The 108,714-nt window shown below is 38.7% G+C and carries 97 protein-coding genes and 1 pseudogene (1 of these 98 running past the window's edge); 32 read left to right on the top strand and 66 right to left on the bottom strand.

Annotated features, from left to right (window positions below; translation table 11 throughout):
- From B1R93_RS13625 to pgmB, 7 genes are all read right to left on the bottom strand, one after another.
- Positions 1 to 1,477 carry the 5' portion of an ATP-binding protein gene (locus tag B1R93_RS13625; RefSeq protein WP_088104493.1) on the bottom strand. 149 nt of this gene lie to the left of the window's left edge, so 1,477 of the gene's 1,626 nt are visible here — the first part of the coding sequence; it begins with the start codon at positions 1,475 to 1,477; its stop codon lies beyond the left edge, outside the window.
- 21 nt (positions 1,478 to 1,498) lie between these two features.
- A complete protein-coding gene (locus B1R93_RS13630) occupies positions 1,499 to 2,170 on the bottom strand; it encodes a uracil-DNA glycosylase (RefSeq protein ID WP_088104494.1) in 672 nt (223 codons plus the stop codon).
- Between the two features lie 191 nt (positions 2,171 to 2,361).
- Positions 2,362 to 3,762 (bottom strand): sucrose-specific PTS transporter subunit IIBC, encoded by a 1,401-nt coding sequence (locus tag B1R93_RS13635; protein WP_088104495.1) that lies wholly within the window; start codon positions 3,760 to 3,762, stop codon positions 2,362 to 2,364.
- A gap of 203 nt (positions 3,763 to 3,965) precedes the next feature.
- The gene (locus B1R93_RS13640; RefSeq protein WP_088104496.1) at positions 3,966 to 5,333 is read right to left on the bottom strand and encodes a YjiH family protein; all 1,368 of its coding nucleotides are present in this window, start codon (positions 5,331 to 5,333) and stop codon (positions 3,966 to 3,968) included.
- A gap of 245 nt (positions 5,334 to 5,578) precedes the next feature.
- Positions 5,579 to 7,024 (bottom strand): glycoside hydrolase family 32 protein, encoded by a 1,446-nt coding sequence (locus B1R93_RS13645; protein ID WP_088104497.1) that lies wholly within the window; start codon positions 7,022 to 7,024, stop codon positions 5,579 to 5,581.
- Positions 7,025 to 7,090: 66 nt separating this feature from the next.
- Entirely contained in the window at positions 7,091 to 8,767 is a 1,677-nt protein-coding gene (locus B1R93_RS13650; RefSeq protein WP_088104498.1) for a methyl-accepting chemotaxis protein, read from the bottom strand.
- 28 nt (positions 8,768 to 8,795) lie between these two features.
- A complete protein-coding gene (gene pgmB, locus B1R93_RS13655) occupies positions 8,796 to 9,467 on the bottom strand; it encodes a beta-phosphoglucomutase (RefSeq protein WP_245308303.1) in 672 nt (223 codons plus the stop codon).
- A gap of 225 nt (positions 9,468 to 9,692) precedes the next feature.
- Here pgmB and B1R93_RS13660 point away from each other — a divergent pair, with 225 nt between their 5' ends.
- The gene (locus B1R93_RS13660; protein WP_088104500.1) at positions 9,693 to 10,787 is read left to right on the top strand and encodes a GerAB/ArcD/ProY family transporter; all 1,095 of its coding nucleotides are present in this window, start codon (positions 9,693 to 9,695) and stop codon (positions 10,785 to 10,787) included.
- Between the two features lie 133 nt (positions 10,788 to 10,920).
- On the opposite strand, the gene B1R93_RS13665 is transcribed toward B1R93_RS13660, so the two are convergent.
- The 6 genes from B1R93_RS13665 to B1R93_RS13690 form a co-directional block, all read right to left on the bottom strand.
- Positions 10,921 to 12,087 (bottom strand): Ger(x)C family spore germination protein, encoded by a 1,167-nt coding sequence (locus B1R93_RS13665; RefSeq protein WP_088104501.1) that lies wholly within the window; start codon positions 12,085 to 12,087, stop codon positions 10,921 to 10,923.
- Positions 12,084 to 13,661 carry a spore germination protein gene (locus B1R93_RS13670; protein ID WP_245308279.1) on the bottom strand — a complete coding sequence of 526 codons (1,578 nt, stop codon included), beginning with the start codon at positions 13,659 to 13,661 and terminating at the stop codon, positions 12,084 to 12,086. The genes B1R93_RS13665 and B1R93_RS13670 overlap by 4 nt, the downstream gene beginning before the upstream one ends.
- Positions 13,662 to 13,814: 153 nt before the next feature.
- Entirely contained in the window at positions 13,815 to 15,176 is a 1,362-nt protein-coding gene (gene glnA, locus B1R93_RS13675) for a type I glutamate--ammonia ligase (protein WP_088104502.1), read from the bottom strand.
- A gap of 445 nt (positions 15,177 to 15,621) precedes the next feature.
- Positions 15,622 to 17,091: a degradosome RNA helicase CshA gene (cshA, locus tag B1R93_RS13680; protein WP_088104503.1), complete on the bottom strand. Its 1,470-nt coding sequence runs from the start codon at positions 17,089 to 17,091 to the stop codon at positions 15,622 to 15,624.
- A gap of 340 nt (positions 17,092 to 17,431) precedes the next feature.
- Positions 17,432 to 18,715: a type II restriction enzyme gene (locus B1R93_RS13685; RefSeq protein ID WP_088104504.1), complete on the bottom strand. Its 1,284-nt coding sequence runs from the start codon at positions 18,713 to 18,715 to the stop codon at positions 17,432 to 17,434.
- On the bottom strand, positions 18,699 to 19,535 hold the full coding sequence (locus tag B1R93_RS13690) for a DNA adenine methylase (protein WP_207634159.1): 837 nt from the start codon (positions 19,533 to 19,535) through the stop codon (positions 18,699 to 18,701). Before B1R93_RS13690 ends, B1R93_RS13685 begins: the two co-directional genes overlap by 17 nt.
- Positions 19,536 to 20,054: 519 nt before the next feature.
- On the opposite strand from B1R93_RS13690, the gene B1R93_RS13695 reads away from it, so the two are divergent.
- Positions 20,055 to 21,593, top strand: a complete 1,539-nt coding sequence (locus tag B1R93_RS13695; protein WP_088104505.1) for an FAD-dependent oxidoreductase — start codon at positions 20,055 to 20,057, stop codon at positions 21,591 to 21,593.
- Positions 21,594 to 21,662: 69 nt separating this feature from the next.
- On the opposite strand, the gene B1R93_RS13700 is transcribed toward B1R93_RS13695, so the two are convergent.
- The 6 genes from B1R93_RS13700 to B1R93_RS13725 form a co-directional block, all read right to left on the bottom strand.
- A complete protein-coding gene (locus B1R93_RS13700; protein ID WP_088104506.1) occupies positions 21,663 to 22,052 on the bottom strand; it encodes a VOC family protein in 390 nt (129 codons plus the stop codon).
- A 19-nt stretch (positions 22,053 to 22,071) separates the two neighbouring features.
- Positions 22,072 to 24,252: a DNA topoisomerase III gene (locus tag B1R93_RS13705; RefSeq protein WP_088104507.1), complete on the bottom strand. Its 2,181-nt coding sequence runs from the start codon at positions 24,250 to 24,252 to the stop codon at positions 22,072 to 22,074.
- Between the two features lie 67 nt (positions 24,253 to 24,319).
- Positions 24,320 to 24,634 carry a DMT family transporter gene (locus B1R93_RS13710; protein ID WP_088104508.1) on the bottom strand — a complete coding sequence of 105 codons (315 nt, stop codon included), beginning with the start codon at positions 24,632 to 24,634 and terminating at the stop codon, positions 24,320 to 24,322.
- Positions 24,634 to 24,957, bottom strand: a complete 324-nt coding sequence (locus B1R93_RS13715; protein WP_088104509.1) for a DMT family transporter — start codon at positions 24,955 to 24,957, stop codon at positions 24,634 to 24,636. The genes B1R93_RS13710 and B1R93_RS13715 overlap by 1 nt, the downstream gene beginning before the upstream one ends.
- 114 nt (positions 24,958 to 25,071) lie before the next feature.
- Positions 25,072 to 26,265 carry a class I SAM-dependent rRNA methyltransferase gene (locus B1R93_RS13720; protein WP_088104510.1) on the bottom strand — a complete coding sequence of 398 codons (1,194 nt, stop codon included), beginning with the start codon at positions 26,263 to 26,265 and terminating at the stop codon, positions 25,072 to 25,074.
- 346 nt (positions 26,266 to 26,611) lie between these two features.
- Positions 26,612 to 26,887, bottom strand: a complete 276-nt coding sequence (locus tag B1R93_RS13725) for a thiamine-binding protein (protein ID WP_088104511.1) — start codon at positions 26,885 to 26,887, stop codon at positions 26,612 to 26,614.
- Between the two features lie 151 nt (positions 26,888 to 27,038).
- Between B1R93_RS13725 and B1R93_RS13730 the strand changes: the two genes are divergently transcribed.
- A complete protein-coding gene (locus tag B1R93_RS13730) occupies positions 27,039 to 27,332 on the top strand; it encodes a DUF3817 domain-containing protein (RefSeq protein ID WP_088104512.1) in 294 nt (97 codons plus the stop codon).
- A 43-nt stretch (positions 27,333 to 27,375) separates the two neighbouring features.
- Here the strand turns inward: B1R93_RS13730 and B1R93_RS13735 are convergent, their stop codons facing one another.
- Positions 27,376 to 27,750 carry a PH domain-containing protein gene (locus B1R93_RS13735; RefSeq protein ID WP_088104513.1) on the bottom strand — a complete coding sequence of 125 codons (375 nt, stop codon included), beginning with the start codon at positions 27,748 to 27,750 and terminating at the stop codon, positions 27,376 to 27,378.
- A 148-nt stretch (positions 27,751 to 27,898) separates the two neighbouring features.
- Between B1R93_RS13735 and B1R93_RS13740 the strand changes: the two genes are divergently transcribed.
- Positions 27,899 to 28,456, top strand: coding sequence for a YpiB family protein (locus B1R93_RS13740; protein ID WP_088104514.1), 558 nt, complete (start codon positions 27,899 to 27,901; stop codon positions 28,454 to 28,456).
- Positions 28,457 to 28,577: 121 nt separating this feature from the next.
- Here B1R93_RS13740 and B1R93_RS13745 read toward each other — a convergent pair whose 3' ends face one another.
- The gene (locus B1R93_RS13745) at positions 28,578 to 29,018 is read right to left on the bottom strand and encodes a hypothetical protein (RefSeq protein ID WP_088104515.1); all 441 of its coding nucleotides are present in this window, start codon (positions 29,016 to 29,018) and stop codon (positions 28,578 to 28,580) included.
- A gap of 280 nt (positions 29,019 to 29,298) precedes the next feature.
- Positions 29,299 to 30,675, bottom strand: coding sequence for an N-acetylglucosamine-specific PTS transporter subunit IIBC (gene nagE / locus B1R93_RS13750; RefSeq protein ID WP_088104516.1), 1,377 nt, complete (start codon positions 30,673 to 30,675; stop codon positions 29,299 to 29,301).
- A 227-nt stretch (positions 30,676 to 30,902) separates the two neighbouring features.
- On the opposite strand from nagE, the gene nagA reads away from it, so the two are divergent.
- The 4 genes from nagA to B1R93_RS13770 are packed head-to-tail and all read left to right on the top strand — an operon-like array spanning position 30,903 to position 34,357.
- Positions 30,903 to 32,096: an N-acetylglucosamine-6-phosphate deacetylase gene (nagA, locus tag B1R93_RS13755; protein ID WP_088104517.1), complete on the top strand. Its 1,194-nt coding sequence runs from the start codon at positions 30,903 to 30,905 to the stop codon at positions 32,094 to 32,096.
- Positions 32,093 to 32,833 (top strand): glucosamine-6-phosphate deaminase, encoded by a 741-nt coding sequence (gene nagB / locus B1R93_RS13760; RefSeq protein ID WP_088104518.1) that lies wholly within the window; start codon positions 32,093 to 32,095, stop codon positions 32,831 to 32,833. Before nagA ends, nagB begins: the two co-directional genes overlap by 4 nt.
- Before the next feature lie 17 nt (positions 32,834 to 32,850).
- Positions 32,851 to 33,576 carry a GntR family transcriptional regulator gene (locus tag B1R93_RS13765; protein ID WP_088104519.1) on the top strand — a complete coding sequence of 242 codons (726 nt, stop codon included), beginning with the start codon at positions 32,851 to 32,853 and terminating at the stop codon, positions 33,574 to 33,576.
- A 49-nt stretch (positions 33,577 to 33,625) separates the two neighbouring features.
- Positions 33,626 to 34,357, top strand: coding sequence for an SIS domain-containing protein (locus B1R93_RS13770; protein WP_088104520.1), 732 nt, complete (start codon positions 33,626 to 33,628; stop codon positions 34,355 to 34,357).
- Positions 34,358 to 34,730: 373 nt separating this feature from the next.
- On the opposite strand, the gene B1R93_RS13775 is transcribed toward B1R93_RS13770, so the two are convergent.
- Complete coding sequence (locus B1R93_RS13775; RefSeq protein ID WP_088104521.1) at positions 34,731 to 35,702, bottom strand: Gfo/Idh/MocA family protein; 972 nt, start codon at positions 35,700 to 35,702, stop codon at positions 34,731 to 34,733.
- A 523-nt stretch (positions 35,703 to 36,225) separates the two neighbouring features.
- Here B1R93_RS13775 and B1R93_RS13780 point away from each other — a divergent pair.
- Complete coding sequence (locus B1R93_RS13780; RefSeq protein ID WP_088104522.1) at positions 36,226 to 37,041, top strand: two-component system sensor histidine kinase NtrB; 816 nt, start codon at positions 36,226 to 36,228, stop codon at positions 37,039 to 37,041.
- A gap of 26 nt (positions 37,042 to 37,067) precedes the next feature.
- Complete coding sequence (locus B1R93_RS13785; protein WP_088104523.1) at positions 37,068 to 38,327, top strand: hypothetical protein; 1,260 nt, start codon at positions 37,068 to 37,070, stop codon at positions 38,325 to 38,327.
- Between the two features lie 45 nt (positions 38,328 to 38,372).
- Here B1R93_RS13785 and B1R93_RS13790 read toward each other — a convergent pair whose 3' ends face one another.
- From B1R93_RS13790 to B1R93_RS13845, 12 genes are all read right to left on the bottom strand, one after another.
- Complete coding sequence (locus B1R93_RS13790; RefSeq protein WP_088104683.1) at positions 38,373 to 39,365, bottom strand: Gfo/Idh/MocA family protein; 993 nt, start codon at positions 39,363 to 39,365, stop codon at positions 38,373 to 38,375.
- Positions 39,366 to 39,394: 29 nt separating this feature from the next.
- Positions 39,395 to 40,969 (bottom strand): glycoside hydrolase family 28 protein, encoded by a 1,575-nt coding sequence (locus B1R93_RS13795; RefSeq protein WP_245308280.1) that lies wholly within the window; start codon positions 40,967 to 40,969, stop codon positions 39,395 to 39,397.
- 226 nt (positions 40,970 to 41,195) lie between these two features.
- Positions 41,196 to 42,701, bottom strand: a complete 1,506-nt coding sequence (locus tag B1R93_RS13800) for a sensor domain-containing diguanylate cyclase (protein ID WP_165763818.1) — start codon at positions 42,699 to 42,701, stop codon at positions 41,196 to 41,198.
- A gap of 75 nt (positions 42,702 to 42,776) precedes the next feature.
- Positions 42,777 to 43,370, bottom strand: coding sequence for a DNA-3-methyladenine glycosylase (locus B1R93_RS13805; protein ID WP_245308281.1), 594 nt, complete (start codon positions 43,368 to 43,370; stop codon positions 42,777 to 42,779).
- Between the two features lie 75 nt (positions 43,371 to 43,445).
- Complete coding sequence (locus B1R93_RS13810) at positions 43,446 to 43,985, bottom strand: GbsR/MarR family transcriptional regulator (RefSeq protein WP_088104526.1); 540 nt, start codon at positions 43,983 to 43,985, stop codon at positions 43,446 to 43,448.
- A 403-nt stretch (positions 43,986 to 44,388) separates the two neighbouring features.
- Entirely contained in the window at positions 44,389 to 44,841 is a 453-nt protein-coding gene (locus B1R93_RS13815) for a GNAT family N-acetyltransferase (protein ID WP_088104527.1), read from the bottom strand.
- A gap of 98 nt (positions 44,842 to 44,939) precedes the next feature.
- On the bottom strand, positions 44,940 to 46,676 hold the full coding sequence (locus B1R93_RS13820) for an ABC transporter ATP-binding protein (RefSeq protein ID WP_088104528.1): 1,737 nt from the start codon (positions 46,674 to 46,676) through the stop codon (positions 44,940 to 44,942).
- Position 46,677: 1 nt separating this feature from the next.
- Positions 46,678 to 48,450, bottom strand: coding sequence for an ABC transporter ATP-binding protein (locus B1R93_RS13825; protein WP_088104529.1), 1,773 nt, complete (start codon positions 48,448 to 48,450; stop codon positions 46,678 to 46,680).
- A 244-nt stretch (positions 48,451 to 48,694) separates the two neighbouring features.
- A complete protein-coding gene (locus B1R93_RS13830; RefSeq protein ID WP_088104530.1) occupies positions 48,695 to 50,893 on the bottom strand; it encodes a sensor histidine kinase in 2,199 nt (732 codons plus the stop codon).
- Entirely contained in the window at positions 50,871 to 51,563 is a 693-nt protein-coding gene (locus tag B1R93_RS13835) for a response regulator transcription factor (protein ID WP_088104531.1), read from the bottom strand. The genes B1R93_RS13830 and B1R93_RS13835 overlap by 23 nt, the downstream gene beginning before the upstream one ends.
- A gap of 142 nt (positions 51,564 to 51,705) precedes the next feature.
- Entirely contained in the window at positions 51,706 to 52,137 is a 432-nt protein-coding gene (locus B1R93_RS13840) for a GNAT family N-acetyltransferase (RefSeq protein WP_088104532.1), read from the bottom strand.
- 80 nt (positions 52,138 to 52,217) lie between these two features.
- Entirely contained in the window at positions 52,218 to 53,090 is an 873-nt protein-coding gene (locus B1R93_RS13845; protein ID WP_245308282.1) for an EamA family transporter, read from the bottom strand.
- A 233-nt stretch (positions 53,091 to 53,323) separates the two neighbouring features.
- On the opposite strand from B1R93_RS13845, the gene B1R93_RS13850 reads away from it, so the two are divergent.
- Positions 53,324 to 53,914 carry a YdhK family protein gene (locus B1R93_RS13850; RefSeq protein WP_088104533.1) on the top strand — a complete coding sequence of 197 codons (591 nt, stop codon included), beginning with the start codon at positions 53,324 to 53,326 and terminating at the stop codon, positions 53,912 to 53,914.
- Between the two features lie 161 nt (positions 53,915 to 54,075).
- Here B1R93_RS13850 and B1R93_RS13855 read toward each other — a convergent pair whose 3' ends face one another.
- The 4 genes from B1R93_RS13855 to B1R93_RS13870 form a co-directional block, all read right to left on the bottom strand.
- Positions 54,076 to 55,812, bottom strand: coding sequence for a diguanylate cyclase (locus tag B1R93_RS13855; RefSeq protein ID WP_088104534.1), 1,737 nt, complete (start codon positions 55,810 to 55,812; stop codon positions 54,076 to 54,078).
- On the bottom strand, positions 55,809 to 56,891 hold the full coding sequence (locus B1R93_RS13860; protein WP_088104535.1) for an ABC transporter substrate-binding protein: 1,083 nt from the start codon (positions 56,889 to 56,891) through the stop codon (positions 55,809 to 55,811). Before B1R93_RS13860 ends, B1R93_RS13855 begins: the two co-directional genes overlap by 4 nt.
- A 268-nt stretch (positions 56,892 to 57,159) precedes the next feature.
- The gene (locus tag B1R93_RS13865) at positions 57,160 to 59,187 is read right to left on the bottom strand and encodes an ABC transporter ATP-binding protein (protein ID WP_088104536.1); all 2,028 of its coding nucleotides are present in this window, start codon (positions 59,185 to 59,187) and stop codon (positions 57,160 to 57,162) included.
- Entirely contained in the window at positions 59,187 to 60,935 is a 1,749-nt protein-coding gene (locus tag B1R93_RS13870) for an ABC transporter ATP-binding protein (RefSeq protein WP_088104537.1), read from the bottom strand. The genes B1R93_RS13865 and B1R93_RS13870 overlap by 1 nt, the downstream gene beginning before the upstream one ends.
- Positions 60,936 to 61,392: 457 nt before the next feature.
- Here B1R93_RS13870 and B1R93_RS23035 point away from each other — a divergent pair, with 457 nt between their 5' ends.
- Entirely contained in the window at positions 61,393 to 61,539 is a 147-nt protein-coding gene (locus B1R93_RS23035; RefSeq protein WP_088104538.1) for a hypothetical protein, read from the top strand.
- Here B1R93_RS23035 and B1R93_RS13880 read toward each other — a convergent pair.
- Positions 61,536 to 61,973 carry an Lrp/AsnC family transcriptional regulator gene (locus B1R93_RS13880; protein WP_088104539.1) on the bottom strand — a complete coding sequence of 146 codons (438 nt, stop codon included), beginning with the start codon at positions 61,971 to 61,973 and terminating at the stop codon, positions 61,536 to 61,538. The two genes, B1R93_RS23035 and B1R93_RS13880, sit on opposite strands and share 4 nt — an antisense overlap.
- Positions 61,974 to 62,111: 138 nt before the next feature.
- On the opposite strand from B1R93_RS13880, the gene B1R93_RS13885 reads away from it, so the two are divergent.
- From B1R93_RS13885 to B1R93_RS13905, 6 genes are all read left to right on the top strand, one after another.
- Positions 62,112 to 62,744, top strand: a complete 633-nt coding sequence (locus tag B1R93_RS13885) for a YitT family protein (protein WP_088104540.1) — start codon at positions 62,112 to 62,114, stop codon at positions 62,742 to 62,744.
- Positions 62,745 to 62,866: 122 nt separating this feature from the next.
- Positions 62,867 to 63,025: a hypothetical protein gene (locus tag B1R93_RS23040; RefSeq protein ID WP_165763819.1), complete on the top strand. Its 159-nt coding sequence runs from the start codon at positions 62,867 to 62,869 to the stop codon at positions 63,023 to 63,025.
- A gap of 120 nt (positions 63,026 to 63,145) precedes the next feature.
- A complete protein-coding gene (locus B1R93_RS13890; protein WP_088104541.1) occupies positions 63,146 to 64,987 on the top strand; it encodes an Eco57I restriction-modification methylase domain-containing protein in 1,842 nt (613 codons plus the stop codon).
- Positions 64,988 to 65,304: 317 nt separating this feature from the next.
- Positions 65,305 to 66,741 (top strand): alkaline phosphatase PhoX, encoded by a 1,437-nt coding sequence (locus B1R93_RS13895; protein WP_088104542.1) that lies wholly within the window; start codon positions 65,305 to 65,307, stop codon positions 66,739 to 66,741.
- A gap of 30 nt (positions 66,742 to 66,771) precedes the next feature.
- Positions 66,772 to 66,978, top strand: coding sequence for a twin-arginine translocase TatA/TatE family subunit (locus B1R93_RS13900; RefSeq protein ID WP_088104543.1), 207 nt, complete (start codon positions 66,772 to 66,774; stop codon positions 66,976 to 66,978).
- 471 nt (positions 66,979 to 67,449) lie between these two features.
- Positions 67,450 to 68,220: an IclR family transcriptional regulator gene (locus B1R93_RS13905; RefSeq protein ID WP_088104544.1), complete on the top strand. Its 771-nt coding sequence runs from the start codon at positions 67,450 to 67,452 to the stop codon at positions 68,218 to 68,220.
- A gap of 104 nt (positions 68,221 to 68,324) precedes the next feature.
- Here the strand turns inward: B1R93_RS13905 and ppc are convergent, their stop codons facing one another.
- Positions 68,325 to 71,078, bottom strand: coding sequence for a phosphoenolpyruvate carboxylase (gene ppc / locus B1R93_RS13910; protein ID WP_088104545.1), 2,754 nt, complete (start codon positions 71,076 to 71,078; stop codon positions 68,325 to 68,327).
- 397 nt (positions 71,079 to 71,475) lie between these two features.
- Here ppc and B1R93_RS13915 point away from each other — a divergent pair, with 397 nt between their 5' ends.
- From B1R93_RS13915 to B1R93_RS13930, 4 genes and pseudogenes are all read left to right on the top strand, one after another.
- Positions 71,476 to 72,594, top strand: coding sequence for a glycoside hydrolase family 88/105 protein (locus B1R93_RS13915; RefSeq protein ID WP_088104546.1), 1,119 nt, complete (start codon positions 71,476 to 71,478; stop codon positions 72,592 to 72,594).
- Between the two features lie 89 nt (positions 72,595 to 72,683).
- Entirely contained in the window at positions 72,684 to 73,436 is a 753-nt protein-coding gene (locus B1R93_RS13920; RefSeq protein ID WP_165763820.1) for an SIMPL domain-containing protein, read from the top strand.
- Between the two features lie 170 nt (positions 73,437 to 73,606).
- Positions 73,607 to 74,668, top strand: a complete 1,062-nt coding sequence (locus B1R93_RS13925; RefSeq protein ID WP_088104548.1) for a sulfite oxidase — start codon at positions 73,607 to 73,609, stop codon at positions 74,666 to 74,668.
- Between the two features lie 36 nt (positions 74,669 to 74,704).
- A pseudogene (locus tag B1R93_RS13930) lies at positions 74,705 to 75,391 on the top strand (FecCD family ABC transporter permease); the annotation flags it as partial.
- 51 nt (positions 75,392 to 75,442) lie between these two features.
- Here the strand turns inward: B1R93_RS13930 and B1R93_RS13935 are convergent.
- Positions 75,443 to 76,660 (bottom strand): sensor histidine kinase, encoded by a 1,218-nt coding sequence (locus B1R93_RS13935; protein WP_088104549.1) that lies wholly within the window; start codon positions 76,658 to 76,660, stop codon positions 75,443 to 75,445.
- A 372-nt stretch (positions 76,661 to 77,032) separates the two neighbouring features.
- On the opposite strand from B1R93_RS13935, the gene B1R93_RS13940 reads away from it, so the two are divergent.
- Complete coding sequence (locus B1R93_RS13940) at positions 77,033 to 77,260, top strand: hypothetical protein (RefSeq protein ID WP_088104550.1); 228 nt, start codon at positions 77,033 to 77,035, stop codon at positions 77,258 to 77,260.
- A gap of 213 nt (positions 77,261 to 77,473) precedes the next feature.
- The gene (locus B1R93_RS13945) at positions 77,474 to 77,929 is read left to right on the top strand and encodes a VOC family protein (protein WP_088104551.1); all 456 of its coding nucleotides are present in this window, start codon (positions 77,474 to 77,476) and stop codon (positions 77,927 to 77,929) included.
- Between the two features lie 65 nt (positions 77,930 to 77,994).
- Here the strand turns inward: B1R93_RS13945 and B1R93_RS13950 are convergent, their stop codons facing one another.
- The 5 genes from B1R93_RS13950 to B1R93_RS13970 all read right to left on the bottom strand — a co-directional run bounded on the left by B1R93_RS13950 (position 77,995) and on the right by B1R93_RS13970 (position 83,510).
- Entirely contained in the window at positions 77,995 to 79,962 is a 1,968-nt protein-coding gene (locus B1R93_RS13950; protein ID WP_133058650.1) for a methyl-accepting chemotaxis protein, read from the bottom strand.
- 325 nt (positions 79,963 to 80,287) lie between these two features.
- A complete protein-coding gene (locus tag B1R93_RS13955; RefSeq protein ID WP_088104553.1) occupies positions 80,288 to 81,187 on the bottom strand; it encodes a glycine betaine ABC transporter substrate-binding protein in 900 nt (299 codons plus the stop codon).
- Between the two features lie 13 nt (positions 81,188 to 81,200).
- Entirely contained in the window at positions 81,201 to 82,037 is an 837-nt protein-coding gene (locus tag B1R93_RS13960; protein WP_088104554.1) for an ABC transporter permease, read from the bottom strand.
- Positions 82,024 to 83,229 carry a quaternary amine ABC transporter ATP-binding protein gene (locus B1R93_RS13965; RefSeq protein ID WP_088104555.1) on the bottom strand — a complete coding sequence of 402 codons (1,206 nt, stop codon included), beginning with the start codon at positions 83,227 to 83,229 and terminating at the stop codon, positions 82,024 to 82,026. The genes B1R93_RS13960 and B1R93_RS13965 overlap by 14 nt, the downstream gene beginning before the upstream one ends.
- Before the next feature lie 71 nt (positions 83,230 to 83,300).
- The gene (locus B1R93_RS13970; protein WP_088104556.1) at positions 83,301 to 83,510 is read right to left on the bottom strand and encodes a hypothetical protein; all 210 of its coding nucleotides are present in this window, start codon (positions 83,508 to 83,510) and stop codon (positions 83,301 to 83,303) included.
- Positions 83,511 to 83,981: 471 nt separating this feature from the next.
- Here B1R93_RS13970 and B1R93_RS13975 point away from each other — a divergent pair, with 471 nt between their 5' ends.
- From B1R93_RS13975 to B1R93_RS13985, 3 genes are all read left to right on the top strand, one after another.
- Complete coding sequence (locus B1R93_RS13975; RefSeq protein WP_088104557.1) at positions 83,982 to 84,794, top strand: alpha/beta fold hydrolase; 813 nt, start codon at positions 83,982 to 83,984, stop codon at positions 84,792 to 84,794.
- Between the two features lie 32 nt (positions 84,795 to 84,826).
- On the top strand, positions 84,827 to 86,038 hold the full coding sequence (locus B1R93_RS13980) for a SpoIIE family protein phosphatase (RefSeq protein ID WP_088104558.1): 1,212 nt from the start codon (positions 84,827 to 84,829) through the stop codon (positions 86,036 to 86,038).
- Positions 86,039 to 86,161: 123 nt separating this feature from the next.
- Entirely contained in the window at positions 86,162 to 87,487 is a 1,326-nt protein-coding gene (locus B1R93_RS13985; RefSeq protein WP_088104559.1) for a DUF2254 domain-containing protein, read from the top strand.
- Positions 87,488 to 87,565: 78 nt separating this feature from the next.
- Here the strand turns inward: B1R93_RS13985 and B1R93_RS13990 are convergent, their stop codons facing one another.
- From B1R93_RS13990 to B1R93_RS14015, 6 genes are all read right to left on the bottom strand, one after another.
- Positions 87,566 to 88,183: a DUF3298 and DUF4163 domain-containing protein gene (locus B1R93_RS13990; RefSeq protein WP_207634166.1), complete on the bottom strand. Its 618-nt coding sequence runs from the start codon at positions 88,181 to 88,183 to the stop codon at positions 87,566 to 87,568.
- A 320-nt stretch (positions 88,184 to 88,503) separates the two neighbouring features.
- Complete coding sequence (locus B1R93_RS13995) at positions 88,504 to 89,025, bottom strand: DUF3995 domain-containing protein (RefSeq protein WP_088104561.1); 522 nt, start codon at positions 89,023 to 89,025, stop codon at positions 88,504 to 88,506.
- Positions 89,026 to 89,290: 265 nt separating this feature from the next.
- Positions 89,291 to 90,130, bottom strand: a complete 840-nt coding sequence (gene mle / locus B1R93_RS14000; RefSeq protein ID WP_088104562.1) for an alpha/beta fold macrolide esterase — start codon at positions 90,128 to 90,130, stop codon at positions 89,291 to 89,293.
- A 698-nt stretch (positions 90,131 to 90,828) separates the two neighbouring features.
- Positions 90,829 to 91,740 carry a glycine betaine ABC transporter substrate-binding protein gene (locus B1R93_RS14005; protein WP_088104563.1) on the bottom strand — a complete coding sequence of 304 codons (912 nt, stop codon included), beginning with the start codon at positions 91,738 to 91,740 and terminating at the stop codon, positions 90,829 to 90,831.
- A complete protein-coding gene (locus B1R93_RS14010) occupies positions 91,740 to 92,588 on the bottom strand; it encodes an ABC transporter permease (protein ID WP_088104564.1) in 849 nt (282 codons plus the stop codon). Before B1R93_RS14010 ends, B1R93_RS14005 begins: the two co-directional genes overlap by 1 nt.
- A gap of 1 nt (position 92,589) precedes the next feature.
- Positions 92,590 to 93,831, bottom strand: a complete 1,242-nt coding sequence (locus tag B1R93_RS14015; RefSeq protein ID WP_088104565.1) for a quaternary amine ABC transporter ATP-binding protein — start codon at positions 93,829 to 93,831, stop codon at positions 92,590 to 92,592.
- A 254-nt stretch (positions 93,832 to 94,085) separates the two neighbouring features.
- Between B1R93_RS14015 and B1R93_RS14020 the strand changes: the two genes are divergently transcribed.
- On the top strand, positions 94,086 to 94,622 hold the full coding sequence (locus B1R93_RS14020; protein WP_245308283.1) for a GbsR/MarR family transcriptional regulator: 537 nt from the start codon (positions 94,086 to 94,088) through the stop codon (positions 94,620 to 94,622).
- 497 nt (positions 94,623 to 95,119) lie between these two features.
- On the opposite strand, the gene B1R93_RS14025 is transcribed toward B1R93_RS14020, so the two are convergent.
- Positions 95,120 to 95,671, bottom strand: coding sequence for an SLAP domain-containing protein (locus B1R93_RS14025; RefSeq protein WP_088104566.1), 552 nt, complete (start codon positions 95,669 to 95,671; stop codon positions 95,120 to 95,122).
- A gap of 250 nt (positions 95,672 to 95,921) precedes the next feature.
- Here B1R93_RS14025 and B1R93_RS14030 point away from each other — a divergent pair, with 250 nt between their 5' ends.
- Positions 95,922 to 96,251 (top strand): hypothetical protein, encoded by a 330-nt coding sequence (locus tag B1R93_RS14030; RefSeq protein WP_088104567.1) that lies wholly within the window; start codon positions 95,922 to 95,924, stop codon positions 96,249 to 96,251.
- Between the two features lie 126 nt (positions 96,252 to 96,377).
- Here B1R93_RS14030 and B1R93_RS14035 read toward each other — a convergent pair whose 3' ends face one another.
- From B1R93_RS14035 to B1R93_RS14060, 6 genes are all read right to left on the bottom strand, one after another.
- The gene (locus B1R93_RS14035) at positions 96,378 to 97,286 is read right to left on the bottom strand and encodes a hypothetical protein (protein ID WP_088104568.1); all 909 of its coding nucleotides are present in this window, start codon (positions 97,284 to 97,286) and stop codon (positions 96,378 to 96,380) included.
- Positions 97,287 to 97,401: 115 nt separating this feature from the next.
- Positions 97,402 to 97,698, bottom strand: coding sequence for a CPBP family intramembrane glutamic endopeptidase (locus B1R93_RS23965; RefSeq protein ID WP_425348961.1), 297 nt, complete (start codon positions 97,696 to 97,698; stop codon positions 97,402 to 97,404).
- Positions 97,699 to 97,904: 206 nt separating this feature from the next.
- The gene (locus tag B1R93_RS14045; RefSeq protein WP_088104570.1) at positions 97,905 to 98,180 is read right to left on the bottom strand and encodes an AMP-binding enzyme; all 276 of its coding nucleotides are present in this window, start codon (positions 98,178 to 98,180) and stop codon (positions 97,905 to 97,907) included.
- Between the two features lie 757 nt (positions 98,181 to 98,937).
- Positions 98,938 to 100,023: a saccharopine dehydrogenase NADP-binding domain-containing protein gene (locus B1R93_RS14050; RefSeq protein WP_088104571.1), complete on the bottom strand. Its 1,086-nt coding sequence runs from the start codon at positions 100,021 to 100,023 to the stop codon at positions 98,938 to 98,940.
- Positions 100,024 to 100,114: 91 nt separating this feature from the next.
- Positions 100,115 to 100,447, bottom strand: a complete 333-nt coding sequence (locus B1R93_RS14055; RefSeq protein WP_088104572.1) for an ArsR/SmtB family transcription factor — start codon at positions 100,445 to 100,447, stop codon at positions 100,115 to 100,117.
- Between the two features lie 734 nt (positions 100,448 to 101,181).
- Positions 101,182 to 101,874 carry a DUF1295 domain-containing protein gene (locus B1R93_RS14060; RefSeq protein ID WP_088104573.1) on the bottom strand — a complete coding sequence of 231 codons (693 nt, stop codon included), beginning with the start codon at positions 101,872 to 101,874 and terminating at the stop codon, positions 101,182 to 101,184.
- Between the two features lie 142 nt (positions 101,875 to 102,016).
- On the opposite strand from B1R93_RS14060, the gene B1R93_RS14065 reads away from it, so the two are divergent.
- The 3 genes from B1R93_RS14065 to B1R93_RS14075 all read left to right on the top strand — a co-directional run bounded on the left by B1R93_RS14065 (position 102,017) and on the right by B1R93_RS14075 (position 104,207).
- The gene (locus B1R93_RS14065; RefSeq protein ID WP_088104574.1) at positions 102,017 to 102,598 is read left to right on the top strand and encodes a TetR/AcrR family transcriptional regulator; all 582 of its coding nucleotides are present in this window, start codon (positions 102,017 to 102,019) and stop codon (positions 102,596 to 102,598) included.
- 455 nt (positions 102,599 to 103,053) lie between these two features.
- A complete protein-coding gene (locus tag B1R93_RS14070) occupies positions 103,054 to 103,860 on the top strand; it encodes a class I SAM-dependent methyltransferase (RefSeq protein WP_088104575.1) in 807 nt (268 codons plus the stop codon).
- Between the two features lie 134 nt (positions 103,861 to 103,994).
- The gene (locus B1R93_RS14075) at positions 103,995 to 104,207 is read left to right on the top strand and encodes a hypothetical protein (protein ID WP_088104576.1); all 213 of its coding nucleotides are present in this window, start codon (positions 103,995 to 103,997) and stop codon (positions 104,205 to 104,207) included.
- Between the two features lie 237 nt (positions 104,208 to 104,444).
- Here B1R93_RS14075 and rlmH read toward each other — a convergent pair whose 3' ends face one another.
- From rlmH to yycH, 6 genes are all read right to left on the bottom strand, one after another.
- On the bottom strand, positions 104,445 to 104,924 hold the full coding sequence (gene rlmH, locus B1R93_RS14085; protein WP_088104578.1) for a 23S rRNA (pseudouridine(1915)-N(3))-methyltransferase RlmH: 480 nt from the start codon (positions 104,922 to 104,924) through the stop codon (positions 104,445 to 104,447).
- Between the two features lie 71 nt (positions 104,925 to 104,995).
- Positions 104,996 to 105,187 (bottom strand): CxxH/CxxC protein, encoded by a 192-nt coding sequence (locus tag B1R93_RS14090; protein ID WP_245308284.1) that lies wholly within the window; start codon positions 105,185 to 105,187, stop codon positions 104,996 to 104,998.
- Between the two features lie 97 nt (positions 105,188 to 105,284).
- Positions 105,285 to 106,502: a S1C family serine protease gene (locus B1R93_RS14095; RefSeq protein WP_088104579.1), complete on the bottom strand. Its 1,218-nt coding sequence runs from the start codon at positions 106,500 to 106,502 to the stop codon at positions 105,285 to 105,287.
- 333 nt (positions 106,503 to 106,835) lie between these two features.
- Positions 106,836 to 107,630 carry an MBL fold metallo-hydrolase gene (locus B1R93_RS14100; protein ID WP_088104580.1) on the bottom strand — a complete coding sequence of 265 codons (795 nt, stop codon included), beginning with the start codon at positions 107,628 to 107,630 and terminating at the stop codon, positions 106,836 to 106,838.
- 34 nt (positions 107,631 to 107,664) lie between these two features.
- The gene (locus B1R93_RS14105) at positions 107,665 to 108,438 is read right to left on the bottom strand and encodes a two-component system regulatory protein YycI (RefSeq protein WP_088104581.1); all 774 of its coding nucleotides are present in this window, start codon (positions 108,436 to 108,438) and stop codon (positions 107,665 to 107,667) included.
- Positions 108,425 to 108,714 (bottom strand): two-component system activity regulator YycH (gene yycH, locus B1R93_RS23215; protein WP_245308285.1); only part of this gene is annotated, 290 nt, incomplete at its 5' end. The genes yycH and B1R93_RS14105, both read right to left, overlap by 14 nt.

Below are 108,714 nucleotides of genomic sequence, written 5' to 3' on the forward strand. Positions count from 1 at the left end.
CATCTTTCGTCGAAAACCCTTTCTTAAAGATTTCCTGTTCCTTTTCAAACGGAATACCAGGGCCGTTATCCTCTATTTCTATGATAAGATCATGCCCTAAATCCGTAATAGCCAAAAAAACATATCGTTCTTCCTGCTTTATTTCTAGCAAGGCTTCAAAGGAATTTTCCAACAAATTTCCGAGAATGGTGACTAATGCCTCCTGCTGCTTATAAGTTAAATCAGTCGTGCATGAACTGTCTTCACTAATCTCAAAGGTTACACCGATTTCATGAGCTCGATTCATCTTCCCTAATAAAATCGCGCTAACCATTGGATTACGTATTCGCTGGATCAAAAATTGAATTTGCTCTTGCTGAATATCATTTTCTCGTTGAATAAATTCGATTGCTTCTTTTATTTGATTGAGCTGGAGCAAGCCAGAAATCGTATTTAGTTTATTAGAGAATTCATGCGTTTGCGCTCGAAGTGCATCGGCATAGCTTTGTGCCTTTGATAGCTGCTCAGAAATTTCTTTAATTTCTTTTCTACTCCGAAAGGTTGAAACTGCTCCTACAATTTGATTTTCATACATAATAGGGACACGGTTAACGATTGTTAAATCATCGCCGATCCAAAGCTCTTGGTTAAATTGACTTTCTCCTGTTTCAAGTACCTCGGGGAGCCTCGTATGCGGAATTAAATCAACGATAGGCTTTCCAATAATATCACCTTTGGATAGGGCAGGATCCATGAACCTCCTAGCTGCCTGATTGTATAAAACGACCTTGCCCTGCTGATTAACCGCTACCATTCCTTCATGAATCGATTGCAAAATAGCCCCTCGTTCTTCAAACATTCTGCCAATTTCCTCTGGCTCTAGGCCATGAATATCCTTCTTAACATGATAAGAAATAAAGTAAGCAACAAGTAAGCCAATAACAATCATAATTGCAATAAATGACCAAATATCATCTTGATAGCCTTCAATAATCTCATCAATTTGGTCCACTAAAAATCCGACCGAAACGACCCCGATAATCTGTCCCTCATCATTGTAAATCGGTACCTTCCCTCGTATTGAAGGTCCTAAAGAGCCGACCGCTTCAGAAATATAGGCCTGTCCACCTTTAAGCGCTAGCTCATTATCTCCACCAACCATCGGTAAACCAATCCGCTCAGGAATGGGGTGCGAATACCGGATACCTTCTCGATTGCCTACTACAATAAACTCAGCATTTGTCTCCTTACGAATCGACTCAACAATCGGCTGAATCACCTGTTCAGGATGCTCTTCAAGAAATGCACGTTCAATTTCTGGCATTAATGCCACCGATTGAGCTAAGCTTAAAGCTCGAATCCCTATTTGCTCCTCTAAAGTATGAGCAAACTTTTGATTTAAGAAAAATCCTAATAAGCCAAGCATGACAATCACCAGACAACCGATTAAAACAAGCATCTTGACGACAAAGGGAAGGCGAATATTACCATTGATCATCAAACCACTCCCCTCAATTTTCTAGATAGTAGGAATCTGCCAATTAATGACTTCTTGTTTTTGCATTTTAAGTAGTTGATTAATCGTTGAAAAAGGACAACTCCCAAAGAATCCTCGTTTTGCTGAGAAAGGACTCGGATGTGGTGCTTGCAATACATGATGCTGAGTTGCTGTAATCAACGCTTTTTTTGCCTCAGCTTGACGCCCCCATAGTACAAAGATAACCGGCTTTTCCCGTTTATTTAATAAATGAATCACTTTATCCGTAAACCTTTCCCACCCGATTTTTTGATGGGAAGCCGGTTCTCCCGCCCTTACAGTTAACACGGTATTTAATAAAAGCACACCTTGCTCTGCCCATGGGACAAGATAGCCATTATTCGGAGTCTCACAGCCAATATCGTCTCGTAATTCTTTAAAGATATTTTTTAAGGAAGGTGGAATGTTCACACCTGGCTTTACCGAAAAGCTAAGCCCATGCGCTTGTCCCGCTCCATGGTACGGATCTTGACCAAGTATAACGACCTTTGTATCATGATAACTTGTTAAATTAAAAGCTTGAAAAATATCATCTATCGCCGGATATATTGTGTTTGATTCATATTCCTGCTTTAAAAACTGAAAAAGCTCTTGGTAATAAGATTCTGCAAACTCTCCCTCAAGTAATTCCTTCCAGTCATTTTTTATCATCATATTGTTTCCTCCGACTTATTGCTTATTCTAGTTTATCAATACTCCTACTTGAAAACCATCTCTAAAAAATCAAGGGCACTGAAAAGCACCCTTTTTCAGTGCCATCAAAAAATTCCCTTCTTTTTAACATTTTATCGTTCATCATAAAAAACAGTCTACCTCCTATGAGATAAACTGTTATCGTTGAATATTTATTTCTTTACCGTATCTTCCTTCAGTCCGAGAATCCACGTTGCGACAAATGCACCGATAGCTGCAATTAAGAAGCCAATCGCGTAATGAAGCACATTGCTCATCCCAAATGGAGCAGCAATCGCAAACATCGGAATTCCCGTTAATCCATATGCGTTCGTAACAACATTCGTAAACACGACATAAGCTCCTCCAAGTGCGCCACCAATTGCTGCACCGATAAACGGACGAATAAACCGAAGATTCACCCCGAAAATAACTGGTTCGGTAATTCCAAGAAATGCAGAAAACGAAGCTGGAATTGCGATTTCTTTTATTTTAGGATTTTTCGTTAAAAAGAAAACAGCTAGACCGGCTCCACCTTGAGCCACATTCGCCATCGCCCAAATGGGCAGTAAGAAGTTCACCCCAAAATCAGCAAGCAAAGCAGCTTCAATCGCATGGAAACTATGATGAACACCCGTAATGACAATGGTTGAGTATAACCCACCAAATAATAGACCAGCAAATGGACCCGCAGTGTTGTATATAAAATCTAGACCCCATGTTAACCCGTTGCCTAGCATCGTTCCTAGTGGACCTACAAATAATAAAGCGATAAAGCCCGTAACAATGACCGTCACAAATGGAGTAATAAGGAGGTCAATTGCATTTGGTACATAACGGCGAACGTTTTTTTCAATTTTGCTCATTAAATATACAACTAATAAAATCGGAATAACCGTTCCTTGATAACCTAGCAAATCAACATTCATTCCTAGAAATTGAATGGTTTCTGGTTCTGCATTTGCTAATGTCCAAGGATTAAGTAAAGCAGGATGGGTTAAAATTCCTCCTAGTACAGCCCCTAAGTAAGGGTTTCCGGCAAACTCCTTCGCAGCACTAAACCCAATGAGAATCGGTAAAATAATGAAAGCAGCACTTGAAAACATATCTAAAAACAAAATCCAAGGACTATCAGGAGCAACCCACTCAAAAGCCCTCATCATTCCTAGTAGTCCCATTAATAATCCACTTGCAACAATTGCTGGAATAATCGGCACGAAGATGTTTGATAACGTTCTTGCCACTCGGGCAAGTGGATTCATCTTCCTTTTCATCGCTTCATGATGATCGATGTGCTTTTCGGCGGCTTCCGTTTCCGAGCCTCCTAAGCCTGCTAACTTGGCAAAGTCCCCGTAAACTCGATTAACGAGTCCGGTTCCCAAGATGACCTGGAATTGACCAGCTGCTTGGAATACTCCTTTTACTCCTTCGATTTCCTCAATTTCTTGCTTGTTTGGCTTTTCATCATCGTGTAACACAATACGTAGACGCGTTGCACAATGGGCCGCACTCATAATATTTTCTTTTCCTCCGAGCAGTTCAATTAACTCAGTCGCTACTTTTTTTGTATCCATTTTCGTTCCCCCTTAACGTTTTTGTAAAAACAAACAAAAAAAAGACCTAAAATGGCCCAGTCTCGTGTCACACACGGTCTGTTCCCATTTTAGGTCTTGCCTGCGATATCAGTAACAATCCCACATATGTTGTTTACGCTAACAGTCTACCTGCTTTTCTTTTGTTCGTCAATTTATTTCTACTTGTAAATAATACCTTGAGATTAAAACAAGATGTGAGCCATTAAAACAACAACTGGTAGTGTAATTAATGTACGTTGAATGAAAATGAGCACAAGGTCTAAAAACTTAACCGGAATTTTTGAACCTAGTAACAAACCACCAATTTCAGACATATAAATTAGCTGTGTAACAGATACAGCCGCAATCACAAAGCGTGTAAATTCACTTTCGATTCCACTACCGATAATCGCCGGTAAAAACATATCTGCAAAACCGATGACCATCGTTTGTGCTGCCTCAGCTGCTTCAGGAACCTGCATAACCTGTAGCAATGGAACAAATGGCGCGCCTAAAATTTGAAAAACAGGCGTATTTTCAGCGATAACGACTGCAATCGTTCCTAATGCCATTACGATTGGAATAACTGCTAGCCACATGTCAAGAACGTTCTTTACGCCACCCTTTACCGTCTCCGTAAAACCATTGTTCATTGTCGCACGGTGTAAAGCTTGCTGCATCCCCCACTTAAACGGTGATAGCGTCGGCTTTTTCATCTCAGCTGTTTGCTGACTACCATTAATATAAATATCTGCCTTACGCGATAATGGTGGGATTCGTGGACAGATTACCGCCGCAACAAACCCCGCAATAACAATGGTTAAATAATATTGGAAAAATAAATGTTGCAGCTCTAATTGCGCCAAAACGACAATACTAAACGTAATTGAAACAACCGAAAACGTCGTTCCAATAACAGCCGCTTCACGCTTTGTATAAAAACCATCCTCGTATTGTTTGTTTGTTAGTAATACCCCAACTGTACCGTCACCCATCCATGATGCAACACAATCAATAGAAGAGCGACCTGGCAAACGAAACAACGGTCTCATTACTTTGTTTAAAAGAGAGCCAAATAGCTCCATTAATCCAAAATTCATCAATAGTGGTAAGAAAAAACCTGCAAATAAGAAAACGGAAAATAAGATTGGCAGTAAATCATATAAAAGTAATCCACCCGTATAATCAGACCATATTGCTTCTGGCCCAATTTTAAATAATGTCATCGCGGCTAACACAAAGCCGATGACACGAATAATCACCCAACCAGGATGCACGGCGAATAATGCTGTTAAAAATGGTCCTTTCATCAAATCTCGATTAACTAAAGATACTACAGCCAAAACTGCTGATATAAACAATAGTCCTGTCAGAATGTAAGGAAGGGTATCACCAAAAAATTCCTGGACAATCCCCGCTAAAAAAGCAACCGGTATCGTAATTTCCCCGTCCATCGATAACGGAGTCATGAATAAAAAGATCCCAATTAATGACGGAATAATAAAAGCTAAATAATGCTGTAATGAATAACGTTTCATTTCTATATTTTGTCTTTCTTTACTGTCGCTCATCGTAACCCTCTTTTCCCTTGTATAATTATTTTTCACCCTTTATTATTATACAGAAAAACTTTTAGATGTCACCGATGAAATCGAAGAAATTTGTGGAAATATGTCGAATTTCTTTTCTGTTTTCTTCCCTATAACCTATATTTAGATAATATGTAAAAACTTACACCTTTATTCAAGAGCATTGAAAAAGGGAAAAGCACCCTTTTTCAGTGCCCTCCTTTATTCATCTTTGAATGCATCATGAATTAGCTTAATGTCCAAGCCGAAATGGATACTGGGACGTCCCAATCTGCCGAGAAGCTAATCGTTTTCTCGTGAGCGTTTGGATAAATGCGTGCTGTAAATACCTCTGCCCCATCATTTACGAACAGTTCAAGAGAAGACGAATCTAAATATATCCGTAAGTTCTCAAGCCCTTCAACACGGCAATGTCGTTCTTCAATCGTTTGATTATCAACAAAGCTCACTCTCTTTAAGGTTAAAAGCTTTGATTCTGAATGATAAATCACTTGGGCATGCTGACGAATTTGAATGATCATATCACCTTTTGGCTGACTAGAACACGTAAGGAAAACTTCGAGTGATTCGCCTTCAATTCCTTCAAAGCTCTGTTCATCAGTTGTTAATATCACATTTTCATAACGAAATTCTTCCTGACGTAACGTCTTTAATTCTTCAACTGGCCTCTGATAAAGCTTATCGCCTACTAATGTTAATTCTCTTGGCAGAGTCATTGCGTGTATCCAATGTGCTTGAATCGTCGGATGATGCTCCTCACGCTCTTCTGGTAGGCCAAGCCAACCAAACATTAATCTCCGGCCTTTTGAATCAAGTGTTGTTTGTGGGGCATAAAATTCAAACCCGCGATCAAGCTCCACAAATTGCTCATGTTCAAACAACGGCTTCTGGTAATCGAGGGTTCCTACAAAATAGCCAGCCTGATAAAGGTTATTATATAAAATCCCTTCTGGCTCTAGCCCTTGTGGTGACAAAATTAAAACGTCCTTGCCATTTAAGGTAATCACATCTGGGCACTCCCACATATAACCGAAATCTGCAAGAGGCTTCATATGTGCTCCGGCAATCGGACCAAGGTGTTCCCAATTCTTTAAATCCTTCGAGCAAAACAATACAGCTAATCCTGTTTGCTGTTTACTTTGCGCACCAATAACCATATAAAACATATTTTCATGCTTCCATACCTTCGGATCACGAAAATGAGCGGTGTACTGTTCAGGTACTTCGAGCACCACTCCCTGTTTTTCAAATGTGAAGCCATCCTCGGAAACTGCCATTACTTGATAGCTTTCCCGCTCACCGTGTTTATTTTTCACATTTCCGGTATAAAAAAGATAGAGCTTACCGTCATGTTCAATGGCACTTCCTGAATAGCAGCCGTTTTTATCAAACCAATCGGATGGAGCAAGGGCAATTTCGTGATGCTCCCATTCGATAAGGTCCGCTGACGAATAATGCCCCCAAAACTTCGCACCATGCGTCGTTTGAAATGGATTCCACTGATAAAACAAATGGTATCTACCTTTAAAATACACAAAACCATTTGGATCATTTAATAGACCAACTGGTGGCATAAGGTGATAGTTTAGTCGATAACGGTCACTTTCTACTTGCTCACGATATGTGTCAATTGCTTCCTCTGCTTGTTTTCGTAACTGCTTGTCACGTTCCATTTTTCTACATCCCTTTCACAAACAAATAGCACACCAAACGAAGGGTTTGGGTGCTATTTCATTATTTTAATGCGTAAATTTCTTTACTTCCTTTCGTAGCTCACTTGCCAATTGATTCAATTGCTCCGCCGAACTAGCGATTTCCTCCATCGCCGCTAATTGCTCCTCTGTGCTCGCCATCACCTCTTGGGAATGGTCTGCGCTCTGAATGGAGGACTGCTCCATTTCTGCTAGAGATTCGCTTAACTGTACCGTATTCATCGCAATATTTTGTGTAGCAGATGATACGTTGAGCATTTCTTCTGTCATCTGTTCAATCGAGGCTGAAATACTAGAGAACGATTGTCCGACTTCATGTACAACACTCGTTCCGATCTCCACTTCCTTCGTACCACGGCTCATCTCCTCAACGACTTTATCAGTATCGGTTTGGATCGCATTAATCATTCCGGAAATTTTCGCCGCAGATGAACCTGACTCCTCAGCTAGCTTCCGTACCTCGTCCGCAACAACAGCAAAACCTTTTCCATGTTCACCAGCACGTGCAGCTTCAATGGCTGCATTAAGTGCAAGGAGATTCGTTTGTTCCGAGATTGACGTAATTAAGTTAAGAATGTCGCCGATCTCTTTTGAGCGTTCGCCAAGCTGCCGGATTAATGAAGCTGACTCGCTCACCGTTTGTTGAATTGTACCGATTTGGTGAACTGCACGTGTAATTGCCTGCTCCCCTTCTTTTGAATGCTTTGAGGCTTCCTCCGCTTTATCACTTGCACTAGCAGTTGCAATTGTTATTTTCTCCACGCCTTCATAAACCTGCTTGGCGGCTTGTGAGCTTTCCTTTGAGCGGGAAACCGTTCCTTCAGAGGTAGTCGATACTCCCTGAATCGTAACAGCAATCTGATTTGTTGCTGCAGACGTTTCCTCTGAGCTTGCTGATAGCTGTTCTGCTGTAGCAGCAACCTGACTCGACATTGTTGCCGTTTTTCCGATGAGACTTCGTAAATTTTCTCTCATCTCATTAAAAGCTACTGTTAACTGCCCAAGCTCGTCCTTTGTTTTTGTTTTTATCTCGTCCCCTGTCAAATCACCTGAGGCAATTAATTTAACCGGTGTAAGCAAACGTTGGATAGGCTGTAATATACTTTTTGATAAGAAAAAGGCAATAATCACACTTCCAACGACAACGATAATGGCCATGATAAGAGTCATCGATTGTAATGACTTCCCAGAGTTATCCACCTTATTCAATACTGATGTAATATCCGTTCTGGCATCATCGCCTGTTGCTCTGAATAGCCTCATCATTTGCTTAGCATTTGAAGTACCCTTCCCAAGTAATACGAGCTTGGCCTCTTCTTTATTGCCATTATCATAGGTAGGGAAAACCTCTTGCGCTATCGTATTCGTCCACTCTGTATTCACCTTTGTAATGTGAAGCACAGCCTCATCCTTCGAGTGTTCAGCAATCCAAGCACTAAGCTCCTCGCTTTCCTTAGTAAGCTTTTCAAATTCTAGCTTATAGTTACTATCCCCTAATAGAACGTATCCTCTAGCAAGTGCCAACCGTTCGGCAACATTGAATGCCATTCTCTCTTTTGCAAGTAGCATTGGAATGCTTTCCTCATTCAAGCTTTCAATCGCTTCGTTTGACTGTTGAACGTTCAACACTGTATAACCTGAAAAACCTAGCATTAATAAAACAATCAATGAAAAGCCAATCAAGATTTTTGAACGTAGCCCCATCCCTTTTTCCCCCTAACTTTTCTTATGTTTATATTTTTATTGTAAGTTGATGACTTAAAAGCGCTGCTGTTAATGTTTCAAAAGTTAATTCCGCCGTTTCTTTTAAATAAAGGTCAGCTTGTTTCATCGCTTCATGAGCGCCAATGCCGACGGAAAACATATTCGTTTGTAAGATTGCCGTTAAGCCAGCTTCTCCATCTTCAATCGCAACACATTGTGAGTCGTTAACCCCAAGTGCCTTAGCTGCAGTTAAGAAGATCTCTGGGTCCGGCTTACCGCGTCTTAATTTGGAGACATCTACAACGTGGTCAAATCTCTCCAATAACCCTAGCTGATGAAGAACCTTAGGCGCATTCCGACTAGCTGAGGCTACAGCCATCGGAATCTTCCTCTTATATAGCTCCTCAATAAATGATTCCATCCCAGGTAAAATATCCGCTTTCGTTAATGTTGATATAACTGTGAGATACTCTTTGTTTCGCTCGTCACTTAGTCTATCAATCTCATCATGAGATAACTGTTTACCTGACTTCTCTACGAGTTTTTCTAATGTATCTCGTCGACTTAATCCTTGTAGATCCTGATTTTCTTGTCTGTTTAACATAAAGCCAAGCTTACTCGCAATTCGTCTATTAATCTCATATTGAATCGGAACAGTATTCGAAATCACACCGTCCATATCAAAAATAACTGCCTTCATTTCCACCAATCTATCCACTCCTTTAATGCTGAACCTCCTACACATAACTATAATACAAATCGACCTAGTAAATATATAGCAACTTCTCAATCGACAATATCCGACGTAATTTGTTTTTCTCTTCAGTCTGTTTATGTTTATTTATTTATGGCTACAATGCTAAGAGATCTCTTTTTCACATTGTTTCCTTATTCTTTTATCTGTTTTATAAGGAGTTATTCATAGATGATGATCCGTATTTCAAACATTCAATTATTTGCACTCATTATTACATTCGAAATTGGAAGTACTACTTTATTTGCCTTGGGCATTGGCGCCAAACAAAATGCTTGGATCGTGATTTTATTAGCTTCTATTATCGGTCTAGGCTTGTTATGGGTCTATACTCAGTTTGCGAAAGATTACCCTAATCAAAATTTTTCAACGATCCTTAATGAATTACTAGGACCAAAATTAGCAAAGCCTTTACTGTTTTTATTTGGCATTTATTTTATTAATCAGGCTCTTCATAATTTTTATGAGTTTGGTGTATTAATTAAAATGACTGCCTTACCAAGAACACCTATTCTTATAATTTTATATTTGTTTATTGTTGTCACGATTTATATTTTAAGCTTAGGGTTTGAAGTGTTTGCGAGAACGTCAGAAATTTTAGCGCCTTACTTTCTCACCTTCTTAATTTTAATTTTTTTAACTACAGTTGTTTCTGGAGAATTTGATATTGCTGGCTTTCGGCCTGTTTTAGGAGGGGGATTTCAGCCTGTTTTAGAGGAGTTGCCGACAGTTATCGCCTTTCCATTTGGGGAAATGGTCGTCTTTCTTATGTTTTTTCATTTAGTCAATAAACCAGAGCATATTCGAAAAGTAGCTTTTTGGGCGGTCGGCCTTTCTGCTTTTATTTTGATGCTTTCACTCGTCGTCATGCTTGCAGTGTTAGGTCCAGAGCTAACCGCAAATACAGAAATTCCCATATTAGAAACCATTCTGACTATTAATATTGCAGAGATTATTACAAACCTTGACAGTATTGCTGTATTTATTATGTTCATCGGTGGATTTTATAAAACTGGTTTACACTTTTTTGGATTTTGCTTAGCAATGACTTGGGTGTTCAATTTGCAGAAAACGAGATGGCTCATTATTATTTTCGGTCTGCTTCTACCTATTTTCTCTATTTACCGTTTTTCTGGCTTGGATGAGCAAAGGTATAAAGGGTTAGAGGGAGGAATTTACGGCATTTTGTTAATGGCTTCCTTACCTATACTATTATTACTAATCAGCGTTGTGAAACGAAAAAAGTCCACCCGGAAAGGAGTTTAATATGTCAATTCCAGCTATCCTAACCATTGATATGCTGCTATCGTTTGTTTTCATAGGAGGTGGACTTTATGCAGTCATTTTACTGTTTATCCTTATCTACCATACATGCTCTTTACTTTTTAAACGTTAGTTATTATTTTGGATCGAACGGACCTTTCATTAAGCCAGTGCTTGTTAAATTTACAGATACATTTACCGTTACGGATGTAGTTGGAAAGATCTGTACCCAATTCGCCTTTACCTCATTCCAGATTTTTGGATGTTCTCGATTTAATGTTTTTCCAAATCCAAAGATATCAGCTTGAAATTCGGTCTGGGCCTTATTTACAACCGCCTTAACTTCCTTTTCAATTAACTGTTCGATCTCTTTCTCAATTTTCCGCACGTAATCAAAGATTTCTTTTCTTGTTTTAAACTCACCCGTCGCTTGTAATTCAGATATTCTTCCCTCTTGTTCGATATCAATCGTATAAGAGATGTTTTTGCCATTTACCTCTGGTTTAATCTTTGCTCTGAGTTCCTGTAAAAGAACGGTCACGAATTTCCCCTCTTCCAAAGTAGAGGGAACAGATAACGTTCCTCTAATCTTAGGACCTTCTCCTGTTATCCAGTTCAGGCCTCTCGTTTCGCTTTCATTCAAAAACCCTTTTAACTTATCCTTTTGGAACACAGCTGCGCCTGAAAGCTTAATACTTTCAAATGGTTCAATATCGGTTTTCTCATGAACCAATGCAGTAGCGACTGGATCAACGCCTTCTGCTAAAGCTCGTTTATAAAAATTGAGGATATTAACAGAAACAGCGACTTGCTCTGCATTATTATCGATGAGGTTTTGCAAATAATTTGCAGGAATTCTAGCTATATTATTGGCCTTAATTTCAATCGGTTTCTTTGCTTCAACGCCTTTTGTAATGGAAAGCCAAACATAACCTCTTACTTCTTTTCCTCTTTGAAATGAGTCAATAATCGGAATGATCCCCTCTTTAGCTACTTCTTCACTTATGACAATGACTTTATTATGGGCAAAAAATCCTGTTCGATCGGTTGTTTGATTGGCTTTACGCATCACTTCATATATCGTTTTTCCTGTTGTCGTCACCAATAAAAAAGGCCGATCCGGCGTTGGTGTTTGAGTACTTTCGGCTGCAGGACGAAGAAATTCGGATGTGAGAACATATTCGCCTGTCTCTTTATCCTTATCAATTGCCATCGCTGCAACAATCCCAATTTCCGTTATTTCTCGTCGATCCCAGCAACCTGTCAACAACAAAAGACAAAGAATGGCGATTCCTATTCTCAATTTTCTCCCTCCTCTGGTCGATGAGGCTTATTTTCAAAACTCTGTCTTTGCGTTTTTCTCCATAAAATTGACTGTGGTCTTGATTTAAGGAACCATAAAGGGAAACGCACAATTGCATCCTTCCACTCGCTTAGTCTGACAGAAGCCATTGGCGCTAAGTAAGGTGTACCAAAGGAGCGTAACGAACAGAGATGCCCTAATAACACTAATGTTCCCATAAGAACCCCGTAAAAACCAAATGCAGCCGCTAAAAACAACAGAAAGAATCTTGATAAGATGATCGCATCATTTAAGGCGGTTACGATAAAGCCCGTAATCGCTGTAAGAGCAACGACAATAACCATCGGAGCACTAACCAAGCCAGCTGTAACAGCTGCTTCGCCAATAACGAGTGCACCAACAATACTAATGGCGGAACCGACTGGGCGTGGCATACGAACTCCAGCCTCCCTTAATAACTCGAAAACAATAATCATTAACATCGCTTCTATGAACGCAGGAAATGGGACTTTTTCTTCTGCAGCTGCCATTGTTAGTAAAAGAAGAGAAGGAACCATTTCATGATGAAAGGTAGAAACGGATACGAAAATAGCTGGTGTTGCAACCGTTAAAAACAGGGCTAACACCCGAAACAATCGCATTAACGTTACTAAGTACGGGCGAGAATAATAATCCTCTGTCACCTGTAAGGTTTCTACGAATACATGCGGCACTGTCAAGACGAAGGGAGTCCCATCACAGAAAATAGCCACTCTTCCTTCGAGAATTTTTGCCGCAATTTTATCGGGCTTTTCACTATTGGCAATCGTCGGGAAAATTGAATAAGGATGGTCCTCAATATACTGTTCGATATAGCCAGACTCTAAAATCATATCCGTATCGATACGGTTTATCCGTTCCTTCACTTCTGCGACGATTTTCGGGTTGGCAATTCCTTCGATATACCCGATTCTAATTCGTGTATTAGACTGCTTTCCTAACTTCATTTCTTTAAATACTAAATTTGGGTTACTGATTTTCCTACGAATAAGTGTTGTGTTTACTTTTAATACTTCGTTAAACCCTTCGCGCGGTCCCCTTACACTTGATTCTGTATCTGGCTGTTCTACATTTCTTGATTCAAACCCTTGGCTACTGATAAGCAGCGCAGAATCATAGCCATCAAGAAAAATAACCGTATTCCCTGATAAAATGCCATCGATAGACTCGTCGATTGTGTGCACTTCTCGTATATTCGTCGAGGTGAACAGACGTTTTTTTAACATCGACAAAACGTCAGCCTCGTTTTTCGCACCTTTTGCAGGAATATCCTCCAACAACGGGTGGATTAAGTGTAACGTAATATACTCTTCGTTTACGAGCCCATCAAGATAACAAATAAACACGTTGATCGGTTTTTGATAGTAGATCTCAAGCTCTCGATATTTAAAATCATCACTTTTCCCAATTATGTTTTGAATTTGAGCTGTATTTTCTTCAATGCTTTGACCTACAGGGCCGTAAGTTTGGCTTTGTTGTTTCGTTGGCATGCGTGTAGCTTTTATTTTTTGAAGGTATTTTAATCTTCTTAGCACAGCCTATTCCTCTTTCAAATCAGATTATATACTCGTTATTATCTAACTTTAGATGAAAAAAATACAAACAGATTCGTTTAATCTGTTTGTTGAATCAGCTAAAAAAGACCAAAACGAATAATTCGTTTTGGTCTTTCAGATCATATCATATTATTAGAACTTCGCTTGGTATGCGTCAAGCTCCCAGCCAGTAACAGCTAAACGGAAGTCATCACACTCGCCGCGTTTTAACTCTAAATACTCATTAAATGTATGCTCACCTAATGTTTGACGACCGATTGAACCTTCTTCAAACTTGCTTAGAGCTGATTCAAGGCTAGTAGGAAGGTTTTCAATTCCACGAGCTTGTAATTCTTCAGAAGTCATGTGGAAAATATCAGCATTCACTGATGGAACTGGAGTTAATTCACGATCAACACCGTCAAGACCAGCAGAAGCGATAACTGCAAATGCTAAGTAAGGGTTAGCAGATGGGTCTGGGCAACGGATTTCAACACGAGTTCCTGCACCACGAGTAGCTGGAATACGAATTAAAGCTGAACGGTTTGATGCTGACCAAGCGATGTAGCAAGGTGCTTCATAACCAGGAACTAAACGCTTGTAAGAGTTAATTAATGGATTTGTAACAGCAACAAATTCCTTCACGTTGTCCATAAGACCAGCAATAAATTGGTATGCCTTTTCTGATAATTCTAAGTCTCCGTTTGCATCATAGAATGCATTTTCTTGCTTAGCATCATCAAATAATGAAATGTTTACGTGCATTCCGCTTCCGTTTTCACCAGCAAGAGGCTTAGGCATGAATGTTGCGTGTAAACCATGTTGCTTAGCAATTGTTTTAACTACCCACTTGTACGTAGTAGCAGCATCAGCTGAACCTAATGCATCAGCATATTTAAAATTGATTTCATGCTGACCAACAGCTACTTCATGGTGAGATGCTTCAATTGTGAAGCCCATCATTTTCAAAGCTTTATAGATTGCAAGACGTACAACTTCACCATTATCCTTTGGAGATGGCTCAAAATACCCACCAACATCTTGAGTACGTTGAGTTGGTAAACCGTACTCATCTGTTTCGAATAAGAAGAACTCTAGCTCAGGTCCGACACTAATTGAATAGCCTTTATCTTTAGCGCGAGCTACTGTCTTTTTTAAAACGTTACGAGGATCACCTTCAAAGTCTGATCCATCAGACTTTTTTACACTACAAAGGAAACGAGCTTCAGAATAACCATCTTCCTCCGTCCAAGGTAATACTGCAAATGTAGATAAATCCGGATCTAAATATAAGTCTGATTGATTAATAGGTGTAAAGCCAGTAATTGAAGAACCATCAAACATTACTCTTCCTTCAACCGCTTGGTCGATTTGAGCAGCTGTGATCGTTACGTGCTTAAGGATTCCCTCGATATCAACAAATTGCATATGAAGCAATTCTACGCTTTTTGATTCAATCGTTTCTTTAATCTCTTTAATCATGCTTTCTCTTGTTGGTGCAGATACAGTTGCCATTTCTTATTTACACTTCCTTTTCATGTAATCTTATGTGACACATTCTTGTTACCTTTTACTTTAAAACCCATGACGTTTTTTCGCAACCCCCTTGTAAGATTATCTAACAAGGTTTTTCGCGATTTACGGTAAAAATATAGACTTTTTTCTTGCTTTCTCTTGTTTTCCTTCCTATACATCAAGAAAACGAGACTTTTAGGATTAAATACGGAGATTTTTTGAATTTTGACATAAAAAAAAGCTAGAGAGGACTCTCTAGCAATAAAAAGGGGGTGCTACGTTGAGCTCATCATAATTATGATGGGTTAATTTTAAAATACCAGCTAATTAAGCTCTATTCAACTAGCTCGTCCCATTCTTTATGTAAACGAAACAAGCTTTACAATTATTTTACAAAAGTCCCAAAAGATTCACATCTTTTGGGACTCCATAGTTTATTATCAAATTATGCTCTCTTTGATTGAGCTTTCTTTTTACTGTTGAAGCGGAAAGCTCGACGCTCATCCGGTTTGTTTCCTCGACGACGATCGTCGCGACGCTTGCGATATGGCTTACCAGCACCACCACCGCCGCCTTCAGCACGACGCTTCTTAACACGTAAAGGTGCTTCATCTGTTAACTTTACGGTTGTTGTATCTGGTTCTTTTGTCAGAAGTTTAAGTGCCGATGCAAGAGCTGTTGTAGCATCTGTTTCTTGCAGCAGCTCTTTTGCTGCCTGACGATACGCATCTGCTTCGCCATCATTAATAAGATCACGTAGCTGGTCGATTGCCAATTTTTGTTGGCCTTTTATTGCTTCTTCGTACGTTGGCACCGCACGTTTTATCATTTTTTTCTTCGATACTTGCTCAATGGTTTTGACATGATCTCTTTCACGAGGCGTGGCAAATGTAACAGCAACCCCTGATTTACCTGCGCGCCCTGTTCGACCAATACGGTGAACGTAGCTTTCTGGGTCTTGCGGTAAATCAAAGTTATAGACATGCGTTACGCCACTAATGTCTAATCCCCGAGCTGCAACATCTGTTGCGACAAGGACATCGATTAAACCATTTTTGAATTTACGTAGCACACTATCCCGTTTCGCTTGGTTTAAATCTCCATGAATTCCTTCTGCTCTATATCCACGTTTAATTAGAGCTTCTGATAATTCATCAACACGTCGCTTTGTACGACCAAAAACAATGGCAAGCTCTGGAGTATCAATATCAATGAGACGACAAAGCGTATCAAATTTCTCACGTTCATGAAGTTCAATATATTGTTGTTCAATATTTTCCATCGTCACTTCTTTAGACTTGACTGCAATCAGCTTTGGCTCATCCATAAAGGTTTGAGCAAGCTTTTCAATTCTCTTAGGCATCGTTGCAGAGAACAGAAGTGTTTGACGTTGCTTTGGAATTTCTTTCAAAATCGTTTCGATGTCTTCAATAAAGCCCATGTTTAACATTTCATCAGCTTCATCTAATACAACCATTTCAACTTGATCTAAACGAATCGTTTTACGACGCATATGGTCCATTAAACGACCAGGTGTTGCTACGATAAGATGCGGCTTTTTCTTAAGGTCACGAATTTGACGGCGCATATCCTGACCACCATACACTACGACCGTACGTACACCTTTATATTTACCCATCTTCGTTACAGCTTCTGCGACTTGATTTGCAAGCTCTCTTGTTGGAGCTAGTACAAGTCCTTGTACATGATCCTTTTCCGTATCAATTCGTTCAATTAATGGAATACCGAACGCCCCAGTCTTACCTGTACCTGTTTGCGCTTGACCAATAACATCCTTTCCTTCAAGAGCAGTTGGAATGGTTGCACTTTGAATAGGTGTTGCTTCATCAAACCCCATTTTTGTTACTGCTCGAACGACTTCTTGATTTAATCCAAATTCATAAAATGTTGCCAATTAGAAATCCCCTTTTCATCCAAATTTATTCTAGCGCCTTCATGTGCTGCGACACGTAAGATGTCAGACATCCAAGGAGCTTTTCTCGTTGGAATACAGCCAAAGCTAGACATCTTATCTATAAGTTTTCCTTAATTCGTTCAGAAAACACATTAAAAAACCATATTCCACAACAAGGAATATGGTCGGTATCCTTATGCTATGTGTCGCCTTATATTAAAAAAACCGGCGCTAATTGCTTTATAAGCTAAAGGTAATCTTACCACGGACGCGCAAAAAAGGCAATGGAGGAAAAAAAAGAAAATAAGCAGCAAACTTCCTTTGCTTAAAAAATGAAAATCTACGATGGGAGAGACAAAACCCAATGCACCCACTGAATGATGGTTGAAGCTCTACGTGCATATGTTGATTCTGACCCAACTCCGTATACATGCGCATCCTTCATCCACATTACAATCCGGTCACGACTTGGCATCTCTCCTTCAGTTAAACAAATGGATAACACCTTTTGAAAAACCTCATGTTCAATCACACAGGCAGCTAGACCGAGATATTTTTGCTTATACGGCTTGTGCATAAGCTCTTCACCTTTTTTCGTCAAACGAAATCGAACCACTTTCTCTATGTCTTTACTTCGCTCAACAAGGCCTAGATACATCGCAGCCGTCGTATAATAATTAGTTTGTCTTTCATCGAAGTTATACGTCGTAGTAATATCAGCCTTTCCTAGCTCATTCTCCACCAATAACCCTAATAAATCGACAATTCGTTCAAAGGAATCAGCTTGCGGAAATGGAATTGTAGGCTCCTTGACAATATCTAGATGAAGAAGGTTCGTAATATCTTCCTTCGTAATTGACTGATGGGCAATCATATAATTTTTTTGTTGAACAAGCTCCAGTGAGTGGTAGCTTAACGGGTCACGAAAGCGATATTCAAAAAAGCTAAATACATCGTTCGAATACGTAAAAAATATTGGAATAACGGGCTTGTTTACTTTTTCACTCCAAAGACGAAACGGGTAATACATTTGTCTAATTAAAAAATCCTTTACCGTTTCTTTTTTCGCTTCAACAATGACAAAACTGGATTCCGTTTCATAACCGGCATCAATTTCCACCTGAGCGTTTGTCACTTCTACTTCATATTCATTTCCGTTATGTGTTCCAATCGTAAAATTAAACGCCTTTGATGACATTCTCCCGCTTACAGTCGGCTGACTACGCTCACCAATTACATCGTCAATCATCCCTGTTAAATACGCGGCATGTAATGCTGCACTTTCACTGTAAAGATTTGTCGGATCCAAACTAACAATATGATCGGGGAGTTTTTTTACAATTGGTTTTACCTTGGAATCATAGGTAACTTCCTTGTAAGCATTAAATTGCCCGATCACATAACGAGAACGGGAAAGTGGTAAAATTGATAAATGATGCTGCTTAAATAATGTTGGTAAATTGCTATAATGGTCAAACTTAGCCATCAGCCTCGGCTCGCGCCCAGAAATCGTTTTTATGTCCTTTGCTGCGATTTCAAAAAAGCCATTTTTATCTATCTCTGCTAAAATGGCAAAGTGATCAAATAACACTTGCCATGCTTTATCATTAAGCCCTTGGGACATGATTCATCACCAGCACTTCTTCAATTTTCCCTCTCTTTGTTGCAACAGAGTTAATGTTGCGTGTAGCTCCAACAATTTCAATGTGGAAATGCTTATAAAGTTCTTTCACATAATCCGTTGCAGAATTGCTCACTACGATGTAGCAGCCACGTTGATCTAATTCAATACATACATCCCGAAGCCGTTCCTGCTCCTTCTTGCCAAATCCATCTAAACTGTAGCTCGTAAAGGAAGCTGTTGTACTTACAGGATCATACGGGGGATCGAAATAAACAAAGTCCCCGGCCTTTGCCTTTTCAACCACTTTCTCGAAATCTTGATTGTGGATCATCACCTCATTCTCATGAAGATAACGATGAACCGCACGTAAAACATCAGCATTTATAATATTTGGATTTTTATATTTCCCGAAAGGAACATTAAATTGTCCCTTTTGATTAACACGATACAACCCATTAAAACAAGTTTTATTCAAATAAATTAAACGAGAGGCCCGTTTTGTATTAGACAGTTGTCGATATTCTCCTTCACGGTCTAGATTACGGATGTCATAAAAATAGTCTGACGTATTTTCATGCTGTTCTAAATCAGCAATCAAACTCTCTACATCATCACGAATGACTTGATACGCATTAACAAGCTCCTCATTTACATCATTTATAACAGCCCTTGTTGGCTGAAGATCAAATAAAACGGCTCCGGCACCAACAAATGGCTCATAATACGTTCCAAAATCGTTTGGAACATACTTACGAATTTCGGACAAAAGCTGACGCTTCCCGCCAGCCCATTTCAAAAACGGCTGAGCTTCCTTAATCACCTAACATCTCCCTTTCTCTCAAGCCATTATATCAAAAAAAGAACCACGAGTTTGGAGGGTACTGAAAAAGGGTGGGTTCCCCTTTTTCAGTACCCTTTAAGTAATGTGCCGATCCGTTGCCATCTTCTTAAAAGCCTGCTATGAGCAGGTTTCTCATAGCAGGCGAACAACGTGTGGAGCCATTGCTGCTTCCTAGCGCCTGACTTTCAAGGAGTTTTTCAGTGCCGTCTAGTTTTAACCTTTTTCAGTGGCCTCCGGGTTTGGGTTCTTTTTTTCATTTAAAACGTCTTTGACAAGTTTCGTTATTTCATTATAAAACGATAAACAACACTTGTTCAATAAACACTGTTATGAGGTACTAATGCCTTCATACTTCAGGAAAATTATAAACCAACAAACCACTCTTTCTCATTTCCATATGATTTTAAGCTTTTGTTGTCCGAATAAGAAGTTCATACATGGTTTTTCGTTGTTCGGGAAACTTATGGAGGAAATGGATTTAAAAAAGGAGGGATATATATGGCAGAATTACACACAAACCAGCCTGGAGAGCCAGGTTCATACTGGCTTTCATCAACCAAACTACCGTCTTTCCCTAAACTAGAAAAAGACTTGCACGTTGACGTGGCGATTGTTGGTGGCGGTATGACAGGGATTACAACGGCATACCTTTTAAGAAAATCAGGGTTACGTATTGCCATTTTAGAAGCAACAAGAATAGCAAATGGGACAACAGGACACACGACCGCAAAAATTACGGCACAGCATGGTATCATTTATGACGAATTCAAACAAAATCTTGGCGTAAATAAAACAGAGCAGTACTATCAAGCGACATCAGAAGCGTTAGATTTTATTCGCCAGCTCGTAAAAGACGAAAAGATCGAATGTGACTTACAGGAAGAACATCATTATCTCTATGCAACATCAAATCGTGGTGTTCAGAAGCTAGAAAATGAGTTTAAAGCATATCGTGAAGCAAACATTCCAGGAGAATGGGAAGATTCTCTTCCGTTTAATATGCCGATAAAAGCAGCAATAAAAATGCCAAACCAAGCTCAATTTCATCCTTTGCGTTACATAGCCCATCTCGTTGACGCCATTCAAAAAAGCGGAGTCGAAATTTTTGAGGCTACTGTAGCTACCGACGTAGACGAAGGCGATCCCCAAACCGTTCATATCGATTCAGGGGCAAAAGTAAAAGCAAAACATGTTGTTGCCGCTTCACATTTCCCATTTCATGACAAACCAGGACTCTATTTCTCCCGCATGTACGCTGATCGCTCTTACATTGTTGGAGCTAAAACAAAACAATTTCCAGGTGGAATGTATTTAAATGCGGAGACTCCTTCACGCTCGCTTCGTTACACGATGGTAAACGGCGAAAAATTACTCTTGATTGGTGGAGAAGAGCATAAAACGGGACAAGGCATGGATACGTTATATCACTATGAGGCTTTGGAAAACTTCGGAAAAGAGCTCTTTTCCGACTTAGATATTCGCTATCACTGGTCAGCCCAAGATTTAATTACATTAGATAAAGTCCCTTATATCGGTAAAATAACGAAAAACCATCCAAATACGTATGTCGCCACAGGCTTTAGAAAATGGGGAATGACAAATAGTACGGCTGCTGCGCGACTAATTTCTGATCAAATTTTAGGAGAATACAACCCTTACGTCGAGCTATATAATCCATCTCGGTTTGTAGCTGACCCAAGTATCAAGAAGTTTATGTCCTATAATGGCGATGTCGCCAAACACCTAATTAAAGGTAAATTCGAAAACCCTGACCGCACACCTGAAGAGTTGACTAAGGATGAAGGTGGCGTAGTTACAGTAAACGGCAAACGTGCCGGTGCCTATCGAGACAACGACGGAACTCTCCACGTTGTAGATACAACCTGTACACATATGGGCTGTGAGGTCAACTGGAATCATGGTGAACGTACATGGGACTGTCCGTGCCACGGCTCCCGTTTCTCATTTGAAGGAGAAGTAATCGAGGGCCCAGCGAACGAGCCTCTTACCCCTCTTCTTCAATCGAATAAAAAGTAAATTAACTTAGGCATGACACTAAAAAAAAGAGGGACAAATTACAGACGATTTGCCCCTCTTTTTTATGTTTTATCTCAAATCGTTTTGGTCGACATTTAATTCAATCGTATTCCCTGATGGGTCCAAGCAAAAGATTTGTGCAAAGCCACTGCGGCTATCAGGCTTTTCAACGATGTCAATCTTATTTTGTTGTAGCCACTTTACCGTTTCATAATAATCTATCACACGGAGGGCAAAATGCGGAGCACGGGTGTTTATCGTTCTCTCAAGATTAATCGTATGGCCTGGGTCGATAATCAAATGAAGCTGCTGAGCACCTACCGCAAACCAGGCCCCTTCAAAATCAAAGTTTGGCCGTGGCAACTCCTTTAGCTTTAATACGTCTCGGTAAAATACCTTTGCCTCTTCTACGTTTACAACCGTTAAGCTAACATGATGAATCGCTGTTGTTTCAATCATCCATACTGCTCCTCTCTCGTTATTTATCTAACTTAAGCTTTGATAGAGCGTCGGCGAGGGCTGAGTTTAAAAATTCGTCTTTCTTGTTTTGCTTTTTTATGTAATTGGCAACTTCACGCTTTGAGACGTTTTTGTTTTTATTTTGCTTTCTTCGTTCATTAAAAACGGAAAGCTTCTCACGATGGCCGCACACACAAGCAAAGGTTTGTCCTTCTCCCTCGCCTCGGAGCTCCAGCTTTTTCTTGCATTTTGGACATCTTGCATTCGTTACCTTGGCAATATTCTTCTTATAGCCGCATTCGCGATCCTGGCAAACACGCATCTTGCCTTTTTTCCCGTTCACTTCAAGAAGAAGCTTGCCACATTCAGGACATTTACTGCCTGTCACATTATCATGCTTGAATGTTTTCGTACTGTTTTTGATTTCAGAAACAACCGATTTTGCATATTGCTTCATATCAGAAATAAATGCTTGTTTTGCTAGCTTCCCTTGAGCAATGTTTTCGAGCTTAAGCTCCCATTCCGCTGTTAAAGCGGGTGATTTCAGTTCTTCCGGCACTAAGTCTAACAGTTGCTTTCCTTTCGATGTAAGAAAGATTTCCTTCTCACGCTTTTCAATTAAAAACGCGTTAAAAAGCTTTTCGATAATATCTGCTCTCGTTGCGACTGTCCCAATTCCACCTGTTTTCCCAAGTGCTTCCGCTAGCTTCTTATCTTTATTCTCCATAAAAGCTGCTGGACGCTCCATCGCTGATAGCAGCGTTCCTTCTGTAAAGCGTGACGGTGGTGATGTTTCACCTTTCTTTACATGAACAGCCTTTACAGGGAGTGTATCACCTTTTTTCAGTTCAGGAATCGTTGATGCTGCTTCCTCCTCATCATCAGGCTGGTCCGCATAAATTTCCTTCCAGCCAAGCGTTAATACCCGGTTACCTTTAGCCGTAAATGATTCGTTGTTCACATCAGCCCAAATCGTTGTTTGCTCATACTCGTAGGCAGGGTAGAGAACCGCAAGAAAACGGAGGACAACAAGATGATACAGCTTCGCTTCCTTTTCCGAGAGCGAACGTGGCGCTGCACTTTGCTCTGTCGGAATAATCGCATGATGATCCGAGACTTTTTTATCATCAACAAAGTGAGGCCTTGCTTTAATTGGTTGATTGATAATTTTTGACACATGCTTACGATATGGCTGTACGTTACAGGCTTGCAGACGTTCCTTTAACGTTCCGACAATATCAGAGGATACATAGCGTGAATCTGTCCGCGGATACGTTAACACTTTATGCTGTTCATACAATCGCTGCATAATTGATAATGTTTCTTTCGCTGAATAACCGAAGCGTTTGTTTGCTTCTCGCTGAATTTCCGTTAGATCATACAGCTGCGGGGCCGGCGTTTTCTTTGCGGCCTTCTTAACGTCCATAATCTTAACCTGTTTCCCTTTGACCGTCGCCTCGATTTGCTTCGTTTTGTTCGAGTCAAACATACGCCGCTCTTTTGACTTTGAATCTTGCCATGTTAAGGTAAGGCCTTCAACTTCAACCGTTAATTGCTCAAACGATTGCGGTCGGAAAGAACGGATTTCTTGTTCACGTTTCGCAATCATCGCCAGTGTTGGCGTTTGAACACGTCCACACGATAGCTGAGCATTATATTTTGTCGTTAACGCTCGGGTGCCATTAATCCCGACATACCAATCTGCTTCTGAACGGGCAACAGCAGAATCATACAAATGCTCATACTGAGTGCCGTCTTTTAGCTTACGAAACCCATCTTGAATTGCCTTATCGGTAACAGAGGAAATCCACAGACGCTTAAGTGGCTTCTTTACATGAGCCTTTGCTAAAATCCACCTTGCGACAAGCTCACCTTCACGACCTGCATCAGTGGCGATTACAATTTCACTAACGTCTTGACGCTGTAGCTGCGCCTTTACCGCATGAAACTGCTTACTCGTCTTTTTAATGACCACTAAGTTTAATTTATTCGGAAGCATAGGTAAATCCTCAAGCTTCCACGTTTTATATGTATCTCCATAACTTTCCGGCTCGGCTAAGGTCACTAAATGACCAAGTGCCCAAGTAACAATATATTGATCTCCTTCCAAAAAGCCATTTCCCTTTTTATTACAATGAAGCACCCTCGCAATATCACGTGCAACAGAGGGTTTTTCCGCCAACACAACTGTTTTTTTCATCAAAACATCCTTTCATGATCGCTCTCTTCATCATAGCATCGTTACATCGAAAAAGATAATGATCCTCTTACGTAATCAGCTTCAAGCCAACGGTTGCACTTAAAATCACTACGATAAAAAAGATCCGCCAGCGGTCTTTTGATTCACCATAAAAAACCATGCCTACAACCGCACCACCTGTGGCCCCTATTCCTGTCCAAACGGCATAAGCAACCCCCATTGGTATGACATTCATAGCTAACGATAGAAAATAAAAGCTAAGAATAAACGCCCCAGCCAGCATGACAATGACAGACCATTTTTTCGTATGATGCCATTGATTCATTAACGTAACCCCTAGCATTTCTAGTAATCCCGCGATAATTAAAAATATCCACTCCATTATGCGTCCCTCTCTGTTACCATTTTAAGTCCTATAACACCAACTAATAATAAAGAAATGAGTGCTATAACGGACCAGCGAAATGGCTGTGAAAAGACAACGATATCTACAATGACTGTCCCAGCCGTCCCTAGTCCTGCAAACACAGCATAAACCGTTCCTACCGGCAACCGTTCACCGGAACGAATTAATAAAATAAAACTTAAGATAATCGCAGCACCTGTTAGCGTCCATTCAATGAAACTACTAGCATGCTTTAAGCCAACAACCCAGCCAACCTCAAAACAAGCTGCAAACATGACCAATAACCAGTCTTTTCTCATCTTACCTCCCTCCTAGCTCTCATAGCATTTTCTTCAATTATATTTCAAATCGCACAAAAAAACCCGGAGGACCGCTTAACAGTCTCCAAGGCTTTTTCCTTTACCCGCATACGATTACTTGCTTTTTTTCACAAACACAACCTTTAAGTAATCACCAGCCTGATATTCTTTCATTGTTTGAAAGTCATCAGGAAGAGAAAAGGTCTCTAGGATATCGAAACGGTTTCCAGTTTCACGGAAAGCCGCTTCAATAAACCCTAGAAACTTCTTCATTCCGAACGTACTACAATTTGTTGAAGCAACGATGACACCTTCATCTTCCGTAATTGCAATTGTCTCTTTTATCAAATTCGTGTAATCCTTTTCCGCACGAAATGTATGTTTTTTTGAACGGGCAAAGCTTGGGGGATCTAGTATCACTAGGTCAAAGGACAAACCCTTTTTTTGGGCATAGTTGAAATAACGGAACACGTCCATAACGACTATATCCTGTGATTCATAATCAATCCCATTTACACTAAACTGCTCAATCGTTTTCGCTAAGCTTCGGTTTGCTAAATCTACACTCGTCGTTTTAGTTGCTCCTCCTAACGCAGCAGCCACCGAAAAAGCCCCTGTATAAGAAAATGTATTTAATACCTTCTTTCCGTTCGCATAATCATCACGGATTCGTTTTCGAACCTCACGCTGATCTAAAAACACACCAACCATTGGACCATCATTTAAGTAGACTGCAAACGTAATCCCGTTTTCCTTTACGAGCAGCGGGAATGTACCACGTTCACCGATCACAAAATCATCGTCATCAATGTACTTTCCTTTTTGGTCAAAGCGTTTTTTCTCGTATATTCCCTTAAACGGAACGGTTCCAAACGCCTCAATGACCCATTCTCGAAAGGCAAAAATCCCTTCGCTATACCATGTCATGACATAAAAGCCATCGTAGTAGTCAATAGTTAATCCGCCAATGCCGTCCCCTTCTCCATTAAAAACACGAAAGGCTGTTGTTTCAGGATCTTCAAATAGGCTCGACCTTTTTTCTAATGCCAGCTGAATCCGATTTAGAAAAAAGGTCTTATCAATAGGTTCGTGTTCATAATTGGAAAGAATCCAACCAATGCCCTTATTTTGTTTGCCAACATAGCCTTTTCCGATAAACTGCTGCTGCTGGTCCTCTAAACGGATCAAACTACCTTCCTCTTTTACAAGTTCCATGTTGGTGATTGCGTCTTTTTCAATTAACGGAAAGCCTTTTTTAAACTTTTGGATGTATGGTTTCTTTACGGTCAATCGAATTTCTTTTCTCATCATGTCATCCTAACATTTCATTTTTCTTTCTTTTACGATTATAACATTTTTGTCTTATTTTTTTAGTAACCTTGATAGATTAGGTTTTTGTCCCAAATAAGTCTGCTTGCTGCTGCTTTTCTAAAGAGCATATTAAACATGGTCGTATTGACGGCAAATCCTTAGATTCATTATTACTAAAATCCGAGAAGTTATACAATCTTCATAAAGACAATTGATGGAACAAACGTCGAAAAAAAGCTCATAGATTACTATATTGTATTTCAAACATTCTTATATATGAGCTTACAAAATTAGAGATGGCCCAAAGGTCAAACCTTTGAACCATCTTAACTGTTGCTGCTAGTTACTGCTTGTCTGCTATCATGATACCCTTTGGGCGATAATGGAGCTTCATATTTGTGATAACTTCCGAGGCTCCTGTTTCAATTCCCACCTGTTGTGTTCTTTTGATTAATTCCAATACGTCATCTATTTCACCTTCAACCACTGTTTCCATCGGACCGACTTCGTAATTTAATCCCGATTGCTTTACGATATCAATGATTTTTGGAATGACTCCATTCGTGTCCATATCTTTCCCATTCGGTAATACTTGAAAGCCTGCTGTTACGGTAGCCATGTATATCACCCTTTCAATGTATTCTACTGTTCTCTTACCCGTTCATATTAGGTTAAAACACTCTTTTACTAGATTCATAAAATCTCCACTTCAGATAAAGCTTGTTCTTGCTATAATAATGATAGAATGATTTTATGAAGGAGTGGAGTAGATGACATCATTAATTCGGCAATTCCGGATGATTGGATATTTAGAGGGGATATCTTTTTTACTTCTGTTAGGAATTGCGATGCCGTTAAAGTATATGTTTGATATGCCTATGGCTGTTTCAGTAATAGGTATGTTGCATGGTGTTTTGTTTGTTCTGTATGTTGCGTTTGTTGTTCTGCTTATGTTTAAACTTCGTTGGTCGCTTTCAAAAGGGTTTTTGGCAGTGATTGCCTCTGTTCTACCGTTTGGTCCCTTTGTATTTGATGCAAAACTGTTACGTGAAAAGCAGGCATAGGTAAAAGGAGCTAATCCCATTAAGGGACTAGCTCCTTTTTAGATTATAAAACATATTCAGATAAAACCGTTTGTAATTCATAAATATCTAGCTTCTTGTTAAATTGCTTTTGTAATGGTTGCGCACTACCAGAAATCCAAATTTTCAACTCTGCATCTAAATCGAAATTCCCAGCGGTCTCAACACTAAAGTGCGTAATGCTTTGATAAGGAATGGAGTGATACTCCACCTTTTTCCCTGTCATACCTTGCTTATCGACAAGAATCAGGCGCTTGTTTGTGAATAAAAACATATCACGAATGACAACATAGCCTTTTTCAATTCTTTCACTTGAAGTGAGTAAGTTTTGAAATTCAGTTTGCGCTTGGTTTACATCGACCTCGGATGCATTTCCCATTAATCCATCAAAAAAACCCATTATTCCACCTCCAAAATGTAATAACATCTTTAGAAAATTTTACCTCTTAAAAAGGAGTAGGTCTAGGCTTTGAATAGAAATCTTTTTCCTTTCATTTGTAAAAATCTGCTGTTAAAATAAATGAAAGGCACTTACCAGGGTGGGGATTATGAAAAAATTTGTTTCAGCTTCGGAGAAAGGTCAGTTTATTAAATGGTTCCTAGACCAGCATCGTTTGAAACATAAGGAAGCCCGCATGCTCCTTGAATATATTCTAAAAAGGCATCATTTGCTTGAGAATATTTCCTTTACAGAGAAAATCCAAATTAAAGAAAAGACGATTGTCATTTCTAGTATTAACTCCGATGAGCCTGGTTTTGTCTACTATTACAACCAGCGTAAAACAGAGGATGTATCTAAGGCTCTAGGTGATTTAATGGCAAACCCTACTGATAAAGTGTATCTTGTGTTTAACTTTTTTGGAAAGGTTCATAATCAACGCTATGCCCAACTAATTGAAACTCCGATTGAAGATAAATTTAAACGATACAAGCAATTTCAAAAGTACTCTTCAGAAGCAGATATTATTATTGAAATGATTTCCGTTCGTAAGCAAATCGATGATGCACTCGATCAACGTAATGAACACCTATTTAAAGAATTAGTTATACGGATGAAAGAACTTGAGCAGGAGCAAGCTAGGTTCCAAAAGCAAAATGAGGCATAATCCGGTTGTCTATTTACGCCTGAAAATTATTATCTATAACATGTTAGGTTTCTATTCAATCTTAAAAACGAGGCTGTGCCAAAAGTTTAAAAAACAACCCTTTGCACAGCCTCGTTTTGTTTTACTGTAACGTTTTAAAATATTCTTGAATGTACGGATAGCTATTTTTTAACCTTTCAACGTAGCTCGGCTGCTCCCACTTACTCCATAAATACGGTTCAGGTTCGGTAAACTGTTGACCACCTGGAAATAAGTCGAGAACCTCGTTTTGCCCCGAAACCAACACAGCCGATAAACGAATTCCGTCTGTCGTTGTGGTTTGTAATAAATCGCGCTCGCCACTTTCAACTGCACGTGGGTCATCTAACACTTGATGAGAGGAAGGATCCGTTACATTTAGTCGTCCCCAAGGTAAACGAAGGTGCAGCTCGTTGCCATCTACATAAAAATGATGGTTCGTCCCCTCAAAGCCCCCGTAATGCAATATACTTCCATTTTCCTCGTATTGCTCATAAGTTGTTCCATCCTTACGCATACCGGCTTTGTTAATAATTTGCTTCATCTCCACAAAATCACCCACACTACTACGCTTAGAGGAATACGTATGATCACCGATGTTATAACTTGGAGCAGCTAATAAACGTGCCTCTCAAGTTTTCTGTCATTTAAAACATCCTATATATTCCAATGTTAACAATAATCTAACAATTAACTTTTTTTATTCCTACAATTTTTTGAATCAGTATGAAAGGCATAACCCCACAAAAGTGTGAGGTTATGCCTTACTAGGAGACTTTTTATTGTCTTCCTCGAAAAGGTTTTCTATTGTAGTAGTACTTATTTTAATTATTGCCTTTCTGATACTGCTTCATTTTATCACTAACAAACTCGACATCGGTTCCGATAATGACTTGGATATCTGTCTTATTTATTTTCATGACTCCTTTTGCTCCATTTTTCTTAAGCGCACTTTCATCTACCTTACCCATGTCTGCAACTTGTAATCTTAATCGCGTTGCGCAATTGTCAATCGATTTTACATTTGATTTTCCACCTAGCGCCTCCATAAACGTAGCCGCCATAAAACTATAGCGATCTCCAGAGGTTTCAGGATTGGTAGACTCTTCTTCCTCATCATCCTCACGTCCAGGTGTTTTTAAATTCATTGCACGAATGACTACGTAAAAGATCACGAAATATACAGCTCCATAAGCTAAGCCAATGACTAATAAAAATAACGGTTTTTGAGCAATCCCAAAGTTCAACATATAATCAATAAATCCTGCTGAAAACCCAAAACCATGTCTTATTTCAAGCACATAAGTTAAAGACATCGATACCCCTGTTAATATCGCATGAATACCGTATAAAATTGGAGATAAGAACATAAACGAAAATTCGATCGGCTCCGTAATCCCAGTTAAAAATGATGTAATAGCTAAACCGAGAAACATACCCGTTACTTGTTTTTTCTTTTCTTTTTTAGCTGTCATGATCATTGCCAAACAAGCAGCCGGAAGACCGAACATCATAACTGGAAAGAAACCTGTCATAAAAATACCAGCAGTCGGATCACCTGCAAAGAAACGATTCAAATCTCCAGTAGCTCCGTTGTATTCACCAAATACGAACCAAACTAAACTATTCAAAACATGATGCAAACCAATTGGAATCAACAGTCGGTTTAAGAAACCAAATACACCAGCTCCAACTGCACCTGCTTCAATAATCCACTGTCCAAGGCCATTAATCAGATCTTGAATCGGAGGCCAAACAACTCCAAATACACCAGCTAATACAACCATCGTTGCAGCTGTGATAATAGGAACAAAGCGTCTTCCTGCAAAGAAGCCAAGCCATTGTGGAAGGCGAATATTATGAAAGCGGTTATATAAAAGTCCAGCAATAATCCCACTTACTATCCCACCTAGTACTGCCATGTTAATATTTTCATTTATTGCCTGTGTTCCATTGACAAGCACAAAATATCCAATTGCACCAGCTAAAGCCGCAGTTCCATTATTATCATGAGCAAACCCAATCGCAACTCCAATCGCAAAAATTAGAGCTAAATGGTCAAAAATTGCCGCCCCAGCTCCTGCCATAAAAGGAATATTTAATAAATCTTCTTGACCCAGTCGCAATAGAAGTGCGGCTGCCGGAAGAACAGCGATTGGAAGCATTAATGACTTACCGATTTTTTGAAGAAAGCTAAGCATGTACTTCATCTCCTTAGTAAAAAGTAATCGTTAAATTCTGAATCTATCTTATCACTACTTAAGTATAGTTGTCTATACCTATTTTCGGGTGGTAATTAGTATAAATTCAAATAATTATAGTATTATACATATTAAATCATTTTATTAATTTAAATTGGTATAGACAACCATCGAAGTCCGAGTTAAAATAATTGCAAAGGTATTTAAGAATTAATCAGGGGGAGATTATGAATAAAAACAAGTCTTTATTGATTACGAACATAGCAGTTTATCATGAAGATGGCATTTTCGAACAAGGATTTATCAAAATAAAAGATGGAAAAATTATCAATATCGGTCCTGTGACGGACACCGCTGATCAAGAAGCAGATGAAGTCATTTCTTTAACACCTGATTTCTCGCTCGTTCCTGGGTTCATTGACATTCATATTCACGGAGTGAAAGGCGCAGATACGATGGACGGAACACAATCAGCTCTGTCGACTATGGCTTGTTCTCTCCCTAGCGAAGGAACAACAAGCTTCTTAGCAACGACGATTACACAAGCAAGCGATCAAATCGAAGCAGCGCTATCAAACGCTGCCACTTATTCATCTACTATTAAAAAGGAGCCTGCCGCTGAAATGCTCGGCATTCATCTAGAAGGTCCTTTCATATCGCCAGAAAGAGCAGGTGCCCAGCCTCTTTCATTTATTCAAGAGCCAGATTTATCTCTTTTTGAGAGATGGCAACAGCTCTCAGGTGGATTAATCAAACTAGTGACGATGGCTCCAGAAAGAGAAAATGGCTTGGAACTACTTCGTTATCTAAAAGAATCAGGAGTTATTGCCTCAATTGGTCATTCCGATGCATCTTATAACGAAATCCAAAAAGCTATCTCAAAAGGCCTTAGCCATGTTACTCATTTATACAATGGAATGCGTGGATTTCACCATCGCGAACCTGGAGTCGCTGGTGCAGCACTTGCACATCATGAGCTCAAGGTGGAAATGATTGTCGATGGAATTCATATTCATCCAGCTATCGTTAAGAGCACTTATCGCACAAAAGGCGCAAGTGAAATCATTTTGATCACTGATGCTATGCGCGCAAAAGGGCTTAAAGATGGAACTTATGATCTTGGTGGACAAAAGGTACAAGTTTCCAATCAAAAAGCTCTCTTATCAGATGGAACGTTGGCCGGAAGTATTTTAACGATGAACGACGCAATTAAAAATATGATTCAATATACAGGTTGTTCACTGCAAGAGATTACCGTTATGGCATCTGAGAATCCAGCAAAGCAAATCGGGATGTGGAACCAAAAAGGGAGTATTACTGTTGGAAAAGATGCTGATCTAACAATACTAGATAAAGATCTGAATGTAGTTTTCACATTATGCAATGGCAAAATTGCTTACAAAGGAGGAAGTAACAAATGAAAGTTATTGAAGCAAAGCAATATCAAGAGTTAAGCCAATTAGCTTCTAACTATATTAGCGGTAAAATTAAGAAAAAAACAAATCTAACTCTTGGTTTAGCAACAGGCGGTACTCCGAAAAAAGCATATGAATTGTTAATAGAAGATCATAAAAACAATGGAACGTCCTACAACAGCGTAACCACCTTTAATCTAGATGAGTACATCGGACTGAATCCAGAAAATGCAAATAGTTATCATCACTATATGAACCAAGCTTTCTTTAATCATATTGATATTAACCGTAAGAACATTTTCATTCCAAACGGACTAGCTTTGAACATGGAACAAGAATGCAGAGAATATGAAGAGAAAATCAAGTCTCAGGGTGGCATCGACCTCCAGCTTCTCGGGATTGGTGCTAACGGGCACATTGGTTTCAACGAACCTGGTACACCTTTTCTCAGTACAACTCACGTCATAGAATTAGCCCCATCGACAAGAGAAGCAAATGCTCGTTTTTTTGACTCCATTCACGATGTGCCAACTCATGCCATTACAATGGGAATTGCTTCAATTATGGCTAGTAAAGAGATTTTATTACTTGTTTCAGGTGAGGATAAAAACGCTGCTTTGAAACGATTACTTAACGAGGAAGAACCTGATGAAAGCTTCCCTGCTTCCATTTTGAAAAAACATCCTCATGTTATAATAATTGCAGATAAAAAGGCACTAAAAGGTGTTGGCATTATGCATTGAAAGGAGAGAATTACACTTTGTTAATAGATAAGAATTCACCATTGCCGATATACCATCAAATAGAAGAGTATATAAAAGACCGGATTGAAAAGGGAGAGTTACAACCTGGTAATGTACTTCCTTCTGAACGTGAGTATTCTCAACTGTTTCAAGTAAGTCGTATGACCATTAGACAAGCGATAAACAAGCTTGTAAACGATGGCTATCTTTATCGCAAAAAAGGCAGCGGTACATTTGTGGCAGAAAAAAAATTTGAACAAGCTTTACAAGGGTTAACTAGCTTCACAGAAGATATGACAGCAAGAGGGTTGACCCCTAGTAGCAAGCTCCTTCATTTTGAAATCATCCCAGCCACCCCTCAGGTAGCAGCTACCTTACAAGTTGCTGAGAACACACCAGTTTATGAAATGAAACGTATTCGTTTAGCCGATGATATTCCGATGGCTCTAGAAACCTGTTATATTTCCGCTAATCTAGTAAAAGGATTAACGGAAGAGATTGTTAGTCACTCGATCTATAGGTATATCGAAGAAAAGCTTCAACTTGAAATCGGAGAAGCAACCCAAATCATCGAATCTTCTTTAGCTAACGAAACAGAAACTGAGTTATTAAAGATCAAAAGGGGTTCTCCCATTCTTTTAATTGAACGCTGTACCTTTTTAACGAATGGCAATCCTTTTGAAATTGTTCGATCATCTTACCGAGCTGACCGCTATAAATTTATTTCTCATTTAAAACGGTAAAATAGTTGTCGCCAATTATGAAACAAAATGAATATTCCGGAGGTGTGCAATGATACAAACTTATCTATCTGAGATCAAAGAGTTATGTGAAAATCTTGAAACCGTTGAAAAAAACTCTCTTCAAAAAGCGGCCCTTAAAACAGCTCAAGCAATCGTAAACGGAGGGATTGTTCACATTTTTGGGTGTGGGCACTCTCATATAATTGGAGAAGAAGTTTTTTACCGTGCCGGTGGACTTGCTCCCGTTCATCCAATTCTGATAGAAGAAGTGATGCTGCATAAAGGAGCACTTCAATCTTCCATGTTCGAACGAAGCGCAGACTTTGCCTGCACCTTTCTAGATGATCAAGATATTCGCCCAGAAGACATCTTAGTTGTTGTCTCAACTTCCGGAAGGAATCCTGTCCCCATCGATGTAGCGCTTCATGGAAAGCAACAAAGTGCCTATGTAGTGGGGATCACCTCGCTTTCATATTCCAAAAACCAAGCATCCAGGCATAAAAGCGGAAAATTTTTATATGACGCAGTAGATTTAGTTATTAACAACCACACCAAGCCAGGAGACGGTGTGATCTCAATAGATGGAACCGGAATCTCTTATGGACCAAGTTCATCTGTTATTGGATTAACCATCATCAATAGTATCATCGTAGGTGCGATTGAACGATTAATAGAGCTTGACATTGAGCCTCCTGTTTTTAAAAGTGGAAACATTGATGGGTCCGATGAGCATAATCGGAAATTAATCGAAACTTATAAAGGTCGTATTCCTTTCTTTTAAAAAAGCATCGGTATAACGATGCTTCAGACCATAGACAAAACGCCTTTGAGAAATGACTCTCAAAGGCGTTTTCGCGTATTTCCGTCTATTGTCTGTTGGTGACGCTGGAGGATGGGTGTTCCTCCAGTGCCAGTTAGCTAATTTTTTTAGGTTCATGGCAGCGAAGAAACCACTTAAAAATGTGTGGAGCCGTTGCCATCTTTTTGAAAAGCCTGCAATGAGGAGGGCACTGAAAAACCTTCTTAAGTAACTCAAAGAAGAAGTAATGGCTTCGCACGTTACTTAAAGGCCACTGAAAAAAGGGAAACCTACCCTTTTTCAGTGGCCTCTTAAAAAAGTATCATCGCTATTATATCCTCTTAATCAATGATTATTAAACCTTTACTGGTAACACAAGACTAGCCGATTGCAGCGCAGCGGTTGTCACAGCTTGTGTGCGCCAAGCATCACGGTAATCCGACTCAATCCGTGATGTATCACCAGTACGTAGTGCATAAATAAAGGCGTCATTCTCAGCAATGTACGGGTTCACCTCATCTTTTACGGTTGTTTGTGTCCCGCCTATATTGACATAGGTGGAGTCAGGCGTCCAATCTATAAAGCCTTGATCCGTATAAATGGAAAGACCTGCTCGAAATGTATGATCGGGAAGTATGCACGTGTTTGCAATCGTAGCAATCACGCCACTTTTTAGCTTTAATGTAACCGTTCCAACGTCAGCCACTGTTACATTCTCCACTTTTTCATGCATAAGCTGTTGATTATACAGCGCATACACCTCATCTACTTCCCCTACAGTAAATCGGAGTAAATCAACGATATGCGTTGTTTGTTCAATAAATTGCCCGCCCGAACCTTCTTGCCTGCGCCACCAATCAACCATCGGCATACTGCCCATCCATTGTCCGGATACTATTCCAACCTTTTGCTCTCGAATAATCTCTTTCACTTGCTTACTAGATTGTTTATAGCGAAAATGATACCCGACGGATGTGACCAATCCCTGCTTTTCCACTGCTGTAACAATTTCACTCGGGGCTACTAGGTCTGTTCCTAATGGCTTTTCTATAAAGAAAGGAACCCCTCTCTCTACTAGCTCCATTTCAATCGTTCCATGGGCCATTGGTGGCACACAAATATAAACTGCATCTAATGCTTCACCGTCTAACATATTCTTAACATCATCATAAGCTTTTGTTGCTCCTAAAGCGATGGCCAGCTTTTCTGCTTTCCAATATGTGGTACCACATATCGCTTGTACCTTCACTTCTTTCATCTTCATTAAAATTTCTGCATGCATTTTTGCAAAATTTCCGGTTCCTATTATTCCAATATTCATTGTCATCCTATTTCCCCCTTTAACAAGTATCAACTTCAAAACAATATGACATTTCCCCAATCCCGTAAGCGCTATCACGGACTATTTTATTCGATGAAAACACCGAATAACAAGGGGTAGATTTTATTCTTACATTTTGTTTTACTAGGAAAAGAAAAATTATGGAAAATTTTGTTTGGTATGATAGAATTATGGTGTAAAGGAGGCCACTGAAAAACTACTTCTTGTAACTCAAAGAAGGAGTAATGGCTCCGCACATTACTTAAAGGTCACTGAAAAAGGGAAATGCACCTTTTTCAGTGACCTCGTGTAAAGAGGGTTTTTATGGGAACACCCGCATAGGATCTGAGATTAAACTCTCCCTCATGAAACAGTAAGTGAATATAGAACAATAGAGTTAAACCGCAGAAAACTCAATGTTTATCATAAAAACAGCAGGAATTTTGATGAATGATGTAGAATTTTACAGATATCCAATCAAGGTAAACAGCTTGACCTATCTCACTCAAAATAGGAGTGTACGTACCTGATGAATCGATTACATTTTAAAAACTGGTTCCGAAAAAGAAAATCATTAAAACAAATAGATTCGGATCATGAGCAGCAAGGCCATTATAAATTTCTCCAAAACGACGCCAATACTGTGCAATCGTCGGAGGACTACCATGCTGTTATCGGTCGAATGGCCGCGTTTTTTGCTCATGAAATCCGTAATCCACTCACGTCAATTATTGGGTTTATTCAATTTATGGAGCAGGATCCATCAATCAAGTCAAACCCGCATATGGCTCATTACACGTCTATTATTAGAGAAGAAGCAACCCGAATGGAGACGTTAATTCAAGAGCTCCTCAGTCTTTCAAAATCTCATTTACATCATGATAACCTATCCATTATTGACATTAAGCACAGTATAGAAAAGGTTGTCACCATTTATTCAATGCAAACCGTAAATAAATCTATTTCATTTCGTACAGACTTACTCGACGATATTTATATAACGGGAAACCCCAGCCAATTTGAGAGACTATTAATTAATTTAGTTAAAAATGCGGTCGAGGCAATCAAAGAAATGGGTACGATTGAAATCCGCGTGACGAAGGAAAATAAGTTTGTGAATATCTCAATTATTGATAGTGGTCCTGGTTTAACGCCAGAGCAGCTTGAACAAATTTTTTATCCGTTTTACACGACAAAAGATGAAGGAACGGGATTAGGACTTCCAATTTGTAAAACCATCGTCGAAACGATGAATGGTTCCATGGATATTCAAAACCATACAAACAAAGGAGTTCATGTGAAATTAAAAATTCCACAAAATCAGCACACTTCTTACAAAGGGTAAGAAATGAGTGATATAGGAGTTATAGAATGAACTATGTACTAACATTTATTGTATCCACGTTTGAATGGATAGCCTTATTATCGTTTCCGGTTATTTTATTAGGATATTATTATCGTCATTACGTTAAACCAATTTTGATTTTGGCGATGACGATGAGCATTCTCTCAATGATTTTACGCTTATTCCCAATCGACGTTTTTATCGTTCTTGCCATTCAAATTATTATCTTTGTATTTTTCGTTAAACGGCTATTTTCATTTCAACTTATTGAATCTCTTGTTGTCGTTACGATAGGGTATGGCTTTTATATTTTAATACAGCTATTATTCATTGAGCTAATTATTTCAACATCAACAATTAATTATATTGATATTTTATTTTCTTTAAGCTTTACTCCACAAATGTTAACTATTATTTTTATGACAATGACCTGTTTAGTTATACATTACTTTAAATACAATCTTGTTGAATTAAGACGTCATGTACAATCAAAGACCATGACAACGAAAACGAAGAATATCATTTACACTAGTGCGGTACTTACACTTATTTTTATTTGCCTTGCTGTTTTTGCCATGCTTGAGAGTGACTTTAGTCATAAACATGTATTGGTCCTGCTTTGCATTATCGTATTATTTTCAATTTTATCGGTCTATTACATCTTACATACTCAATTTCAGATGAAGAGTTTAATTGAGGCAAAGCAGTTTTACTTAGATCAGGAACAACAGACGACCATGATATTGGAACATGTGAAAAAGAATTATGCTCGACACTTTCATGCTATTATGAAACTATCAGAACGACAATCACTGCCATTAATTACGGATTATATTGATTTTCACAAATTAAATGCTAATCCAAATACGTTTTCTAGTCCTATGCCTATTCCATCAACTATTAAAGAAAACGATGAACTCCTCTATGCGTTTTTAATTAACAAACGCAAGGTCGCTGGTTTAGTTGGCGTAACTATTCATGTCTCAGCAACATTTGACTTTAGTGTTCCTACATCATTGCAACAAATTAGACTGTTAAGTATGATTTTTGATGACATATTTCTATTACTTTACCAGGCGCCTTTAACGGAGCGTAAAGAGCTTTTTTTTGAAGTATACAAATCAGATTCTGAAATCCGTTTTGATATTTCTAGTAACTTTACAATTTCGGGCGAACAGACGTCTCTAAAGCTGTTTGACGCACTATTAAAATTTAAACAGCAGGATGCTCTTGTTTATTCAGAATTGAATCCATTAAAGCTAACCATTACATGTCCGATGCAATAAAAATGGGCATTGAAAAAGGGATACCCACCCTTTTTCAATGCCCTTCTATGGTAGGAGTCGAATTGGCTCCCCTGATTTTTTGTAAATATCTGTAACTAACTGAGTCGCAACCATGGCTGCGCTACCGTCAACAAAAGGCGGGTTTTTAAAGTGAATCGAACGAATAAAATCTATGACTAGCTTTTCAAATAGTCTTTCGTTTGTAGAGAGTGTTTCATCAAATGCTGGACATTCCATCCCCTCAACATCAAACGTCGTTATTCCTTGATAATTTGCTGCAATTGTTCCTTTCGTTCCAGATATTTCAATCCCTTCATTATTCAAACCGATGCTTGCGGTTGAAGCTTCAATCATTCCAACAGCACCATTTCTATATTGAATAATTGCATAGCCGTGATCCTCTGTTTCAATCTCGTGATAAACCTGGAATCTCTTTGCCTCTAGTACTTCTAAGTAACCTCCACAAAGCCATTGAGCTAGATCAACAATATGGCTCCCCTGTTGGATAAACGGGCCTCCACCATCTAACTCTGTTGTTCCGTGCCAAGACTGATAATACTGTTTATCACGAAAATGTTTTATCGTTACGTCAACAACCATGATTCGTCCAAGCTTACCTGCCTCGATTAAGTCCTTGATATATAATAAGTGGGTTATAAAACGGCGCATATAAGAAACGGCTAAAATGACTCCATTCTGTTTACAGAGGTTCACCATCTCCAATTGCCTTTCCGGGGAAATATGTAACGGCTTCTCACATAGACAATGCAGACCTAACTTTGCGGCCGTTAGAACACCTTCATCATGTTTCGCATTTGGTGTACAAATAACAGCAGCTGTTGCTCCCGACTGCTTCGCTACCTGTTCTATCTTTGTTCCAAACACGTCAATTTGTTGTTCTTTTGCATATGCCTTTACCCTCTGCTCATCTCTACCAACAACCCCGACAATTTCTGCTTCAGTCGTTGTCGAAAAAGCCTTTACATATGCTTTGCTAATGCCACCATGCCCAATTAGAATAACCCTTTGCTTCTCCATTTTGTCCATCCCCGTTTCATTGTTATTCATTAAGCAAGAACTTCAACGTCAATGGTCGCATGATCTTCAATAACCACTGCTTTCTCCTCAAGTGGTGCTTTCGTAAACAATGTAACATCGGCTGTTTTCTCTCCAGCCGTTTTAACAAAGTATTCGATATTACGTACATTTTGAATGTCATTCAATTTCAGGTTCCTACAATTATAAATATCAACAAGTGGACCCTCCTCTACGTTAAGGGAAACCGAATCAAGTTTAATCTGTTTACATTCAGATAGACTAATGCCTCTTGTTGATTGAAGCGCTACATTTTTGAATACTAGACCTTCGAGTGGCATTTCCGGTAACCCTTTCACAACTAAGCCATCAGCAGCACCGATGCATTGCACATCTTGAATAGACATATTACGGAAAATAGGCGTTCTTTCTGATACAGGCTCCTCAACCATTGCCCGTTCTTCCTCTTTTGACAACACATAAAACATTTGGAAGACGATTGCTTCTTTTGCAATGTTCACCATTCGAATATTCCTAATCGTCACATTTTCCACAATTCCGCCGCGCCCTCGTGCACTTTTAAAACGAAGTCCTGTATCAGTTCCTATGAAGCTACAATCATTTACATGAATGTTTCGTACTCCTCCTGACATTTCACTCCCGATGACAAAACCACCATGGCCACTGTAAACCTGACACCCATTAATCACAACATCTTCACATCGTTTGCCCAATTTACGACCGGCTTCATCTTTCCCTGACTTAATGCAAATCGCATCATCACCAACATCAAAGATACAGTTTTCTATCAACGCATAGCGACATGACTCCAAGTCTAAGCCATCTCCATTTTGGGAATACCAAGGGTTTTTGACTTGAACATTTTGAATTGTCACATGCTCACAGACCCATGGATGAAGACACCACGCTGGGGAGTTCTTGAATGTTGGACCATCTAATAAAACTCGCTTCGAATGGCGGATGCTTAGTAAATTTGGACGGAGAAAATCACGAATCGATTCAAACTCTTTACTTTCTTTAGAGCCCGTTTTACGTAATTCTTGATATCTCTCGTTCCCTTTCATCGCTTGCTCGGTCGGCCACCAGATCTCCGTTTCTGCAGTCTTTTCGACAACACCACCCGATTTTAGTAGCTTTTTCCACTTTGAATCCGTCATTTTAAATCGTTTCACTGGTCTCCAGGCATCACCTGAGCCATCAAATATACCACTCCCTGTAATCGCAACGTCCTGCAAGCCTTCACCATCAATTGGAGATTGGCAGCGAACAATTTCTTCACCTTCAAAGCTGGATGCGATAAGCGGATAGTCATCAAATTGGCGACTAAACACAACAATTGCACCTGCTTCCACATGTAAATTTAGTTTGCTCTTTAAGCGAATCGGTCCAGTGTACCAAATGCCAGGTGGAATAATGACCTTTCCTCCACCTGCTTTTGAACATGCATCAATTACCTGTCTAAATGCTTCTGTATTATCATGGACTCCATCACCGACAGCCGCAAAATCGGTTAATAGAAATGTTTGTTCTGGAATATTTGGCTGTAAAATCGTTATATGTTCTTGCATGGCTTGAGTAAACGTCACAAAAACCCCCCCTTAGTAAAATACGCAAAAAATAATAGCGCTTTCATCTGATTATACGGGAGAGCTACCATAACATTAATAATCATTTCATAAGGAATCTCATTTTCCGCCTCTCTGAAAAATTAACTTTGACAGTCAGCACCTTTCTACGACCGTTTAAATTTAACACCGAAAAGAGGGTGTCCAAAAAGGATCAAAAACAGTCCTTTTTGCGACACCCTTTAGATTAACGACGATTATTCTTCATGGCGTACATACGCTCATCTGCCTTTTTAATAAGACTTTCTTCATCTAAACCATCTTTAGGAAAACAACTAATTCCTAGACTTAGCGATAACTTCAAATGGATTGTTTGTTGAAAGGTAATCGGGGTTTCAATCCCTTTTTCAATCCATGCTTTTACGTTACTTGTTTTCTCTACATGATCGAGTAGAAGCATAAACTCATCCCCACCTTGGCGACTAACTATCCCCGACTGGCCAACCGCATCCGATAAAAGCTTAGCAATAAATTGAAGAACCTGATCACCTACTGGATGACCATATAGGTCGTTAATTTCTTTAAATTTATCTAAGTCAATCATAAAGAGAGAAAAGGATTCACCCTGCCGTATTCGTTTAATAAAATTCTGCTGAAAGCTTGTACGATTATGAAGACCTGTTAATGGATCATGATACGCTAAGTAGTTCAGTTGTTGTTCAGTCTTCTTCATTTTTGTTATGTCCCGAAGCATTAAAAATTGAACCACTTCATCATCGATTAAAGCGAAATCAGAATCTAGCATCAGTGTTCGTACCCTGCCTGCTTTATCTAAAAGTTCATACTCGACATTTTGAAGTGGCTTCTGTTTTCCAAAGATGTGCTTATATTTCATTAATTCAGCTTCCTTGCTATTAACCCTCATTAAGTCAAAAATGACTTTACCTTGTAATTGTGACGTCGGTATTTGTAGGTAATTCGATACAATCGGATTTGCATCACGAATGACAGCTTGTTTATCTAGAACGATAATTCCAATCGGCGCTCGTTCAAATAACACTTTATACTGCTTATCAAGGGATGGAAGAAAATCATATTTTCTCATACTAATATATATCGCAATCGACCAAAAAATTGTTCCATGAGGGGTAAAATAGGTAAAGTAGTTCAGTTGACTTTTAACAAAAAATTGCCCAAACACCATCACAATCGTCCAAACGATAAATAAGACCATCCCTATTAGCCAGATTTTCGCAACTTGGTGATTCGTTCTCAATTTCTTTATTAATAACGTAGCAATAATCGTCAAATAGCTTACTTCTACGACCCAATAGAAGAAGAGACCAATTCCAGGAGAAAAAGAAATCCTGTCTCCTATGATAAAGTCCCTAAACATCCAGCCATCAATCGGTTGAGTTAAAAGCAATGCAATCGATGGCAAAAATAACAGTTTATAACCAAATGAATATTTCGTTTCATACACACGATCGTTTAAAAGCCATAAATTAAAAGTAAGCATCGTTACAATAATAACGGCAGGAAAATTCCAATATAGAAGAATCGCCTTAACTTGCTCGGGTGAAACTATTAACATGTAGAACGAACCTAAAAACCAACACGCAAGAAAAACATACGATACTGAGGCCGTGATATGTTTGGCACTTCGATAATTATTACGAAGCGTAATTGTTGCTAAATAAACATAAAAATAGGAAGGCAATAAATAAACGAGTGCTCCTAAATAAATATTCATGGAAGTTTGCCCCCTGGTCATAGTTCGTTATTCCTATTTTACAACTGTTACTACTATTTTGGATACATTTTTTTATCACGATCTTTTTGAAACAAACCGATTCTCCTCTATCCAGAAACGCCAAGGATACTCTTTCGCTTCACCACTGTTTTCTATCCCAATTCTTCTCCCTGTTTGAATCGCAGTTGGCTGTATCCCCTCCGCAAAATAAAGCAATTTTGAGTCACACGTTAAACCATAATCAGCCTTATCGATACCAAGTGCCTTTGTTAATTTACCCGGGCCATTTGTCAAATCTTCAAGACGCTTCGCCTTTGGACGCCTTTGCTGCATTAACTCTATTCCAATATAGGGTTCAAGGGCTCGGATTAATACCGCCTCTGGAGCATGAAGGCTGCCGCTTACGACATTCACAAGATGGTGGGTATGCATTGTATACACGTAAAAATGGCCTGGAGGCCCGAACATGATCTCTGTTCTTTTCGTGCGACGATTGCCATAGCTGTGTGCAGCTTTATCGTCAGGTCCAATATACGCTTCTGTTTCAACGATATAGCCAGCCGCGATTCCTTCGGTTGTTTCTTTCACTAAAAGCTTCCCTAATAACTCTTGCGCCAATGTCAGCGTAGGCTGTTCGTAAAAGGCTTGGTTAAGAGGAATGATACTCATCATTTCACCTCATTTAAAATATAGGGATGTCCTAAAGGCTCTACTCTTAACCTTTTAGGACATCCCCGATCGAGATTATTTATCTTTTTCTTTAGGAATTAATTCAAAGATTTTATTTGATTCAATGCTATCAACGAGACGATTTAACCAATCGTAGTACTGCAATGCATACTCCAGTTTTTTCTTATCTTCCTCTGCCACGGCTTTTAATTCGGAAGAGACCTGCTCATTCTCAATCATCTCATCAATTTCAGCTAATGATTTCTGAATGGCATTCATATTTGCTGATATTGCCATTCTCCATTTAACAGAAAATAAGTCAGAGAATGTTTCATACCAATCATCCAAGGATTGATACCAATCCTTTCTTGTTCCCTTTTTCCATACCTTTTCGACCATTTTCAACTCTTGAAGCTGTCTAACGGACGTACTCATGCTTGTTTTACTCATTCCAAGCTGATCCTTCATACAGTCAAGTGTCATTGGTTCTTCACTAAAATACAACAGTCCATATAATCGTCCAACTGACGGTGTAATTCCGTATAAATTCATATTTTGAGCCATTGAATCAATGACACGGTTTCTAGCTTGCTCTAATTTATCCTTTTCAGACATCCCCATCACTTCCCTGGCTTTTATGTATAGGGTATCATAACACTTTTAAAAGTAAAAATGGAAAGTAGGCAGATTTGTGCGTGTCTCGGGGCAATCCTAAAAATACAAGTAGACTATCAAAATTGTTGGAATTGATCGTGGTGCTGACTTAATGTAGCTTACGATTATCAAGTGCGACCGGTATATGGTCTTGAAGATAACTGGCGTGGTCTTGTTGTACCAGCTTATATGGATATTGATTCAATTGAAAGTTCACAGGATTAACGTTTAAGGGTAACTAACTAATAACAGGTCAGGTTGATATGGTAGCTTCGAAGTCGAACAATTATATTAGCTACGGGGGTGTCTAAAAAGTTAAGAATGAACCTTTTGGACACCCCCTTTATAATTATCGTCTTCGCTGTCATAGATTTTGAGACAAACGAATCATGTCCCTACACTGAATACCATTCTCGAAAATTTCTTCTGGATAGTGCTTAATGAAAAAGTCTATATCAACACCAATCATTCTAAATCCACATTTTTGATAAAGAGCAAGCTGTCCTATGCTGGAATTTCCAGTCCCAACTTCAATTGTTTTGTACCCTTTTGTTTTGGCTGTTTCAATTGCATCCCTTACTAAAAGTTTCCCTATGCCTCTACCATGCTGTTCTTCTGCAACTGCAATGTTCACTAACTCCACAGTTTCAGGTCTTGTCGGGAGCAGTACATAGACACCAATAACTTTGGAATCACTTTCAGCTATAAAGCATTCCCCCCTTTTTACATAATCATCGACAATGTGTCGAGATGGGTCTGCTAATAACAGTAAATACATTGGCGGTGTTTCCCCAATTTTTAGTTTCCTAATCTTTATAGTTCCTTCCCCCTATTAAACGTAATGTCACCTTTCATCATTTCCTATCTTACTAATCTGCCACAATTGACATTAACTCTCTTGCTTTCGATCATCCTTTAAGACATGACTTTTAAGGGGGTATCTTGCTCTGATTGTATCAATCGTTTATAGACGGTCCCATTGCTTACTAACTGTTCATGATTGCCTTGTTCAACAAGTCGTCCGCGATTCAAAACAAAAATGCAATCGGCATTTCTAATTGTTGAAAGGCGATGAGCAATGATGATCGTTGTTTTCCCTTTTCGGTAGGCATCAATGTTTTCTTGAATGAGCCGTTCTGAAATTAAATCAAGGGCAGAAGTCGCTTCATCTAGAATCAAGATTTCTGGATCGCGAATCAGTGCACGTGCAATCGCGATTCGTTGTCGTTGCCCTCCTGATAAGGTAATTCCGCGTTCACCAATAAAGGTGTCATAGCCATCAGGAAGGGTAAGAATAAATTCGTGGATAAGGGCTGCTTGGCAAATGCGGTACAATTGGTCATCACTTACCTCTTCCATCCCCATGAGTATGTTATTCCTTACCGTATTCGGGTAAAGGTATGGCTCCTGAAAAACAATCGCTACGCGGTTTGACCAGTCCGAACGCTCAATAGTTTTCAATGGCTTACCGTTCACAAGAATAACCCCTTTTATCGGCTCGTAAAACCGGATTAATAACTGGGCTATGGTCGACTTTCCACCACCACTTGTGCCGACGATGGCGACTTTACGTCCAATTGGAAAATCAAGATCTAACGCTGATAAAATTGGTTCGTCCGCTTCCTCGTAAGAAAACTGAATATCCTTTACTTGCAAGGAGGTGATGGTTTCATGAAGTGGTTCCGTCCCATTTTGCCAGGTAGGAGAATCCATGACTTTTCTGACGCGGTCAAGACTTGCTAATTTTGCAGAGAATCCCATGACCATGTTAAAAAGATTTTGGAAAGAAGATACCAATTGGTTGCTAAATTGGTATAACACGACAAACACACCTATCGACATCTCCCCTCGTAATACCATCAACCCACCATAGCCTAATATGAAAAGGGTTACGCCCCATTTTATTGGCTCACTACTAATTAATTGTAGATTTAAAAGTTTTCCCTCTTGCATGACTGAATCAAAATACTTCGCGAAATACCGCTCATAAATTCGTTTCTCCCAATCCATACGATGGTACGCAATAACTTCTCTTGTCGATGAAATGCCTTCTTCCATATGGACAATCAGCTGTGAACGAGTCTCCTGAACTTGCTTTGCTTTTTCCTTAATTCTGCTTGAGAAGTACCTCCCTAATAAAACATAGATGATACAGCATCCAAGACTAAACACTAGAATAAGAGGGCTATTATACCCGACAATAAAAAATAAAATAAATGCAGCTGCGAATTGCTGGAGTCCTCTAGGGATGTCGTTTCCAATCATCCCTCCTACTGTTCCAATATCATTCACAACATAATGAACATACGAGCCTGTTCGTTCTTTTTGCAACGCTGATGCAGGGATTTGATACATGAACTTCATAAAGTTTTGTACCAAATGCTCGGTTATTGCTGCATTCGTTTTGTGAATCATATGCGGGCCGAATGTAAATAAAAACGAATAAGCCACAAACGCTATTATCATTAAAAGTAGGATATAATGGACGTTTTGATAATTTTGTGCGATTAGTACATCATCAATCAGCGTTTGTTGCAGGCCAATCGTAGCTAAAAATGCATAGGACTCTGCAATCATTAACATTGTCGCAAATACGACCATCCCTTTTACTGGGGATACATAGGTGGCTAACCATTTGATATTTTGTTTCATCTTATGCCCCCTCTAATGCTTTTCCAGCAGCAAGTTGATAAAAGGCCCCTTCTCGCATCATCAATTCCTCAAACGTCCCCATTTCTAGTACACGTCCTTTTTCTATGAGGACAATCTTGTTATAATCCTTTATTGTTGATAAACGATGGGCAACCGTGATGGTTGTTCGTCCTTCCATTAGTAGTTGCAAAGCAGCCTGCACTTCTTTTTCACTGATCGTATCGAGCGATGCAGTCGCTTCATCTAGTAAAATGATCGGAGGATTCTTAATAAACATCCGCGCAATGGAAATCCGTTGCTTTTGGCCACCAGACAGTTTGACTCCCCGCTCCCCAAGTAACGTATCATAGCCTTGTGGGAGCTCACAAATAAAATCATGGGCATATGCACCCTTTGCAGCAGCAACGACCTCTTCAAAACTGGCATCAGGACAACCAAACAAGATGTTGTCACGAACACTAGCGCCAAATAAATATGTCTCTTGAAACACAAAGCCGAGGTTCGCCCGTAAATCTTGAAAAGAGAGCTCCTGAATTGGAATCCTATCAAGTAAGATAGCTCCATCTGTCGGATCGTAAAATCGGCCAATGAGCTTAAGTACGGTTGATTTTCCGTTTCCACTCGCTCCAACGAGTGCAACCTTTTCACCAGGATTAACGGTTAATTCAAACTTGTCTAACACCTTTGGACCATCTGTGTATTGAAATGAAACTTGGTCAAATGTGATAAGCCCATTTGATGTTGGAAGTGAGGTTTTTTGTGCGGACTCTGTTACGAGTGGGGTAAGTTTTAAAAATCGATATAGTTTTTCTGCCTGATTCATTAGAACCTTTTGTTCAGTGATGGACGTAACGACAACCGTTAAAATATGCATCGTTTGAAAATAATAAAGCAAAAAGGCTACAAATGCCCCCGTTGATAGCTCCCCAATTTGTGAGAGATGGACCCCGTAAATAATAATAGCGATACCCCCGATGTAATACGACATCCGGCGGTTCGTCCCTCGCCAAAAGGCAAACCAGTAGGTTGTAATCATGCGGTCATTTAATTGCCTGTGCTGCTGCTTTACGCGCTCTAAATCCCATGCTTCGGCAGCATTTGCACGGAGGTCTGCCAATGAAGCGATGCTTTCATAAATTTTTTGATTAAAATGAATACGCTCTGTTGCTAATTTCTTGGAGTTAATGGATGCTTTTCTCTCGAGGTAAGGTCCGAAAAGATAATATAAGAAGAAGCTAGGAATGAGGATAAGACTTAATTTAAGACTAATCGTTGCCATTAAAATAATGGAAATAAGTGAGAAAATTAATCCATTAATCATTCCAGGGAAATGCAGTCGATATAACTGTTGTAGAGAAGCCACCTCTGTATTCATTAGAGATAAACTTTCTCCAATTGGATGCTTTTCGAAATAAGCAAACCCTAGTTTTCGTAAATGTGTGTAAATGGCAAATTGCATATCGCGCGAGGCTCTTTCCTGTAACGATCGTTGAGTTAGATTCCGAACGGCTGTAAATGCTATCGTTAAGAGAACTAAAAGGGCTATTAATCCGATAAGCACCATAAACTGTTTTGATGACTCTGCTGCTAAAACTGAGTCAATAAAGTATTGAATAAATTTCGGAATCGCAAGTTCTACCCCCGTAACGACGAAGCCGCAGAAGATTAGCAGGCAAAGCATGAAGGCATAGGGACGTAAAAAAGACAACGTCCAAACATACACGGTACGTTGACGAATTGCTTTGCTCCCTGTTTGACTTGAGTATTCGCTCATTTTATCCTCCTTTCAAGGGATGTTAAAATATGTATTATAAAAATATATCAATTAATCATTGTGTTTACAATATTATTTTGCATTTATGTTTAAATTTTCTAAATTATATACAACTATTCACATACCCCTTTTAGCTTTTAAAAAACAGCTACTGTAACAGAAAAGAGACACAAATCAGTACGGTTTGCATCTCTTCATGTATTCCCAAGTATTCCGAGAGCTGTTAAATATCTGGCACTCTCTTTTAGACGGTTGCTAAGGAAATCGTAACTTTAAATAAATCTCCATCAACGTCGATCGTTAGAGTTCCTTCATGTAAATCGACAATCGATTTAGCAATGGCTAATCCAAGTCCCGATCCTTCTGTTTGCCTCGATGTATCACCACGCTTAAACCGTTCAAACAATTCATCGATATTCTCTCCTAATTCATATTTTGTCACATTTTTAATCGTAATGACTGCTTGATCCCGAATCACTTGAAGGGTGATATAAACTCTTGTTTGTTCAAGTGAATATTTAAGGCTGTTGCCAATAATATTATCGAACACTCTCCACATTTTTTGTCCATCCACATAGGCATAGACAGACCGCTCCGGCTTAGTTACACGAATGTGTAACGTTGATGCTTGGATTGCCTCATTATATTCGGCTAATGCTTGCTCGAGAAGCTGGCACAAATCAACCTTTTCCTTCGTAAGCTCTATATTACCGGTTGCCATTTTTGTTGCTTCAAATAAATCATCAATTAAGATTTTCAGCCGTTTTGATTTCCGATCGATTATGTCGAGATACGCGGTTCGATCTTCTTCATCTAAATGCTTATCCTTTAATAACTCCGTATAGGTGATAATCGACGTTAAAGGCGTTCGCAAATCATGGCTGACATTTGAAATTAACTCCGTCTTTAATCGTTCACTTTTCGCTTGCTCTCGTTGCGACGTTTTGACCCCTCGTTTTAATGAATTAATATTTTCCGCGAGTTTAGCAAAGATAGATCGTCCCTTTACAGGTAAGTCTGGCTGAAAGTGTCCATTTGTCACTTCAGCAACATTCCGTACAATCAAATTAAGATAGCCTGCCTGTCTCATAAAGATAAAAAGAACGGGTATTCCTACGACAAGAAGCAGTGGTGCAACGATAATGATAAATCTAGGGTCGATAAATACTAGCATCGTACTACTTCCTAACATAAACACGATCGTTAAAAGGAGCAGTAATTGAGTACCAACCTTTCTAACAAGAAAAGCGTCCCTTATCGCTTGATATATCCGAACGATCATTGAGTCTTTTGCTTCTTCCACCAAAATTAAAGGTTCACGTAATTTTTTTATAAGAAAGAGCAACTGAAGCGTCGTTACACTTACAAATAGTGTCGATACGACTAATTGGACCAGGACATCTTGAATAAAGACTGATAATAGATCGTAATAATAAAGATTTCCTGAACTCGTAACACTTTCTACTGTTAGTAAGCTACTAACAAGTAGCAGAATTATTCGAATGTCTAAAGGAACTCGATCATAAAGCACTTGCCATTTTTCAATTTTTTCAAAAGGGAAAATAGCTTTATTTCTTAACATGATAAAAGCTGATATAAGCGCGATGACTCCTAAGATGAAATAGCTTAACAATACGACTTGATTTTTCTTAAATCGTTGAAAATTATTCATGATTTCACTACCAGCTTGAGCATCTTTCGAAATGGCGATGACTCCTTCAAACTGACTTGATTCAGAAAGTGTAATCGGATTTCCGGAATTACCCAAGTAAAAATATTGTCCTTCAAACGATAAATAATGACCCGCGCCATACGATTTCACGAAAAGCATATCCTTTGTTGAGAGTTGTTCAGGTGTCATCGTTTCTGGTAGATTCGAGTATGTTTTCCCTGATGTTTTCTCTTTTAAATAGTATGTAAATACACTTTTGTATCGCTCAAGCTCTACACGGGCACTCTGTAGTTCTTGAAAATGTCTATTTATTTCCTGTTCTTTTTCACTTATTATTTTTTTACTTACATGTTCATCATTCGTAAAATTTGCTGAAATGTCTTCGATTTTACGATCTCTTTCCTCTTTATAAAGCCGAGCCATTTCCTCATTTCCTGTACGTTCAGCTTCTTGTATATCGTACTTATACTGCTCATTTATACTCGCTATTTGCTCAGAAAGCGTTCCATAGCGGTATCGATGTTCATCAATCTCGTCCTGACTAACTTCAATCGATTTTTTTACTTCAGCTTTCGTTTTAATCAATTCAACCTGTGAAAGTAAAAAAGTAAAATGCTCAAATTGCCTAGCAAAGTTCTCTGTTTGAAAATAACTAGGTTTTACATACTCGCTTCCATGGGTGCTTACCGAGATTAAGCTCATCCCACCTAATGTTAATAACATCAATAGGATAACTGTTCGAATAAGTTCATTTTTCAATTTTGTAGCCAATCCCCCATACCACCTTTACATACCTTGGATTTTTCGGGTCAATTTCAATTTTTTCACGAATTTTACGAATGTGGACAGCGACTGTATTTTCCGCATTAATACAAGGCTCGTTCCAAACTCGTTCGTATATTTCATCAATAGAGAATACCCTACCAGCGTTCGTCATTAATAGTTCCACTATTTTATATTCAATCTTCGTTAATTTTACTGGCTCTCCATGAATCGCTACTTCTTTTGCCGTTTGATTAAGAGAAAGACCATTTATTTCTATTAGCTTCTCATGATGTTCATACGTTCCTAACGTGACGTACCGTCTTAATAATGATTTTACTCTTGCAATCAGCTCGAGTGGCTGAAACGGCTTCGTAACATAATCATCTGCGCCTATTTGGAGTCCCAGTATTTTATCGGTATCCTCGCTTTTTGCGCTTAACATTAAGATTGGGATGTTCTTTTGCTCGCGTATTTTCATCGTTGTCGCCAGTCCGTCTAGCCTTGGCATCATCACATCTAAAATCATTAAATGAACATCCTGCTCATTCAGCTTCTCAATGGCTTCTATTCCATCTTGCGCTTGAATGACAGTCATCCCTTCATTTTTCAAATAAATGTCGATTGCCTCTCTAATTTCCTTTTCATCATCAACAACTAAAACCGTAAATGAATTCATTACTCTCCCCCTTCTTCACTCGTTTCGTATAGTGATAGTATAAGTTGAAAATCTTAATATTCCCTTACTATAAATCTTAAAAATTTCTTAATAAATCTACCTTCACAAGAAAAAAGCCTCACATAAGGAGACCTTTCATACATTATATTTTTGTCTCCATCAGTGAGGCTACTTCCCGAAACCCTAGTTTTTCATATAAACGTCGTGCTGGATTTCCCGCAAAGACATTTAGTTGAACACGATTAAAGCCCCGGTGCTTAAAATGATCAAGCGCAAATTCCATTAGCATGCGTCCTGCACCGTATTTGCGAAACTGGGGAAGGACGTATAGCTCTAATATAACTCCAGAATAGTCATTCGTGTAGGGTCCCCTCGTTTCACCAAGCAGCACCCATCCTTGTAGTCTTTGCTGATGTGTAAGAACATAATAGATACCTTGATAAGGCGCATTCAAATCATAGTCGGTAATTTTATTCGTTTCATTTACATACCCCATCGTTGCTTCCTGTTGCACTTGACTCCCAATACTTTGTATATAATCAGTCTCTTCCTTCGTTGCTTTTCTAATAAGCACGTTTACTCACCTCTTTTACATCCTATTTAATTACTGTATTCAAGAGGTGGTCTGTTCGCTTCTTTTGCTGTAGTAATCTTTTATAATTTCGACAATTTAGGCTTTAGCGATAGTAATGTAATCCCAATAAAAATGAAGCTGATTCCAAACCAAGCAAAGGTAGTCAACTGTTCTCCGACAAAAAAGACACCTAATAAAGCGGCTGTTAAAGGTTCCGCCAACGAAAGTGTGACTGCTGTAGAAGAGGTGATCGAAGTTAACCCTTTTGAAAAGAGTACATAGGCTAGTGCCGTCGCAATTACACCTAAATGAATACTTACCGCCATGCCTTGCCACTCTCGTAACCACGTCAGATCAAACATAAATAAAACAGGAATTAGTAAAAGAGCGCTTAACGAAAAGACAATAGCCATCGCCATAAGGGGTGTAAACTGGTCAACGAGCTCTTTGCTTACAATTGTGTAGAGAGCAAATGTTAAACCAGCTCCTAAAGCCATGAACACCCCATATGGATCGATGTAAACGGAGTCCTTATTCACAAACAACATCAGACAACCAATAATCGATAAAGCTGTTGCGGCCCACCAAATTTTTGATGCCGGCCTTTTCCAAAATATCCACTCTAACATGCCCGCTAAAACAGGGGCACTGCCAATGGCTACAACGGTGCCAACTGCAACTCCCGTACTATAAACAGCTGAAAAAAAGAAAGGCTGATAACAGGCCATACACGCAGCAGCTAATAGAATAGGTCGGACTGGCCACCTCGTTTTTAGTGAAAATTGACCTGACAGGATAAGAATGAATAATAATGTCCCCCCACCGATGGCCAACCGCACAGCCCCAAGAGCCATTGGATGAGTGGACACTGGAGCAAAGGTTTGTGCTGTTCCTGTTGTTCCCCATAAAACAGCAGCCATCAAAACAAAAATAAATGCCCACGTTCCTTTCACGATAACTCTCCCCCGTCTTCAAATCTAAAGTGGTTTGTTCACCAAAATTAACCATACCAGTAATCGGCATTTAAAAAAAGAGTATAGCTAGCATAACTAAGAAATTTCGATTAATTAGTATTTAAGTAACGAAATTAGGACAGGTTGAAGAAAAGTTCAACATTATATTTTCACAATCTGTCCATAGGAAACATTTTTTTATTGCATTAAAATAAGGAGCGAGGTGAGTAAAAATGAAAAAATTTTTTTCTAGAATCGTTCCATTGATTGTTGTGATCGCTCTAACCGCTTGTGGAAACGGAAACGATGAGAACGATGAGCAACATACCGAGCCCGAGTCCGCTCCTGAGGAAAGCCTAGACAAGACAGGTCATGAACACATAGATCACTCGAGTTCAGGTGAGGTCCCTGAAAACTTAAAGGTGGAGGAAAACCCAGCCTTTGAAGTGGGAAGTAAAGCGTTGATTAATCATGGTCACATGCCCGGAATGGAAGGTACCGAAGCAACAATTGTTGGTGCCTATCATACTAATGTGTATGCTGTTTCCTATACGTCAACAACGGGTGGCGAAAGAGTGGAAGAACATAAATGGGTCATTCATGAAGAGTTAAAGGATGCTGGTGAAGAACCGTTCGAACCTGGTACAGAGGTGACCCTTGAAGCAGATCATATGGAAGGAATGAAGGGTGCACTTGCTGAAATTGATTTCGTTGAAGAAACAACGGTCTATATGGTTGATTTCACATTAACGACAGATGGCGAAGAAATTAAAAATCATAAATGGGTAACAGAAGATGAACTCTCGCCAATCGAACACCATTAAGTAAATACATCCCCCAAAATAGAAAAGGGGTTGTCTCAAAAGTATAAAGCGTCACAGCAATGGCTTCCTCCGCTACGCGCCATACGATGAGAATGTAGCGACTACGCTCATTGCATGAAGGCTGTGCCAAAAGGTTAAAAAACAACCTTTTGGCACAGTTTCTATGATGTTGCTGTTATCGAAACTACTTTGTTTCGTCCAGTTTCTTTTGCTTCGTATAGTGCTTTATCTGCACGGTGCATAACACTCTCTACTTTTTCCGAAGGGATTACGTTTGTGACACCCAAACTAATGGTTACTTGGAGCGGACCCGAATCCGTTTCCACATCCATATTTGCAATTAACTGACGAAGCTCTTCTCCCTGCTGATATGCTTGTTCTATCGATGTTTGCGGAAGTAAAATTGCAAACTCCTCTCCGCCAAGTCTTGCAAAAACATGATGTGGGGCAATATAGGCCTTTGTTTCTCTTGACAGCGAACGCAACACCTTATCACCAATAACATGTCCATTGCGGTCATTAACCTTCTTAAAATAATCGACATCAAAAAGAATAAAGGCTAATGGCTGTTTATTATGAAGGTGCTTTTCCAACTCTTGTTCAAATACATTGTAAAAATAACGGCGATTATAGCTGTCTGTAAGAGCATCGGTTATCGCTATTTCCTCCATCTGCTCATACATTTTTGCGTTATCAATTGCAATAGCCATTTGACTAACATACGTTAATGCCAAGCTTTGTTCACTTTCATTAAATGCCACCGCCATTCTCTCGATGACAAGCACACCTAAATAGACTTTATGTACATAAAAAGGCATATACAACACTTGGTGACCGTGAAACATTTCGATGATTGGTTGTTCAATATTATCCACATGATTATACATCGTTGCCAACTTTTCCTCATTCACTCTCGTGCTAATTTCACCAACGGTCGCTACTTGCTTCCAAAAGCCCGCTTCCTTCATATACATACTCACACGGTCACATTCAATGATGTTTCTTAAGTGAGTCAAGGCTAGCTGTTGAACTTCCTCAACATCTAAAGTTGAACTAATGGAAAAGATAGCTTCACGGAGAGATTCCGACAGTTTGCCGCGTTCTTGCTCAAGTACAAAGCTTTGCTGAATTTTTACTGCCTTCTCGTTCTCATTCATTAACTGTTTAATCTTCTCAAGCGTCTCATTAAGCTTCATGCCAAGCATGCCAAATTCATCCTTCGAGCTAAGTTCAACACGAGCATGTAAATTCCCTAGACCAGCAGCGTTCATGACACTCATAATGCTTTGTAATGGTCTTGTAACCCACTTGGTTAAGACAAAGGTTAGTAACAGAAACGAAATCATAATAAACATTACACTTTGTAACATTGAATACTGTACAAGCTTTTTCGTCTTAGCCGTTACATACTCTTCTGAAAAAGCAATCAGAACCGTCCCTTGAATGGCTTCAGAATCATTGATAATCGGAATGCTCGTTGCTTGATATTTCTCGGCATCGATATTGAGTTGTACTTTAGCAATTGTATTCTGTTCCTGCGCTTGCTTGACGACATTAAAATCAAAGTGAATGTCCTTAACAGCTTCTTCAGACGATTCACTATGATAAAGCAGCTCACCATTTTTGTCATAAATGAGCACATATGCAACCTCTGGGTATTTCTCAACAACTTCCCGACAGATTTCATCGAACTGATAAAGCTCCCCAATGTCTAATCCAAACGATAAAATTCTTTCTGCCTGAAGCTTTACACTTTCACCGACAAATAGAATTTCCTGTTCAATCGCCTTTTTATATTCCTGCGTAAACATATAGCTACTTATATAATTATTCGTTCCAATCATGGAAACAAGGATGACAATAACAATGAAAAGGATTTTGTATTTCAGCTTTGTCATTGTTTCTTCTCCCACTCATACTCTGTTATCACCTTTGAGCTAAGCAGGACTTTGCTCGTTACCTGGATACCTAACTCATTTGCGCGAGCTATATTAATTAACGCCTCTCCTTTCATAGAAGGTCGAAATGGCAGACTATCGGGACTTTTCCCTTCAACTAATATTTCTCTCGCTAATTTTCCGGCCTCATATCCTTGCTCATATCCAGAAATACTTACAACTGCTAACGTTCCATAAGATGTCCGATCTTTCCAATAGCTGAAATCTGGAAGACTACTATTTTCTGCAGTCCATTTAAGAACATCTTGATAATGCATATTTTCCCCTTTTTCATCTGTAAATGTAAAGATTCCAATTAAAGCAATAGCATCAACGGTTTTCTCGTATTCTCTAATTTTATTCTTATATTGTTCAAACGAACCGATTACATCCCAAGCTACAAACTCTACATGCTGAACCTTCTCAAGCTGTTCTTTCATCCGGGCTTCAACAGGCTCCCACATGCTATCCTCATCGAACACGACTGCAATTTTCTTCACGTCAGGAACGACCTGGGTTAATAAATTAACACTCTCGACGAAATGTTCGTATTCCAACACACCCGTTACATTCTTTGAATCCGTAAACCCATAGGCAGCCGGATCTTGATTAATAGCACTAAACACGATCGGTAACGACGTATTTACATAATGAGCTGTTACATATTGCTGTGCGTCGTCATCAGATGCAAACACTAAATCAGGCTTCCATGATTCAATTAATGCTCGTGCCTCTTCGCCTTTTTGGAGCTTGTGTTCTTCAGAGCTAATGTTTTTCGTGTCCATTTGAAACACCTTGTATTCTACATTTACCCCGTCAAGTGCCGCTTGAAAACCCTCCAGTTGAATATCAGTCCATTCCCACGGCGAATGATAACTCATAATATGTAAAATTTTAAACGCTTCTTCCCTCCGCTCTATTTTTTTCGTTTCGCCTGTTCCTTCTATTACTTCAGCATCGTTCTCTTTAACATTAGTATTTACATTACATGCTGTACAGATTAAGAGGAGAAAAACCCCTAGATACATTATCGCTCGCATTTTCCCACCCCACTTTATTCCATCCCGACATACCTGATTATATAGCTTAACCCCTGATCTCTATCTACTCTTTAAATACTATTCCTTATTTACTATTTAACACGTTTGTTCGTGAAATTTACAGACTTTTTTCTAAATACTCTATATTTTCTTCATCCTATTACTAGAGTGATTACTCTCCTCTGTATCAGGCCAGCATACTGTTCCCTCTCGATTAAGAAAAAGGCACCCTTGAAAAGAGATACTTCTTTTCAGGATGCCTGGTATCTTAGCTTATTTTAACTGATTGCTTACCTTGCTGAAGTTGATACATACGGTAATACGTACCCTTTTGATTCAAAAGCTCCTCATGTGAGCCACGCTCTACAACCTCCCCTTTATCAAGGACAAGAATTTGATCAGCGTTGCGGATCGTTGATAATCGGTGGGCAATGACAAAGGTTGTTCTTCCTTCCTTTACAATATTCAACGCATGTTGAATCATAGCTTCTGTCTCCGTATCAATATTAGCGGTAGCCTCATCTAATATTAATATGGCGGGATCATAGGCTAAGGCTCTTGCAAAGGAAATAAGCTGTCGTTGTCCTGCCGATAATGTACTCCCCTTTTCAAGAACTGGTTCCTCAATTTGGTTTGGTAATTGTTTGATAAATGCCTCTGCCCCTACATCACGCAAGGCCTTCCGTATCTGCTCCTCTGATATCGCTGGGTTATCCAAGCTTACGTTCGATGAAATCGTGCCACTAAACAAAAATGGATCCTGCAGAACAATCCCCATATGTCTTCTTAATTGCTGTCGTGGCATTTCTCTTGTGCTGCGTCCATCAATCGTAATTTCACCCCGTTCTATATCATAATAGCGGAATAGTAGATTAATAATGGAGCTTTTCCCAGAGCCGGTATGCCCAACTAACGCCACAGTCTCACCCTTTTTTGCTTCGAAGCTAATATCCTTTAGGACATCGTGCTTACCGTCGTAGGAAAACGAGACATGATTAAACCGGACGTTTCCATCGTAACGAGCGATCGGTTGTTCATTAACTTCTTCAGCCTTTTCATCCAAGAGCTCAAACACACGAATCGAGGCAACTCTTGCTTGCTCTAATTGTGAGAGCTGGTTTACGATATCCGTTACTGGCTGGAACAATCGACCAAGGTAATCAATAAACGCATATAGCATCCCAATTGATACGGCTGCGGTCATACCGATAGATTGGCCCCCAAAATGCCAAATAAGAGCGACGAACGCTAGATTTCGTAACACAAAAACAAGATTGTGAGACGTAATCGAATTTAAATGCAATAGTTTATTCTGATACGTAAAATGTTCTTCATTTAAAGTTTCAAATTCCTTTGATATTTGTGTTTTTCGTCGAAACGCACGAATGATTGGCATCCCCTGAATCGATTCATTGATCATTCCGTTCATATCACTCACTCGCGAACGGATAAGATGATTATAATTTGAGGCAAACTTGCGATATAAAATCACCCAAACGACCATAATTGGTACGAGCAGTAATGTGATTGTCGCTAGTGTTGTATCAAGTAGGAACAGTGCCACAAATATCGCGGACATGTAAATGCTACTTGTAAAAAACGTAGCAAGTACTTTAACGAAAAGTTCACGAATCGCCTCTGTATCATTTGTTACACGTGAAACAATTTTTCCGGCTGGTCGATTATCAAAGTACGTTATCGGAACTCCTTGTATATGCTCAAATACATCCGTCCTCATCTTTTGAATAATTCGGTTTGCTGCCGATTGCAATAAGAGCGATTTACCATATTGGAAAAAAGCCGCAATTACGAGCAATCCTACATAAAAGGCTAGTAGCCAAACAATGGGTCCAATTTCTGGTTTGTAAAATGCAAAGAGCTCTTGCTGACTCAGACGTGTTGCTTCATATTGAGCTGTCTCATCGCCCATTGTTACAGTTAACGTATTACCATCAATAATTCGATTTCCATCGAAGCCAAGATGCTCATTAATGGCATAAAACGAAAGTCCGACTTGAACAAGCTGAAGAGGTTGATTTTGCTGTTCATGTTCCGATGCAAATTCACTTCTTTTATAAAGACTGCCCCGATAGGAAACCGTTTTTTCATCCTCGGTTTCAACCTCCACCCAAGGATTCTCAATCCCCATCATATGGTCATCAATTATTTTCTTAGCAATAAAAGGCCCCGATAGCTCTGTAACAACCGCTACCGTTAGCATCGCTAATGCAATAAATATCGTACGTTTATATAGCATCGCATAACGGAAGAGGCGTTTTCCTGTTGATTCCTTCATCAGCTCACCTCCCCGTACTGATCTGACCGCTGACGCTCATATTGTTCCTTATACCACCCATTCCTTAGTAGTAGCTGTTCATGTGTTCCTTCTTCAATGATGGCACCATCATCCATAACCACAATCCAATCAGCATGCTGGACGGCCGATAAACGGTGTGCGGTTATAAATGTTGTTTTTCCAGCACGTTCGCGGCGGATATTTTCAATAATAGCTGCCTCTGTCTTTCCATCAACGGCTGACATTGCATCATCAAGAAGAAGAATATCGGGATCTTTAATTAATGCACGCGCAATTGAAATTCGTTGCTTTTGACCACCTGATAACGCAACACCTTTTTCACCCACGAGCGTATCTAAGCCATTAGGCAACGACACTAAGTCTTGATTAAAGGAAGCAAGTGCTAATGCGTTATGAATCTCGTCCTCGGACACCTCGGCCTTTCCAAATTGAAGGTTCTCACGAATCGTACGTGAAAACAGAATTTGTTCTTGTGGAACATAGCCAACCCAAGAATGAACAGTATCAACTGGAATTTCCTCAAGTGGGATTCCAGAAATGCTCACTTGCCCTTCACCAAGTGGATATTCTCTTAAAAGCTGCTTCAACAGCGTCGTCTTTCCACTTCCTGTTTTACCGACAACCCCAATCGTCTCGCCTCGCGCTAATGAAAAGGTAACATTTTTAAGATTATCGGTTGTTGAGGATGGATAACGAAAGCTAACATTCGAGAATTCCACTGCCTCTGGTACGTTAACTTCAACTGGATGTGCCACGTCCTTTACATCTAATGGATAGGATAATGTTTCATTCACCCGGTCAAGCGAAGCGTTCCCACGTTGGAGAACATTGATTAGCTCACCAACTGCAAACATTGGCCAAATAAGCATTCCTAAATAAATATTAAAGGAAACCAATTCGCCTAGTGTAATTCTTTGATGAAACACAAGATACGCCCCGTAACCAAGTCCAATAACATAACTAAGTCCGACTAAAATTTTTATCGTTGGTTCAAACAAGGCATCCACTCGTGCGACAGCCATGTTTTTACTAAATACTTCCTCTGTCTTTTGTTTAAATCTGTTTTCATCTGCCTTTTCTTGAACATAAGCACGAACGACGCGAACACCTGCGATCGACTCAAGTACATAATCGTTTAACTCACCAAATGAGTCTTGAGCAACCATAAATCGTTTATGAATCATTTTTCCATAGTACCTTATAGCAAGGGCCATAAGTGGTAACGGCAGCAACGCAGCTAATGTTAGCTGCCAGCTAATCGTTACCCCCATAACCAATATAATAATTACCATAAAAATCGTTGAATCGATTAAGGTCAAAATCCCAAACCCTGCTGTCATAGAAATTGCCTTTAAATCATTCGTTGCTCTCGCCATCAAATCGCCGGTACGATTTTTCTCATAAAAGCTCGGAGTCATTGTGAGCAAGTGCTTCATAAAGCGTGAGCGTAATATGCGTTCAATTAAAAAGGCACCTCCAAACAATTGATACATCCATACATACGTAATGAAATAACAAACGACGATTAACCCGCCATAAAGCAAAACAATTTCATACAATCTTTCGGTTGTCATCTGACCTATATGAATATCATCAATCGCAATCCCGATTAACTTTGGTGGAATAACATCTAACCCACTGGCAATAATTAACAAAGTAACTGCGATCGTATATCGTTTCCAATACGTTTTAAAAAACCAAGCTAGCTTCCATAATACAGAGAACATTCACGTTCCCTCCTCTCTCTTCTCTCCCTTAGAACACTTACTACACTACCCATCTTTAATCCACTCACGATAAATCATCCGTACACACATCTCCTCATTCATTAAAATCACTCCTAAAAAATGTATTAAGAAAAGCTAAAAGCAGCTTATTCTTCCTAAAAGTAAAATAAAAAAGACACCACGAGCGCGCGTGATGTCATAAGAAAAAATAAAAAAACGCACGTCATAGGTGACCTGCGCAAAAACACAAAGGTATCCGCTTGCATTACCTTATTGCACTAAAAGCAGGGTCACATCTTCAATTGTTGTACGTAATGCCATATGCTTTTCCATGATGTACCCTCCTCCTCTTGGTTAATTTTGTTAACAGTTTATATTTTCCAAATAATGTTGTCAATGTTTTTTTGATTTTTCGCTAAAAATAATCAATACAATGGATTACTTGGAGGTTTTTTAAATGACAAAAAAACAAACGGTTGCTGGAACAGATATCACAGAAGTAAAACGATTAAATGCCCAATCTGGATTAACCTATAACGAAGCAAAAATGCTTCTAGCTAAACAGCGGGGCTTTCTAACAAACAAAACTCGAAAACAGCACTAGTTGGTAGGTAATATGTAACGATGTGAAACAGGCGAACCGATAACAGTTGACGTATTAATGGTGCCATAGGGAATTAGTTTATCAATTAGTTCCCTCATTCTCGTCATATCAGCCACTGCTGCCTTTAGAAAATAACTAACCTCCCCAGTTACCCGATGACATTCAATTATATCCTCCTCGTTCTGTACACATTGTTCAAATTCCTGGAGCGAAACTTTTAGAGCACTTACTTGAATAATTAACATAATCTCTCTTCCTACTTTAGGTAGTGAGATTCTCGCCGTATACTCTTCAATAATCCCCTTCTCCTGTAAGCGTAATAAGCGCTCGGAAATACTTGGACGACTTAAGGCAATCGCTTGAGATAAATCACTAATAGTCATTCGAGCATTTTGCTGTAACAACATTAATAGTTTTTTATCAATTTCATCCACCTTACCCACCTCTTATCAATTCGTATATAAGAAAGACTTTTTTCGTTCAAAATGAATAAAGATAACCGACAATACCTTCATAACTTCATACAAAACATCCCTTAAGTATTTTATCATAAAATAAGGAGGTTGGTTACAATGTTAAAAAGAATTGCCATGATGATGATTGCCTGCTTTCTTACGAGTATAGGGGTGCTTATTTTAAACCATTCGCAGATCGTGACGGGTGGAACAGCTGGGCTCGCCTTAAGTTTGTCCTACCTTTTCCATTTTCCATTTTCGATTACGTTCTTTTTTATAAATCTTCCCTTTTACGTATTTGCGCTTCTAAGAATGGGAGTCCGCTTCACCGTCTCTACCGTATTTTCAGTTTCGGTGTTATCGTTGTTAACGACGATGAATCAGTGGCTACCGGACTTTACAATCCCTTCCTTCGCTGGTGCTATTATAGGTGGGGCAATTATTGGAATGGGCCTTTCACTCTTATTCATGAACGGAGCTTCACTTGGAGGAGCTAACATTCTTGCCTTGTTTTTACAGCAACGCTTTCATATGAATCCAGGAAAGATTAATTTTTTATTTGATTTATTTGTTGTCCTGTTAAGCATTTATACAGTCGGGCTTATAAAAGGGATCTTCTCAATTATATCCATTGCAGTTACTTCAAGGATTATTAGTTACTTTAAAAATGAATTTGCGACAAATAGCAAGGAAAAAAAACAAAAGCAGTACACGACTTCTACTCGACCTTCTATTCCGCTTACCGAGTAAATAGTTAAGGGGGGGGTTCATGTTTGTCATCTGTGAAAATAGCCTGTTTCACGTGAAACTCTACATATTTTTTTCATAAGGGAATATACTGATCATATCCCTTCAATAAAGGATGTGTAATGATGCTAGGCGATTCCCTGAAAAATTTAGATCGTATTGAGAAAAAGGCCAAACAGGATCACCGTCACGCTGACAAGGCAACAGAGGTTGTTGATAAAGCAATAACTGAAATGAACCCTCAGCGTCAACATAGTGAGGATCCTTCCCAAAATAAGCGCTAGCTGTTGTGAGGATTATATTAAAATGTAAGGGTTGCTCTTAGGTTTTTGAACCGAAGAGCAGCCCTTCTTTTATGCCTTTTTCCATGATTTTTGTTTATAATAATAGAATGAGGTGTAAGCATGACAACAAAAATAAATGATTTTATCGAAAGTCAACTCATTCGAATATTTCTTAAGCAAATAGGGTTTAACCCTGATCAAATACAAAATACATTTTTAAAAAGTCTTCTCTTGAGGGACTGCCCTGAAACGGAAGAGTTCCTTCTTTCTATTCATAACGAGTGGACATTAAAAAACATAGAAGAACAGTTTTACTCACTTTTATCAAAAGAGACTTTAGTAGCAAACGGTATTATCTTCACCCCAGAATACATCATTGACTATATTCTTTCCGAAACGATGGGGCGATATAAAAACCCAACTGTTTGCGATTTTTCTTGTGGCTGTGGTGCATTTTTAGTGCGTGCCGCTGAGCATTTACAAAAGGAAAACCCTTCTACTTCCATGTTGGACATCCTTAAAACCTCTATTTTCGGCATGGATATTTTAGCTGAAAATGTAAGAAGAACGAAAATCATTTTAACATTGCTAGCGTTAAAGGAATATGGCGATGTTAAACAAATCCAGTTGAATATTATTTGTTATGATAGTACGCAACTTGATGCCATTGATCAATTTAACCATCCAGCTATAAAAGAAGGCTTCGATTGCATTGTCGGTAATCCTCCTTATGTACGCATACAAGATTTAACGACTGACGTTAGAGCTAGACTTAAAAAAACGTACAAAACAGCAACAAGCGGTAGTTTTAATCTTTATTTTGCCTTTTTTGAATTGGGAATTCGTGGATTACAGCCGACGGGGACGTTAGGCTATATTGTGCCAAATTATTTTTTGAAAATGAAAGCAGCTGAGCCTCTTAGGGAGATTCTCATTAAAAATCGACTTGTTAAAAAAGTAATTGATTTTAACGATAATCTATTGTTCTCGAATGCCCATACCTATTCTGCCATTATTATGCTGGATCATGCACCAAAAGACTGCTTTGAATACAGCAGCATCAAATCAGTTTCAAGTAGGACACTTATACAAGTAAATCAGCAATTTAAAAAAGCTCCTTACGAAGAATTTACCCCTGACGCCATTCATTTATTAACAGAGCGAGAGAAACGAAATATTAATCGAATTGAACACGCTGGAAGAAAGCTAGCGATAAGCACGGGGATTGCTACCCAAAAGGATGCTCTCTATATGATAGGCCAAAACAAGGAAGATTCCCTTGATGAGGATGATAGCTTTTTTTATAAATGGTGGAACGGTGATGTGTACCCGATTGAAAAAAGCATAACAGTACCTCTGATTAAAGGAGGCTCCAATATTGATTTCCAAACGGGTCAGGTGAAGAAAAACATTTCGATTATCTATCCTTATCGGAAAACAGTAAAAGGAACCATTGAGGTCATTCCAGAGCACGAACTCATGACGTTTTTTCCAAACGTGTATCGATACTTAGAAACGGTTCAAGATGAACTTGCAGCCCGAAATAATGGTAAACCGAAAATTTCCGTATGGTATGAATACGGTAGAAAACAAGCATTGGGAAGGTTTGGTCCAAAAATCATCTCCCCTACGAATGCAAAGCAACCACGCTTTACACTGTTTGAAGATTACGCATTATTTAACAATGGTTATGCGATCTATGGATTAGAGACTGAGGATGACGACCAAATACCTAATCCTAGCTTACCTGTTTTAACGAAAATACTGAATTCATCGATCATGGATTATTATATTCAGCATACGAGCTATCTCATTAGCGGAGGTTATTATTGTTATCAAAAGAAATATATTCGTAATTTTTCCATTCCTCCATTTACGAATGAAGAGCTCTCGTTTATTGAACAGCATCATGGTGAAACGCTAGATGCCTTTCTCAGCGACGCCTATAAGCTTGAACAATGAACTTTTTACAATTTTTTAATATATTCTATAAAATAATCAAGGCGTAAGGTAACTTGTCTATGACAAAAACCTTAGCCTTTTTTTGTTGCACCTTGTCGATTACGCTCCCCTCCTTCATCTCTTTGTTACTTTCGATTGAGAAACAAGTCTCAACCGAAAGCTTATCCCTTTTACTTCTCTATCATTCGGCTTATATTCCCACCCTTTACAAAGAGATTACGATTTATTCATTTTGTTTTAACGAATATTTGTTACCTTTTTGAATAGACGGTGCTTCACAGAAAAACAGCCTTAAATCTAATTAATGGAGGTTCATGATGAAGAATCGTAATGAAGGTATGAACAGACGCGACTTTTTAAAAGTTGGAAGTATGAGCACACTAGCACTTACATTAGGAACGACAGGAATCTTCTCTTTCACTGGATTACAAAAAGGATTAGCAGCCTCTCCTACAAGTGGCTTTGGTGGCTATGGTCCCTTAGTAAAGGACCCAGATGGAATCCTTGATTTACCTAAAGGCTTTAAGTACCGTATCATCTCAAAAACAGGCGACAAAATGTCGAATGGTGATTATGTCCCGGGTAACCTTGACGGGATGGCTGCCTTTCAAGGTGAAAAAAATACAACCATTCTAGTACGAAATCATGAGCTATCAACTAATGCGGAGTTTCCGGTTAACGGTAAAAACCCTTGGAGCAAGGGTGCTGCCGGTGGAACGACAGCGCTCGTTGTCGGGCCAAATCGTGAAGTAATTAGTGAATATGTCACAAATTCCGGGAATATTCGTAACTGCGCAGGCGGGCCGTCCACATGGGGAACATGGTTAACCTGTGAGGAAACGCGTAACCTTGGACATGGGTTTGTATTTGAAGTGAACCCTCTTGATCCTGAAAATGAGATGTCACGAACACCAATTCGTGATATGGGTTACTTCTCTCATGAAGCATGCGCGGTTGATCCTTCAACTGGCATTTGGTACTTAACAGAGGATAATAATCCAAGTTACTTATACCGTTTTACTCCACATAATCGCAGTCAAAAGCTCGGCTCTCTTCAAGAAGGCGGTATCCTTGAAGCAGCTGCGATTGATGAGCTGCCAACATCATCAGCTAGCCAATTTAAACATGGACAAACGTTCGGCATTGTGTGGAAAGAAGTCAATCCAGAACGTGCAAAAGAGGATGCTAGAGACCTTGGCTGCATAGCTTTCAGCCGTCTTGAAGGTGCTTGGTTCTCAGCCGGTGCATTTTGGTTTGATGACACAAGTGCTGGTTCTGCTAACTTAGGCCGTATCTATCGTTACTTCCCTGCTACGAATACGTTAGAGCTTTTCTATGAATCGACAGCATCAAATGACCTAGAAATGCCTGATAATATTACGATCACACCTTGGGGTGATCTTTGGATTGCCGAGGATGGCCCTGGTAATGACCGACTTATTGGTTTAACACCGGAAGGAAATGTTTATCCATTTGCTGAGAATCAATTAAATGGTTCAGAGTTCGCAGGTCCTGTATTCTCACCTGATGGCCAAACCCTCTTCATTAATATTCAATCGCCTGGGCTTACCTTTGCCATTTGGGGACCATTTGCACGGAGAAATGCTGCTCGTCAACGTGCGATGAATCATGCAGCACCTCCTGCACAGCTTGCTCCACAAATATCAGATAAGCTTATGGCCTTTGCAGAAAAGCAAGGAATGTCCCCGTTAGAGGCTGCGGCTTTAGAGCGTCACGGTATGCCAGTTCTTTAAAAAAAATGCTAACCTATTGGAGGTCTACTATTGCTACAAAACATCGGTATTCCCGGACTTACGTTAATTCTTGTGATCGCCCTCATTGTTTTCGGCCCATCGAAGCTGCCTGAAATTGGACGAGCATTCGGAAGTACATTAAAGGAATTTAAAAAAGCAACAAATGATTTAGTTCATGGTGAGCGTCGTGATGAACAGTCACAGACTGATAAGGTAGAAACGAAGACTGGAAGCTAACACAAGCAACATGAAAGGCATAGGTCAAAGACTTACAACCTATGCCTCTATACATATTTTTATATTACTTTGGCACACAGAAAGGAGACCCCTCATGTCAAGGTCATGTCAAACAAAAAATACGACTTCAAACCCTACCCAAACAAGTACAAAAACATGTCAATCCTGTAACCAATGTCTCTCGAAAAAAGGGGCTGTCTCAACAGCTTAAAGCGTGCACAGCAATGGCTCCGTTTCGCTATCGTAGATGTAGCAACTACGCTCATTGAAGGCTAAAAACCCCCCGAAACTGGAGGGTACTGAAAAAAGGGAAACCCACCCTTTTTCAGTGCCTTCCGAAACTGTACCCTATAGAGTAGACACTAATAAAAAGGTCTACCTATAGGGTACTTTTTTATATTCCTGTTGTTACATTCGTTTTATGGTACGATAAATGCAACAGACTTTTGACTTTATAGAGGAGATTATGTAATGGAATCAGGAAATGAACATCTTCTATCAACCGTAAAAAAAGCACTACAAATTTTGCAATGCTTTTCTATCGACGAGCCGGAAAAAAAAGTTACTGAAATCTCAGCTTCATTAGGGATGAATAAAAGTACGGTAAGCCGTCTATTGGCAACGCTTGCAAGTGAAGGGTTTGTCACGAAAAACCCTGAAACTCAAAAATATCGCCTCGGTCTCTCGATTATCCCACTCTATTCAGTTGTAACTGCAAATTTAGAGGTGAGACGAGAAGCCGCGCCCTACCTTCAACAGCTCGTGACCGAAGTCGGTGAAACGGCAAATATTACGATTTTTCAAGAGCGATCGATTATTGATATTTTACGCGTAAATAGCAAACAGCCTGTTCAAATTGTGACTCATCTTGGGCATAAAAACCCGCTCCATTGTACCAGTGCAGGAAAAGTATTTCTTGCTTATCAAAGCGATTCGTTCTTAACTAAATATTTTGATGAGGAGCTTTCAACGACAAAATATTCATCGGAGCCTGACGAATTTTTGAACATGCTACAGAACGTTAAGACGCGTGGTTACGCGATAAGCATCGAAGAACTCCAGGAAGGTGTCGCAACAATCGCGGCGCCAATCCGTGACTATACAGGTAAGGTTGTCTATTCTCTCTCAATTATCGGACCTACGCATCGATTTGATCCGAGAGAGCCTGAAATCATCAAGAAAACGAAGACATATGCTAAAGAAATGTCATATAGTCTCGGCTACCGTGGAATTAATGACTAAAAAGTTATCTTACTTTTTTTTTCAGTGCCCTCATAAAATACGATTAAAAAACCCTTAAGAATGACTCTTTTGTCATCTTAAGGGTTTTGTTAGGTTAGAGGAAATCAGCCTGTGTTAACAAGACCTGCTGCAACACCACTTATTGTTAAGAGCACCTCTGTTAAAATTTCTTCAGATTTCTCTTCCGAATTACGCATTTTCTGGATGAGATCAACCTGTAAGAAGTTAAGTGGATCGACATAAGGATTGCGTCGATACACTGTTTCTTGAATGTTTGGTGTATGATCAAGAAGTTCTTTATTTCCAGAGATTTTAAGAAGGATGTCCTTCGTTCTCTTATACTCGTCGGAAATGTTTGTAAAGATTCGCTCCGCAATCGTTTGATCTTCTACTAAGTGAATGTATTCCTTAGCTGTTGTTAAGTCAGCTTTCATTAGCGCCATTTGAAGATTATTAATCGTTGATTGGAAAAATGGCCATTTCTTATACATTTCCTGTAATAATTGGAGATTCCCCTCACTCTTCGTAGCAAATGACTCTAAACCAGTACCTGCCGCGAACCATGCTGGTAGCATTTGTCTTGATTGTGTCCAAGCAAATACCCAAGGAATCGCACGTAAGTCTTCAAAGCGCTGACTCCCTTTACGACTCATTGGACGAGAACCAATGTTTAAGGCAGCAAGCTCCCCTAGTGGCGTTGCTTGTTTAAAATATGTTAAGAAATCCTCATCGCCAAACACGAGTGATTGGTATTTCTTTAATGAGTATGACGAAATCTCTTCCATCGCCTTTTCCCAAGCTTTATTTAATAAATCGCCATTTTCTAATTTTCTTGAAGCACGAGCTGAAGCCTCGAGTAGTGCCGAAGCAGCCTGTTCAAGGTTACGGTAGGCAATGTCACCTAGTAAATAGCGTGAAGAAAGAACTTCTCCCTGCTCCGTAATCTTTACACCATCACCTAATGTTTCAGCTGGCTGTGATAAAATACTGCGATTTAATGGGCCGCCCCCACGTCCTAATGAACCACCGCGACCATGGAAGAATTTTAAACCAATGTTAAAATCTCTTGCCATCTCGTGGATTTCTTGTTGAGCCTTGAAGAGCTTCCAATTCGCTGTTAGCGTACCACCATCTTTACTACCATCTGAATAACCAAGCATGATTTCCTGGTGGTCGCCACGCTCTTTAATGTGATTACGATATACGTCCATTTCAAATAGCGTTTTCATGATCTTCGGCCCTGCCACAAGGTCATCAATCGTTTCAAGGAGTGGCGCAACATTTAAATTGCTTTCTACTTTCCCATCCGCATGTAAACGATAAATACCTGCTTCTTTCGCAAGCACAAGTACTTCAAGTAAATCACTTGATGATTGGGTCATACTTACGAGATAGACTTGAATCGAACGCTGGCCAAATTCAGTATGGGCCTTTTTAATCATCTGGAACACTTTGAAGATTTCTTGCGTCTCTTTCGAATAATCCTCTTCAAGAAGCATAATTGGTCTCGGGTCACTTAGGACATCTTTAAGGATCCGAATTTTTTCTTCTTCCGGTAGTGAAGCGTAATCTTCTGTAATATCAACAACCTTTAAAATTTCTGCAATGGCTGATTCATGTTCACCACTATGATTACGGATGTCTAATGTTGCTAAATGGAATCCAAATAATTGAACTTGGCGAATTAATTTTCGAATCGTTTTCAATTTACGATTCGACGGTTGATGCTCCTCTGCACTTTCTTTAATCAAGATTAAATCATTTAACAATTCTTCCGCTTTTTTATAGCCAGCTGCTGATTTACCAACATGACGTAAACGCTTAAGAATAATCGCAAATTTACGACGATACACCTCAGCTTCAACTTGCCATGCTTCGCCTTTTTCCATGTAATTTGCTTCATCCTGTTCGACGGAAGCAATAAGTTTCTCATTAATATCAACACGTGATGTTGATTGACCGAAACGCTTCATCAGGTCGACGATAGCTTGCTCATACTTTTTGACGACAAGCTTTCTTTGAAGAAGTAATGTTTCCCATGTAACTTCAGGTGTTACATTCGGATTTCCATCACGATCCCCACCAATCCACGAACCGAAATGAAGGAAGTTTGGCACATTATATTTGCTATCAGGATAATAGTCTTCCAACTGGTCTTCTAACTCCTGATGAATATCTGGTAATACTTCAAATAATGTCTCGTTAAAATAATAGAGGCCATTTTTCACTTCGTCCAAAACAGTTGGTTTGCGGTGTCTTAATTCATCCGTTTGCCATAGTGAAGTGACTTCATTAAACAAGCTCTCATCTAACTTTTTTCTTTCCTTCTTCGTTAACCTTGGATTATCAAACTCCTGGAGAATCGTTGAAATTCGCTTTTGAATTTCTAATACAGTTCTCTTTGTCGCCTCTGTTGGATGGGCTGTGATAATTAATTCAATTGACAAATCATTTAACACTTTTTGAATTTCGTCATTTGAATAATTATTTTCTTTAACTGATTTAACAGCACTTTCAATCGAAACCGGCTGAATCACACCATCTTCTTGTAGTTGATATTGACGACGACGGCGAATACGGTGATTTTGTTCAGCAATGTTTACGAGGTGAAAGTAAATAGAGAATGCACGTATCACCTGTTGACGAATTGGCGGTTTCAAGTTGCTGATTTCTTCCTTTAGCTTCTTGTATGCTTCCTCGTTATAATCTTTACGTAGATTTTTCGTTGTTTCTCTAATTTCTTCAACTTTGTTAAAAAGGGAAATGCCTCCGTGGTGTACAAGAATCTCCCCTAGAATATTCCCGAGCTTTTTGACATCATTGCGTAATAGAGAGCTACTATCTGCTACATCTAACATACACTTATCCTCCTAATATTCCGTAAATTCAATCGTTTACGTTCTGTTATTTGGAACTTTTAACTTTAATTATAACCGATTGGGCTAATTAACTAAAGGGCTAACTTTTGACCATCAGGGACATAATGGGTCCCAACGAAGCACTTTCTCTAGCGTTCGCATAAAAAAACGGATGAGTTCTACAGCCTTCTTCATCTATCTTCCTGCCTAAAAGGGTCTTATATTTTACAACATTCATTTATCTATTCATTTGTTCATTTTTAATAAGGAGAAATCACCATTTTTCTATTGACAACGTTTTCAAAATCCCTTTTAATGGATTTAACAACGTTGTTATTTGGTGTCTTGTAATCTATGTTCGTTGATGATCAAAACTAAAATCCGGGGTGTGTGTAGAATGTCATATGAATTGATTGAAAAGCTGAAAGAACAGTATAAAAACAGCGAAAAGTGGTATTCGCTCAGATGGCATTATATTGAAGGTTGCATTCTGAAGGCATATTTAGATAGCTATGAGCAAACCGGTCATGAGGAAGACTATCAATTTGTTAAGCAATTTATAGACCGTCTTGTTGATGAAAATGGTGATGTTGAACAAATTGATATTAACTACTACAGCATTGATCAAATTAGAATGACGGCTATTCTATTTACGCTTTACGATAAAGAAAAGGATTCTCGCTATAAAAAAGTAATAGATTTAATCTATAAGCAGTTAGAAACGTACCCACGAACAGAATCTGGGAACTTCTGGCATAAAAGTAATTACCCGCATCAAATCTGGATGGACGGTCTTTACATGGGGCAGCCGTTTTATGTTCAATATATAAAAGAGTTTGAGGTGAATAAAGACTACTCTGATACCTTGAACCAATTTAGACAAGCGCGTAAGCTACTTTTTGATGAAGAAACACAGTTATATTATCATGCTTATGATGAAAGCCGTAAAATGTTTTGGTCTGACAAAGAAAGTGGATTATCTCCACATGTATGGGGCCGTGCTGTTGGTTGGTACGTCATGGCGCTCGTTGACATACTAGAATTACTTGAAGGCGAAAATGTTGATACAAGCGAATTAAAAGATTTATTAACAGAAGCCGTTGATGGGATGCTACGCTATCAGCACTATAGTGGAATGTGGTACCAAGTTGTTGAATTCAGTGGTCGAAAAGGAAATTACTTAGAGTCAAGTGGAACACTAATGCTATCCTATGCATTATTAAAAGGTGCTCGATTAGGCTATCTTTCTTCTGAATACATTACATTCGGAAAAGCAGCCTTTGACGGAACCGTTGAACACTATGTGACTGTAGAACATGGTGAAGTATTGCTAGGTGGTATTTGTAAAAGCGCGGGACTCGGTACACATCCTGAGACAGGCGTTGTACGTAATGGTGACTATGAATACTATATTAGTGGTGAACCCATTGTAACAAACAACGGACACGGGGTAGCTCCTTTACTAATGGCTTATAATGAAATTAAGCTATTAATAAACTCTCGAGTTCCTTCATAAATAACAACTTTTTCTATCTTATATGTTTTTTTTGTAACCTCTTTCGGCATGCTATCGTTATATTCGCATAACCGAAAGGGGTGTTTCACGTGAAAAAGAAAATCATTCAAGTTGGGACAATCATTGTCGTTGCTGCACTCAGCCTACTACTGTTCAGTGGTTCTAAAGAAGATACGCCAACAGAGGTATTAGCTGCTGGGCAAGATGGAACGATTATCGCCAGTGGTTCAGGAGAAGTACATGCTAAGCCTGACGTAGCTTATGTGCACTTAGGGGCATCTGCCCTCGCATCATCTGCCAGCGAAGCACAAGAAGAAGTGAACAAGAACATCAATGCATTGCGTAAGACTTTAATAGAGGCAGGGATTGATGAAAAACAGATCCAAACCTCTCGCTTTAATGTCTACCCAGAGCATCAGTACAACTCAGATGGAACGATGAGTAAAGACGTAAGGTATCGAGCAGAACATATTTTAAAAGTGGAATTCACAGACATCGATAATCTTGGAGCTTTCATTGATAAAGCTGCTAGTGCAGGTGCCAATCGAATTGAACACGTTCAATTCAGCTTACAAAATCCCGAAACACTCGAGCATGAAGCATTGAAAATCGCTGTTGAAAAAGCAAAAGCAAAGGCTGACGTATTAGCAGATAGTGTTGGAAAAAAACGTGGAGGCGTTCTACAAATTACTGATCAAGCAGCTCAAACAAATTACCCACTGAAACATTTTAATGAAGTAGCAACAGATGAAGCGAATGATATCGGTAGAGCACCAACGATGATTGAAGCTGGTGAAATTACCATTTCTCAACAAGTTGATATCGTCTATCGTTTAAATTAATGATGCTCTTCTTCTCTAACATTAAACCAAATAGGATGTCCCAAAGGTTCAGAACGAACCTTGGGACATCCCCGTTTTTTTTACAATTATTAAAATCAGACTTAAATAAATCGTAATGACTAGCTTCCTATCATAGAATTAACGAACGTCATATTTCCGGGAGGTTTATCATGTCAAATCGATTTTTCCCTGTAATGCCTTCTCTTACTACACATAGCCTACACCCTGAAAATCAAGAGTCCCCTATTCATTTTCTAAAAAAGCGTGTGATTGATACGCCCTTGTTTTATAAACGAAATCACTTTCCCTATCCTCTTCTAACACATTCAAATTACTGGCTACCAATCTCGGGTTCTGTGAAGAAACCAACTATATTTTCGTTGCAAGATATTATCAATCTCCCATCTAAAACATTAAATGTCTTATTGGAATGCGCAGGTAATAAGCGCCACTTTTTTGAACCTAAAACATTTGGTGAACAGTGGGAAAAGGGTGCTATGAGTCAAGGCTATTGGACGGGTGTTCCTTTACGTACGTTGCTCGATTATTCCGGCATCGAAGCCGGTGCTAAAGAGGTTGTATTCGAGGGCTATGACTTTGGAACGCAGCCTGAATTAACAAAGATGCATCGTTATGTAAGAAGTCTTCCTCTTGTTAAAGCTCTTCATCCTGATACAATGATCGCCTACGAATATAACGAGCAGCCTATCCCCTATAAACACGGTTACCCACTGCGATTAATCGTTCCCCAATGGTACGGGATGGCTTCAGTTAAATGGGTTAAACAAATCATTGTTATAGACTCTTCCTTTCAGGGTCCATTTCAAACGAAGGATTATGTTTACTATCCTCATAAAAATAGCAACAAGGATTCCTATCCAGTTACAACAATGCATGTCAATTCTACGATACAGCAACCATTACATATGGAAATCCTTCGTACCGGAATCCATACAATAGAAGGCATTGCTTGGACTGGGCAAGGCGAGATTTCTAAAGTGGAAATTAGTATTGATAATGGCGAAACATGGGCAGATGCTAAAATTATGAAAGGAAGCAAATATGAATGGACCACCTGGACCTATGAATGGACCGTTCATCAACAAGGAGAATACACCATTTTAAGCAAAGCAACCGACTCTACTGAACGAACCCAGCCATACACCGCTTTTTGGAATCGAAAAGGCTATGGTTATCATGCAATGGATCACATTACCGTAAACATTAAATAGCACTTAATACCATTTAATGGGGATAGGAATTCCTCATTCTTTTTATATGCACCCATTCAAGCTGGCTCCTTTGTCTACTTTCTGCCACTTGTCGCATTCATCGGTGCTTTTGTGACAGCCTTGCTCATTTACGTATTCTCCTTCGACAAACAAACTGGGCTTCAACCAATTCGCCTAATCCTAATTGGTGTTGGGTTTTCATTAGCACTCTCTGGGATGATGATTGTCCTTATTTCTTCTGCTGAACGGGCAAAGGTCGATTTTATCGCAAAATGGTTAGCTGGAAACATTTGGGGAGCTGATTGGCCATTCATTATGGCGCTGCTACCTTGGCTACTTACGCTTATTCCTTTTACGTTATATAAAGCGAATCGCTTAAACCTTCTTGGTTTAAGTGAACCAGTTGCTATCGGAGTCGGTGTAGCGATTGAAAAAGAGAGAATCGTCCTGCTTTTGACTGCGGTTGCCTTAGCTGCTTCTGCCGTATCTGTTACTGGAGGAATTGCTTTTATAGGCTTGATGGCGCCACATATTGCAAAAGCGTTAGTTGGGCCTCGAAATCAGTTATTTCTCCCAGTTGCTATATTAATTGGGGGCTGGCTTTTATTATTTGCTGACACGATCGGTCGGAATATAGTCGAACCTGAAGGCGTTGCAGCCGGGGTCATGGTTGCCTTAATTGGTGCTCCTTATTTTATGTATTTATTATTAAAAAAAGCATAAACTATGTATAAAAACTCCTTGAGAATGAATCCTCAAGGAGTTTTTAACTGATTAGCTATTTTTGATGACCGGAAAGGTTAACGTTACTGTTGTTCCCTCATCTTTTGAACTACTAAATTGAAGTGTCCCATTGAATTTTTCAACAATGTTATAGCATATCATGAGACCAAGCCCTGTCCCTTTACTTTTCAAGGAATAAAAAGGTGTGCCAAGAGCATGGATTTCTGTATCTGTCATCCCACATCCACGATCAACCACTTCTATTTCAATAAACTCTTTTCTTTTTTTGGCCCTCACTTGAACTGTGTCCCCCTTTTTAGAGGCCTCAATAGCATTCTTAATAATATTTATTAATACTTGCTTCAGCTCGATGCCGTTGCCCCGTATATAACACTGATCCTCCACATATAAATTAATTTCATTGTCATATAACAAACCATATGACTTTAGCAAATCGGTCACACTTTTGAGGGTTTCCTTCACGTTTAACGTTTCTAAACGTTTTTCTTGACTAGGCTTGGAGATAGACAAATATTGTGAAATAACTTGTTCTGCCGTGTTTAATTCACTTATCATTAATGCAAAATGCTTTTTTTTCTTATCTTTATCTGGCATGCTTTGTTCGTAAAACTGTAAAAATCCTTTAACGACCGTCAACGGATTTCTAATTTCATGTGCTACCGCTGCAGCAACCTGTCCAGTTGCCCGAATTCGCTCTGTTTGTTGCACTTGCTCAAAGTAAAGCTGTTGCCTTTTGACACGAACGTAAGATAAATAAAACAAAAAATAAAGGATAACTTGGCTAGCAATAAAATTTATGCTATTTCCAATTAAATCATTTTTGATATGAGGGTACAAATTTGCTTCATCAAATACCATAATATAACTAAACGTTAGTGTAATAAAAATTCCATTTAGTAGTAATGAAAAATAAAAAATTCTCGGATCAAAAAACAAGATTGAAATAGCAGGAATAAAACAAAGAAAGATAAACGTCGATGAAGTTTCTGGATACAAATAAAAGAGCACATAAAAATAAATACTTCCAATTGTAATAATGGCAATACGAATCGCTTGAATTTCGTACTTAGGGTAGATTATTAAACATGTAGCAAATAAAATAACTAGCAATAGATGAACCAAATAACCTAACTCAAATCCTTCATATCGATCATGAACGACGAATAAACTCAGGCACATAAGAATGATAATGATTAACAGTGTAATATAATATAACTTCTTCTGAATTCGTGTATAAAGCTCCTTCATATAGACTCCTTTTTCGATATTGAAGTCAAGTCAATAACCGTAAAAATTTCCTATTTTAACTATCTAATAAATTTTAGCTCTAGTCAAATATCTAAAAACTATTTTATTTAAATATTATATCATTAGTCATATGTAGAAGAACCTAGTCCGACTTAAAAAATTGCTCTTCCTAATATAAATATATTAAACTGCGGATATAATATTATTAATCTTATTATGTGGTAACAATAACTTAAGGTGAAAATATCTAGGTATTAAGACTTAAGGAAACGATAATCTATAACCTTTTACATGGACACCTAAGGTTATAAGAAGCTAGTGGTGTAACCGGCCCTCTTAGTAAAAATTTATCTAAAAGGAGACTATAAAAATATGAAAACTTATGCAGTGAATGAAAATGTAAAACTAAATGACGTTCATTTATACGTTGGAACAGACAAACCATCTTACTCAAAGCCTAGACAATATCAGTATAAAGCAACTGATTTAAATGGCAGCACCTATGCGTTTACCGTTACAAATGGTAATGCTCTAGATAAGCTGAACTTTGCTGCACACGCTTCTGTTACTCTTTCAACTGAAGTCCCTTGTGAAGAATAATTTATAATAGAGTCAACCTCAATAGGGTGGCTCTTTTCCTATATTAAGCGATACAAATTCAGCATCTCTCCAACCTAGAGGTATTAAAAAAACATAAACAGAATATAAAGGTTTACCGTCAAAAAGAAAGAATATATTAAATAAGTCGTACTCATCCATGTAACTTCAGGAGAAAAAAATGACCTTTGTTGGTTAAAAAAAAGGAGCATTTGCATGAACGAACAAACTATACAGGCAAGTCCTACCGAAAAAGCGACTTTAGGGTTAACGATTCAAGTACGATTGGTCTCTGACTTAAAAAGGTCTCAGGAATATTACCGTGATGTGCTCGGCTGTCAAATTGATGGGTGGGGACACGCTGAACGGGATGGCATGATTTTCATTCTTCAGCAAGCTGCTTCTTCTGATGATGTTCGCCCTAATAAACCTTCTAAAAAACGGCAAGACTATCCGACGGAATGGCAAGGTCCTGATTACGGCTGGGATACTTACATTCACGTTAGCTGGGATGACTTAGACGTATTGGTTAATGAAATACGTGAAAAAGGGGGGATTGTAGCGATTGAACCATTTACCGGCTCGCATGGAGATTGGGAATTTAAAAACGCGCATATCCAAGATCCTGACGGGTATAATATCGTATTTGGGGCGATGCGTGGCGTGAACTAATATATACCTAAAATTGGGGTGTCTTAAAAGGGCAGTAACAAGCCCTTTTAAGACACCCTTTTTACCTAGAACTTAAACTTTCCAACCATTGTTTGTAACTCATTAGACAGATTTTCTAAAGAATCAGCATTTGACGATAAATGTTCAATTGAACTATTTGTTTGCTGAACAGATGCCGATGTTTCTTCAATACTAGCAGCTGATTCTTGAGAGATTGAAGCATTTGTTTCAATTGACTCGTTTATTTCTTTACTATTTTTCTGTATTTCTGTTAAGTTCGTTGAAATAGTTTGTATTTTGCTTACCATGTCGATTACAGCCTGATTAATACGCTCAAACGTTTCACGTGTAACCTTTATCTGGTTTGTTCCCTCTTCGACTTCCTGGTAACCCTTCGTTAATGATTCTACAACACCATTTGATTCGGTTTGGATATTGTTAACAATCCCTGTAATATCGTGAATAGACTGCGATACTTGTTCCGCTAGCTTTCGCACTTCCCCAGCAACAACCGCAAACCCTTTTCCGTGCTCGCCAGCTCTAGCTGCTTCAATTGCCGCATTTAATGCTAATAAATTCGTTTGTTCAGCAATGGTATTAATCACAGTAACTAAATTTGAAATTTCCTTTGACTGACGATCAAGCCCTTGTACCTTCTGAACCGCTTCTGTTACGATTTCATAAATCCGGTTCATTTGCTCCATTGATTGATTCATCAAACCATTTCCAGTTTCAGTAATGCTTAAAACCTCACTAGAAGCTTTTACGATTAACGAACCATTCTCATTCACTTCAATAATCCGATTGGAGAAGGTATCCATATTTTCCGCTATTATAGTGGACGAATTCGCTTGTTGATCTGCACCAGTAGATAACTCCTGTATTGCAGACGCTATTTGATTACTACCACTCGTTATTTCAATACAAGATTGTTTCATGAACGTTGCTTGTTCCTTTACTACTTTAGAAAGCTGGGAAATTGTTTCAATCATTTCCTTCAGATTTGATTGTGTGCTTAGGATCGATTTTGATAATTGACCAAATTCATCTTTTCTACTTTTTCCAATCACCTCATTATTGAGGTTCCCTTTTGATATTTCCCTCATAATGGATGTAATCTGCTTTATAGGCTGTGAAAACCCTCTACTTAAGAAATAAGCAGTTATAACGACAGCAACAAGTGTTGCCAGTCCAACAATCAATAGATAAAGGTATATTTGATGGTTAATTGTCTTAATAACTGTTATGTCTTGCTTTATTTGCGTGAGCCCAATTACCTCTGTATTCGTTGGATCATACAATGGTATAAAAAGTTGATAATAATGCTCGCTTTCTTTCTTAACCTCTTTACCTGCTATGACCTCTTGGAGAATAGACGTATCTTCAAAAAGCGTACCAACCTGTTGCTGCTCAGTGGCAACTAAAATTTGTCCTTCTGTATCCATAATGTTTAGCTGGACACCTTTTAAAGAGCCCGTAATTGATTCGATAGCTCCCCCGTTTAGTCCCGTTTGTAAGGTTCCGATTATTTTGTTCTCATACATAAGAGGAACAAAAGCCCGAACAGCCAAACCACTATTTCCGAATTCAAACCCTGTTATCTCCTCTTCTCTTAGGGCTGCTTGAATAGCTGGCTTATCGCTTTTGTCATCTCCAAATTTTTCAGGATTATGCCCTCTAAAAAATACTTCGCCGTCTACTGTCCCAAATTCAAAAACATCCACTTGGTGTTCATTTTGTAATCGTTCAAAGATCGGTTGAACCGTTAATGCTAGTTGTTCACGATCACCACGTTGAAAGGACTCTAAAATTTCTTGATTGTTTGCATACGCTTTTGTAAGCGTAAGAAGGTCTTGAGATAGATTGTTCAGTTGCGTTGAAATTGTTTCCTTCGTGGCATGTTGATTATCTTCCAATACTGTTTGAAACCCTTGATTGGTCTTAAAATAAACAATCGTACTAATGAGAAATAATGGAATGATAGATACTAATAATAACGAAATAAAAAGTTTTGATTTTACTGACTTTGACAAGGTGTTCTCTCCTCCGCTTTTCTTTATAAACCTATCCAATTTTACACCTTTATTCCAATAAAATCTATATATTTAGTCGCTTTTATTAGTCCTTTCTTTTTAGTCCTTTAAGTACATAAAGAGAATGTCCCAATAGGCCTATTTTTGACCTTTTGAGACACTCTCGAAGCAATTAAATTTCTTACGATAAGTGGGTTTAATAGGCGGAGCACCTAACATCGGTAGTCAATGAAAGGAGACTCATGTTCTCGTCGTAAGGGGCGTAGCGAACGGAGCCATTGCCTAACACTATTTCTGCTTTATTGAACAGCCCCTTCATGTTTTTTTACTCATTATTACCTTGCATTGCAGCAACTTCTTCTTGATGATTGTCGATCCATTCTCGTGCTACTTCCTCAGCATCTCTTCCTTCGTCTTCAATTTGCACGATCATTTCTTCAATATCAGTTACATCCATGCTCCAGTTACTTAAGAATTCATAAACCTCCGGTGCTCGCTCTTTAAGCTCATTGTTTGTGATAACATGTACTTCTGAAGTTTGAAAATATTCACCAGGGCTCTCAAGGACTTTAAGATCATAATTAGCGAACATTGGATGCGGACGCCAACCTAAGAAAAGTACAGGTTCGTTATTTGACATTAATCGCTGAGCTTGCGCAAGCATACCACCCTCACTTGAGGCTACATATTCAAGATCAAGCCCTACTTCGTCAATCATTTCACGTGAAGTCACCGTCATTCCCGCGCCTTCTTCAATTCCGTATATTTTCCCACCAAATTGGTCTTCTTTTCCTTTAAGGTCCTCGACTGAATCAATGCCTTCTACATAGGTCGGTATGACCCAACCTAACTCACCTTCGGAATAACTAACTGCTGTATCATCTAACGTATCTCCATACTTCTCCATATAATTTGCATGCATGACTGGTAACCAGGCATCCATAAATACATCTAAGTCCCCTCTAGACATACCTGTATACACACCACCAGCATCGGCATTGGTTTCATTCACTGTGTATCCCATATCTTCAATAATAAGTCTTGCTACTTTTGTTGGTGGAATCGTACTTGTCCAAGGGGTTACACCGAAACGAATCGTAACATCTTTATTTTCACCGCCAGTTTCTGCAGGAGGCGTGTCACCACCACCTTGATCATTCGCTCCGCATCCTGCTAACAGCATAAAAACAAGTAGAAAAAAAATACTTACTTTCATTTTCTTCATCTAATATTCCTCCTTAAGCTTTGTTCATCGTTCCTAAACCTTGCGTAATCCGATCGAGAATAATCGCTAGTACGACAATTCCGAGTCCCCCTACGAGACCTAACCCTACATTAACACTGGAAATACCAGCTAGTACTGTTGAACCTAATCCTGGCGCCCCAATCATTGAAGCGATAACGGCCATCGAGAGGGCGAGCATAATCGTCTGATTGATTCCAGCCATAATAGTCGGAACAGCAACCGGTAATTGGACCTTCGTTAACATCTGCCATGGGGTAGAACCAAAGGCCTTTGCAGCCTCAACCATATCTGTCGGAACTTGCCTTATCCCAAGACTTGTCATCCTTACTGCAGGTGGTGTAGCAAAAACAAACGTAGATATAACCGCCGGCACCTCACCTAATCCAAAAAGAAGGATAGCCGGAATTAAATAAACAAAGCTAGGTAGCGTCTGCATAAAGTCTAGAATCGGCCTAACAATTTTATTTAAGACATTAGAATTTGCTGTTAAAATCCCGAGTGGTACACCAATGACAATTGAAAAAATAGTGGCTACGACGACAACTGCAAGTGTTAGCATCGCATCATTCCACAAATTTACGGACCCTAAATAGAGAGAACCAATTAGTGTAAAGATGGCAATCCCCTTACCTGCAAACCGCCAAGATAAAATGACGAAAATTAACGCCATGAGTTCCGCTGGGATAAAAATAAAAAGGTCGGCAACACCATTTATAAAGAAATAAATAACACGACTAATCGCATCAAAAAAACCACCAAGCACAGGAATTAACCAACTATAAACAAAATCATTCGTCCAATCCTCTAACGGTAATCTAAAGTAATTCATTATTCACCTCATTCTGGCCTTTACCTAAAACAAGACCTGATAAGATTGATACCCTCACGATGATACCTAGAAGCTTATTTTCTTCCACAACTGCAATTGGAAACTTTGACTCTGCCGCCACTCCTATAAGCTCACTAAGAGGGGTATCGGGCTGAGTTGTGTGAAAATCACGGATTAACACATCCTCTACCCACGTATTCTCTTTAAAAGCTTGAATTGCCGCATCAATCGTCAGAATCCCTTTCAAATTCTTTTCTTTATCAACGACAAAGATACTCGACAATCCAGCTTCCTCCATTTTCTTCACTGCAACCCGAGGGCCATCTCTCCACGTTGTAATGACGTCAGGTTTCTTCATAATATGGGAAGCTAACAATACCTTTGAGCGGTCGACGTCCTCTACAAAGTTATAGACATACTCATTGGCTGGATTTTCCAATATTTCTTCAGCTGAGCCAATTTGTACAATCGAACCATTTTTCATAATAGCAATCCGATCTCCTAGTTTCAGCGCTTCATCAAGGTCGTGGGTAATAAATAAAATCGTTTTGCCTAATTTATTTTGGAGATGCAATAATTCATCTTGCATTTCCTTACGAATAAGTGGATCTAACGCACTAAATGCTTCATCCATGAGAAGAATATCTGAGTCATTTGCAAGGGCTCGGGCAAGACCTACCCTTTGCTGCATACCCCCACTCAATTGGTCAGGGTAGCTTGATTCATACCCCTTCAGGCCTACATCATGGATCGACTTAATCGCTTTCTCCTCCCGTTCCTTCTTTGGTACACCTTGAACTTCTAGTCCGTATTCGACATTTTCTTGAACGGTACGGTGAGGTAATAGTGCGAATTTCTGAAAAACCATCGCTAATTTCTTACGTCGCGTCATCATTAAGTCTGTCTTATTCATTTTGGTGATGTCCTCTCCATCAATGAAGACTTCACCAGCTGTTGGTTCAATCAGACGATTAACGAGACGAATCAAAGTAGACTTCCCACTCCCAGATAAGCCCATGATCACAAAGAACTCACCTGCTTCCACCTCAAATGAAGCCTTGTTCACACCAACTGTCATACCCGTTTCCTCTAAAATTTGCTCCTTGCTTAAGCCGTTATTTAATTTTTTTAACCCTTCTTTTGGATTATGCCCAAATACCTTTGAGAGATTATTCACTTTTATTTTGCTCATAAAGCATTACTCCTTTGATGAATACTCTGTCATAATTTTTTTCATATTAAATCTCTTTCGGGCGCATTGTCTTATTCATCAATCTGATTCCAGGTCTTTCCGTCGACCGAGTTACGTACGACGTAACTCTCAACAATACTTAAAGTAGGGTTTCCCTTTCTTGTCTCCGAAGTAACATCTAAATCGGTATTTGTAACATCATTTAAAATTGCAGGATTATCCGTTTCTGCTAAAATGGATTCCATTTGAGCATCTACATTTTTCTTTCCACGAAACCTCATCAAACACACTCCTCTATACAAATCATTATTTTTTATTTTGTACTAAAACCAACTTTTGATTCATTTCAGTATTATCTGAGAAAAAAATCAGCATTTTTGTTCGCGCTTTAGGCATAAAAAAGACACCCTTCAGTGCCCTCTGCTTTTCCCTTTTTAATGTCCTCGAAGCAATGTGAATGTGTGGAGCCATTGCTACTGAGGCACCTACAATTTCCTTAAAGAGATTATTTTCTAGTTTACTAAAATTCAAATTACGGTCTAGTGAACTATTTTTTGAAATATAATAAAATAATGTAATGATCACGTATCAACTTTTATCTTAAGGTTTATAATCAATATGTTCCCATAATAAACAAACATATACCTATTACTATTTTGGAAAATAAAGTTTGTGTTAGAATAGAAAGACAGCACTGTATCGTAAGAGTGGCAAGTTTCTATGTCCTGTTCGTTTACGGGAAGGAGAATATAATGAGGCAAGAGATAGTGATTCGAAATAACATAACGTTAAAAGGCAACGGTTCTCAAACCATCGTATTTGCACCAGGTTTCGGTTGTGACCAAAGTGTTTGGAAGTATATGACTCATGCCTTTGAAGATGATTATCAACTTGTTTTATTTGACTACGTTGGTTCAGGAAAGTCAGATTTGCAGGCTTATGATATGAACAAGTATCAAACCCTTGCAGGATACGCACAAGATGTACTTGATGTTTGTTCAGCTTTAGATCTTAAAGACACGATTTTCGTTGGCCATTCGGTTGGAAGTATGATTGGTATGCTGGCCTCCCTGAGGCATCCTGAGTATTTTTCTCACCTTATTATGATCGGTCCTTCCCCATGCTATTTGAATGACCCTCCCGATTATTATGGGGGATTTGAGAAGGAACAGCTACTAGGTTTAATTGATATGATGGAAAAGAATTATATCGGTTGGGCAACCGTCTTTGCTGAAACGGTGATGAATAACCCTAATCGACCGGAGCTCAAACAAGAGTTAGAGGAGCGTTTTTGTTCTACTGATCCGATCATTGCCCGTCAATTTGCGGAGGCTGCCTTTTTTGCTGATAACCGCAAAGATTTGCAAAATGTAACCGTGCCTTCACTGATTCTGCAATGCTCTGAAGACGTTATTGCATCATCCGAAGTTGGTAAATATATTCACCAACATCTTCCTAATAGTACGCTAGAACAGATGAGAGCAACAGGGCATTGCCCACATATGAGCCATCCTGATGAAACAGTTCGTTTAATCCGTCATTATCTGAAAAATGCTTCTGTATAAAGTGTACAGAAAGATTGAGGTGATTGCCTTTAATGGATGAACAATTGAATTTTGCACCTTGTGGCTATCTTACCCTATCAGAAGATGGCACTCTTTTAACTATGAATGATACCCTGCTCAAGGTGATTGGATATAAACTCGCTCATATAAAGGGAAATCACATAAATACAATTTTGACCGTACCTGCTCAACTTTTTTATCAGCTTTATTTTGTTCCACTTTTAAAAATGGAGCAGCAAGTTGAAGAAATGCAACTCTCGTTAAAGTCTAGTGCAGAAGAAGAAATACCAGTTATGATAAATGCCATCCTAAGGGAAAGAAAGGAACAATCGATAATCGAATGTATCGTCATTCCGATACGTAAGAGGAGTGAGTACGAAAATGAACTACTCATTGCCAAGAAAGAGGCTGAGGCCGCTTTAATGGCTAAGCACAAAGCCAATGCAAAGTTAGAGGTTACCTTCAAAGACCTGAAGGAAAAACAAAAAGAGCTCCTTGAACTAAATAAGCAAAATCAAAAATATAAAATCGATACAGAAAAAGAGCTAGAGCTTGCTAGAAAAATACAAGAAACGTCGTTAACTGATCCTATCATTAACGACCAAATTCACATCGAATCATTCTATAAAGCTTCACGTGAGCTATCTGGAGATATTTACGGGTTTTATCAAATAGATGAGCATCGATACGGCATTATTATTCTTGATGTAATGGGACATGGTATTTCCTCTGCATTAATTACGATGTCTCTTCACTCTTTGTTTCAAAAATTAGTCTCTAAAGGGGTTAAAACAGAGATTGTGATGAAGGAATTGGATAACCATCTTCACGGTTTATTCCAAAATAACGAAGAAGCAAGGCATTATTGTACAGCGATCTATCTTTTAATTGATACCGCTCAACAAAAAATTGATTATATTAATGCTGGCCATCCTCCCGCTTTATGGCAGGATCCTGATGGGAATCAACATGAAATACGTTCTACTACTCTACCCATTGGAACATTTGAAGGAATTACGTTTAAAACAAAATCCTTTACATATAAAAGAGGAAGTAGGCTACTCCTTTATACGGATGGTGTAACGGATCCACTTGGTTCAAACCATTTATGTGCGTTATTATCTGAAAACCAATTTAGCCCTATCGCAGATCTAAAAGAAAGCATTATTCAATCACTTAATGATAACGAAAATTTTTATCATAAAAGTGATGACCAATGCTTCATTCTCGTTAATTTAATATAATTTGTTATTTCATCCCCGATAGCTTAGCTTATTGGGGATTTTATTTGTTCTAGAACTGAATAAAACGAGAAAAAACAGTAAAAATTAATATAACCTATTTTTAGTTGTAGGAAGTGTTTGCATATGACTACCACAAATGTTTTTATTCGAATTAGAAACAGCTTTTGGTACCTTCCTTCTTTATATGGATTCATTGCAGCTGTTTTAGCGATTATAAGTGCACAGCTTAATGCTTATATAACAAGTCAAGAGTCAATTTATGTACTCCTCCCACAGGTCCTTTTTACTGATATCCATCTTGCTCAAACGATTTTAAGCTCGATATCAGCTTCATTACTGACAATGACAACGATCACCTTTTCTACGATTCTTGTTGTGCTAACAACGTATTTATCTGAATTTTCGCCTAGGACATTACAAAATTTCATAACGGACCACAGTACTCAACGAGTTCTAGGAATTTTTGTTGGTGGTTTTATTTATTCCGTTCTTTTGCTACTTCTGTTACGAGAAACAGAAACTACAACGACCTTTATCGTCCCAGCAATCGCTATCTTTATTTCAATTACCTGTCTCATTGTCTTTGTATTCTTTATTCATCATGTGACGAGTTGGATTCAGGTTAGTAACTTAATTCATACAATTACATTAGCCACGATTGAGCGAATTAATCAAAATTTTAAAGATGCCAGTGACGTACATGAGGATGCCCCGTGGGAAGATTGGGAAAGTGAAGAAATTAAACAAATTACGCCAAAACAATTTACGCTAGACAATGCCGGATATATTCAATACATCGATATTCAAGGCTTAGTGGATGAGGCAGTGAAGGAGGACTGTATCATTCGTATCGAAAAACAAGTGAATGATTATGTTGATCATGAAACTCCATTATTATCAATTTGGACACTCGACCATCACAAGGTAGACACAAATTTTAAAAGGTTCTTCATCATCGGTTCGGAGCAAGCCGCCGTCAATGACATTGAATTTGGCTTAACCAAAATCGTTGAAATAGGACTTCGCGCATTATCATCTGGTGTCAATGACCCTAATACCGCGATTAATTGTATTGAAAATCTAGGGAAAATCTTAACGAAATTAGGTCGTAAACATTTACCAACACCGTACTATAACGATGCTGCCCGTAATCTTAGAGTGATTTACGATCAGCCTGATTTCTCCGATTATTTATATCAATGCTTCTTTCAATTTCGTCAATATGGATTCTCTGATCTTTCAGTTCTGTCAGCTGGAATAAAAGCATTAACCTTGATTGCCGAAAGTAATTCCAAACAAATAAAGGAAACGGTTTGGGAATTTACAGAGTATATAATGGAGGGGCTCGACCAATCCTCTCTCCTTTCATTAGATAAGCGCTATATTAATAAACAGCTGCAAGCACTCGCAAACGCAACCGAGCACCGAAAGGATTTCGAAGCAATTTAAACTTTTGGAGAACCCCCTTCTTTTTTCATCGTAGCTTCGGCGCAGAACGACACTTTTTTAAACGTTCTGGGTCGTTGATTAATGATTAACGGCCATTCGCCCAAGGGGACCATCTTCATCAATAATATCCTCAAGATCATAGACCGATATCGGAAACATCGGAAAACCATAAACATATGGTGTGATTTCATATAGTTGAAAGTAGAGAACAAGCGTTTTATCCGCAATATAAAAATCTTGATCGGGCCGAATCACCGTGAAATCTTCAAGCAATGGAATATCACGCTTTTTAATTTGTTCATCAATCAATGTTGAAAGCCTTGTAACATAATCACTTCCAGGCTTAAATAAATCTTTAAGCTCACTTTGCTTCGCCTTTTCCAGATCAAACGTTAAGGAGCGGATATAGGTCATTCCGTGAGCAGCCTGGTGATGGTACGTATAATTGGAGAGCGATAAGCTCAGAATTCGACGTTGATTGTTTTTCACTTCATATTGCCCGAGCATTTCTTCCACTGTTGAAGGCATACCACCAATTTGTTGATTAATAAGCTGCTGAGTTTGTTGTGCAATGGTTCTATTGATAAAGCCTTCCAACTGTCGATTTTGCATCATGACTTGAGGATAATAGACGGTTTTATCCGGTCCGCCGCTAATTTTAACCGTTTTAATACTAACTGGAAAGGTATTGAGCATCATGTAATCGTTCCTCCGATTTTTATTACCTAATGTATTCAATCAAACAGTAAAATGTGTGCGAAAGACTAATTAAAGTAGAAAGAGGAATACTGCTTTTTCAACAGTACTCCTCTATTTGACGCATTATTCTTCATATCTCTACAAATTCAAATGGCGGATTTATGTCCTATTAATAAGCATCTCTAAAATCTGCACCAATTTAGCTTGTTAATCTCAAGTCAGATTTCCGGACACAGAATAAATAACTAGTACTCCTTCAACTTACTCAACTCTTTTTTCCGCTTGCACACCTTAGATATATTTCGTCGTAACCGAGGTCAATCTAACGTAATTACTTTATTCTCACCAGTTGTAAAACTTCGCCTATGCTGAAATCTCCGGGCTGCTACCCACAAAGAAACACCCCAAATCACAAATAAACTATACCAAAACAGCCCCCATCCGATGGCACGGAGATCTGAATCCTGAAGAACAAATTCAGGTGCAGACAACACTCGACCGATGGCCAAGAAAAATCGCAGGTAAACAAACCCAAGTCCCCACGTAATCAGCCCCACAGCAGCAATCCAAGCGGGAATAAGCAATAACATACGAGGAATACGCTGACCCCAAGAATGGACGAAAGCTAGCGCAAACAGCGCAGCACCCATACTGACCATTCCCATAAGCCAGTATGCAATAAACTGAGAAACCGGATCGTCGGGAGCCGCATTATAATCTCCTGGAAATGCGACTGAGATCCCAAGACCCCACCAGAAATGAGGCAACGCATACAGAAGCCCTGCAGCACAGGCTGTATAAGCAGCCACCATTAAATAAACATCCTTCTTCTTATTCATAAACTACCTCCTTCAATTTCGAACTATTTGAGTTACTGAGCAGGGCATTTAAAAGGAAATATATATTTGAGCAAGAACAGAAGCATCTCATCGGGTAAACGATTTACTAACGATCCTGGCACGCTCCAACCGATGCCTCTTAATCAATTTTTTCAAAAATCTTAGACGTTTACAATATCACCATAGTCAAGCTGTCGATAACAAGGAAAGGAGAACCCTAGAGCAATGCTCCTTTCCCTTCAACTATATAGAACCGGAAGATGATTTAATGGGATACAGTGTGTTTTGAAATAGCGTCGATGATTGTTTCCCAATCGTCAACGTGAACTTCGTGCCCAGTACCCTCCAATGGAAGTAATATTGCTCCTGGAATTTTCTTAGCAAGTGCTATTCCGTGTTCAAAGGGGATAATAGGATCTTCCGTACCGTGTATAACTAGAGCTGGAACGTCTATTTCACTCGTCCTAACCAGATAGGATTCACCACCTATTAGCACTCCGTGATTGTTCATGCTGGCTAAATTGTTACTTCTATTTACTTCTTCTTTTGCTAAATTGTATATTCTATCCTCATCAAATTGATGCTTTGTACCTTTAAGAATTTTCCATTTACCAACAGAAAATTCAACAACCGATTCTTCATTCGTCCAGTCTATTGCTCCTGCATTGGAAAAATAGTCTATGACCTTTTGTTCCATCGGGGGAAGCTCCGGAGCGAAATTAGATGTTGAAATAAGCGTAATCTTTAACACTCTTTCGTGATGCCGCAGAGCTATGATTTGAGTAAGCATACCGCCCATTGATATGCCAACTATATGGGCCTGCTTTATTCCATACCCATCGAGGATTTGAATGGCATCATCGGCCATATCTTCAAAACTATATTCGGGATTGCCAAGTTCGTATGTTGTAGATAAACCGACATCTCGATTATCATAGCGAATTACAAAGTGTCCTTTGTCTGCTAGACGCCTACAAAATTCTTCTTCCCACCAAACCATTGATGCTTGAGCCCCCATAATCAATAAAATGGCTGGATTGTCCGGATTTCCGAAGCTTTCGGTACATATTACGATTCCATTAAACTTTATTAGATGTTGATTCATTGAAACATTCTCCCCTCCTTACAAGTAAAAAAAGCACAGGCTAGCTGCCTATGCTTAAAGTAATCGAGAAATTGAAGTAATAAATGAACGTGATAATTGAATACCCGCTGATGGACTTACACATACCAAATAACGGTACATGTATCCAGTCATAGTCCTAACACCTAGTTGAATAATATGGGTTCATTTTCTTCTTAATTAGTACATACAAGACAAAGGTAGAGCTATCCTTACCTCAAATCGCATATGTCTAAATTGGGTTACCCTAAAGGCAAACCATTCTTCGATTACTATGCACACAACATAGCCTAACGTGCTATTCTGTTCATTGTGCAAAGAACTTTCGAAAAATTAGTTAGCCACACGTAACCCTCCATTCATATCAATTGAGTTTAGTTTACCATATAATTCCTTTTTGTCAACATTGATTGTTGTCTCTCTCCCAAATCAAGATCGGTGCAAAAATCGAACTGTAGATCAGATAAACAGCCTCTCCTTCGAATTGTCCTGACCCATTGTATTTAAATTAATAAGATTGCTGTATAAGAAGGTGCTTACTTATGCAATAGCTGAAAAGGTTTAACTATTTTTGGTCAATTTCAGGGAGTTTTTAGTTTTTCATTTGTAGATTATACTGTTTATTAAAAAAGAAAAGATAGCTAATTATGGTTCTAGCTATCTTTTCGGTAATTCTATATTTATTCTTTTAGGTCTTCAATTGAGTCAATATCCATGTATGCTGGTACGACTAATCCTAGCTTAGTTCCAGTAAGGTTTGGACCTAGGTCTTCAAACTTTCCTTCGTATTCAGCATAATAATCAGCGTGAGTTGTTGGCAACCATGCGCCTACCAATGCATCCCCACTTCCGCTTGCTACACCAGCCCACATTGGACCTGCATCAACCTGAACTAGATCTACTTCATATCCAACACTTTCTAGAACATTTTCAACGACATGTGAACTTGCGATTACGTCATCCCATGCTACATAAAGCATACTGAATTCTTCACCGTCAACCTCGTTAACCCCTTCAGTCCACGCACTAACTAGCTCTTCGTTTTCGCTTACCCATTGTGCTGCTGCGTCGGCTGGTTCATCGCCTTCTTGAATTAAATTCATTACTGTTTCGATATGTTCTGGCTCCCAGTTAAATTGATCAAGAAGCTTATACGCATCAGGATGATCTTCTTTTAATCCTAGACGTACAATCGTGTTAACATCTTCAGCTCCACCATAAAGTCCTTTTGGATCTTCTAAATATTTCAAGTCATAGCTCGCAAACTTCCAGTGTGGGCTCCAACCGGTTACAATGATCGGCTCCTCTTTGTCATATGCTTTTTTCAAAGCTGCTGCCATTGCAGCACTTGAACCTTCTACTACATCCCAGTCATCTAGTCCATATTCTGGGATAATTTGATTGATTGTCAAGTTCATTAATCCTGCACCAGGATCAATTCCTATAATTTTGTAATCAACCTGTTCACCTACAGATGTAGTTGAACTTTCTGATTCTGATGAGCTTGATCCACCTGTTTCAGTTCCTCCGCATGCAGCTAACCCCAAAGTTAGTGCTAGTGCTGATGTAATTCCTACTAATTTTTTTAACATTACGCTGTTCCCCCTTGTTTTTTCTTACCTATATTTTGAGTGATGCGGTCTAGCAATATCGCAATGACGACTATTGCCAAACCAGCCTCAAACCCGACACCTGTTTTAATTTGCGTTACAGCACGATAAACCTCTGTACCTAGTCCAGGAGCCCCAACCATTGATGCTATTACGACCATTGATAAAGCTAGCATGATACTTTGATTAATCCCTGCCATAATCGTTGGCATGGCTAACGGAAGTTGCACCTTTAAAAGCCTTTGCTTGGTTGTAGAGCCAAATGCTTCTGTTGCCTCAATTAAATCTGCTGGTACCTGCTTAATTCCAAGTACAGTTAAACGAATGGTTGGTGGCATTGCAAAAATGACGGATGCAACAACCCCAGGTACCACCCCTATATTAAAGAAAAAGATTGCTGGCAATAAGTAAACAAAAGCTGGCATGGTTTGCATCAAATCAAGTATCGGTGTAACAACTTGTCTTACTCTTTCACTTTGTGATGCCCAAATACCAACTGGAATCCCAATTACGATGGAAATCAACACAGCCGTTAATACAAGAGCCAGTGTTTCTAACATGTGTCCCCAATAACCTAAATTATCAATAAGAAATAAACCTGCTAATGCAAATAAAGCTATTCTTATATTACAAACCTTCCAAGCTAGTAAACTCACTAGAATAATAAGTAGAATAGACGGTATAAAGCCTAAACCCGCAACGATTCCTTCAACAAAAAACTTAACCCCATTAGATATACCATCAAACATTCCGCCAAACGTATTTGTCATCCAATCAACTAAAACATCAATCCAATGAGCTAACGGAAGTTTCGGTAAAATTCCTTCCATTTTACTTCACCTCCTTAGCTAGTGGTGCTTCAGTTCCAGCAACCTCATTTATGTAGCGTTCATTACCCGAAAGAGCACCGATAACGGCACCTCTAATTAAAATTCCTTTTAATCGATTTTTTTCATCTGTTACCGCAACAGGAATTGATGCAGATGATACTTTATCGAATAAATCGAGTAATAAAGTGTCCGTTCCAACCACATTGATATCCTTTTCTAAGAAATTCTTTAATGGTTGATTTTCTTCAGCTGCTTTTGACGCATCTTTTGCAGTAATGACACCAAGAAGCGTCTGCTGTTTATCCACGACATAGATAGACGAAATCCCTAAGTCCTTCATTAATTTAAGAGCAACACGTGGTCCTTTATCAACTTGAACGGTCTCAGCACGCTTCATAACATGTTGCGCCGTAAGTACTTTCGAAAGATCAACGTCTTCTACGAACCTTTCAACATATTCATTGGAAGGACTCATTAATATTTCTTCAGGTGTTCCTATTTGTACGATGTTCCCATCCTTCATAAGGGCAATTCTGTCACCAATACGAAGAGCTTCATCTAAATCATGAGTAATAAAGACAATCGTTTTCTCCATAGTGGATTGTAATTCTAGCAACTCATCCTGCATATCTTTTCGAATTAACGGGTCTAATGCGCTAAAAGCTTCGTCCATTAAAAGAACATCAGGATCATTTGCCAGTGCTCTCGCTAATCCCACACGTTGCTGCATACCACCACTTAGTTGACTAGGGTATTGATTTTCATAACCCTTAAGTCCTACTAATTCTAATGATTCTATTGCCTTTTCACTTCTATCAGCCTTTTCAACACCTTGAATCTCTAAACCATACTCTGTGTTCTCAAGTACTGTCTTATGAGGAAACAATGCGAACTTTTGAAAGACCATACTAATTTTCTTTCTTCTTACTTCCCTTAATTCTTCCTTATTCATTTTTACTACATCTTTACCATCAATTTGAACTTGCCCTATTGTCGGTTCGATAAGACGATTAAGCAATCGAACTAAAGTGGATTTACCACTTCCGGATAAACCCATAATGACGAATATTTCACCTGACTTCACTTCAAATGATGCTTGGTTCACCCCAACGGTTGAACCCGTTTCCTTTAATATTTGTTCCTTTGATTTTCCTTCTCTGAGTAACTGTAAAGCCTTCTTTGATGATTTACCAAAAATCTTGGTAACATCACTGACCTTTATTTTTATATGGTTTTCTTCCATTATTTCACCTCATTTACTTTGTCGCTTAGGACTTTCTTAATTATGACTGAGGAATTAGTTTAGTTCAAACAGTGTATTCTATTCTTATTGTTTATATAATACGTACAGAAATAACTGTACGTAACGGACGAATACTTTACTTATAAATACTCCTTTAAACTCCTTTATCCGCTGTAAAGGAGAGCTTTACATTTGTTTAAGCAATATGTAGTCTAGGATTTAAATATTATTAAATATTTAGGATGTGAAACAAGTTGAAAGACAATGATATATTAAAAAGAACCAGGATGATGGTTATAGATGCTCTTGCTCAAAATATGAATCTTTATGGAATAACCCCCTCTGCTGGGCGGTTATACGGCCTGCTTTTTTTTTCAAATAAACCACTTACACTTGATGAAATGAAAGAAGAGCTCGGGATGAGTAAAACAAGTATGAGTGTTTCGGTTAGATGCTTGCTTGATTTAAATATGGTGGAAAAGGTTTGGATAAAGGGTGAAAGGAAGGACTTATATATAATTAAAGAAGATTGGTATCAGTGCTTTTTTGATTACTTCACAATTAAATGGCGTACAGCCATTACGATGAATAGCAGCACGATGGAAAAATCCCTGACCAAATTACAGGAACTTATTGATGACCCGAAGACTTCAGAAGAAACCCGTGAGAATGCCCTAATAGATATTAAAAAGCTAGAAGAAAGGCTTAATTATTACGATTGGCAAAACAGCCTTATCGACAGCTTTGAAACTAAGGAAATTCTAAACTTTATTAAAAAGAAGAAAGATTAGCAAGAATAGGAAGAAGTGAGTAGTAGGAACGTTACGTCCCGACCTCTAAGTCAAGTAGCCAATGGAAGTTTCAAGGAAAGAGTCACAACTAGCTTATTATGCTAGTTGTGACTCTTTTCTGTTTTTGTAAACTAACTATTCATGGGGAATTTCATTAGATGTATTCATCATCTCGTCTCTAGGTGTTCGCTTAACTAAATAATGTATCTAAATATCTTTTTAGTTCATTTAGTTCTATTTTCGGCTTTACCATTACTTGTGGTAGGGTTCACCGCACAATATCAAAGCACATAGCATCCTTTGACCACAAATAAAGAAAAGCCACTCCCGACAATGGAGTGGCTTAATTACGAAAATCGATTTGCAGTTGCCCACTTTGTTACTACTTTTTCGAGTACATCAAGCCGCGGCAGGGAACGATACCAGTGTTATGCTTGATCCCCTGGCAAGCAACTTGGTAGAGCCGTTTCTTTTAATTTTGTCATGTTATTTTCCTCCTAAAATTTTATCGTTGCATTGTATCCTACAGTAAAGTCGTAATCACTCTTTTTCACAAACTTCGGTTCAAAGTCATATCGCATCGCTCTTACTTCTCCAGGTTTTAAAATTCCTAGACTTTCTGGCTTGAGATAAAAATCTGCTGTTGCGATGGTTTCCCCAGCTGTGCTAGTAATCGTGTAAGTCATATCAGCTAAATCTACCGCATCCACCTCAAACTCTGTGCCATTTCGTATGAAAATCATCGTATGTAATACGCCACCGTCCCCATATTGAGCTGCCAGTGGGATTACATCGATTACTCCCGCTTCAATGGTAGGATATTCTTCCATGGTGGAGTTTAACAGCTTCTTCGCTTCTGGACTTTTAAGCGGTTCCTGGTCCTCCAAAACCACTAAGTAGGCTTCAACTGGCTCATTCTTTGTGGAATTTTCAATTTTCTGCTGCAACTTTAAATTAGTGCTATCTGACGTTGTTGCCTCCCCATTACTACAAGCCGTTACAGCCAGTAAGCCAACAATAACGATAAAAAGATTAACGTATTTCTTCATGAAGTACTTCTCCCTTCAAAGTAAGTAAAGGACAAAAGCTGTCCTTTACCTGGCACGAAAAACTTAACGGAGCTTTGGCTTTTTGAAAAAGCTAGAAACTCCCTTTGATACATTGCTAACTGCTTTTTTCGCTATAGTTTTTACCATACTTACAATTTTTTTAGCATAATTGTAAGATTTAGTGGCTGTTTTCTTTACAGCACCTGACACTTTTTTGACAGAGCTACTTGTTTTTTGGGACACTGTTTTCTTGGCAGTTGACAGTGTCTTTTGTGCAGCATTTTTAACAGAAGACGTTGCTTTTTTAGCTGTGGTGATCGTTTTCTTGGCAGCATTTTTTGTAGAACTTACTGCTTTTTTTGCAGCGGTAACTGTTTTCTTCGCTGCATTTTTTGCAGAGCTTGTTGCCTTTTTTGCTGCCGTAATTGTTTTCTTAGCCGCATTTTTTACTGAGCTTATTACTTTTTTTGCTGCTGCTACTGTTTTCTTAGCAGTACTTTTTATGGAATTTGTTACCTTTTTGGCAGCGGTACTAATAGTCTTTTTAGCATTGGCTACAGTAAGAATTTTGTTGACATGACTAGCTTTTGATTAAATTTCACTTGAAAAAGCACCCTATAGCATGAATCCGCTTCTATTAAAACTAGATTGCCCACATTTTCTACTCCTTCTTTGAATAACTTTCAAAAAATCTTTTATTACTGTTTTAAGTTCTCACTTCTTTTCGAAAAGTCCAGTGCTTCTCAAATTGCTTGGAACTGATATCTTCTACATAAGTTCCTCTTTCCTCATAGAACTGAAAATGTGCAATAATTTCCTCGGTCTTATTTAACTGGGATTGGATCGCAGAGTTTACTTTTGTATCATGAATGGCACCTTTACTTCCCTTTATGATTTGATACATCAACTTGATTTCAGCTGAGAATTCTTTAAGGTCAATATCCTTTTCTATGTTGCTTACGTCTAAAATCAATTTCATCACATGAAATACTTCTTCATTTCTTAGTACTAGTAGGGTTCGTTGATTTATTAGTCGAAAGAAACGGTTAGCTATTTTTCTTATTTCTTCAATTTCTTCCACACCCATTGTTTTTTGCGCTTCAATTTCCTCCAATAAGGGAAAAAGCTCTCTCGAATGAGTGTCTGCTTCTATATTTGTTTGATGAGCAGCAACTAAAAAATCGTAAAAGGAAGAAAATCTTTCTTCATAATATTCCTTTGGTTTTTTGTAAAAAACTTTTAATACAGGTCTGACTCTTGCTATGATTTCTTCATATTTCTGTATTGCTGGATTAAAAAAGAAAGGATCCTCTAACCTCGAATTGGTAATATGCACCCTAGCTAAATAAATCATGGCAAGAGTGGAGTAAGCGAAGTAAATTCTTTTGGAAAGTTTCTCATCCTTTACAACCTTTAAATTCTCCTCCACAATCATGCAGTTTAATGTACTATAATCTCGAACTTTTCCGTACCATGTTTTCTTCACTGTTCCTACCAGTCGATATGACTTGTTTCCAAGGGTAAAGTTTGTTGACATGACTATCTTTTGATTAAATTTTTTTTGAAGTATGGCCCTATAGCTTGAATCCGCTTCTATTAAAACTGGAAAATCCATACTATCACTCCTCACGTTAATACTACAATAAATTTAAAAAGCTCTAGCATAACAGGCCCTAAAATAAATACTATCGTTGCCGGAAAGGCAAGTAACAAAAGAGGAAAAAATAACTTCATAGAAGCCTCTGCTGGTTAATGATAAAATGCCATAGGATCGATGGTATGACACTTTCACTTCTGGACATTATAATAGCAAAGAAGAATCCCCCTATAGAAAAACTGATTGCAACCGCAAAAGGAATCCCTATGGCAATATGGTGAAGGCCAAATGCGAGACTCGTTATTACAAGAGCGTAAAGCATAGATACCTGATGTGAGAGAATTTGAAATAATGTTCCCCTCCAGAGTAATTCCTCTAAGACAGCATTCACAAAGGAAAAAACAAACGCAAAAATCAGTAATTCCTTCATTCTTTCCCAGTCACCAAATATAAATAAGAGCAGGGTGAACACTAACACACTTCCAAATATGGAAAGTTGAAAGAAAAGACCTAGCTTAATAGAATGGAAACCATGTGTAATAAAAGGGAAGTAGATATTATTATCCCAATTGGGCTTTCTTCATCCTAAATTAATTGGCAGTTATTCAAGAAAACAAAGTATTCTGGAATTTTGTACTATGGCAAATTGACCAAAAGCTTTGTTTTTAAATATTCTTTTATTTCAAGTTCGTCAATTTGTTGATGACTTTCTTTTAAAACAACGAATGCAGCAGGGACTTGTCCCCATTTTATATCTGGCATAGGCAGCACAGCCGCTTCTTGACCCCCTTTGATTTTTAAGATATCCTTCGTCGTGAAAGGAACTTCTTTTAAAGAGGTAAAGGTATCCTTTGATTTTAATTTATTTGCATAGAAAGGCGAATCTTGTACTTTTTCGAGTAAAGCCCTCAAATCAATTTCACTTTTATTCTATAAATAAGTATCTATGTCTATCCCCTATCACCATTGGATTGATTTCCATACAATTCTAATAATTATCAATTATAACATTTAGTGTTAAATAATATAAATATAACAAGCTTTTAATAAACTCATATTTTTTAGGGATATTTTATTCTAAGTGGAAAATCTTTTAAAGAAAATCACACTTAACTCTTATTGATCAGGAAAACAGTGGAGAGAAGGTAGCCATTAATCAAGAAAATTTGGAAAAATATGATAGCTTATTTATTCAATCCTTTGGAGATATCCTCCCTAACCCAAGTAACCAAATATATTTTTTAACTGGAGCACTACATCCTAACGTTGTGGCTGAGGATATTTTTCAAATAGAAACATACCAGTTAATTTAGAAAAATACCCATGGATAACAACTCCGCTATTTAATGTTTTTAATAAAATACAACAATTGTGACATATTAGCTTAAAAATAAAAACAAACAAAAAAGAAGAAGGGAAATCAGCATCCGATGATTTCCCTTCTTACTTTTTATAGTGGTTTTTTTCTGTAAATAAAACTCTTTATTGAGGATAAAGTTTACCGTTACTTATGATACGGTTCTCGGTGGAAAATCTAAATAAGGTTTTAACTAAATTACTCATCAGAATTTTCTTCTTGCAACAGCCTTTCTTTCAATACTTCCAAATTCAGTATAAACATAATTACACAGGCTCCGACCTTGATAAATAAAGTAGTATTTCTATTAGATTAAACGACCGTTATGTGGACACCATTTTTTGTGAAGAATTGATTTACAAATGACGAATCTATAGAGCCTTCTTCAAGTTCTTCAGGAAAATATATTTTTGCAGATAATGGCTTCTCTTTTTCCTGGAGTACTTTTTCTGCTTGAATGACTGCTCCAAGTGCAGTGAGATGCGTTTGACCTAACGGGTCTGAAATGGTAACTATAATCCCCTTCTCGAAATTATCATGACCCATCCCTTTTGCTTCAATGACAATCTGATGTGTATCACCTTCTCCTGGATTGTATAACACGCTTTTGCGAAGTGATTTGAATGATTTTCCGCTGATTAGTTTCCATATACCTGTCGCAACTAAGAAACGTAGAGAATATGTGGAAAATTTATGATTAAATGCAATTCGTACATTGACTGAATCTGCATTTAATGTTTTTGGAAGCGTAAAATGATCAGGTGTATCTATCCTATAGCATTTTGTACTAAAGGAATTTGGAAATTTTACATGTACCGGATCAGTCAAGGGATAAACTTGACGCTGCAACCTATTTTCAGTAATCTCAAAAGGAACAGATAAACGATCCATATATTCAATTGAATTTGGACCCGCTTTGTCCTTAATTGAGTGAAGGATATTAATATTAACAAGATGGACATCTTTAAAGGAAGCTGTCGTTAACTTCGAAAATAACGCAGCTACGCCACCCATCCACCCTGAAGATAAGACCACTGGTGAATGCAGCTTCATTTTGTTCAACATGTGTATTGAATCCTTCATATGTTCTGTCCAACTTGTTATATCAATTATAGGGATACGCTTCTCGACTGCAGATCGTAACAAATAATGCTCGGGATCGTTGACAGCATTAATAATCAATGTCAAATCCCTTTTCACTTCCTTTAAAGGATCTTTTGAAAGATTATCTATCTTTATTGCATGAATTCTACTATCATTTTCAAATAAATCTTTTGCTTTCTCAGGATGACGTCCACCAATAAAAATTTCAAGATCATACTGCTGATCACCTAAAATTTCAGCAATTTGCCTTCCTACTACACCATAACCACCTACAATTAATACACTCTTTTTCATATTGATTCCCCCATTCAAGATAAAACGTTTATTCGTTTAAACTCTTAAACATAATAAACAAAACATAAAGAGACTTTAGTGTCTCTTCTAACTATTTTAAGCATCCTTCTTCTTCTATCAATTTAATGAGTTGTTTCATTAATGCAATCACATCATTAATTTCCAATCGATAAAACATTTCAGTACCTTTTTTTTGTACTTGGACTAATCCTGCTTGTTTTAGAATTTTTAAATGATGGGATATGTTTGGTCTAGACATTGGTATACTCTCTGCAATCATCGTTACATTTAAAGATTCATTCTCAATTAATAACACGATAATCTGCTGTCGTATAGGATCTCCCAACCCTTGAAAATAAGGACTCAACTGTTGGAATGTCTTAAGTGCACTGTGTTCTTCAGGTCCCTCTGTTAGTTCGTTCAAAAATTCCCACCTCAGTATTCTGTTTATATGTTTAAACGCATTATATTTTAGACGTGGATTAATTGCAACTGTTTTTTTACTTAAGCTGCTAAACGGTGGTTTACCAGCTATATAAAGATAGTCTTGACATTAAATAATTTTGGCGACATACATATACTTCAAATATTTTTATAAAGTTTCATCACATTTGCTTCATATAAGTTGCAATAACTTTTAGATTTGTCATGAAAGTATTGTGTTGGTGAGTTCTAGCATTATCAATATCTCTACGTTCTTCTAACGTCTGCAGACTATAACTAATGAGAATGGATTTCTTCTGCTTCTTGAAAAGTTAAGCCATCTTTAAACTTCTCTCTATTCTTGTTTAGCTTTACCTTTTTTAAAGGTCTAGTATCTTTTTCTTTTTGGTGTCATATTTTCAGAACAGGAATAACACCGCCTTTACTTATGGTAAGGTTCACCGTAATCTATCTAAGCACAAAGTGGATTTTGACCACAAAATATACATCAATCTATAAAAACAGAGCCACTCCTGACAATGGAGTGGCTTTGGATAGAACTTCTCGTTATTTGAACAATCGTTCTGAGTTTGCGAAGCAACTCTTCTGAATCTAATTATCCACCCGTTCGTTTCATCAATTCTTCAACGGCCCTATATCGGGAAGCCGGACCCGTCGATTCGCCACCTATAGCTTCATTCAGTGTTAGAAGAAAGCTAACGATAACAACGCAGATTAGTAGAGAAAGGGGATAAACTTTTTTGTCTTGTTTTGGTAGGCCCGAAATTCCTCCCCATATTTATTTTCGAGATGACGGTCAAGCATCGGAATATTATAAAATGCAAAAAAGCAAAACAAGAAAATCGGAATAACAAACGACCACGGATTCCAAGTCAACAGCGCTAGCGCAAGTACCCAGAGCAGGTCCCCAAAATAGTTAATGTGGGCGGAGTAGCGAAACAAGCCCCCTGTATAAACCTGACCTCTATTTTCAGGTTTTCGTTTCCAGTGAGCACGTAACCACTCGGAAACGGTGTTTAGAAACGATCCAACTACAAAAATGGCAATGAATAAAAGATCCCATCCATCTAGGGCTCTATTCGTGGGCAGACTTAATAGCGGGAACCCGACATAATAAAGCGAAAACGCTAGGGGGATGGTGAAGACTTCCACCCAAGGCATCGCTCTTCTCAAGAAGATAAAGATTGTGGCGAACATCCTTAAATATACAAGGACAATTAGAATAAATAGGAGTATGTTTCGCTCTTGATTACCCGATGGCAGACTCCAGTATAACAACTCGTTGAGTGTTTCCGTTCCTTTGAAGAGAAGTAACCACCCAGACAAACATAGAACTATCGTTTCTAGTGCAATAAGTGTAAAGCGTGGCAGCCAGTATCCAGTATTTCGATTATAGATCGACACCATGAGCCTCCTCCAATTTTGAACTATCCAATAAAATATTTCATAATTTAATGATACACCGTCCTTTTTGTTCGTACAAGATATTTTTGAAATATATCCTTGCAATATTTCAAAGATATCTTATGATAAAGATGAGGTGGACAATATGGATGGATTTATTCGGCGTACCGAGCAGAAAAAGACGAAGATTCTAGAGGTCGCCAAAAAAAAGTTACTGAATGAGACCTTTAAAACTTCCACTATTCAGGAAATCGCCAAGGAAGCGATTGTTTCACAAGTGTCGATATACAATTATTTCGGTAGTAAAGACATTTTGCTGTTTGAAGCGGTAAGTAGTATTCTAGACGGAAAGTTGGCGCGATATTACACTCTCTTAATTGAAGATATGGACTATCCAAAGCTCGTGAGTACCATCATGTCCGAAGAAATTGCACTCGTAAAGAAGCTGAATGTATGGATGAAGCAAGCGGTTAATGTTTATCAGATCAATGAACAAATAAAGGAATATCAGGATACCAGGCTTGCTCCCTTTCTAGTCGCTTTAATAAACAAGGGGATTGAGGAAGGATTTGTATCACAGGATTTAACAGAACGAGAAATTCTTTTTTACTTTCGTATGTATCAGCAAGCTATGGCGCAATCTCATGAGGAGCAAAACCCTTTGCTTCACGTCATTTCCGAAGAGAGGCTCATTCAATTTTTCTTTTATGGTTTGTGGGGAAAGTAGATAGATCTAGGCCATTCCTTATTGAAATGGCCTTATTGATTATTTATGGTTTCGCAATCCTTAGGCGGACTGGAAAAGCCTATTATATCCAGAACTGCTCTAATGAACTGAAAGTCAATAAGTCTAGGCAAATTCCCGTTGTTTATAATAGGGGGTTATTTCTTTTGAACTTATTACTATTTGAACCTTTCGCTTTACCACTACTTATGATACAGTTCACCGCAACATAGTAAGGGGCAAATGAATGAATGCAATCAAACTTGAGGTGAATTTTGAACACTAACAACCGTCTTTGGACTTTTTATTTTATCTCATGATTACTTGGATGTAGCCATTGAAATATATGGTAATGTATGGTACTGTCACAAGGCAGGAACGTATGTTCTTGATCTTTGACTCTTTATTCGTATCAAACAGATAGGTCGAAAAATTTACCCATTTAGGAGGGTGTCTGCTTGAACAAAGATTCTATTTATAGAACAAACGTTATTGGTGCTAGTGAGGTTGGTGTCGCCAACTCGATCGACATGGATAAGAATGTTATACATAAAACAAACAGCTTCTATTGGGATACAAAAGGAAATGACTACTTAGGGGCAATTGTGCTTCCTTTTTATGGGGCATTTGTCTCAGAAGAAAAACACCAACTTTTTGGTGATGTTTCAGGAAAAAAGATGCTGGAGATAGGCTGTGGAAACGGTCAATCCTTGCAATATCAGGGGGACCGTAAAGCATCTGAACTGTGGGGTATGGATATATCAGAAAAACAAATCGAAAAGGCAATGCAACATTTGACCTCATGTGGCCTTTCAGCTAAATTGGTCTGTTCCCCCATGGAAGAAGAATGTGGCATACCAAAGGATTATTTTGACTTTGTTTATTCGGTTTATGCTATAGGCTGGACCACCGACCTTGAGGGTACTTTTCGCCGAATCGCTTCTTACTTAAAAAAAGATGGTGTATTTATTTTCAGTTGGTCCCATCCTATACATAAATGTGTTGTTGCAGAAAATAATATGCTTGCTTTTAAGAAATGTTATTTCGATGAATCTTGGTATTCGGTTGCTCTTGATGACGGTGAGCTAACGTTATCGGATCGTAAACTTTCAACTTATGTGAATGCGTTGGCAAAAGCGGGGTTTGTCATTGAGCAAATGATTGAGGAATCTGATGATGAAATTATACAATCACGGGACAGCGGATTTGCGAGAAAGGCAAAGATGCTTCCTGTAACTTTTGTCATCAAAGCAAGAAAGCTATAGCCCTTTATTCAATTACTGAGATAAAAGAACCGTAAGACTTCTGCCAATAATGGTTAGTCTGCGGTTCTTGCTTTGTCCGTATGTAAAAGGAGATCATTAAGCTTGTCTCTACGCCAGAAATTATAAGATCTATTGTGAGCAAGCTCAAACAAAATAGTTCAATTGATACCCAGCCAATGTTAAAAGAACTGCAAGAATTAAAAAGAGAACTTAACAATGTTCAATCAAAAAAAGAAGAAAATTTGCAACTTGAACTAAATAATAAAATTCCTCTTAATGCAAAGAATGGAGTTTTTGAATTCAAAGGAAAAAGAACTCAAAGAAAAAGTGACAAAGATCGAAAATGAAATCACAATCATTGAATCTCAAAGCTTAATTGACACTGACTATATCAATACAGTTCTTAAAAACTTCCTGCATATGTTTGAAGAAGCAGACATTGAATTAAAAAAGAGACTTCTTCACTCTTTAATCGATAATATCTCCGTTAAAGATGGCAACGGAGCAAAGAATAATTCGAAAAATAACATTAGTTTTTGAGCCTCAAGACATTGAGGCTCTTTCTAACAAAAATTCGTTTGCGGCTACTTATGATACGGTTCACCCCGATTAATCCGAAACGCCCGATACACCTGCTCCAACAGTACTAACCTCATTAATTGATGCGGAAAGGTCATTTTTGAGAACGATAAGGTGTCGTCCGCTCGTTTCATGACTTCGTCCGATAATCCAAGTGAGCCTCCGATAATGAAAGCGACTTTGCTTTTTCCGTACGTTGCGAGTTTGTCTAGGTTTGCTGCTAATTGCTCAGAGGTGAGCATGTTTCCTTCTATTGCTAACGCGATGACGTGGGTATCGGCTCCGATTTTGGAGAGAATTCTTTCTCCCTCTTTTTGTTTGATTTGCTGCATATCGGCTTCACTTAAATTTTCTGGCGCTTTTTCATCAGGTACTTCAATGATATCCATTTTTGCGTAAGCACTTAGTCTCTTCGTATATTCTGTAATTCCTTGTTTTAAATATTTTTCTTTTAGTTTTCCAACAGTGATAATTGAGATATTCACAATGTGTATGGCTCCCTCCACAAAGTTTATCCACAGAAGTTATCCACATATCAACAATGTTGACAACTTATCTACTTAGAAATGTGGTAGATTGCTGGTTTTTCGCAAAAACTGCATACTGTGGATAACGATTTTTCTTCTGTGTACTTCTCTATAATCGGTGCTGCTTCATGTTCATCTATAATAATATCCATTGCTAACTCGATATGCTCTTCGCATGCGTGATACATTGGTTTTCCGTCCTTTCTTTTTTCCCAATCCATTATAGCATACCTATTCCATTGCCTGTGGATACTTTTTAAATCAAAAAAATTGAGCCCTTTATTTAAAAGAGCTCAATTGCTATTTATCCACATCTATTTAAAAGCTTTGTTGTTCTGCTAATTGGACATTTATCGTTTCGCGTTTACCTTCTCGATAAATGATGACTTCAACGTTGTCACCAATTTTTCGTTCTGTATATAAAAACTTCCGTAAAGCATGACCATCTTCAATTTCTTCACCGTCAATTTCAACAATGACATCGTACTCTTTAATACCGGCACGGTCTGCTGCTGAGGTTGGTGCAACACTTGTTACGACTACTCCTGCTTTTACCTCATTCGGAAGCTTTAATGTTTCCTGCCAGTGATAGCTTGGAATCTCACTTAGTGATTTAATTCCCACACCTAGCTGTGGACGTTGTACTTCACCGTAACGCTCTAAATCTTCAATTACTGGCATCGCAATGGCTGTTGGAATCGCAAAGCCAATTCCTTCTACAGAGCTTTGAGCAATTTTCATAGAATTAATTCCAATTACTTGGCCTTCGATATTTAATAAAGCGCCACCGCTATTACCAGGGTTAATGGCCGCATCTGTTTGAAGAACTTCCGCATGCCAATCAATTTGACCATTTCCGGTTAAATCTACTGGAATGCTTCGTTCCTTAGCACTAATGATTCCTTGTGTTACAGAACTTGAAAAGCGTAAGCCAAGTGGGTTCCCAATCGCAATTGCAGGCTCACCGACTCGAAGTGATTCTGAACTTCCAAATTCGGCTACTGTTTCAATGTTGCTAGCGTCAATTTCTAATACCGCCAAATCAGTAATCACGTCTGAACCTAGTAATTCAGCTGGGACTCTTGAACCATCTGCTAAACTAACCTCGATTCCATTAGCTCCTTCAATGACATGATGATTCGTGACAACAAATGCTTTGTCGCCTGCCTTTTTATAAATGACTCCTGATCCTGTTCCTTCACCACCCTGCTCAGACCAAAAATTTGATTGCTGCAGATTAATGACCCCCACCACAGCATCTGATACTTTTTCAACTGCTTTTGTAATATCCGTATTAACTGAATAGCTTACCGTTTGCAAGCCTTCTTGCATAGGCTCCTCTTCACTTATAACTTCAGTAGCCCCTTTTGGACTTACCTCATAAGGTAGATAACCCATATTTGATAATACAGGAACCGAAAATAAGACCACCATTCCCCCTGCTACAGCCCCAATAAATGCCGACAGACCCGATCCACGTTTTGAACTTTTTTGCCGCATTGGTTGCTCTTCGGGATTCATATCATAATAGCCCATGACATTTACACTCTCCTTTTATAAGTTCATTGTACTACTTACCTTTTATTATAATGGTTCTCTCCGGCTTTTCTACTAGGTGACACTATTTTAGATGATTTTTGATACTTCTAATAGAATCATCAACAACTTTGACGCGCAATCACTAAAAAAGCAATCACCTACAACGAAATGACACACGATTCTGTTATATGATATCCGTTATTACCGTTTTTAAACATAAAATAATCTGGCAAGGTGCGAGCCATTGCTCTTTCCCGACTTCACGTTATGCGTCCTTAAACAAAAAAGACCTCCCAGGAATCGTATCTGCGGAGGTCTTTCATCAACACCTTATACTACTGCAAGGGCGGTTGGATTTAATGGGTCTGTATCGTATAGCTCAAATTGCTCACCTACAGCCATTCCTTGCTCTTTTAACACTTGTTCCACGGTTAACCTGGCTAAATCCTTCATATTATTATCTAAACTTAAATGGGCCAAATAAATCCGACTTGTGTTATCATCGATGACTTCAGAAAGGGCAAGTGCTGCATCCTCGTTTGAGACATGGCCAACATCGCTTAAAATACGACGTTTTACATTCCAAGGATAGCGGCCCATTCGCAACATATTTAAGTCATGATTGGATTCAAAAATATACATATCCGCACCCTTTATCGTTCCTTTAATCCGCTCACTCACATACCCCATATCCGTAGCGAGAACTAGTTTCTTTCCTGCATGGTGAAACACGTAAAACATCGGCTCAACCGCATCATGGGAGACGCCAAAGGATTCAACATCTAAATCACCAAAGGTTTTTACTTCGCCCATTGCAAATGTAAACTTTTGTTCAGTCGCAATCGTCCCTAATTGGCTTTCCATCGCTTGCCATGTTTTTTCATTCGCATAGATTGGGAGTTTATGCTTTCTAGCAAAAATTCCAACTCCTTTAATATGATCACTATGTTCATGGCTAACGAGAATGCCATCTAATTCCTTTGGATTTCGATTCACCTTTTGAAAGAGCTCGTCCATTTTTTTTCCGCTTAAACCGGCGTCGATAAGTAGTTTTTGCTTATCTGTTTCTACATAGATGGCGTTCCCCGTACTTCCACTCGCGAGTACGCTAAACCGTAACGTCATTTTCGGTCCACTCCCATTTTTAATATTGTTTGAACTATGATAGCTGCTGAATGGACCCATCGATAGCATTGACAAGGAATATCTCCTCTTCCACCGTCACTCTCCACATCGGAGCAAATACTTGTACATCCCCCTGAGGATTGAAAAAGCTATAATAGCCAAATTCAATATCTGAAATGGTCACATTCATTTTTAACAGCTGGTCATTTAATAACGCTTCAACGGCCTTTAAGCTTGAAAGCATTTCTCTCTCCTGACCATCCTGCTCTTCAAATTCGAAATAACGCTGTTGATAGCCTCTAATTCGCCCCTGTTCATCTAACTGTATGACTAACGGCTCATCGCCTAACGTATAGGCTGTTTTATCTCCATATGCTTGATATAGAAGGATTTGATTAGCATCGGAATCAAACCGTCCAAATCTGTATTCGTCTCCATCTAAAACAAACGTATTTAAAAATTGCACAAGGTCCGTCCTAAATTGTTCCTCTGTTAACGGAAAGGGTTCATTTAGGAACGATAAAATCGTTTTGTCCTCAACAATTCTCGCTTCCTGATCAGATAGTTTTTCAATTTGCTCTTCAGTAAATGTCACATATTTACCGACAATGAGGACACCTGATGAACCCTCTTCCTTTAATTCAATATCAATCTTTATATTGTTTTCACGCAAACGCTCTTGAATCGTTGCCTCGGTAATTAAACTAATTTGGTTTGCAGTATTTTTTTCAGTTAGCTGAATCATAAGAAACAAATTAAGAATGAGGAAGGTAATAATGAAAATGGTCTTTGTTCTACTCCAATTCATCTAAATTCTCCTCCTCCTGCTCAAACGTTACCTTTTGCCAGCGATGATCATATAACACAAACCAATGTGGCTCAACGGTCACAAATGTGGCACTCCGCCTAGTCATTTCGTACCCGACTGAAACCCTTTGTAAATTCCGAACTGTAAATAACTCCTGTTCTGATAATCGTTCCAACAGCGCTTGTCCGGAAGGCAATTCAACCATTTCAACCGCATCAATAGGATTTGCGTCTAAGTCAAACAGTGGTCGAACATAACCTGTTGTTTGATTTCCAG

This window comes from Halalkalibacter urbisdiaboli (genome assembly GCF_002156385.1).
Classification (GTDB): Bacteria; Bacillota; Bacilli; order Bacillales; family Bacillaceae_D; genus Halalkalibacter_A; species Halalkalibacter_A urbisdiaboli.

Coding starts and splice junctions, on each gene's coding strand:
- B1R93_RS13915 (WP_088104546.1), top strand. CDS start 71,476: ATGTCATATGAATTGATTGAAAAGCTGAAAGAACAGTATAAAAACAGC.
- B1R93_RS13710 (WP_088104508.1), bottom strand. CDS start 24,634: ATGGAGTGGATATTTTTAATTATCGCGGGATTACTAGAAATGCTAGGG.
- B1R93_RS13715 (WP_088104509.1), bottom strand. CDS start 24,957: ATGAGAAAAGACTGGTTATTGGTCATGTTTGCAGCTTGTTTTGAGGTT.
- glnA (WP_088104502.1), bottom strand. CDS start 15,176: ATGGCAACTGTATCTGCACCAACAAGAGAAAGCATGATTAAAGAGATT.
- B1R93_RS13640 (WP_088104496.1), bottom strand. CDS start 5,333: ATGAGCGACAGTAAAGAAAGACAAAATATAGAAATGAAACGTTATTCA.
- B1R93_RS14090 (WP_245308284.1), bottom strand. CDS start 105,187: ATGGATTGGGAAAAAAGAAAGGACGGAAAACCAATGTATCACGCATGC.
- B1R93_RS13740 (WP_088104514.1), top strand. CDS start 27,899: ATGAAAAAATTTGTTTCAGCTTCGGAGAAAGGTCAGTTTATTAAATGG.
- B1R93_RS13645 (WP_088104497.1), bottom strand. CDS start 7,024: ATGGAACGTGACAAGCAGTTACGAAAACAAGCAGAGGAAGCAATTGAC.
- B1R93_RS13805 (WP_245308281.1), bottom strand. CDS start 43,370: ATGAGTATCATTCCTCTTAACCAAGCCTTTTACGAACAGCCTACGCTG.
- B1R93_RS13970 (WP_088104556.1), bottom strand. CDS start 83,510: ATGAGGTTTCGTGGAAAGAAAAATGTAGATGCTCAAATGGAATCCATT.
- ppc (WP_088104545.1), bottom strand. CDS start 71,078: ATGTTAGATGTAGCAGATAGTAGCTCTCTATTACGCAATGATGTCAAA.
- B1R93_RS13810 (WP_088104526.1), bottom strand. CDS start 43,985: ATGTCTGAAAAGGATAAATTAGAGCAAGCTAGAAACCGTGTCATTGAT.
- B1R93_RS14015 (WP_088104565.1), bottom strand. CDS start 93,831: ATGGAAGAAAACCATATAAAAATAAAGGTCAGTGATGTTACCAAGATT.
- B1R93_RS13995 (WP_088104561.1), bottom strand. CDS start 89,025: ATGAATAAGAAGAAGGATGTTTATTTAATGGTGGCTGCTTATACAGCC.
- B1R93_RS13975 (WP_088104557.1), top strand. CDS start 83,982: ATGAGGCAAGAGATAGTGATTCGAAATAACATAACGTTAAAAGGCAAC.
- B1R93_RS14005 (WP_088104563.1), bottom strand. CDS start 91,740: ATGTTAAAAAAATTAGTAGGAATTACATCAGCACTAGCACTAACTTTG.
- B1R93_RS13955 (WP_088104553.1), bottom strand. CDS start 81,187: ATGAAGAAAATGAAAGTAAGTATTTTTTTTCTACTTGTTTTTATGCTG.
- B1R93_RS13775 (WP_088104521.1), bottom strand. CDS start 35,702: ATGACAATGAATATTGGAATAATAGGAACCGGAAATTTTGCAAAAATG.
- B1R93_RS13700 (WP_088104506.1), bottom strand. CDS start 22,052: ATGATTGAAACAACAGCGATTCATCATGTTAGCTTAACGGTTGTAAAC.
- pgmB (WP_245308303.1), bottom strand. CDS start 9,467: ATGAAGGCAGTTATTTTTGATATGGACGGTGTGATTTCGAATACTGTT.
- mle (WP_088104562.1), bottom strand. CDS start 90,130: ATGAATCAACATCTAATAAAGTTTAATGGAATCGTAATATGTACCGAA.
- B1R93_RS14105 (WP_088104581.1), bottom strand. CDS start 108,438: ATGAATTGGAGTAGAACAAAGACCATTTTCATTATTACCTTCCTCATT.
- B1R93_RS13660 (WP_088104500.1), top strand. CDS start 9,693: ATGATGATCCGTATTTCAAACATTCAATTATTTGCACTCATTATTACA.
- B1R93_RS13935 (WP_088104549.1), bottom strand. CDS start 76,660: ATGAAGGAGCTTTATACACGAATTCAGAAGAAGTTATATTATATTACA.
- B1R93_RS13985 (WP_088104559.1), top strand. CDS start 86,162: ATGACTACCACAAATGTTTTTATTCGAATTAGAAACAGCTTTTGGTAC.
- B1R93_RS23965 (WP_425348961.1), bottom strand. CDS start 97,698: ATGAAGGAATTACTGATTTTTGCGTTTGTTTTTTCCTTTGTGAATGCT.
- B1R93_RS13730 (WP_088104512.1), top strand. CDS start 27,039: ATGACATCATTAATTCGGCAATTCCGGATGATTGGATATTTAGAGGGG.
- B1R93_RS13895 (WP_088104542.1), top strand. CDS start 65,305: ATGAAGAATCGTAATGAAGGTATGAACAGACGCGACTTTTTAAAAGTT.
- B1R93_RS13905 (WP_088104544.1), top strand. CDS start 67,450: ATGGAATCAGGAAATGAACATCTTCTATCAACCGTAAAAAAAGCACTA.
- B1R93_RS13800 (WP_165763818.1), bottom strand. CDS start 42,701: ATGAATATTTATTTAGGAGCACTCGTTTATTTATTGCCTTCCTATTTT.
- B1R93_RS13695 (WP_088104505.1), top strand. CDS start 20,055: ATGGCAGAATTACACACAAACCAGCCTGGAGAGCCAGGTTCATACTGG.
- B1R93_RS13850 (WP_088104533.1), top strand. CDS start 53,324: ATGAAAAAATTTTTTTCTAGAATCGTTCCATTGATTGTTGTGATCGCT.
- B1R93_RS13725 (WP_088104511.1), bottom strand. CDS start 26,887: ATGGCTACCGTAACAGCAGGCTTTCAAGTATTACCGAATGGGAAAGAT.
- B1R93_RS13735 (WP_088104513.1), bottom strand. CDS start 27,750: ATGGGTTTTTTTGATGGATTAATGGGAAATGCATCCGAGGTCGATGTA.
- B1R93_RS13720 (WP_088104510.1), bottom strand. CDS start 26,265: ATGAGAAAAGAAATTCGATTGACCGTAAAGAAACCATACATCCAAAAG.
- B1R93_RS14010 (WP_088104564.1), bottom strand. CDS start 92,588: ATGGAAGGAATTTTACCGAAACTTCCGTTAGCTCATTGGATTGATGTT.
- B1R93_RS13835 (WP_088104531.1), bottom strand. CDS start 51,563: ATGAATTCATTTACGGTTTTAGTTGTTGATGATGAAAAGGAAATTAGA.
- B1R93_RS13780 (WP_088104522.1), top strand. CDS start 36,226: ATGAATCGATTACATTTTAAAAACTGGTTCCGAAAAAGAAAATCATTA.
- B1R93_RS14095 (WP_088104579.1), bottom strand. CDS start 106,502: ATGGGCTATTATGATATGAATCCCGAAGAGCAACCAATGCGGCAAAAA.
- B1R93_RS14050 (WP_088104571.1), bottom strand. CDS start 100,023: ATGAAAAAGAGTGTATTAATTGTAGGTGGTTATGGTGTAGTAGGAAGG.
- B1R93_RS13860 (WP_088104535.1), bottom strand. CDS start 56,891: ATGCGAGCGATAATGTATCTAGGGGTTTTTCTCCTCTTAATCTGTACA.
- B1R93_RS13770 (WP_088104520.1), top strand. CDS start 33,626: ATGATACAAACTTATCTATCTGAGATCAAAGAGTTATGTGAAAATCTT.
- B1R93_RS13630 (WP_088104494.1), bottom strand. CDS start 2,170: ATGATGATAAAAAATGACTGGAAGGAATTACTTGAGGGAGAGTTTGCA.
- B1R93_RS13940 (WP_088104550.1), top strand. CDS start 77,033: ATGAAAACTTATGCAGTGAATGAAAATGTAAAACTAAATGACGTTCAT.
- B1R93_RS13650 (WP_088104498.1), bottom strand. CDS start 8,767: ATGGGGCTACGTTCAAAAATCTTGATTGGCTTTTCATTGATTGTTTTA.
- B1R93_RS23035 (WP_088104538.1), top strand. CDS start 61,393: ATGACAAAAAAACAAACGGTTGCTGGAACAGATATCACAGAAGTAAAA.
- B1R93_RS13945 (WP_088104551.1), top strand. CDS start 77,474: ATGAACGAACAAACTATACAGGCAAGTCCTACCGAAAAAGCGACTTTA.
- B1R93_RS13885 (WP_088104540.1), top strand. CDS start 62,112: ATGTTAAAAAGAATTGCCATGATGATGATTGCCTGCTTTCTTACGAGT.
- nagA (WP_088104517.1), top strand. CDS start 30,903: ATGAATAAAAACAAGTCTTTATTGATTACGAACATAGCAGTTTATCAT.
- B1R93_RS13990 (WP_207634166.1), bottom strand. CDS start 88,183: ATGCTCAATACCTTTCCAGTTAGTATTAAAACGGTTAAAATTAGCGGC.
- B1R93_RS13785 (WP_088104523.1), top strand. CDS start 37,068: ATGAACTATGTACTAACATTTATTGTATCCACGTTTGAATGGATAGCC.
- B1R93_RS13705 (WP_088104507.1), bottom strand. CDS start 24,252: ATGAAAAAAACAGTTGTGTTGGCGGAAAAACCCTCTGTTGCACGTGAT.
- B1R93_RS13960 (WP_088104554.1), bottom strand. CDS start 82,037: ATGAATTACTTTAGATTACCGTTAGAGGATTGGACGAATGATTTTGTT.
- nagB (WP_088104518.1), top strand. CDS start 32,093: ATGAAAGTTATTGAAGCAAAGCAATATCAAGAGTTAAGCCAATTAGCT.
- B1R93_RS14100 (WP_088104580.1), bottom strand. CDS start 107,630: ATGACGTTACGGTTTAGCGTACTCGCGAGTGGAAGTACGGGGAACGCC.
- B1R93_RS13820 (WP_088104528.1), bottom strand. CDS start 46,676: ATGAAACAAAATATCAAATGGTTAGCCACCTATGTATCCCCAGTAAAA.
- B1R93_RS13965 (WP_088104555.1), bottom strand. CDS start 83,229: ATGAGCAAAATAAAAGTGAATAATCTCTCAAAGGTATTTGGGCATAAT.
- B1R93_RS13890 (WP_088104541.1), top strand. CDS start 63,146: ATGACAACAAAAATAAATGATTTTATCGAAAGTCAACTCATTCGAATA.
- B1R93_RS13870 (WP_088104537.1), bottom strand. CDS start 60,935: ATGTTCTCTGTATTATGGAAGCTAGCTTGGTTTTTTAAAACGTATTGG.
- B1R93_RS13745 (WP_088104515.1), bottom strand. CDS start 29,018: ATGAAGCAAATTATTAACAAAGCCGGTATGCGTAAGGATGGAACAACT.
- B1R93_RS23040 (WP_165763819.1), top strand. CDS start 62,867: ATGCTAGGCGATTCCCTGAAAAATTTAGATCGTATTGAGAAAAAGGCC.
- B1R93_RS13635 (WP_088104495.1), bottom strand. CDS start 3,762: ATGGATACAAAAAAAGTAGCGACTGAGTTAATTGAACTGCTCGGAGGA.
- B1R93_RS14065 (WP_088104574.1), top strand. CDS start 102,017: ATGGATGGATTTATTCGGCGTACCGAGCAGAAAAAGACGAAGATTCTA.
- B1R93_RS14060 (WP_088104573.1), bottom strand. CDS start 101,874: ATGGTGTCGATCTATAATCGAAATACTGGATACTGGCTGCCACGCTTT.
- B1R93_RS13825 (WP_088104529.1), bottom strand. CDS start 48,450: ATGAGCGAATACTCAAGTCAAACAGGGAGCAAAGCAATTCGTCAACGT.
- B1R93_RS13855 (WP_088104534.1), bottom strand. CDS start 55,812: ATGACAAAGCTGAAATACAAAATCCTTTTCATTGTTATTGTCATCCTT.
- B1R93_RS13865 (WP_088104536.1), bottom strand. CDS start 59,187: ATGAAGGAATCAACAGGAAAACGCCTCTTCCGTTATGCGATGCTATAT.
- B1R93_RS13685 (WP_088104504.1), bottom strand. CDS start 18,715: ATGTCCCAAGGGCTTAATGATAAAGCATGGCAAGTGTTATTTGATCAC.
- B1R93_RS13925 (WP_088104548.1), top strand. CDS start 73,607: ATGTCAAATCGATTTTTCCCTGTAATGCCTTCTCTTACTACACATAGC.
- B1R93_RS13980 (WP_088104558.1), top strand. CDS start 84,827: ATGGATGAACAATTGAATTTTGCACCTTGTGGCTATCTTACCCTATCA.
- B1R93_RS14035 (WP_088104568.1), bottom strand. CDS start 97,286: ATGGATTTTCCAGTTTTAATAGAAGCGGATTCAAGCTATAGGGCCATA.
- nagE (WP_088104516.1), bottom strand. CDS start 30,675: ATGCTTAGCTTTCTTCAAAAAATCGGTAAGTCATTAATGCTTCCAATC.
- B1R93_RS14025 (WP_088104566.1), bottom strand. CDS start 95,671: ATGAAGAAATACGTTAATCTTTTTATCGTTATTGTTGGCTTACTGGCT.
- B1R93_RS13790 (WP_088104683.1), bottom strand. CDS start 39,365: ATGGAGAAGCAAAGGGTTATTCTAATTGGGCATGGTGGCATTAGCAAA.